Below are 115,343 nucleotides of genomic sequence, written 5' to 3'. Positions count from 1 at the left end.
AGCATGGGGTGGTGAGCGAGGATATTTTCTATCATATAACCAGGTATCTTCCTGAAGGTGCCTTGATGGTCTTCAATAATACAAGGGTTATCCAGGCGCGTATGCACTTTCGTAAGGAGACGGGTGCGCTGATAGAGATCTTTCTCATGGAACCTGCCGTTCCTTCTGATTATGAACGGATGTTCCAGACCACCGGGCATTGCTCCTGGCTGTGTATGGTGGGGAATATGAAGAAGTGGAAAGAGGGTTCTCTTGTGCGGGATTTTGAAATCAAAGGACATCAGTTTTCTTTGAAGGCTACCATGCTCAGGGGAGATGAACTGAATGCGGAACAGAAAAAAATGACTGATCATACGGGAGGAACAAATTATTGGATCAATTTTGACTGGGATGCTGATCAGGTGAACTTCGCTGATATTCTTGAACAGGTGGGTGAACTTCCTATCCCGCCTTATCTGAATCGTTCTACGGAGGAGAGTGACAAGATTGACTATCAGACGGTCTATTCTAAAATTAACGGGAGTGTGGCGGCACCTACTGCCGGTCTTCATTTTACGGATCAGGTCCTGAAAGATATTGATCTCAAAGGCATTGTCCGTGATGAGGTGACCTTGCATGTGGGGGCTGGTACTTTTAAACCGGTAAAAACAGAGGAGATCGAAGGCCATGAGATGCATTCTGAATATATCGTTGTCCACCGCCATACCTTCGAACGTCTTCTGGAGCATCATTGCGGGTGCATAGCTGTCGGCACCACTTCTGTCCGCACGCTGGAGAGCCTCTATTATATGGGGGCTTATCTGCAGACTCATCCTGATGCCAGTGAGGAGGACCTGCACGTGAATCAGTGGGACCCGTACGATAACGGCAGGGATGGGGGCCTGGCAGAGGGCATCACCCCGGAACAGGCGGTCAGGAATATCCTGGCTTACCTGGACCGGAATGGCCTGGACGCCCTTCATTCAAGTACGGCTCTCTTCATCGCACCGGGATATACGTATAAGTTTGTCAAATTGCTGGTTACCAATTTTCATCAGCCTGAGAGCACGTTGCTGCTTTTGGTCAGTGCTTTCCTGCATGGTGACTGGAAGAAAGTATACCGGTATGCCTTGACTCATGACTTTAAGTTCCTGAGCTATGGTGATGCCTGCCTGCTGATTCCTTAGGGATGGGTCGGTCTATGGATATGGACCGTCCGGCAGTAATTTGGATTTTGTGATCATTAATGTAAGTAAGTAAGAAAGATAGATAGATAATATGAAAATAGGTGACAAGGTAAGGTTCCTGTCGGAGACAGGCGGCGGTAAGGTGGCTGGCTTCCAGGGCAATGGCATCGTACTGGTCGAGGATGAGGATGGATTTCAGATCCCCACTCCCGTTAATGATGTAGTGGTCGTCTCTACTGATGACTACAGTATGGGGAAAATGATTTCTGAAAAAATGGATGCCAAGGAAAAGGCGGAAGCCCATGCCCGGACGGAACTGAAAAATGACCGGAAAAGTATCAAGGCTATGCTCGATGCGGATGATGATGAGCAGGCGGAGGAAGAGCAGGAGAATGATCCTGCGGATCAAAAAGTTACTTTCCGCAAGCCTGCAGAGGAAAGGAAGGGAGGTGACCGGCTGTCGGTCTATCTGGCTTTTTTACCGGGAGATGTCCTGGCTCTGCCGGACACACAGTTTGAAACCTATCTGGTCAATGATAGTAATTATACCATCGGCTATGCTTACCTTCACGCTGAAGGGAACGCCTGGACGCTCAGGCAACAGGCTGAGGTGGAGCCGAATACTAAACTCTTCATCGAGAAGGACTCCCTGATGGAGATCGGCCAGTTGGGACATATCGCTTTGCAGATCATTGCTTATAAGAAGGACAAGCCTTTTTTGTGGAAATCTCCGGTGGAGGCTCAGTTTCATATCGATGCCGTGAAATTCTGTAAACAGGGGTCATTCGCTGAAAATGATTTCTTTGACCAGAAGGCATTGCTCTATCCGGTCATCGAGAATGATGTTATCAGCCACCCCTTGCATCTGGATTCCAAAAAGTTGAAGGCTGAACTCTACCATAAGGAGACGCAGACACAGGTGCCTGTGACAGCTGCTGTGGATAAGTGTGCAAGGAAAAAGGATGATCCGCTGGTCGTGGATCTTCATTCTTCGGCTTTGCTGGAAACGACGGACGGAATGGAAGCAGTGGATATTCTCCATTACCAACTGGATTATTTCCGGAAAATAATGGATGAGAATATGAACAGAAAAGGACTGAAAATCGTCTTCATTCATGGTAAGGGTGAGGGGGTCCTCCGCCATGCCTTGATCCATGAGATCAACTATCGGTATAAGCATTGTACATATCAGGATGCTTCTTTTCAGGAATATGGATATGGCGCCACTCAGGTGACCATACACTGAGGAGCAGAACAGAGATTACATTATTAATTTGACTAAATATAAATATATTGGTATCTCTTTCCGGGATGCCGGGATCGAAACTAATAATAAGGCCGGCATCTGGGGTGACAATATGAAAAGTGGCATCATCTGACAGGAAATGTGCGGTCTTAAACTAATAACAATATTCTCGCGTCAATAAAAAATTAAAGGTTATGGAATACGGTTTCATCAAAGTAGCAAGCGCTGTCCCTTCTGTAAAGGTAGGCGATGTGCGATTTAACACCCAGCAGATAGAAAGTATCATCGTTCAGGCTGAAGGAATGGGGGTGGAGATCATCGTCTTTCCGGAACTTTCCATTACGGGATATTCTTGCCAGGATCTCTTTCACCAGCAACTGCTCCTGGATGCTTCGGAGAATTCTCTGATGATGTTGCTGAATGTCACCCGGCAACTGGATATTATCGCTATTGTGGGACTTCCTGTGGTGGTGGGTGACTTGCTGCTGAATTGTGCAGCCGTCATTCAGAAAGGCAAACTCCTGGGACTGGTTCCTAAAACCTATCTCCCTGAGTACAGTGAGTTCTATGAGAAAAGGTGGTTCGCTTCTGCACAGGATGTGAAGGCAACGGAAATCCGTTTTGCAGGACACAAAATACTGATTACTCCTGACTTGCAGTTATTTACTACTTCCAAAGGGGCTACGTTTGGCGTTGAAATCTGTGAGGATGTATGGGCTCCTACTCCACCGAGCAATGGACTTGCCCTGGCTGGTGCCCAACTGATCTTCAACCTTTCCGCCAGCGATGAACTGAGTGGTAAGCATGCTTATCTCAAGAGCCTTCTCTCTAACCAGAGTGCACGTACCATGACGGGTTATATCTATAGCTCCTGCGGCTTTGGTGAAAGTACACAGGATGTCGTGTATGGCGGAAATGCCATAATTTATGAAAACGGCCACTTGCTCGCTGAATCCGAACGGTTTTCCCTTAACAGCCAACTTGAGATTGCTCAGATTGACATCGAAAAACTCCAGACGGAACGACGGTGTAATTCTACTTATGTGAATGCGCAGCGTAATGTGAAATATGCCATGCAGGAATCAGGTTTGTCTATTCATCATATTGTTACGGCTTCTCCTGATATGGAACGGGATTTCGTGCTGGACCGTACCGTGGACCCGCATCCTTTTATTCCAAAGGAAAAAGACAGAAATGCTTCTTGCGAAGAGATTATCAATATACAGGTGCTGGGTCTTGCAAAGAGAATCGTCCATACTCACGTGAAGACGGTCATCGTCGGCATCAGTGGGGGACTGGATTCCACTCTGGCCCTTCTGGTGTGCGTGAAAACTTTCGATAAACTCGGATTGGACCGTAAGGGAATTATAGGGGTGACCATGCCGGGGTTCGGTACGACGGATCGTACTCATCATAATGCGGTCATCCTCATGAAGAGCCTGGGGGTCTCTGTCCGTGAAATTAATATCAGCAAGGCTGTGACCCAGCATTTTCAGGACATTGGACATGATGCGAATATCCATGACATTACTTATGAAAACTGTCAGGCACGGGAAAGGACACAGATCCTGATGGATCTGGCTAATCAACTCGAGGGTATGGTCATCGGAACGGGTGATTTGAGCGAACTGGCACTGGGCTGGGCTACCTATAATGGAGACCACATGAGCATGTATGGTGTCAATGCGAGTATCCCGAAAACCTTGATACAGTTTCTTTTGGAACATATCGCCGACAGCCCTATTGATGAGACCAGCAGGACGGCATTGCTGGATATTATCAATACTCCGATTTCTCCAGAACTGATCCCTGCGGACGAAAACGGACAGATCCAGCAGAAGACGGAAGATCTGGTAGGTCCATACGAACTGCATGATTTCTTCCTGTATTACTTCCTCCGGTATGGGTTCCGCCCGGGAAAGATCTTCCTGCTGGCCAAGAAAGCCTTTATTGATCAGAGGAGCAAAGAGAAGACGGCTGAGCGTAAAACTGTCTCCGGGGCTGAATTGGGGGGCACTTACGATGAAGAGACGATCAAGAAATGGCTTAAAGTCTTCCTCCGCAGATTCTTTGCCCAGCAGTTCAAGCGCAGTTGCCTTCCGGACGGACCGAAAGTGGGAAGCGTGAGCCTGAGCCCTCGTGGAGACTGGCGTATGCCTTCTGATGCCTCCAGCAGTATCTGGCTGGAAGAAGCTGAGAGTTTGTAAAGGGTGGATTCTTGACTTAAAGCAGAATGTCGTGAAAATAGAAAAATTGTAAGAGTATTGCTGTTAAGACATTTTTTTTTGTTATCTTTGCAACCCTGAAGAATTAAGTTATAAAACAAGAATTTGTATAATGGCTAAGAAATTTGCCGAGCATAACGGCCTGAATCTTGTAGAGATCAATAAAGATGTGTTAGCTGAGTGGAAGAAAGAAAATATCTTCCATCGCTCGATAGATGAACGAAAAGGGTGTCCTGAATTTGTTTTCTTTGAAGGACCTCCTTCTGCTAACGGCCATCCTGGAATACACCATGTCCTGGCGCGTTCCATCAAGGATACCATCAACCGCTATAAGACCATGAGGGGATTCCGGGTGCCGCGGAAGGCAGGATGGGATACCCATGGACTTCCCGTGGAGATCGGAGTGGAAAAGGAACTGGGCATTTCTAAGAAAGACATCGACAATCAGAAAAGTGACAAGTATATTTCTGTAGAGGACTATAACCGTAAATGTCGTGAGAATGTCATGAAATTTACGGAAGAATGGGATTCTCTCACTCAGAAGATGGGCTATTTCATTGACCTGCAGCATCCTTATATCACTTATGATAATAAGTACATTGAAACCCTATGGTGGCTGTTGAAGCAACTGTATAATAAGGGCTTGCTTTATAAGGGATATACTATCCAGCCTTACAGCCCGGCAGCAGGCACGGGATTGAGCTCGCACGAACTGAGCCAGCCGGGGTGCTACCGGGACGTGAAGGACACTACGGTGACGGCACAGTTCCTGATCACCGATCCGAAACCGGAATGGTCTGGATGGGGGAAACCATATTTCATCGCCTGGACGACAACGCCATGGACACTGCCCTCAAATGTGGCTCTTTGCGTAGGTCCGAAGATCGACTATGTGGCTATCCAGACTTATAATCTCTATAATGGGGAGCCGATGACGCTCATCATGGGTGAGAATCGTATCACTGCCTATCTGAAAGCTGACCAGGAGGTGAAGGGCGGGAAAGATCCGCTGCCTCCTTTTGATAAGACGAAGAAGATTTGCCCCTGGAGGGTGATCGGCCGTATGAAAGGGGTGGACCTCGAAGGCGTGCACTACCGCCAGTTGATGCCTTGGACCCGGCCATGTGAGAAAATGGGGGATTATTCTCCTGAGTTTGTCAATGACTATGGGGCAAAGCATCCGGAAAAAGTCTTTGTCGGGGAAGACGGACGGGACCGTTTTGTTGAGATGTCGGACAGAGCTTTCCGTGTCATCCTGGGTGACTATGTGACAACGGATGACGGTACGGGCATCGTGCATATTGCTCCGACTTTCGGTGCGGATGATGCTAAGGTGTCCAGGGATGCCGGCGTTCCGGGAATCTATCTGGTCAACAAAAAGGAAGAGACTCGCCCGATGGTTGACCTTCAGGGGAAATATTATGAACTGAAGGATCTGGATTCCCATTTCGTGGAGAAATGTGTGGATGTGGATGCTTACCGGCACCATGAGGGGGACTGGGTGAAAAATGCGTATAACCCGGTTTATACGGTCAATGGGGTATGGGATGTCAAGGCTTCTCAGAAAGCTGAGGACCTGAACATCATCCTCTGTATGGAGATGAAGGAAGAGGGGACGGCCTTTAAGATAGAAAAGTGCGTGCATAGTTATCCTCATTGCTGGCGGACAGATAAACCGATCCTTTATTATCCGCTGGATAGTTGGTTTATCAAGGATACGGCAAAGAAAAAGCAGATGGTCGCCCTTAACAAGACCATCCATTGGCAACCGGAGTCTACCGGTACAGGACGTTTTGGCAACTGGCTGGAAAATCTGAATGACTGGAATTTGTCCCGCTCTCGTTTCTGGGGCACCCCGCTGCCGATCTGGCGTGATGAGCACCGGAACGAGAAGTGTATAGGTTCTCTGGAAGAATTATATACGGAAATTGAAAAATCGGTTAAGGCGGGTTTCATGAAATCTAATCCGTTGAAGGACAGGGGGTTCGTTCCTGGTGATTATTCCCAGGAGAATTATGACCGTATTGATCTCCATCGGCCTTACATTGACTATATCGTCCTGGTCAGCGATGCGGGCAAGCCCATGCACAGGGAGAGTGATCTGATAGATGTCTGGTTTGATTCCGGCTCCATGCCGTATGCTCAGCAGCATTATCCTTTCGAGCATCCGCTGAATGCTGAGGGGGTGAAGGCTACGGGACTTTCTGAGACAGACTATCGCCAGCAGCTGATCCATAGCACTTATCAGGGGACGCCTGTTCCTCCTGCCTTCTATCCGGCAGATTTTATCAATGAGGGCGTAGACCAGACTCGTGGCTGGTTCTTTACCTTGCATGCCATCTCTACCATGATCTTCGGGCAGGTAGCTTTCAAGAATGTGATCAGTTCAGGACTTGTGTTGGATGCCAAGGGGAATAAGATGAGCAAGCATGTCGGCAACGTCACTGATCCGTTTGAGATGATCGATCAGTTTGGCGCAGATGCCGTCCGCTTTTATATGATGACAAACAGTGAACCGTGGGACAATCTGAAATTTGACCCTAAAGGGGTTGAAGAGGTAAGACGGAAGTTCTTCGGAACCTTGTATAATACGTATTCTTTCTTTGCTCTGTATGCCAATGTGGATCATTTTGATCCTGCTGCAAAGCAACTGGAGGTCAGCAGGCGCCCGGAGATAGACCGCTGGATACTCTCTTGCCTGAACACGCTGGTGAAGGGGGTGGCAACGGAACTGGATGATTATGATCCTACCCGTGCAGGCCGGTTGATAGATACTTTCGTGAATGATGACCTGAGCAATTGGTATGTGCGGCTGAACCGCAAGCGCTTCTGGGGCAAGGAGATGAGTGAGGATAAGCTGAGTGCCTATCAGACCCTTTATGCCTGTCTGATGACCGTTGCCAGGATACTCGCGCCGTTTGCTCCGTTCTGCTCGGATCGTCTCTATAAGGACCTGGGCGGCTTGAAAGACAGTGTGCATCTGGATGAATATCCTGTCGTGGATGAAACGATGATCGATACTGATCTGGAGGCTCGTATGTCTGTCGCTCAGAAGATCACTTCTATGGTGCTGGCCTTGCGCCGTAAAGTGAATATCCGGGTGCGTCAGCCTTTGGCGAAGATGATGATTCCTGCGGTCAATGATGAACAGAAAAAGCATATCATCGCTGTTTCTGATCTGATTAAGAACGAGGTGAACGTCAAGGAAATCGAGTTTATCGGTGAGCAGGGCGTCCTGGTCAAGAAAGCAAAATGTAATTTCCGCGTGATGGGTAAGAAGTTCGGGAAGTTGATGAAACCCATTGCTGCCTATATCAATACGCTGTCTCAGAAAGATATTGCTCTGCTGGAGACGGAAGGGCAACTGACTTTTGAGGTCAGCGGCCAGACGGTTACGGTGGACACTTCAGATGTGGACATTATCTCTGAGGATATACCGGGATGGCTGGTGGCCAATGAAGGCAATCTGACGGTTGCCCTGGAGGTCACCTTGACTCCTGAACTGAAGAAGGAGGGTATGGCTCGTGAACTTATCAATCGTATCCAGAACCTGCGCAAGGAGACTGGACTGGAGATCACGGACCGTATTATTGCTACGGTTGCCCCTCATCCTGAAACGGATGAGGCTATCCGCTCGTTCGGCGATATGATCAGGAAGCAGGTGCTTGCCAATCAGTTGAATATTGCTGACAATGACGGAACGGAGACGGAGTTTGATGATTTTAAATTGAATATCAAAGTTGAAAAAGATAATCGGTAAATAACTTAAAATTCTGAGGCTATGGCTGAAATAAAAGTACGTTATTCAGATCAAGATCTGGAGGAATTCCGGCAAGTCATCGATAAGAAACTTGCTGTGGCGCGTCAGGAGTATAAGGAGATGATGAGTCAGCTGGACAATGCTGATAGCAATGATGTTGCTGATACTTCTCCTACTTATAAGGCCCTCGAAGACGGCACAATCAATCAGAGCAAAGAGGAAATTATAGATATGGCTCAGCGCCAGCAGAAATTTATCAAGGGTCTGGAAGCTGCATTGGTCCGCATCCAGAACAAGACCTATGGCATTGACCGTATTACGGGTAAGTTGATTCCAAAGGCTCGCCTGCTGGTGGTTCCTCATGCTACGTTGAGTGTTGACTCGAAGGAAAAACATAAGAACCATTAATCTCTTGCTTTTTTAGGGAACTGCATCCTTTTTGAAAGGGGTGCAGCCCTCTGGAAGTGATGAGAGTAGGGTGTCTTCATAGTTAGAAACTTTTTAATGGGCACAAGAATTTTCCAATGAATTCTTTGCTGCTTTCAGGTAAAAATAGCATGCTGCAAAAGTCGGATAAGAAGCGGAAAATAAGTTCGGGATGGCTCTCTGTGCTCATCATCATTGCGGTTCTGGGGATTGACCAGATCATAAAGATCTTGGTGAAGACTCACATGAGCCTGGGTGAACAGATTGACATTACACACTGGTTCAAGATCGTTTTTATCGAAAACTATGGTATGGCGTGGGGAATGACGTTCTTGAACAAATATTTTCTCTCTTTGTTCCGTATCATCGCTGTAGGAATTATCGGGTGGTACATCCATCAGGAACTGAAGAGGGGGGCTCGCATTCGTTATATCGTTTTCTTGTCCATGGTTCTTGCTGGAGCAGCAGGCAATATCCTTGATTCGATGTTCTATGGATTGATCTTCAATGATTCTACTCCCTTTTCCATTTCCAGCCTTGTTCCCTTCGGCCATGGGTATGGTAGTTTCCTGACGGGTAAAGTCGTGGATATGTTTTATTTCCCGATTATCCAGGGTACATGGCCGCAGAGTTTCCCGTTCTGGGGAGGTCATTCCTTTGTTTTCTTTTCTCCTGTGTTCAATTTCGCTGACTCCTGTATTACTGCGGGGGTGATCGGACTCCTCTTGTTTTGTAGAAAGGATATGGCTACTATTGGCAAGAAGGATAAGGTGGGCTCTGTGACTGATCCGAAAGGAACAGGGAAGGGCCATGAAAGAGGGGGAAAGGAACAGTAATCCGTTCATTATGAGTTTGCGTCATATTCATAATTTCCCGTATCTGTTTGTTCTTGCCGTCCTGTTGTTTCTGACAGGATGCAAACCTTCTGTGCCGGGCAGGTATCTGTCTAAAGGGAAGATGGAGAATATTCTTTATGATTATCATATTGCCCAGGCAATGGCGGAGCAGAGTAATCGTCCCGCTATGAATGCGAGTGTCTATCGTGCGGCGGTATTTAAGAAATATCAGGTTACGGAAGCTGAGTTTGATTCGTCCCTGGTCTATTACACCCGTCACACCGAACTCCTCCATGGTATCTATGAGGACCTGACGGAGCGGCTGCAGAATGAGGCCCAGGCCCAGGGTTCGTCGGTCAACGCCTTTGGATTGGGAGAACAGGGGGATACGGCGAATATATGGAGAGGGGACCCGGCACTTGTCCTTTCTCCTGATGAACCTTTTAATTATTCCACTTTCTCGGTACCGGCAGACAGTTCTTTCCATGCTGGTGATCATATTATCCTGGACTTTGATGCTCAGTTTATCTTTGAGGATGGCATGCGTGATGGTGTGGTGGTGCTTGCCGTTCAGTTTAAGAATGATAGTATTGGGTCTTCTCTTATTCATATAACGAACACTCAGCATTATAATCTTGAGATTGATGACCGGGACAGCCTGGGGATCAAGTCGGTCAAGGGGTATTTCCTGTTGCCTGACAATGATGATCCGAATGCAAGTGTGACCACTCTGAAATTGATGTTTATCCAGCATATCAAATTAGTCCGTATGCACGTGAAGCGGATTCCGGGCCAGCCTCAGAATGCTTCTCCCGGTGGTTCACAACGGACAGATAGTGCTTCTCCGCCACAGTCACCGCAGTCACCGCCTTCGCAGTCCCAGATGCAGCCACCGGATAATGGCGGGGGACCGCAGTCTCACCCTGTGTTGCAAGCGCCGGTGAATGTCTCGCCGGCGGACCGGCGACGGCTGGCTCCTGTACGGTAGGCTGCCAGATGGAACGGAATATTCACCGCTATGCGGCTTATGAAGTGACAGTAGAGGGACAAACTTTTCACCGGGCTTATGTTGAAGTGCGTGAGGGGAGAGTTGTCGGATATGGTGAGTTGCTGGAGGAGATGGCTTTCACCGAGTGGCTGGGAGGTGCCATCGAAGTAAAAACAGATGAGAGGGGAGTGCTCTGTGCTTACTGTAAGAACAGGCATTTAGAGTGAAAGATATATGCCGAACAGGGCTTCGACTTGATCAGCATCGGTGCTCTTACTCATTCGGTCGAAGGATTTGGTATGAGTTTGAAGGTTTGTCAGAGATCTTGCTGATTTGCTTTAATTTTGTTTATCGGAATTGAATTTCTTATTTTGTCTTTTGCTGGCAGCTGTTTCTTATGGCTCTCCAGTACATTATCCGATTGAGCTGGCGGGAAATTTTGCTGAACCGCGGCCTAATCATTTTCATGGTGGTTGTGATGTAAAAACAGGAGAGGTGGTAGGCAAGGCCATCCATTCTGTCGGGGATGGCTATGTGAGTCATATCTCCATCGGCGTGGGTGGCTATGGCAATGCTGTCTATATCCAGCATCCGGAGGGTTATACAAGTGTCTATTGCCATTTGAAAGCCTTCTCGTTCCGTCTGCAGGCCATGGTCCGCAAACATCAGTATGCGGAACAGCGCAGCACAGGGGTCTTTACTTTCAAACCTTACGAGCTGCCTGTCGCAGAGGGTGATTTTATCGCCTGGAGTGGTAATACGGGTGCTTCGGAGGCTCCTCATCTCCATTTCGAAATTCACGATACCCGGACCTGGAATATGCATGATCCTTTGTCTTTTATCGGCAAGCATGTCACGGATCATGTCCCTCCGCTGGCTCATGGTTTTATGGCTTGCCCCATGGCAGGGAAGGGCTCCTTTGACGGGGGATCGGGAGATCAGGTCTTCGCGATGACTTCCCACCATCTGTCTAATCATTTTACGGCCTGGGGAAAGGTGGGCTTTGCAATATGGGCTAATGATAATATGGAGGCTACCTATAATAATTATGGTGTCAGGAAAACACAGTTGTTCGTGGATGGCAAACTGGTTTTCCAGAGTGACGCTAACAATATTCCTCCACGGGATAACCTGCAGGTCAACTATTGGGGGGATTATCAGCATTATATTCGTTCTAATGTATGGTACTTGCGCTCTTTTGTCTTGCCGGGGATCACACTTCCGATCTTCAAGATCGGGAAGAGCCGTGGAGTCATTGACTTCAACCAGCAGCGTCTTTATCACCTCGAATATGTATTGTCTGATTTTGCCGGTAATGCTTCTCATTATGCCTTTACGGTGGAAGGGAAGAAAATGGCAATAGCCCCGGAAAGGAAAGTGAAGGGGCCTGTACTTTACTGGAACCGTTTTAATATTTATCCATTTTCCGGCGCCCGGCTGATCCTGAAGCACCATCTGCTCGCAGACAATGTGACCATTCATCCACAGATGATCCGTCAACCCGGAGCCTATTCCAACGGTTATCGTTTTATAGCAGGGAGTTATCCTTTGCTGAACTTCGGGCAGATTTCCATCTATGTGAATAAATCCGTCCCGAACCCTGGGAAATTGTATATCGTCAGCCATCTGGGTAAAGCCCGCTATATGGGAGGAATCTATAAGAATGGCTGGGTTACTGGCCGCTGCCGGGATCTGGGGGCAACCTATGAAGTCGGTTATGACGGAGAGGCTCCTGTGGTAGGGCCTGTGGGACAGGGCTCTTGGTCGATGAGGCATCAGATTACTATTTCTATGGTAGATGCCCAGAGTGGACTCAAGGGTTTCAAGGCTTTTGTTGACGGGCATTATGTGGCCTTTGACCAGGTCCCTAAGAGTCCATGGGTGCGCTGTGACTTGACGGAAACTCCTGTCAGAAGAACTGGCAAGAGGCATCAGTTGAAATTCATCGCCTGGGATCAAAGAAATAATCAACGAGTGTACACAACTCAGTTCGTGTATTGAAAAGATATTAATTGTAATGATAGGTATGAAAAAAATCAGTCTTGCAACATTTGTACTGTTCCTTGGGATACTGTCTCCTGTGAAGTTGGAGGCCTGTACTAATTTTATTGTGGCGAAAGGGGCCAGTGTTGATGGATCAGTCATTTGTTCCTATAATGCCGATGACTATGGGATGTTCATCAATCTGTGCCACTATCCTGCTGCCCTTCACAAGAAGGGAGATATGAGAAAGATCGTCGACTGGGATACGCACCGGTATATCGGTGAGATCCCGGAAGCCCGACAGACTTACAATGTCATTGGTAACATCAATGAGTTCCAGGTCACGATAGGGGAAACGACCTATGGGGGCCGTGAGGAGATGGTCGACAAGAATGGCGGGATAGATTATGGATCCTTGATCTATCTTGGCCTTCAGCGCTCTCGTACGGCCCGTGAGGCGATCCATGTGATGACCTCTCTGGCTGAGAAATATGGTTATTGCTCGGAAGGAGAGACCTTTTCCATTTGTGATCCTAAAGAGGCCTGGATCCTCGAGATGCAGGGCTGTGGCGGGGACAAGAAGCAGAAGGTGGTCTGGTGTGCTGTCCGTATCCCGGACAATGCTATTTCCGGGCATGCTAACCAGAGTCGTATCGGGAAATTCGCGTATTTGAAAACGGAGGTTCTGCATTCAAAGAATGTGATCTCTTTCGCCCGTGAGAAGGGCTGGTATAAAGGGCCTGATAAGGATTTTTCTTTTAAGGATGCCTACGCTTTCCCGGATTTTGAGGGCCGTCGGATCTGTGATGCACGTGTCTGGAGTTTCTTCAATCATTTCAAGGATATGAAACGTTGGATCCCCTGGGCTGAAGGGAAGGATCCTCATGCTGAGGATATGCCACTGTGGATCGTTCCGGACAGGAAATTGAGTGTCCAGGATGTAGAGGCTTGCATGCGGGACCACTTTGAAGGGACTCCTTTCTCTGTTGCCGGAGGCAAAAATATCGGCGGGGGAATCTGGGAAATGCCTTATCGTCCGACTCCTCTGTTCTTTAAGGTTGACGGGAAGAAATATTTCAATGAACGCCCGACATCCACGCAACAGACGGGCTTTACTTTTGTCAGCCAGATGCGCTCATGGCTGCCCCGTGAGATTGGAGGGGTGCTCTGGTTCGGCAATGATGACCCGAATATGATCGCATACGTGCCGGTCTATTGCTCTTCTACCAAGCAGCCGGTCTGCTTCAATACACCTGGTGCTGACGCGGTTACTTATTCTGACAATAATGCTTACTGGGTATGCAACATGGTGTCAAATATGGTATATCCTCGTTATTGTCTGATGTTCCCGGCCTTGAAAACCGTCAGAGACAGCCTGGAAAGGAGTTATTTTGCCGCCCAGAGTGGCATAGAAGCTCATGCTGCGGAACTGCTGAAGACGGATCCGGCGGCGGCCAGGGCTTATCTGAATGATTATACCATTTCTGTAGCCGGGGAGATGATGAAGACCTGGAAGACCCTTCGGACTTACCTGGTCGTGAAATTCAACGATATGACCATCAAACCGGACAAGAACGGCCGGTTCCTCCGTACTCCTGAAGGAATCGGAGCTACCGTAGAGCGGCCCGGTTATCCGGAGAATTATGCCCGCGAATATGTAAAGGAAACGGGTGATCAGTATCTCTATCCTGAGAAGAAGAAATAAATGAAATAGAGGCCTCCCGGTAATCCCGGGGGGCATTTCTCTGACTTCAAGAATAAGTATGACAGCCGTTATATCTCACTTACAGCCCGTTATCAACTTAATGTATACAAGCATAAAGAACATGTACAGAAAGAGGTACAGAAGGAAATCAACCGTTTGTAAGAAGAGGGCATAAAACGGCGTAGGTTATATCTGTTTGCTCGGGCCTAGAACAAAGAGCGGTAGAAAGATCAAAATCTTTCTACCGCTCTAATTAATAAGGGATATATATTTTTATAGAGAACTTTTAAGTTCTGTATTATATCTCGCTCTTTAAGGCTTTCCACCTTGTCTGACCGACAGGATGAAACGGATGTTACTCTCTATTTCTTTCGGAATGAAATCCTCAGAAATACTTTACGAATCGTTAATCGTTGACTCTGTCAACTGGCTGAGCCAGCAGTCGATTAATATCTGTCGTGGTTGTAACCACCACGCTGAGGACGCTCAGTTCTTGGACGAGCTTCAGCAACAACGATGGTTCTGCCGTCAAATTCTTTACCATTGAGTTCGTCAATGGCCTTCTTGGCAGCTTCGTCATCAGACATCTCAACGAAGCCAAAGCCACGTGAACGACCGCTCTCACGATCATTGATAATCTTTGCAGAGGTTACTTCACCATAATTTGCAAATAAATCTTTTAAACCTTCGTCGGTTGTCTTGAAGTTCAGACGTGATACAAAAATGTTCATTTTGTTTTGAATTAAATTAAACTGTTTTAATGAAATGAATAATATTTCTTTTTATATATTCCGTATAACAGGCCTCGTCTTCCCCTTTTTCCCTCTTCATCTTTCCGCATCCTTCCATAAACAAACACTTCTTTCTTGATCGTGTCATGCAGAAATGGTATACCCCTGGGATTCACCCAAAGTTCAGACATTCTGAAAGTCTGCACGGATTCTTTAAACATAAAAATGTTACGATGATAGGGTGTCGTTAGAGAATATAACGACGTGGGATATAAAGGCTATTTTATCAGTTTCTCACTCTGATAACCTATTCTGTAAATTCATATTTCTATTGATAGTTCTTCTTTTATTGTTGTTGACTCATCGAACGCACCACCATTCTCAGTGAATGTCTTCGTGACAGTTTGCACTTATAAACAAGAAAGTTGATTGTTGCCGGTTTCGATGTGTGAGTCGTGTGTTGGACGAACCTAAACAAGAGAAGACAGATACAATTTAAACTTGATTGCTCACGTTGCAAAGATACAAAAAGAATTTAATCTAACGTATAAGTTTCTGTTTTTTTTTCCGTTTTCCTCGATTTTTTCGTCCGCTCTTCTTTTTTTACAGGAAAGTTCTTTCTGAAAGTCTCTTTTAATAGGGCGTTTGATGGTCTTCTTTGCGTGGAAACTGACTGAAGGAGGATTGTGTGTCCTGATGATATTCACAGATGAGAATGTGAAAAGTGGAGAGGGACAGACTTGGATCTGTGAATTTTTTGTATCTTTGCGCGATGGAGGAAAGGAGAGGATGAACCGTTCCTGTCTCCGGGCTAAAGTGTTTCTCCCTTATCTTTTCCTGAATAGGGCAGGAAAGGGAGATCAGCGAAATCAAGGAATCATTTAAAAGAATGGATATGATCACAAAAGACAGTGTGGAGGAGGCTTACAGTTTCTTTCATCAGAAATGGAACTTGTACCAATTGATGGACAATGACTCCGTAAGGGACCATATAGAGTATACGATCAGTAATTATGCAGAGGCGATGAGCGTAGAACTGTACACCCGGCTGGCTGCAGGCAAACCAGATTTTCTGCATGACCATTCCAACTTTGCCGGGGATTTGTCTGCTGCCGTCCAGCGTCTCGAGGATCTTCTCTGAGCGAGAAGACCATTCTCATTATGGCTCCCGCGTCCGTCTGTACAGGAGGGAGCAGACGGAATCAAGGCTCCGGACTCGTGTGCCGGTCAAAGCCGACCGGGCGGAACTGGCGCTGCTCCTTACTGTACGTATACCCCGCCCTTTTAAGGGAGTTTTTCAATTCTTCCGGGTCTTTATCATAGCAATAGCATAAAGATTCCAGAGAGTCAAATTCCTCGTCTCTCAGCAGCATATTGATGCTTGACACCCGTATGGCGGGGTCTTCAGGTAAATGATCCATAATCCGTTTTTTTTATCCGTTCCTATTTTATCCCCCGGGCTTTGAAGACAACCTCCTTGGCAGCATTGATTTCCTGGAATTTCTTCTCCGCGGCTTTCCTGACGTCTTCACCGAGGGTAGCGACACGGTCAGGGTGGTTTTTCAAGGCCAGTCTGCGATACGCATTTTTTATTTCTTCGTCCGTAGCCTCTGCGGAAACGCCGAGGACCTTATAAGCTGCGTCAAGATTACTTTCACCACTTCTGAGGTTGAGCATGGACTCGACGTCAGCGGTGGTCAGACCGAGGTTGAGGGCGACGAAGTCCAGCGCATCTATCTCTTCGTGTGAGACAATGCCATCGGCCTGGGCAATCATCGCCAGGTAATTGAGCAACTGCAACCGCTGTTCATAGAGCATATTATTGGTGATCTGCATACAGCAGTCCCGGATGACGCCTTTGAATTCAGACGGGCCTATTTCGTCTTGTTTTCTGAAGAGTTTAACTAGGATATCCTGTCCTTGCTGGACAGCCATGTCACCAAAATTCTGACGCAGGAAGTTACGCACGAAGTCCATTTCAGAGTGCATGACTTTCCCGTCGGCCTTGATGATATAAGAAGAAAGTACGAGGAGGGAGAACATGAAAGAGTTGCGCTGGCCTTCATAGTTTCTTTGGAAATATTGCTCGTCATATCCCGTCTCTTCCCCATATCCCATGCGGCGGAAACTGGTGCCATCTTCAGAGTTGACTTGGTCCATGCCTCTGTCAAAGAGTGCTCCCAGTGCGAATCCCGCAAGTGCCCCCAGGGGGCCTGCCGTGATGAATCCCAGAAAACCGCCGATCCATTTTCCTAATGCCATATCTGATGCTTTGAAGTTATTTATCCTGTTTCCTGGCTGCTGTCTGCATACCATTCATGAGCGCAAAGATAATGATTAATTTCGGGAAAAGGTCTGATTTTAAGGATAACATTTGGTACCTCTTTATTTTATAACGGAAATTGGCTTTTAGCAGGAGGCTCCCGTTGCTTGTCATGCTGGGGGATGGCCGTTTTGTCAGCAGACTTGATTGGTCTGTAATGGAAACTATGGGGAAACGCCATGCTTCCGGACCGTCCTGAGATACCCTAAAGTATCTCTCAATGCACCATAGCGCATGCCTCAATGCACCATAGAGAGGGGCTGTATGGTACATTGAGAGATGCTCTATGTACCATAGCGTCTGTCCGGATGCACCCTACGGGATACCGTTAGTGCCTGAAAAGGCAACGGTTGATGGTAGTCATTCATTTTTTGCTGTACTGGCTTGGACTGGTACCGAAGTGATCCTTAAAGCATCTGTTGAAATACTGGGGACTACTGAAGCCGGTCTTATAACTGACTTCAGAGATAGACAGCGTACCGTCACGAAGAAGTTGTGCAGCTTTGTTGAGCCGCTGGTTGATGAGGTAACGTCTCGGGGAGATTCCCAGAAGTTCCTTCGCCTTACCATAAAAGGTGGTACGCCCTATGCACATCAGTGTGGCGAGTTGGTCTACATTAAAATTAGGATCATCGAAATGTTCGTCAATAAAAGAGTCCATACGGGAGAGAAAGCGCTTGTCGGCAGTGCTGGTGATCAGTACCGGCTGGGAGTGCTCTGACAGTGTCGCGGGGGAGGCTTCCTGCCTGACGGGTACCTGCGGAGGAGTCTCTCTTCCTTCATGCCATCGGATCAACTGGCAGATGCGGATGATCAGCAACCGGTAGTTGCAAGGCTTGACCATATAGTCATCAGCTCCGGACTCATATCCCTTGATCTGGTGCTCCTCATCATCCAGGGAAGTGAGCATGATGACCGGTATATCCCGGGTGTTCTCCTCCTGGCGGAGTTGCCGGACGATGCTATAGCCATTCCTGTCAGGGAGCATGACGTCACAGAGCACCAAGGCCGGCAGTTCTTTCCTGACCCCTTCATATCCTGTGTCCCCGCTCATATACCCCGAGACCGAAAAGTATCTGCCGATGGTCTCCTTGAGCTGGAGCATCATATCCGGATCATCCTCGATGATGATGACCTTCTGATGATTGAAGGCCTCCGGCTGGACCTCCCGGATGAGGGTATCCATCTGTTCCTGCTCTTGTCTTTCATCTTCCTTATCAGCGTTGACGGCAATAGTCGTCTTGAAGTCGGAAGCCTGATAGACATCCGTGTTTTCAGGGAGGCTGAGGGTGAAAATATTCGTATCCTGATCTCTTGCATAAGTGAGGTTCCCGTGGTGCAGACGGGCCATCTCGTGTGCATTATAGAGTCCGATGCCCATGCCCCCTTGCGACACGTAGCCGTGCATGAAAGGCTGGAAGAGGGTCTCTTGCTGTTCCGGGCTAATGCCGGTGCCTGTATTGGCGATCTTGACCAGCAGCATACAGCCATCAGTTGAAAGGCTGACATGCAGGGTTACCTGTCCTTTTTCCGGGGTATATTTGATGGCATTGCTCAAGAGGTTATAGACCATCGTCTCCAGCATCTCATGGTCGAAATAGAAGTTGTGTTTCTTGGCAAAGGGGATGAAACTCATATTGATCTCCTTTTGTCTGGAGTAGCTCCAGAAATCCTGATAGATCCGTCGGATGAAACCGATGATGTCGTCTTTTTCGATGCTCAGGCGTTGGTTGCCGGTGCTGATCTTCCGGAATTCCATCAGTTGGTTGACCAGGCGGAGTAATCGGTGAGTCCCTCGTAGCGAGGCTTGAACGGCCGATTTTGAAACTTGCCCAGTCTCTGGATCGACAAGTTGTTCCACGGCATTCTGGATGATGGCCAGAGGGGTACGGAACTCGTGTGCGATATGGGTGAAGAAATTGATCCTGAACTCGGAAATCTGGTGGTTGACGGTCAGTTGCTGATGGAAACGGACACGTTCCCTCAGGTTGTGGTAGACATAGCAGGCTGCGAGGGTCATCAGCATCAGGTAGATGATCCATGCCCACCAACTGCTGTACCAGGGATGGCGGATCGTAATCTTCATTACGATCTCCTTGCTCTGGTGTCCGTTGGCATTAATGGATCTGAGGTGAAAGGTATAGGAGCCAGGGCTGAGGTTATCATAACTGACATGATTCCTGGTAGTATAGGGTTTCCAGGACGTTTGAAGGGGTTCCAGGTAATACTGATAACCGGTTGTCCCTGCCTCGGCAAAATTAAAATCAGAAAAATGGATGGACAGTGAATTCTGACGATGGGAGAGAGAGACCGGTCTTTGCTGGCTGACTGCTTCCCGGAGTTGAAGAAACTCTTTTGTGTCGCTGTCGTTGTTGAAGATAGAAACGCCATTGATGCGCAGGTCCGTAATCCGTACGGGAAAAGGCATGGAGATGTTCCTCTCCCTGGCCAGAGGTCTGATGACTGCCAGTCCGTGGTTTGTTCCGAACAGCAGTTGGCCGTCAGGGAGAAGGAGTGCACTGTTATCAGAGAAGATGTTTCCGCGGAAATCCTGGCTGAGTTGGTAGGTTCTCACCCTTTCCGGCTTTTGCCCATTCCTCTTCAGGTAGGAGAGGCCTCCTTCCGTCCCGATCCATACGCCCCCTCTCAGGTCTGAGGCGATGGAGTGGATATAATTGTTGGAGAGTCCTTGCTGCGTGTTTATCTGGTCATACTCCAGCCGGTTTCCGGCAAGGCGGCAGTGGATGACGCCGACTCCTCCAGTCCCGATCCAGATCGTACCGTCTTTTGCCGTGTTGATGCAACTGACCTCATTGGTGGGCAGCTGGTGGTTGTCAAGGCTGAAATGCAGGAAACTCCTGTCAGAAAGGTTCTTCTTGTGCGTATTCAGACAGAAGAGTCCATCGTAGGTTCCGACCCAGAGCCTTCCTCTGGAGTCACAACTCAAGTCTTGTATACGACTCTCATTGATATTCTGGTTGAGAAATTGTCTGAATTCAAGGGCTTTCCCCTTTGTGTAATTTACCTGTAGCAGTCCGCTGCCATCGGTTGCAATCCAGATACGTCCTTGCGGATCGGCGAGAATGTCGAAAATATCATCACAGGGGATAGGATTTTTCTTGTCTTCCCGTGTGTAGTGTTTCCCGTTGATATATAATCCTCCGCCCCTGGTTCCGACCCAGGTGTTTCCTCTCTTGTCCTTGCAGTAAGTGTAGACAGGGTAAGGGAAAGTCTGCCTCCGGGTAATCTGACGGGTGAGAAGGTTATAGTGGTAAAGGACATTATCCCGTGTAGAGAAGACGATGTCATCAGCCCCCTCTGCCGCAATTGCCTGGATCATGTTGCTCTGGTCGAAGAGATGGTAGGCAGACGGGTAGATATACTGGAAGTCCACGTCCTTAGGTGTAGAGAGCCGTACGATTCCTGCATCGTCTGCGGCGATCCAGATGTCTCCGCTCCGGTCAACGATGATACGTGACAGGAAATTGGAGGGGATAATGGTCTCATCATCATCTGCCAGATAATGCCTGAGGGTCCGCTTCCGGGGATCGTAGATATACAGTCCGTTGCTGGTGGAGATATAGATCTGGTTGCCCGGGCCGATACATGCACGGTAATAACGTTTACTGCTTGAAAAGATGGAGAATTTAGGTTTGATGTCAAGTTTCCGGAGTTGGCCGTCGGGCATGAATATCCATAGATCACCGATTTTGTCAGAGACGAAATAGTAGCCTTTGTCATAGTCCATCGTCGTCCCCTCGGGTATCTGACATTCTGCAGGCTTGGAAAAGGTCTTCCTGTGGATGTCGAAAGCATAGGTGATCCGGGGGGTAAAGATCAGCCATTGTCCTTTCCAAATGAGCGTATTGGTTACTTTATTGATGGATCCGATGACAGATGGCAGATGCGTCCTGGACAGGAGTCTGCAGGATTTCCCGTAGATCAGCACATCGTCATCCTTGGTCAGCAGGAGAACCAGGTGATGGTATACCTGCATGTCAAGGATCCAGTCGTCTGCGTTCAGGATTCGGGCCCTGTTGTCCTTTCGGACAACGGTCACGCCATGGTTGGTACACAGCCAGACATTAGAATCGGCATCTTCAATGATCTTACTGACATGATTGCTGGGGAGTTTATGGTTCTCCTTTGTGTAGTCAATGACGGAAAGGTTTTTTCCGTTGTAAATCACCTGTCGTGCACAGGTGTTCGAGTCGTAAAACCACATGCCTTGAGTAGACAGGAAACGTTTTTTCAGTGGTACAAACTTTACGGGTCTGTTGTAAGTGACAAAGCGTGATCGGCGCAGGTCATAACAGCCATTATCGTAGGTGCCGGAAGAGATCCAGAGGAGATGGTTTTGATGGTCGATGTAGAGCAGCCCGATGATCGAGGCCGTTTTCTTTCCCTGGAGGTTCGTGAAGGTGTTGAAATTCAAAAAAGAATATCCGTCAAAACGGGAGAGGCCACAGGTCGTTCCCATCCATATATAGCCCTGGTCGTCCTGGATCATATCCATTACGGTATTGCCGATGAGGCCGTTCAGGGAGGTATAGATTTTGGAATTGATGGCACGTACGTTCAGACTTACGAGCAGCAGAGTGAATAGAAGGATGGCTGAACGGATTATTTTCATTTGTTTTGGTTAGTTTTGGTCTTTATACCTTGCAAATATAAATAAAATAATCGGAAGATGAACAAATAATTGTAATTCGAATCCCTGAGGAGGAAAGAGTAGGGTCTGTGATGGTCTTTTCATGGAATCAGAATAAGAAAAAGGTGGCTGGATCTGACAGGATCCGGCCACCCGTAAATATCTTAAAGGATAAGGTCCTCATCTATGCTCACGGATCATCCTGGAATTCTTCCCTTGGATCTGCAGGCATCAGTATCATAGTCATTCCGGAGATACAGGTCAGAGATCATTCAGCATCCGGTGTCTGTGGTTTTCCTCGTTGATGGAATCAGTATACTGGATATAGGTACTATAGAAAATACTGTTTTTTGTGACGTAGCCGTATATCTGCCCCTCCCCCGTCGTCAGCAGGAATCCCGGCAGTTCCTTGCTCTGGTCATGTTCTTTCATGTTTGCAGCACCGTATTTGCTGGCCAGGAGACTCTTGAAATATTCGAGTTTGATCTGGGCTGAATTCTCATCAAGTTTGGTGAAATAAGCCTGAGCCTTGAACACTAATTTCGTCTTTGAATCGAAGAACACCTTGATTTTGGCCTTTTGGTTCACATATTTCCCCCGGTACATCCTTTTGCCCTCCGGAGCCAGCTTACCATCGAGTTGTTCGATTTCAAACTTATTGATCATGTCCTGCTTGAACCCTTTGGCAAGGAGTTGTCTCTGAAACTCTGCGATCGTGCCCGTAAGGGGAACTCCGGCAAATTTCAAATGTTCGGTTTGAGCCTTTGACACTACAGAAAGGAGGCAGACGACGAGTAATAAAATGGATTTCTTGATCATGCTATTCTTACCTTTGGATGCTTGTTTTGTGAACAAAGATACATAAATTCTCTTGAAAAAGAGCATATCTCCATCTTCTCAACAAAAATTAACAACTTTTTGGTAAAAGATCCATAAGGAGAGAACCTCCTCTGCTATTCCCGTCATCATCATCTTCTTCTTCAGGCCTGATCATGCCCCGGTCCTATTTAGATAGTTTCAGCGCTTCTACCGGATGATTGGTCGTAATGAAATCAACCTTTTCATTGATAAACTGTTTGATCTTGTCCAGATGATCAACCGTCCATACGTTTACTGTCATGCCTGCCTTATGAGCATCAGCTATCCATTCCGGGTGCTGGACAAAACAGTTTTGATCATAGTCAATGCCCGTACAACCCATGGCTTTCGCCTCTTCCGGTGATAGGTCCCCGCCCAGATAAGAGATTCTGGAATGTTTCGGCGCCTTCCTGGCAAGTTGCTTACAGGCATTCTGGCTGAAAGAAATATATTCAACCTGTTTCTTCATACCGTATTCCTTGACCATATTGACGATGGAGTCTATGCAACGGTCTTCCGCTTCAGGAGTGATATGTGCCTTGACCTCAAGGATCATCTGTGTCCCGTGCAGTTTCTTCCCCTCACGCAGATATGACCTGAGGGTGGGCAAGGGCTCGCCATTGGCCAGTTTCTCCTTTTTGAGGTCCTGATAGTTGACCAGTTCGATGTTCGTTCCGTCAGGAAGGACACGGTCGTGATTCACCATTACGACCCCATCCTGTGTGATGTGGACATCAAACTCCGAGCCGTATGCACCGATGCGGTGTGCTCCTTCAAGGGAGGCCAGCGAGTTCTGTGCGGCGCCAGGGGCTCTCCAGTAACCCCGGTGTGCAATTACTCTGGTTTTAGCAAAAACTCCTGTGGCGCTGATCAGGCAAACTGCCATAAGCATTAATCTTAATTTTTTGTACATGTCTTTTATTTGTTTAAAACGTATCTGTTTCTTTCCGGAAAGACTTCAGTCAAGGTTTCGGAGGGGATGGATTACCACTGTCTTTTCCCACAAAGGCGGGATGGTCTGATGAAGTGATACTGCTATCGTGATTTTCTTGTTATTATCATATTGTTTTGAAATGACCATTCAAAGTTATAACTATTTTTAGAACTATGCAAATATGACCCTCTCCTTTTTGTAAATGAAATAGGATTGTCGTCAGTTTGACTTATCCTTATCCTATCAGACACCGCAGATGCACCCTGTATGTCGATCCGTTTTATCCTCTTCAGTCCGTCAGAAGAACTCGAATATTGCCAGTCTGATACCGGGAAGATAGGATTTGTCAGGGTCAGAATCATTATTATTCAAAGAAAATATGTAATTTTGCAGCATAATACCCCAATAATTATCGGTAATGATCTTTAAAAACAAAAATCTGTTTATCTCCATCTTTCTCCTTCTCTCACTTTTCTTTCTGAGAACCGGAGGGATGGAGTACCGCTTCCAGAATGTCACGATTCCGGGAGCCTCGACTATTCTGTGTCTGGCTCAGGATGGTGACGGGATGATATGGATGGGGACGGAGCGTGGCCTGTATTGCTATGACGGTTATCATTTTTATCCTCATTTTGAGGAACATTCTTTTTCCAATCTCCGGGTACATTGTATCCTGAGAGTCGGTGATTGCCTGTATTTAGGGAGTGACAACGGCCTGCTGATCTATAATGTGAAAAAAGGTTCATACGAGTCGATGGCGGCCCGTGGTCCAAAGGACATTCGTGCCCTGCTCCTGGACGGAAAGAAAATCTACCTGGGCTCTTCCCAAGGACTTTATTCCTATTGTCCTTTACAGAAGAAGTTTTACAAAGAGTGGGGGCATCATTCAGCAGTTTATTCTTTATTGAAAACCCCTTCCGGGCTGATGATTGGTACAATCAACGGGTTGTTCCTGAATCGCCGGAACAGGATAGAGCCTGTCAGGATCATATCAGGCCGGCAGCCTCTTGTGAATGCCCTGGCATCAGACCGGAAAAGAAACTGTGTCTGGCTGGGTACAGAGGGTGCCCTGTATGCTTTTCGTTCCGGTAAACTGTCAGAGGTGAAAGCCTTAAGAGGCAATTCAGTGAAGTCCCTTACCGTGGATGACCATGATGTGCTTTTTATAGGGACAGATAACGGACTCTATACTTATAATGACAAGGGAAAGGCAGAACGTATCGTCCACGATTCCCGTTATCCCCAGACCCTGGTGAATAATATTGTATGGTCAATCTTCAAAGACCGGTGGAATAATATCTGGTTAGGTACGGATAACGGAATCTCCCTGTTTTCTCAAAACAAGTATTATCATTGGGTGCCTCTGAGCGATATTACCGGCAATGGAGACGGTAATTGCCTGCATGTGTTCTTTCAGGACCGGTCAGGCATGAACTGGATTGGCGGGACAAGTGGGCTGATCCATTTCCGGATGTCATCAGGAGGTTATTCTGACGTTGCCTGGTACCGGCAGAATGATGCCCGTCATACGCTCTCTCATAATCGTGTAAGGAAAGTGTACCAGGATCCCCAGGGAGACATCTGGGTAGCTACTGACCATGGAATCAACTATTATAATCCCCTGACGAGATCTTTCCGCAATTTTATCGTCAGGGACCATAGCGGCACCTATTCCACGACCTGGGCTTATGACATCCTTCAGGATCGGCTGGGAAGGCTGTGGATTGCATCCTATATGGGTGGCGTATTTGTTATCTCCAAGAAAAAACTCCTGGCCTCTCGGGGTACTTGTATCGCAGACCGGTATCTCTCTACCCGTAATGGCCTGCACGGCATCCATGTAGAGCAGCTCTGTCAGGACAGGCGGGGCAGGATATGGGCTCTGCTTTTTGAAAAAGGAATAGACTGCATTGATCCTGCTACCTTCCATGTGACTCATGCCCGTTCCCCTTATGCCTATAATGTCATTGCCATGGATTCTTCAGGCCGTCTGTGGGCAGGCCGTGACGGAGGGGTGGACATCTTTACGGATCCTTCAGGACGGCCGGTAGAAAATTCCTTCCATGATAACACCTCTTCCGGAAGGGTGACAGCGATATGTAATGTTCAGGGCCGTATGTGGGTGCTCTCCTCAGGGGTCTGCCGTATTATCTGCCAGGATGGGAATAACACCAACTTTCGTGTTCCTGAGATGGATGTTCTTGCAGCTTGCTATTCTCCTCGTGACCAGAGAGTCTATCTTGCAGGGAATGACGGATATATTACCATGAGCACGTCCATGATGTCTCCAGCAGTTTATCAGAAGAGTCATATTATCCTTTCAGAACTCCTTGTCAATGGCAAGCGTTATCTGAATAAGGGGGGGAATGTGAGATACCAGCGGGAGTTTGTGCTGCCTCATAATGAAAATGACATTACTTTTGAGTTGACCGACCTTCCCTACAATAACCATCCTTCTTCGATGTATGCCTACCGCCTCGAAGGCAACGACAAGAGTTGGCAATATGAGAATTTTGAAAATGGAAGGATTACCTATAACGGACTTGACTATGGCTCCTACCGGCTGGTGATCAAGGCAATGGATGGAAAAGGGAATCTGTCCGGTGAGGTCTATTCGGTAAAGATCAGGATCCTGCCTCCCTGGTACCTCACTTTTTGGGCAAAATGTTTTTATATCCTCTTCCTTCTCGGTCTGATCTTATGGGTCTTTAATTTCTATATGGTCAAGAAACGATTGAAGATGGAGCACCAGGAAAAGGAGCGGATCCTCGAGCAGTCACGATCCAAGATAGAATTCTATGCCCATCTCTCCCGCCATTTGAAAGAGTATCTGGGCGGGATGATGGGATCAATCAACCGGCTCATGTCTCCAGGAGCCAAGGCTTCTTCTCCTTTAGAGATGGAGAATATCCGTAGAAACACCGTGTTGCTGGGCCACCTTACGCATAAAAGTCTGGACATTGACTCTGATGCTGGCGAGGAGAAGACCTGCTCACTGACTTCCGTAGACATTATCGAACTCTGCCGGCAGTTTGTGGGGGACAGTCAGAAACAGGCTGCTGGCAAGAAGATCGTACTGAAGTTTTCCACGAATGAAGAGATACTGTTCAAAGAGGTAGACATGGTGAAGTGGTCGATCATTTTCTATGATATTCTGGAGTATATGATCGGAAAGTCGAGTCGTGGTGCCATGATCACTTTTATTGTCGGTAGTGACATGATGAATGAGAAAGTAAGTTTCTCCCTGTCCAGTAATGGCATGTACCTCCTTCCTGAAGAACGGATGATGGTGTTCCAGCGCTTTTCCCCGCTTTATGCAGTCAGGAAATATACGAGTTGGCATCAGGGCACCTTAAAGGTAGAATCATCAGAAACACGGCAGACCGTTTTTTTACTTACTTTTCCTCTTGACAGGAGCATTGCCAAACCGATAGAGAATGTTCCAGCCTCTTCTTTGGAGGAGAATGCAGATGACCGCCTTCTGGCGGAGATTACGGAAGCAATAGAAAAGAATATCGAAGATTCCGACTTTAATGTCACTCAGCTCCAGAAAACGGTAGGTATAGGAAATAAACAACTTTACCGGAAGATCAAACAGTTGACCGATATGACCCCGGTGGAACTGATTCGTAATTTGCGCATGAAGAAGGCAGCTTCGCTCTTGAAAGAGGGTAAGTTTTCGGTATCTGAAGTGATGTACATGGTCGGTTTTTCAAATTCCGGCTATTTCTCCAAGTGTTTTCAGAAAGCGTTTGGGGTCACTCCGAAAGAATATCAGTAGCAGCATTCCCACAGGTATATTCCTTATCCCGTCGGTCAGGCATTTCCATGAATACCGGAAAATCAGCATGGGACGTTGACGGCATCTGTCACAACACGTCGTGCAGGTTTTTCAATATATATAAGGTGAAGATTGGAAGAAAGGATTCTGCTCTTTCCCCGTGTGGAAAGGGCAGAATCTTTATCGACTTTTAAAGTTGATTAATATTTTTAAAAACGATTTTTGAATCGATGTTCAGCCGTTTTTTATCTCCTTGTCCATTTTGTTACCATATTTGTCTAATTTGTGTTTTGCTCTTTTAAGGGTAGTTCTTACCTTTACAACCGCCAAAAGTATCCGGATATTAATAAAACTTAATACCGGTTATGGAAGCGTTGAAGCATTCTAATATCATCAATAAAATGTGCAAAATCTAATAATATGTATTTTATGAAACATTTACTCTTCAGTCTATTACTTTTTATGTTACTTCCCTTAACGATCTTTGCCCAGCAAATAGATGTTACCGGATCTGTAGTTGATTCACATGGAGAACCTTTGATCGGAGTATCTATAAAAACTCCCGGTTCAAACCATGGAACAGTGACGGACATGGATGGAAATTTCAAGATCTCTGTCAACAAAGGCCAGGTCCTTGAATTTTCCTATGTAGGTTTTAAAACTTCAAGGGAAAAGGCCAGTGGTCCAAACCTTCATGTTGTGATGTCAGAAGATGCCCATCTGGTGGATGAAGTCATTGCTACCGGTTATGGTTCCGTGAGCCGCAAGAACCTGACCACCAGTATTGATAAAGTCAATGCCGATGATGTAGTCAAGACCGGAATTACCAATATGAGCCAGATGCTCATGGGGCGTGCCGCCGGACTACAGGCCACGATGGCGAGTGCCCAGCCAGGCGGAAATGTCAATATCACCATACGTGGAGGCGGGGAGCCTTTATATGTCGTTGACGGGGTTGTCCTTCCCTCCAGTTCCCTGGAGAGTAGTTCCGGCGGCTCTACGACAGTTATGCCCTCAAGTATAAACCGGTCAGGACTTGCCGGTTTGAACCCTGATGACATTGAAAGCATTGAGGTGCTGAAGGATGCGTCAGCCTCTATCTATGGTATCAATGCTGCCAATGGCGTGATCCTGATCACCACGAAAAGCGGGAAGGCAGGGAAGATGCGTGTAAGTTATGACGGATCCATGTCTGTGGTGAAGAATTATTCTTATATCCATTCCCTGAATGCCCAGGAGTATATGACTTACGCTAACCTGTTCAAGAAGGAACAATATCTCTATAATAACAAGATGGCTCCTTATGGCCCGAACGCCTATGACAATGGCAACACGGATGTTTTTTCAAGTGAGCAGATTGCCTCTGCACAGACCACCGACTGGCTGGGCCAGATCCTGAGGACCGGAAGCATCTCCAGTCATAATGTCACGGTTCAGGGTGGTTCCGATAAATTGCAGTATTATACGAGTGGAAATTACTACAAGCAGGAAGGAACCGTAAAGAACAACAGTTATGAAAGGTTCATATTACGGTCTAATGTTACGGCCCAAGTGTTCCCGTGGATGAAAATCACTACGAGTCTGAACTATAACCGTAATAATAATAACAATGGTACCGTGGGAGGAACATCAGAAGGAAGAGGAGCTGCTGCCTCCGGTTGTCTGAGTGCTGCGTTACTTTATCCGTCCAATCTGCCCATCTATGACAAGGATGGCAATTATGAAACTTTTATGACCATTCCTAATCCTGTGGGGATGCTGGAGATGACAGACCGGAGCAATACGGATGGCTTTAATGCCAATTTCACATTTGACTTTGATATTATTCACAGGATGTTGACCGCCAAACTGCTTTATGGCTATAATAAAGAAAATGAAGAGCGGTATGTATATATTCCTTCGAATGTCTATTTTGACCAGATGTTCCGTTCGCGCGGAAGCATCCAGAGCGACAAGCGAGACAATTCCACAATGGAGGCAACGGTCAGTTTCGATCATTCCTTCTTCAATGATGCCCTGGTATTCAATGCCGTTGCCGGACTCGGAAGATATTTTAATCACTCTCACGGGTTGGGAATATCCTACACGGACATCAATGATGCCCTGAACAATGATAATATCTCTGCGGCAACCGGAACGAAGAACATCAGTTCTTACAGAACGTCTGATGAGAAAAGGTCACAGTTCGGACGTGTCAGCCTTGATTTCCTGGACCGCTATGCCGTAACGGCAACCTTGAGACGGGACGGTACTGATAAATTTTTCAAGGGCGAAAAGTACAGTTGGTTCCCTTCGGTGAGTGCCGCCTGGAAGATGTTCAATGAAAAGTTTATCAAGAGCGTGAAATGGATTAACATGCTAAAGCTCCGTGCCTCTTATGGTGAGACAGGGAATGATAATCTGGGTACGACGCTTTATGGTGCTTATAGTGCTTTTGGTACGCATGTGATGTTTGATAACAACACGACAGACTATGTACCTTACTATCTGGTCAGCAAGGATTATCCGAATGTAACCTGGGAAAAGACGACCATGAAGAATATTGGTCTTGACTTCTCTGTCCTGAAAGACCGTGTAAGCGGCAGTTTTGATTATTTCTGGAATGATGTCACCAACATGCTCGGATATGCCAATACCGAAGGCCTTTCCATGTTTTCGACCTATCCGATCAATGGAGGGCACATCAGAAGGTATGGCTGGGATGCAACGATCAACACCACCAATGTCGTTCTTTCTGATTTCAGATGGACCTCTACGCTTACATTGTCACATTATAATGCCATCTGGAAGAAGCGTTTCCCCAACTATGACTATCTGGACTATCAGAAGAGAAAGGATGAACCGGTCAATGCGTTGTATTTCTATAGAACGAGCGGCATCATCAATTCAGATATGAGCAATTGTCCTGCTTCACAACCTGCAAATTACCGTTATCCCGGTTGTCCAATTATTAAAGATCTCGATGGAGATGGTCAGATCACGGTCAAGGATGTAGATATGGTGAATGTGATCCCGAAAATATATTGGGGATTAGGAAATACTTTCGTCTATAAGAACTGGGATCTTGATATTTTCGTCTACTCCCAGATGGGGCTGAAGAAGTACAATTATTCCTATGACTGGACCGATGTGCGTGAGCTGGCCAACCAGACCTCCAATCAGAGTACACTGGTTTCACAGGTATATAATTCCCAGACCAATCCGAATGGGACGATTCCCGGTATCGCTTACAGACTGGCCACGACCTCTCTGCCCGGTGGAGCCGGAACGGATGTCTTTTACAAGGACGCCAGTTTCCTGAGAGTGAGGAATATCACTTTAGGTTATACTTTCAATGCCTCCAATCTAGGTTATTTGAAAAATATAGTTCAGAGCATCCGTATTTATGCTGATTCTCAGAATCCGTTTACGATCACGAAATATAAGAATTTTGACCCGGAAGTAAATACCGGTGGCAGTTATAAGGGAGGCAAGGCAGAATATCCCATGGTACGTACGTTCTCTCTTGGTCTGAAAGTTCAATTTTAAAAGAAAGTGCATTATGAAAAAGAATTTGTTATCTATATCAGTGCTCTTGTGTCTTTTCGCATTCGGGGTCACAAGTTGTAATAATGATTTTGATGCTAAAATATACGGTCAGCTTTCAACGGATAAATTTCCAGCTACCGAAAAGGACTATGAATCCTATCTGATGGATTGTTATGTACCCTTCTCCGTAACGTGGGGGTATGGATTCAATTCCTCCTCCTGGCAGCATAATTTCTATGTGGCTGAGGGAGGGCTGTACCGTATGCTGGACGATACCTCTGATGAGTCTGCCAGTTGGACGATCAGTTCGTGGGGAGGCTCCTGGTCGAAAATGTCAGCAGGCCAGTTTGACGATCTTAAACTGGTCGGCAGGACTTCCGGTTCTGATCCGTCTGACTTTGATAAAGTGAGGGATATTACCCGGTTCACCCAGATTATCGGAACCTTAGAGGATGCCGATACCACCGTTCTTCCGAAAGCGAAGAAAGAGGAATTTCTGGGTGAGGCCCGGTTATGTCGTGGTCTGATGATGTACTATCTGCTCCATTACTATGGTCCGGTGCCGGTTATTGTCGACCCTGCCAAAGTCAATGATGAGAAAGCGCTGGCAGATATGGAGCGTCCCACCTTGGACCAGATGACTCAGTATATCACAGACGACCTGGTGTATGCCTGCCAGCATGTTGCTGAGACCCAGAGCGAAAAAGGACGTTACACGGCAGATTATGCCAGGTTCTGTCTGATGCGCCATTATCTGAATGAAGGTTATCATGAAAGCGGTTATTATCAGAAAGCATACGACCTCTTCAGTCAGTTCTATGGACATTATTCCCTGTTTACTTCGGGTACTAATCCCTATGCAGATCAGTTTAAGATTGCTAATAAGTTTAATTGTGAGACCATCATGGCGTGCTCTTGCAACAGCAATGCCACCGGTGCGGCAAATGAGGGCAACTTCAATCCCACCAGTTGGTATGTCGTTCCAGGTGATGCTGCGAAGTATGATGATAAAGGTGATCCGACCCCGTTTGTGAACCAAGGAGGAGGCTGGGGACAATGCTTTAATATCTCCAAGTATTTCTATGACACATTTGAGCCAGGAGACAAGAGAGCAGAGACGATACTGACCAGTTATTACAGCACCAATAACGGCTGGGTAACCTCAAAAGACCTTGGGAACCTTTGGAACGGTTATATCATTAATAAATATCCTATTGAGACAGCTACCTCCTTCCAGGGGACAGACTATCCTCTGGCAAGGTGGGCCGATGTCCTGCTGATGTATGCCGAAGCTGATGTCCGTGCTCATAATACGGTGTCTCAAAGCGCCATTGATTGCGTTAATCAGGTACGTCACCGCGCGGGTCTGGAAGACCTCGACGCTTCCAAGACCTCAAGTGTCTCTGCCTTTTTGGATGCCCTGCTGACGGAAAGAGGCCATGAGTTGTTCTATGAGGGATGCCGGAAGATTGACCTGATCAGATTCGGTCAGTACTACACTCGCATGAAAGCCAGTGGGAGAACCCCTTCCAGTGAATATTTCCCGATTCCGGACTATGCTGTCAAACAGGCACAGGAGAATGGATACACTTTAACCCAGTATTTTACGCGGGACAATTATGATGGGCCGAAAATATAGAGTGTGCTAAACAACTGAAAGATATGAAGCGTATCAAATTATTAGGACTCTTTTTATTCCTGATCTGCTCTTCAGCCATGTATGGTGCTCACACCTTCTGGCTTGGAGCAGACATCAGTGGAACGACCCAATTGGAATCCGAGGGGATCAAGTTGTATAATGCTCGTGGAGTCGTGACAGAGAACACGAAGATCATGAGACAATATGGGCTGAATGCTGTACGTCTGAGGGTATGGGTTCATCCGAAAGGTGGATGGTCTGACAAAAATGACGTGTTGAAGATGGCTCTCCGCGCTAAAAAGCTGGGCATGGCCATCATGATCGACTTTCATTACAGTGACTGGTGGGCAGATCCAGGAAAACAGGTCATTCCAGCAGCGTGGAAGAACATGAACTTCCTTCAGATGAGAAAGGCACTCACGGATCATACTCTCTCAACCTTGAGGTTATTGAAAGACCATGGCATAGTTGTGAGATGGGTACAGATAGGAAATGAGACCACCCATGGATTTTTGTGGCCGGCAGGGAATGCCGAGAAGAACATGAGGCAGTATGCCGGCTTTACCGAAGCGGGCTACAAGGCCGTCAAGCAGGTCTACCCGAAAGCAAAATGTATTGTGCACCTGGACTGTGGAGCCGATCAGGAACACTATGATTTCATTTTTGACGGTTTGAGGAAGTATGGTGCAAAATGGGATATGATCGGACTGAGTGTTTATCCTTACTGGGATCAGTGTGCGAAAATTACCGGCAGTGATGAGGAAACCATCACTAAGGTGATGGCTAATATCAATCATTTGTACCGCAAATACGGTTCAGAGACAATGATCGTGGAGACAGGGTATGATGCTGATTCTGCCGCGGCAGGCAAAGCCTTTCTGAAAGAGTTGATTGAAAAGGCCGCCTTTCAGACAAACGGGCACTGCCGTGGTGTCTTCTATTGGGCACCGGAACTGGAAGGAGAATATAAACTCGGTGCTTTCCGTGATCATCATCCTACGATCATCATGGATGCTTTCAAGGAAGAATCCGCTAAGGTGAAGTAGGCGGCGGGGCATATCCTGCGCAAGCGGATAGAGGAAGCATTTACGTTTCATGATTCTGTTTACTTGACTTGAATGCAGAATAAAGAATTGGCAACAATAATTTATTTGCATTCAAGTTTTTTTATATCATCATGAATCGTAGGGTTACTTCCCCCGCCCTCTAGTCAGTCCAGGAGAGGGTACCCCTAGTTGAAGTATCTTTTCGTGGATTTTGCGATCTTGACCAGTGAAAGCATGATCGGGACCTCTGTCAACACTCCTACGGTTGTGGCCAGTGCAGCCCCGCTTTGCAGTCCGAAAAGACTGATGGCAACGGCTACTGCCAGTTCAAAGAAATTACTTGCACCAATCATCCCTGCAGGGGCAGCTATCGGATACGGAAGTTTCAAAGCATGGCCCCATCCGTATGCAATGCCGAAGATCAGATAAGTCTGGATGATCAATGGCACAGCTATCAGGATGATATGGACAGGATTTCTCAAGATCGTGTTGCCTTGGAAGGAAAACAGGATAATCAGTGTAAGAAGCAATCCGGCAGTAGTATACCTGTCAAATTTATGCACAAAGACATTCTCGAAGTAATCCTTACCCCTTTTCCGGGATACGATCAGCCGGGTGAGGATGCCGGCAGCCAATGGCAAAACGACAAACAGAGCCACACTGATCAGCAGCGTGTTATAAGGAACCCTCACTCCTCCCACGCCAAGCAGCAAGGTTACGATAGGAGCGAATGCCACTAATATGATCAGGTCATTTACGGCAACCTGTACCAAGGTATAAGCCGCATTGCCCCCGGAAAGATAACTCCAGATGAATACCATGGCCGTGCAGGGTGCAGCACCTAACAGTACGGCTCCGGCTAGGTACTGATGTCCGAGCTCTGCCGGAATCCAGTGGCGGAACACGACCATCAGGAAGAAGTAAGCCAACCCGAACATCGTGAAAGGCTTGATGAGCCAGTTGACGATGCACGTGATCATAACCCCTTTAGGATGCTTAGCCACATCCTTCACACTTTGAAAATCCACTTTCATCATCATCGGATAGATCATTATCCAGATGAGGATAGCAACGGGAATGCTTACATGAGCATATTCCCATTTGCTCAATGTCTCAGGTATCCCCGGCAAGAACTTGCCAATGAGAAGTCCGATGCCAATGCAGAGGATTACCCAGATACTCAGGTATTTATTGAAAAATCCTATTCCTTTTTTTTCTTCCATTGCCTATTTTCCCTTCCATTCGATGAGGACCTCATTTCCCTGGGAGAGTTCCTTCACTTTTTCTATCCATTTTATCTCTTCAGAAGCCTTGGCTTTAAAGAAAGCATCATCAGAGGTGTTCAAGGCCAGGCATTGGTTGACCACCCACCATTTATTCCTGATGCCGGCTCTCTGAAGATCTTCCTGCAGCCTTTGAGCCTCAAAAACGGGTGTTGCCTCAGGCAGTGTGACAATGACGACTTCTGTCTGTTTCTCATCCCGCAGCCTTGGTAAAAGGTGCTTGACCGATTCCGGCGTATCACCTTCACTGTTTGCGATCTGCTTATCGTAACTTTGTGTGGAGTCAAGTAGCAGCAGAGCATGGCCGGTAGGAGCAGTGTCAATGACTACGATCTGCTCGTCAGCTTTCTCCACTATATCCGCGAAAGCACGGAACACGGCAATCTCCTGGGTGCAGGGAGACCGCAGGTCTTCTTCAATGTATTGGAAATCAGTGACGCCCGCTTCACGAGCCTTACGTCTTACCTCATTCTTGTATTTCTCCAGTTCTTCCTCCTCGTCAATTTTGCTCACGCTGATGCCTGCATTGATCGCTGACTGATAATTAATATGGTTGGCAGGGTCAGTCGTCGTGAGATGCACGCTTGCTCCCCGTTTTTTAAGTCCAAGTGCTATTTCCGTTGCGATGGTGGTCTTGCCGACACCCCCTTTGCCCATGGTGAATATCACACGTTTGCCTCTGGCAAAGATGTCATCAATGAGAACATCCAGATGTTTGTATTCCTTCAATACTGTTGTCGGTGCAGGAACTTCCATAGTCTCGTCAGAGGTCAGGAGTTTGCGGACATTCCGGATGTTATAAAGATTGTATGAACGCAGAGGAACCTGGACAATATCATAGTCCTTAAGTTCCTGTGGCATTTGTGCCAGTGCTCTCTGTTGCAACGTATAGATGGAAGAAGCAAGTGCATCACTGCTGTCCTTGTGCAATATCAGTCCGTTGATCACCACCAACTGATTACAGATGCCGAGTTGGCGCAGCTCGTGTGAAGAGCGTGCAGCTTCTTTCAGAGGAGCATCTTCCGGGCGGCTTACCAGGACAAGGCGGGTCTTACTCCCATCAGCAAGATTCATTACCGCTTGTTTGTATACCTCTTTTCTTTCCTCAAGCCCTGACAGTTGTCCGAGGCATGAAGCCCCATGCTTGCTGGTTTTGATGAATGCACTCCATGCAGAAGGCAACTGGAGCATGCGCAGTGTATGGCCGGTGGGAGCGGTATCAAAGATGATATGATCATAATGGCGGGCATCGTCCGCATCGGTAAGGAAGTCAGAGAACTGATTGAAGGCAGCAATTTCCACGGTACAACTTCCGGAGAGTTGTTCCTCCATATTCTTGATGGCAGATGCCGGCAGTTGCCCGCGGTAAGGTGCAACCGTACGTTCTTTATATTCTTCCGCAGCTTTGACAGGATCGAGGTTGACGACAGTCAGTCCAGGCACCTCTTTTATTTTTGTGCCATGCTGTGAAATATCCTGTTGGAAGACATCCTGAAGGTTAGAAGCAGGATCCGTACTGATCAGCAACACGTTTTCCCCGCTATCAGCCAGCGAGACAGCTGTAGCACAGGCAATGCTGGTCTTGCCAACTCCCCCCTTACCTGTAAAAAACAGGTATTTCTGTTGAGAAATATTTTTTAAAGTATAAGACTTCATCATCATTATTGTTTTTAAGAAATCAGAATATCCTGAAGACAATAGCTGTTCAGGAAAAGCAGTTATTAAAAAGACTCAGCAGCAACTGCCGCAGCAACAACCACCGCCATCACCATTATTCTTATCAGAAGGATGATGGGCCGGCACAATACTCAAATCCTTGCCTGTCCACTGGCTCATCTGAGCCGTTGACGGGTACTTCCCTGTCACGGCAACCTTACCGTCAACGAGTGTTGCCGGCAAGATGTCCGTCCCCTTTGCCTCGAGGAGTTCCTTGATGACCGTGTTCTGGATAAAAGCCTGTGGTTCAGAACTCAGGTTATGTCTTTTTATTTCTATGCCCATATTTTTAAGGGTATCAATCAGCGTTGCCATCCGCAGCAGGTCTTTGTCAACACTCGGGCCGCATACTCCTGTGGAGCAGCACATAGCCGGATCAAAAATTTCAATTTTCTTCATATTATTGATGTTTGTCTGTTTATATTGTTCGCAAATCTACGAACAATATTTTAAATCACCAAACTTTTGTTCGCATTTCTACGAACGATATTAGTTAACTCTTGTGAAATCTGATGCGTCAATAGAAAAACTTGCTTCGTAATGTCTTTTTCCGGACTGCAATTTCATCGTTAAGATTGTTTTTATTAACTTTGCACATTGCAAGTGAATATTATATGAATATCGAGGCAGCATTTAAACTTCTTTATCGACCCCTGTGCCTTTATGCCATGCATTATCTATGTGGTAATATAGATGAGGCGGAAGATGTCGTGGAAGACTGCTTCGTCAAGTTGTGGGAGCACCAGTCTGATCATCCGAAATCCTATCTATATGCGTCTGTCCGTAATGCTTGTATTGATCACTTGCGGAAATCAAAAAACATAGTCGTTGATATGGAACCCAAGGATCTGGAAGGCTTCATCACCGATGATGAGGCCCAGGAGCGGTCTGAGAGAGAGGCAAAGCTCTGGTCAGCCATAGACAAATTGCCGGAGAGATGCAGGTTGATCTTTCTGATGAGCAAGCGGGACGGCCTGAAATATAAGGATATTGCGGAAAGTCTGGGAATATCGGAAAGGACGGTTGAGCACCAGGTCAGCAAAGCCTTGCAAGAACTTCGTGGCAGCCGCAAGGAGATCTACTTTGTGATGATGATGCTGTATTGAGCGAAAAATGTTTGAATGTCTATGGGGGATTGGAGATTTTTCTGCGTCATAAGTGTAGAAACCAATCAGAACGATAATGAAAGTAAGAAAGTCTATTTTATTCCTGTTGCTTTTATGTTTGCCTTTAGTAATCTATGCGAAACCAAAGACGATCAGACAGCAGATGGAATGGCTTCACCGCACGAAGAAAGTAAACTTTATCTATGATTCTTCTCTGAAACTTGACTTTCCTTATCAAGGTCCGTCAATTAAAGATATTTCTCTCCATCAGGCTTTGAAAGCAATGTTCAAAGGGACAGACATCGGTTACGATGTCAAAGGAAATTATGTGCTGCTCAAGCGTAAGGTCTCCCGGCAGAAATGTCCGCCTGATCATCATCCGGCCAGGCAGCCGAAGGAGAGGCAGAGTTATACCATGAGCGGATATGTAGAGGATGAGAATGGAGAGACGCTGATCAATGCCACGGTTCAGGATCTGTCCACCGGACTGGCTACGATGACCAATTCTTCCGGTTTTTTTTCTATCACCCTTCCCGCAGGAAGCCGTCGGGTAAGGTGCAGTTATATCGGCTTTGACGATCAGGAAGAGAGCATAGACCTTAAATCAGACCAGCATTTTAAATTCATCCTGCACGAAAATGCTAAAATCAATGAAATTGTCGTTACCGGTGATCTGAACTCACCACTGATGAGCACACAGACCGGAAAGCACTCTTTCAGCCAGCATGACATCAAGACGGAATATTCCCTGCTCAGCAGTCCCGATGTGGTAAAGACTCTTCAGCGGACCAGTGGGGTGGCTGAGGGGGTGGAACTGGCAAGCGGCCTCTATGTGCATGGTGGAAATAATGATGAGAACCTGTTTCTGATTGACGGTTCTCCTCTCTATCAGGTGAATCATGCCATGGGGCTCTTTTCAGCTTTCAATGTGGACATGATCAAGAACATCGATTTCTATAAGGGTGGTTTTCCCGCACGCTATGGCGGGAGATTATCTTCAGTTGTCGATGTGCGGACAAATGATGGGGATTTCTATCACTTCCATGGAAATTACCGTTTAGGGCTGTTGGATGGAGGCTTTCATCTTGAGGGTCCTATCAGGAAAGGGAAAACTTCCTTTAATATAGGGTTGAGGCGGAGTTGGATAGATTTGCTTACACGTCCGTTTTTCATGATATATAATCGCTCTAATGCGGCAGACGATGATGATGTGACCCTCAATTATTTTTTCCACGACCTGAATGCGAAGGTGACAAATATCTTCGATGACCGTACTCGTCTCTCGCTGAGTATCTATTCCGGAGAGGATAAAATGGATGCTGAGGATAAATACGTGGATGATTTTGGTTCAGGATCTCTCGACAGGGATATTTCCAAGAACAATTTTCATTGGGGGAACCTGAATATGGCCCTGCTTATGGAACATCAGTTTTCTCCCAAACTCTTTGCTAATTTTTCAGTGGTATATACTAATAATATGGCCAGGTTTGGCTCGCAGGAAGATGACCGGTTCTTTAATGGACGGGAGCAGACAAGCATCAGTTATTACAAACATGGTTACAAGTCTACGATCAATGATTACGGCTACCGTATGGCATTTGATTACCGGCCCTCACCGCATCATCATATCCGTTTCGGCCATGATTTCACGTGGCATATTTTCCGTCCTCAGACCAGAAGTCAGATAAGTTATTATGGTAATGATTCGAAGGTGGATACGGCAAGGACTTTCAGCAGGAACCGCCATGTGGCCCAGGAATATAATGTCTATGCCGAAGATGAGATGAGGCTGAGTCCTCATTGGAGCCTTAACGGGGGAATAAACACCTCTCTGTTCTATATCGGGAACAAGACCTTTATGGATGTTGATCCACGTTTTGCCGCTAAGTACCAGCCTGTCCGCAATCTGTCCTTCAAGGCTTCCTACACCGCTATGACACAGTTTATCCATAAGATCTCCAACTCCTTTCTGGAACTTCCCACAGACTATTGGATCCCTACGACAGAGCATCTCAAGCCGATGCACTCCTGGCAGGCTACGGTCGGGATGTATTACGTCCCTGACCGGTATTGGTTGTTTTCGCTCGAAGGCTATTACAAGCAGAGCCGTCATCTCCTCCAATATGCCAGTTGGTCGGGACTGGAACCTCCTGCGGCAAGATGGGATAAGATGGTCATGGACGGAAGGGGGAGGTATTATGGGCTCGAACTGGATGCGTGTTACAAATCAGATAACCTGCAGTTGCAGGGATCTTATACGTTGTCCTGGAACCAGAGGAAATATGATGACTTCTATCCGGACTGGTATTATGACAAATTCGACAACCGTCACAAACTGAACCTTTCTGTCCGTTGGAAGATCACTCCTAAAATTGCTGCCTTTGCAGACTGGTGTTATCATTCGGGTAATCATATTACCGTCCCTACACAATGGATCAATACACCTGGAGTCCCCGGCGGCTCCCCCTCGGACTACGGAGACGATGAGTTTATCTATGAGCGTCCGAATAATTTTACGCTGCCAGCCTATCACCGGCTCGATGTCGGGTTCGATTTCCATCATACCACGAAGCATGGTCATGAACGTATCTGGAACCTGAGTATTTATAATGTCTATTGCCACCTCAATTCCATGTATGTAGAGGTCAAGCAGAACAGCAAAGGACAGTTCTACACCAGGAACCATGCCTATTTGCCGGTTATTCCATCTTTCAGTTATACCATTAAATTCTGACAATGAAAAGACTCTTCTATTTGATATTCTTCCTGTCGTTGCTTGCTTCCTGCAAGGATCATATCGACATTGACACCTTCAGCAATAAAAGCAAGATGGTCGTTTACTGTTTCCCGACGGTATCGGATACCACTTATATTCAGGTGAGCCGTAGTGTTCCTGTCAGGAACTATTCAGATTCTGTCAGGATAGTTTTTCTTGATGATGCAGCCATTGATTACCGGGTGAACGGACTGCAGAAGACTGCGCAGCCCTTGGGTAAGGGATATTATCGGATTACCGGCAGGCAGAAGGTGGATGATAGAATATCTCTGCAGGTCTCCTGCGACGGACTGCCTTCTGTCAGTGCATCCACGATTATTCCAGATACGGTGGCCATAAGTCCACTGCAGGTGAGGACAGTGTCGATCTATGACAGTGACTATGGGGATGCAGAGAAATACAACCAACTCGTGGCTACTTTTACGAATGATCCTAAAACGCACTGTTATTATGCCGTACGGGTAAGGCAGAAAAATTATACAGGCAGCGCTATAGGGTATTATGATCATGGTAATCGCAAGAAAATATTCTCTGATTTTCAGGACTATGAACAGTATAAGGATGCAGAAGACTGGGACTCCGTATCCGTAGTCTTTACAGATTCTGTTTGTTCCTATCCTGTTATTGATACGAAGAGTGAGGATTTGCTGATGCCGATGTCAGATATAGATGATGCCTTTGGCTTTTCCAATGACTTCTATCAGAATTTTTGTATCTTTGACAATGCTTCCATCAAGGAGAAAACTTATACTTTGCATTTGAATATGAACAGTAATGATGTCTATGTCGTCTATAAAGATCCTGCACCTGTCTATTATGATTTTGCCAAGGCCTATCAGGTGGAACTGATTCGTCTGACGCCGGAATATTACCACTTCCTCCAGTCCTTGAACGAGATTGAAAATAATGAAATGGCACGGAATGGATTATCTCAAATTCGTCCTACCGCATCCAATATCGTCGGTGGCCTGGGGGTTGAGGGGGGATGGAACACTGCCCGTACTAATTGGACTAAAAAGGAATAGGAGGAAGAATAGAATGATGGATAAAGATTTACGATATGTCCTGACCTATTATCAGAAGGGTCACCTGGACACGGATAAGGCTTTCAAGAGATTCAGGCATCGTATAGGATTGCAGTCCGGATCCCGCAGGTGGCAATGGATAGCTATGGCGGCGTCCTTCCTGTTGCTCATAGGAGTGGGGACATTATACTATTTCCATGAGAAAAAGACTACGCTGACAGCGCAGTCGACGGAGACCACCTGCATCCTCCCGGATGGGACAAGGGTGATCCTGGCACCGCATGCTTCACTGTCCTATAGGGGAACGAACAGCAGGACCGTTGAGGTCAGCGGCAAGGTCTACCTGGAGATCAGGCATGATGCCCGGAATCCGTTTACGATCAGGGATAGTTCTTATGTGATCAATGACATTGGCACTAGATTACTGGTGGACGAAACGGTTGAGAAGACAACAGTGTACGTGGCACAAGGTGCCGTCTATTTTGCTTCAAGCAGGGATGCCGGAAGGGGAGTGGTAGTAACAAAAGGCGTGGCTGCCATTCTGAAGAAGAACAGTTCTAATCCGGAATTGACCAGTACGGTTTCTCCAAACAGCGTAACATGGGCAACCCATCAGTTCCATTTCAATAATACCCCACTTCATGATGTCTTGACAGACTTGTCTGATTACTATCATGTTTCTCTTTCTTGTAATCATGAAGATATTCGCCTGACGGGTGATTTCCAGACGGAGAAATTGGATTCGATCATCGGGATGATCGAACAATCGCTTAATGTGAAAATCAGATATGGGAAGAAATAAGGATGCTTCTTGCATAGTTTTGCTCCTTAATATATAACCTGTGACAACAGCCAAAAGGGGGCTTCAGGAAGTCGGAATAAGAAATCAGAAGAGAATAGCATATTCTCAAAACTGATATATTGTAACCTTTGTATTAGAAAAAGCCATTTCTTCATTCCATAACAGGAATGAGAATGGCTTTTTTCGTATTTGTACTCAAGTGAGTGTCTCGAAAGTTGTTGTGATCATTGTAGGATGAATGCTTGATGAAAGGGCAATATTGCACATTCGATCCGTGTGGGGCAGCCAACTGCTTTTATGGAACAGCTTCTTTTCTTCTTATCGTCATCATTGTTGGCCTTTTTGTTTCTTATTGACGTTATAATAAATAATTATGTTAATTAATGCTATTTAATATTTGATTTTTGTGACAAAATGTGTATCTTTGCACTGTTGTTATTTCTTTTTGTTTTATCCGTTAAGAGTAAAGTTTATGAAGAAAGTTGTTTTAATGATGGTGTGTTTAATGAGTGTGGTATTCGCATTGGCCCAGTCAAAGTATCCTACGGCAGATGTGGAAAAGCATGATGTTGCCATTCTTGTCATTGATATGCAAAATGATTTTGTAGATCCCAGAGGAGTTCTTTGTGTGGCCGGTGCCAAGGCTACTATTCCAACAATCCAGGATCTGATCAAATACGGTAGAGAAAAGAACTGGAAAATAGTTTATCTTATTCGTGAGCACCATCGTTCCGGAGTGGATGTAGATGCCCCGCGTATACCCTTGTTTACGAAAGGAAAGGGATATTGTGTACCCGGTACATGGGGTGGGGATATTGTCGATGGCCTCAAACCGGAAAAGTGTGATCTGATTATTCCTAAATCTAGAAATAGTGGTTTCTTTGGTACACAGTTGGATCTTGTTCTTCGGCGGATGGGAGTAAAGATCGTCATACTTGCAGGCACTCAATATCCTAACTGCGTACGTGGCACCGCTAATGATGCCATGAGCTATGATTATGAAACGGTAGTTTGTACTGATGCCTGTTCAGCCAAAACTCCCGCAGTGGCCGCTTCCAATATCTTCGATATGAAAAATATGGGTATTAAATGTCTTTCTCTTGATGAAGTCAGGAAAGAATACTAATGCAGATTGATTGAAATATTTCCTGATCTGATGGCCTGAAATCCCTTTGAAGGCGTTCAAAAGGGATAATGATTACTGTTTGGATGTGTTAAAATTTGTTCTGGCGCAAGGTCAGGCTATGCGTCAGAGAAGTATTAAGTTTATTTTTTGATTTTGTGCCTCTTGTTGTATTTAAAGTTCGGAGTTGCGGGAGACTTTAATTGAGGATTCCTATTTGTATCCACGCTAATGTGCCTATGTTATTTAGTGTTCCGCAATAGGTCGGTCTCTTTGTCATTTGGCAAAGAGACCTTTTTCAGGCCTATAAGAACAAAACTAGATATGTTTTTGACTATTCCTGAATTCCGAGGGGGACATCTCGTATTTCCTTTGGAATGCCGTACAGAAATGGCTCTGATAGTTATATCCTAACAGAATACCTGTTTCTGCTATTGTAAGTTGACTTTCAAGCAGATATTTTACCGCTAATTTCATCCGATAGTCAAAGAGGTATTGGAAGACAGTCGTTCCAAATTCATGTTTAAATGCAGACTTGAGGGTACATTCATTTGTGCCAACCATTGATGCCAACTTGTTCAGTGATGGAGGATCTCTATATTGAGACCGTATAATTTCTTGCGCATCATGAATTTTGTTTGACAGGGTTAAGTTTACAGGTGATAAATCTGTTTTACTGCCGTCGGTACGATTAATCAACATAGACAAACAGTCAAGGATTTTTGATTCCAGGTATTTCTCTGCATAGTTACCCATATTGTTGCAACACTTGATATCATTGACAGTTCTTAAAATTCCTCTGCTGATAGGGATGTTATTCCTGTTAAAGTATACAGGAGAATCCAATGAAAAAGCGTCCATGAAAGGCATAATTATATTTGGATAAATCTCACATAGATCCCTTACGGAGTGTTCGGGTAAAGCAATATTAAAAAATTCCAAGAAAGTATTTGGCATAAAATCATTTACTGCAATATCCTCTTGAGGAGAGATGGTGAGATTTGCTTCTCCAAAATGCCATAATCGTCTTGTCCGCCTTGTCCGTAAGACTTCTCCCTGTTGGTCTAAACTGATGAGCAGCAAGGGTTCTCCTTCATAATCTATTTCTATTTTTTCATTATCTTTACTCCGAAATTGCTGGCTAAGGAGAGAAAAGTTTTTAAATTTGTTTTCTATGAATTTACATTCCAGGCATTGATACTGGACATGGATGGATGTAATGGTGCTATTTGTGACAGTTCTTAAATTCATAGCTTGTGGGAAAGCTCTGGCATCAACAATCTTCCTGTTTCGTATCAATTTACTTCTTATCATGTAGCAAAGGTACATGTTTACTTTATAAATGCAAGGAAAAAAGGAAAGAATTCCGTTATATTAAAACAATGATATGTGAAAGACAATATCTTTGCAACAGACAAATTAATATATAAAATGGGTAAAGAAAGTTATTTTGGGGAATTTGGCGGACGATATGTCAACCCTATACTAAATTCCGTATTAGATGAAATCGACACTGAGTTCAGGAAGGATATTATAGATCCTGGTTTTAAAATGGAATTTCGAGACATAATGCGGAATTATGTAGGAAGACCGACGCCACTCCTTTTTGCAGAGAATATTACGAATGACCTCGGTGGAGCAAAAATCTATCTCAAACTTGAATGTCTGGCGAACACGGGGGCTCATAAAATCAATAATGCTGTAGGGCAGGCATTGCTAGCTAAAAGACTTGGAAGAAAGCATATTATTGCAGAAACAGGAGCTGGGCAACATGGAATTGCTACTGCGAGTATATGTGCCAAACTCGGTTTGCGGTGTGATATTTATATGGGGGCTTGTGATGTTGCAAAACAAAAGCCTAATGTTTTTTGGATGAAAACCCTTGGTGCAAAAGTAATACCTGTCCATGATGGTACTCAAACCTTGACGGATGCTGTAGATAAAGCTTTCAGTGTATGGGAGAAAGCCCCCCGTGATATTTATTATCTAATTGGCAGTGCTTTAGGTCCATCACCATATCCTGATATGGTACGTACGTTCCAATCTGTTATCGGAAAGGAAGTGCGGGATCAGATCATGTCTGCTGAAAGAAGATTGCCTGATGTAATGATCGCATGTGTAGGCGGGGGATCTAATTCTATTGGTTTCTTTAATGAGTTTCTGAATGACAGGCAGGTTAAGTTAATTGGTGTGGAAGCTGGTGGAACCGGTGATGCAATAGGGCAAAATGCAAATAGAATGTCTGCAGGCAGCAATGCCTCTGTTGCTGCCATTCAAGGTTACAAGTCAATGTTTATTCAAAAGGATAATCACTTGCTTCCTACCCATTCTATATGTGCAGGATTAGATTATGCAGGTATTGGTCCACAACTGGCTTTCTTAGGTCGGAAGGGTCGTATGCGCTTTACCAAGGCCTTGGATGATGAAGTCCTGGCTGCTGCAAAATATCTTTCCAGGAGGGAAGGCATTATACCCGCCTTAGAATCATCACATGCACTTGTCGAAGCTTTCAAGTTAGCTCCAAAGATGAGCAGGGAAGACATCATCATCGTCAATATCTCTGGAAGAGGAGACAAAGATTTATTTATTACGGCAAAAGAAATAGATAAAGAGGACTGGACTAAATTTCTGGATGAAGAAATTGTACGGTTAAAAAGGAATATCTAAGAAGGCCTCTTGTTCTTCATTCAGGATCACACTTTAATCGTGTTCTATGCAATACCCTCCTTTAGATAATTTTCAGACTATCCCCATCATCCATTTTAGGGCATTGATTCTCTTGATACCATTATAGTCTACGATGGGATCCTCGTCTAAGAGAAGGAGATATACCCTTATTTTTGGGGAATGAAATCCCAAAAGTCTGATAAAAATGAAAGTTTTAGGAATAGAATCCCAAAACTTTATCAGAAATCATTGTTCTTGTTGCTGAGAACGGATGATGTCAGTTATCTTCGAGATAGTCTCATTCTACTTATACAATATTTCCAGCATCTCCGCTGCAATCTCCGGATCTTCAATCCTTACGGTATTGGTATCCTTATTATTATATCCCAGATAGTTGACATTACCGTACCAGAAAAGTTTCTTATCAATGACAATACAATTTATAGATAGGTCGGGCTTTGGAATAATGGAATATTCAGTTGCAGTAAAGAGGGATGTCTGTTTGTCATCTTCTCTTGTGAATATAACAATCTCAATACCGCGATGGATGAGTTCGGACAGAGCAGGCAAGATGGGGCTATGTGGATGTAATCCCATTCTCGGACAGGCTATGACAATAGATTTCTTGGTTTGCTGCAAGTCTAGAAGGAGGATATTTTTATAGTCGTTGCCGTTGTAAATCAGATCCGCTTCTGTATGTATCCCCTTTTCACTCATTGGCTGGTATCCAATACTTGAATATCCCTTTAAACGTCGATGATACATGATATCAAAGAGAGGCACTCGGATATCAATATAGTCATAGATTTGAACGTCCTTTTTTCCCTCGAAATCACGGTGAAGTCGACCGGCATATTGCGCTATGATACCTTTCCATGAAACAGGCATTGCGAGGAAGAGTGTATCAAGACGGGGATAGTCAAATCCTTCACCAACGTACTTGCCGGTTGCTACAATGGTCAGTGGCTCTGAAATAGGAACATTTGCCAATTGTTCCATGGTCTTGCGTTTATTTTTAGTTGAATCAGAACCCATAAGAAGAATGACGTTCCTGCAGATGGGTTGGAGCATGGATGATAATTGGTCAGCATGACTCTTGAGACTGGTTAGTATGATCGGTGTCCTTCCTTCAGCTAATGCCTTGGATACGTCTTCTATGATCAACTTATTGCGTACTTCGTCTTCAGCCAACTCATGTATCAATTCTGTATATGACTTTTTATCGTCAGTAATAAGTCTGAAGGTTGTAAATCTCGGTATAAGATAACGCCTGAAGTTTTGCTTTGCCATTTGTGCCTTAGCATCAACAGTATATCTGATGGGGCCGCATTGCATGAAAATGATTGGCTGATGGCCATCTTTGCGAATTGGTGTGGCTGTGAAACCATATACATATCGAGCATTGACTACTCTTAATATATGCTCAAAATTGACAGCTGACACATGATGGCATTCGTCTGCAATGATCATCCCGTAATCTTTTACAAACGATTTTACCTCACCATCAGAGATACAAGATTGAATAAGAGCAATATCAATGATGCCATGACGAGTATCCCGGCCTGCATATAAGGTGCCTATGGGGGAATATTTCTTACGCTTAACTTCACTCAGATTTTGGGGATATTCAAACTCCAATTCCATATCCTCTTCCAAGTGTTTTTTCCATTGATCAAGAAGTGCCTTGGAATGAACTAATATCAACGTGTTGACTTTTCGCTTGGTAATGATAGAAACCCCAATAACGGTCTTGCCGAAAGCTGTTGTAGCCGAAAGTACACCATTGTCATGGTTCAATAGCGCATCCTGTGCTTCTACTTGTTCCCTCCTAAGCTTTAATTTGAATTTAGCCTGGATTCTATGCCCATGATTGGTCTTGTCTTCAATGCGATAGCCTATTTGATAAGAAGTTAGCAAATCTGTTAGTACATCTTCACAGCCTCTTGGAAGTCCTATGTAATCATCAGACATTTCTGCACATGAAATAATTCGAGTCGTATCGTAGGTGGAAAAGTGCAGCGCCTGTTTCTTGTAAAATTCCGGATTCTTGAAAGAGGCAATACGCTTGAGATGATTGATTACTTTAGGTGCTAATCCTTTCAGAGGAATATAGATAAGGTTTGCCTTTGTCAGTGTGAGATGTTTGGGGAAATCATCCTTTGTAATCTTTATTGGCGTTGGTGTTTCCCACGGCTTTGATTCGCTTGACTTGGATAACTCACCGATAGTATCCTTGACACAGTGTTGATAGAGAATAAGATCAATGGCACGTTCATCCATTTTCTTTATATTAAGAAGAAAATCCCATTGGTCGGGGAACGGCTCAAACTGGTTATTCACGAATACACTGTTTCCTTTCTTACGGGCTCCGCCCTGAAGAGGCAGTGCTATAAGATTGCCGAAACCTCCTTCCGGCAATTGGTCTTGATTAGGAAAGAAGCGGTCATAGGATTTAAAAGACATTTTCCCATCACGGTTCATGGCTTCAGTAAGAATGGAATTACCCATCTTCCTGGCTTTAACAGTAGGAACCGGGGCAGAAAAGAATATCCACACATGAGCGCCATTCCCAGAACGTGATCTTTCTGTATATGCAGGTATTCCCCAGCCTCTGCAAATGTTTGTAAAGGTGAGAACGTCATCCTTATATCCATGTTCACAGTTTTTGTCATCAAAGTCAGTACAGAGAAAGTTGCACGTATTATCTTTAAGGATAGCGTACATACCGATGACATCCCTTGAGTATTCATCTTTGCCGGCCAGATGGCGGAATATATCATCGTATGATAAAGGCTTAAACAACCGGTTGGGACATTCTGCACATCTATATTTCTTCTTGTTACAATATTGCAGGTCCCATTCCCGTTCGCATACAGGCTGGTATCCGGATTTTCCGGTTGACTTGCTGAACCATCTTCTAGCGAAGACATCTTGTCTGCCACGGAAGAGATCTGTGAATAGTTTTACTTTTTCTTGTGGGGACAGGCGTTTCATCGCAGGAGTAGGTCTTTCCGCCACGTCCTTATTTGTTCCTTTCTCGTATGGAATAAAATGTTCCTGCAAGATTTTCTTTAGTCTTGCATTCTCTTGCTTTAACAGTTGGATTTCTCTTAGCAAATCATCCGTATCCATCATCTCTAATTTAAAATAAGGATAAACAGTAGATTTTCTTAGACTTTATCTCAGGTCGTTGATGATATCTTCTGGCAGGAGTACATAGCCCTTCTTTCCATCATTCGGCCGTTGTTTCAGGAATAAAGCATAATAGATCTGATGATTCTTTGTCGGAGCAAAATCCTTGGTGCGTTCTTTCAGATCGGCAAGTAATGATTCTGCATCTTCCTTTTTTGTCCATTTGCATTCTCCTATTAGGAGATTCTTCTTGTCCATGGATTCAGCTACGACATCAAGTTCTATCTGTTTGTCCTTCGTAACATTTCCCCACCAACGTGATGCCACGTTCCAGTTTATACCAAACAAATTATTACCGGTAACGGCATGCCTGCACAGTTTTTCCCATTCTGCTGCAACAAAATCAGTAAAGTTGTCTGAGATATACTTCCAAACCATTTCTGAACGTCCTTGGCCAATAAGCGATTGTTGCGGAACGACGAAACGGTAGTAGAAATTCAGAAAAGGATCATTCAACTTATATAGACTCTTTTTACTATTCTTGGGATTTTCACCAAAAGGAACTTCTCGTCCGACATATCCGAGTTGAATCAATTTAGAGATGGGATTACCTAAATCTGTAGATTTCCTGCTTAAACGGGAAGCAATTTCGGCTAAACGGTTGACACCATTGCCAATCAGTGATAGAATCGATGCAGATAAAGTTGTCTTTTCCAAATCATCCGCCAGTAACCGCTCAGGTTCATCGTGTAGTACACCTATTGCATTGGCAATCTGGTTCATAATCATTTCCTTCAAACTATCTTCATCTAATCTGAGTTCCCAATAGCGAGGAACACCACCTAATACGGCATAGTTGTCGATGATCTCAACAGGAGATGCATCTGGAAGAATCTGCTGAAGATAATGAATATGAATAGGTTGCAACTTTATGATTTGTTTAGCCCTTCCATAGAGTGGAGCTGAAGAATTCAGTGTCATGCCTTGCATCAGATGCTGCGATGATCCGCAGATAACTAAATGGTATTTCAATTTCTTGGTATCGAGCAACTTTTGGAGGATGGATGGAAGTTCCAGACAAGATTTTACCAGATAAGGAAATTCATCTAGACACAGGACAAAATTATTTTTTGTTCTATGATTCAGTTCAACAAAAAGTGTTTCCCAGTCTGGGTAGGGTACTCTGTCAAAATCCGGGATATGAAATGCAATGGTCTTTGCTAGTAAGGCACGTTGTTGAGTCTGGTCTGATTTATCAGCCATAAAGTAGATATCATTGTCCTTTAGAACACGATTAAGTAGCGTCGACTTACCAAGGCGGCGGCGACCATACAAAACGAAGAAACCTGGTTCTTTTCTTGTGAAAGCCTTTTTTAATCGGGCTATTTCATCAACTTTGTCAACAAATTCCATAGCTTTACAGGATTATGTTTTGCAAACATAATGTTTTTAAAACATATTTCCAAATTATTTAATCAAAAAAATGCAAAGGATATTCCTTTTGACTGGTTGAGTTGCACTTAATTCTCCTTACTCTATTCATTCTACAGATCCAAACTGTCCCTTTTCAGTAAGAAATCAAAAAGACCTATCGTGGTTATACCATTCTCGTCATGATAGGGCATGATGTCGTCTTTTATCTTTCTATATCGAATTTTTGGCAATATTACCACTTTTTTAATATAGCATATCTTGAGTGGTACAGTATTTCTAGTGTTACTGTCCTTTTTACAGAGAAGAGAGGGATAGAAGTTAATTATAAAGTGCTCCTAAAAATCGGACAGCAGATAATTAGACTTTTAAAAGTAATACCGAAAAAGGAAAGGTAGGCCAAGTCTTGGAAAACGAAACATCTGTCGAAGAAGTGGCTCATACTTATTGTATATCCAGAGGAATGCTATACAACTGGAAAAGCAAGTACAGCGGAATGGATGTGAGTCAGGTGATGCTCCTCTAAAAACTTTTCCCCATATATTTTACAAGTGAAATTATAATTTCACAGAAAACATAATGCCATCTTCTATTGGCAACAGTACACTGTCAAGTTCTTGACATTTCATTATCTGCTCATTATAATCTTTGACCGGTTTAATAAGATAGTTCCACTTTTCATCCATGTCAAGCACAGGGAACAGAGCATCATCAGAGATGAGAGTGCCGCCTTTCTTCAGTAATTTAATACAGTCTGATAACAACTTTGCATACAATCTTTTGTCTACATCCTGAAAAATCATATCGTATTCCCCGTCGAGTTTTGCTACAATATCCATAGCATCGCCTTTCAACAATGTTATTGTATTGTCAACGCCGGCATTCTTAAAGTTCTGTTCCGCTTGAGATGCCACGTTTTCATCAAATTCAATAGTCGTTATTTTTCCGCCGTATTCTTTTACTTCTAAAGCCATTGAAGTAGTAGAATAACCTACACTTGTACCAATCTCTAAAATGTTCATAGGCTTAGTAAGTTTTATTAGTAAGCGAAGGAAATTTGCAGTGCAATCATCTACTGTAGGAATATATTTCTTTACTTCCATGTCTTTAACATAACTCTTCTGAAGTAGATATTCCTTACTTTTATATAAACTCTCAATATATCGGGTGATTTTTTTATAATCTTCCATTATTACATTTCTATTATGATAATAAATACCTTACTAAGAGGTTTAATTATGTCGTAAATACTAATGTGGAAACACTCTATTTCTGTGTTTCCATCATCTATCGCCATGTTATTTTTGACATAGTCCCTTATTGTATATTCTAAAAGTACGTTTGTATTCCAAAAAAGCCATAGCTCTTTCCTTAAAGTTTAGCTTTGGACAATATTTGTCTAGCAACAGCAATCTGGCGGGTAAAGTCTTTTTCACTGCGCTTGCTTTCACTTATTGCCATCAAATCGTCAAAACGATCAGCAGTTTTACCTTTCAGTACTGGGACTGATGCTATTCGTAATGCCATTTCCTTCTTTCCTTTAATTATCTTTTGCAAAGATACGGATTATTTTCGAAATAGTAATATTGTATTTGAAAGGATAAGACAAATCGGTGTTTTTGTGCTGTTTTAACCGGTATTCTTGCGGTGTTTTGATCGGTATAATTGTTAGTCAAGTAGGTAAATACCGCATATATAGAAATCTTTGTCTTAATGTTAATCTCCAAAGGCGTTTATATCCTTTTCAGTAGCAGTATGACACTGAACCCGATTAAAATGCTAATCGTAAAACTGGAGAAAGTTCCCAGAAGTACGTATTCTGTAGTGCAGACTTCCTTGGGCTTGTTAAGATCACCGAAACGGAATATGGATTTGGCTGCAAGCAGAAATCCTATTCCCTCGACATGCCCGGCATAGATAAATGTCAGAATCATTACACGTTCCAGATAACCTATATACTTTCCGGCATTAGACAGGCTTGTCGTATGATCCGTAGGTGCCCATTGCTTCGTAAATTCTCTGATGAATATGGAGGTTGGCATCAGTATGATTAAATAACTCAATAGATACAGCATCATAGGTTCTGATATTTCCGGCAGGCCGGGACTACTCTTGTAACTGTATGCGATGATTCCAATAACAGCTATGTGCAGCAACTGATCTACAGAGAAACTAGTTAACGAATCTGATCCAAAACGGTTCTTGCATGTATCAATGAGCCAGTGTGACAGAAAAACGACTAGCGGAATCCACCAGCATCTCCAGTCGGCAACAGCGATATAGGCTAATGCGGCCTGTATTAATGAATGTCCTCCGCAAGTCAGGTATCCTTTGGCAGTCCGCTCTTTCTTGGTTTTACATATACCGTCTGGTTGTAGGAAGAAGTCGCCGACAATGTGGGCCAGCAGTAGTCTTGTTATTAACTCGATCATTTCTTGATATAATTGATTATTAGGTATTCACATCTTTTGATAAAGGCATATATCAATGATTCTTTGGCTGCCCTTAAAGTCTTTCCGATGTTCTGGACGGTGGTACCGGTTTGTTCTGCCAGTTCCTTGCGGTTCAGTCCTCCGGCTAGAGTCTGATATATACACGCAGCCTGTTTGGTTGACCAGTTTGAGATGATATCATCTGCAAAGGCGGATGTGAGTACTAATTCTTCATTGATTCCTTTTTCCGGGGTCGTAATCCGCAGTCTGCTTTTACCGATGTCATCAAAGTTGCGTCCTGAGAGCCAGAAGGCCTCACCATCTGACTGTGTGACATGTTCATTCAAGTAAGATACATCTCCGATACCTATCGACATCCGCGCATCCCATGACATCCTTTTTAGCATGGCCCGGATCAGTACGGCACATAAGACCACTTTTCCAGCTTCATTTACCAATACCTGGAAACTGTCTCCTCGGTATACCTCAATATGTATCTCACAGAATTTTTGCAAGTCTTTCTCTACTTTCTTCAGTGTATCAAGTAAAACTTTCCGCTTTTCGGCACTGATCTGGCTTGAATGTACGATGTCTGCTGTAATAACACCTTTCATAGGCTTCAACTGATTTTGATTGTTTTTCTTAATTAAACCTAATATGGTTGTTTGTTAAGGAACAACCTTTTTAGGTTGTAAAAATAGGCATTATTCTTTAGAATGGTTCACCATTTGGCAGGAAATACAAATATTTAACTATTCAACCTCCCATACAGACCTTCTTAATATGTTTTTGTCTGATTTTCTTGGGTTACTATCCTCTTTTACAGAGGATAGGATTGGACTTTAAGGCTATTATCGCTGTTTATCGTCATTGGTATTGACGAAAGAAGGAGAGGAGTTGCGAGCGGATGCATCTGCCCCTTTTCAATAGATCAGTTATTTTCCGATTAATATTTCCGCTACCTCTTTATCAGCAGGGAGCCACTTGACAGAACACAGATTCTCGCTATCCAGCCATTTGGCATTTTCAGCCTCCAATAGTTGCAGATGACCTTTTAAGATATGGCAGAGGAAACATTGCATGTGCAAGTGGAAGGCAGGGTATTCACAATCAACGGTCTTAATGAGTTGACCAACAGAGATCATTGTATTCAGTTCTTCTTTTATCTCTCTCCGTAGAGCCTCTTTGGGTGTCTCACCAGTTTCAATCTTCCCACCCGGGAACTCCCACCAGTCTTTAAACTCCCCATAGCCCCGTTGTGTGGCAAAATATTTACCATCCTGTTCGATGATGGCAGCAACAACATTGACTGTTTTCATAATTAAATAGCACTTTTGTATTTGGAAAAATCATAAACTGAAGCAGGCATTGGACTTTCGAGTTCCCATCTGATCTGCATCTGTTTACCATAACTTACGTCCTTATATTCATGATCCTTGTAGTGGACTTTCCCAAGGTAGATATAGCCCATTGTACGACTCTTGTCATCAGCGAACTTCTGTTGTTCTCTGACGAAGAGGAGCATGGTTTGGGTAGAATGAATATAGTTCTGTCCAGTAGGAGAGTTCGGAGAAACTTGATTTTGGGTGTCCCACTGAAAAAGATCAGAACTCAGTGCATGATCGTCATAATTAGTTGAATCACCTATCTCACGATCTTTGATGATGTCTACATACATCGCCTCAAGTTTGCTCTTCCGATTTCGTTCTACACCTTCTCTGCACGACGATTTTTTATCAAGAGTAGAAGTACCGATTGCAACTTTTATTTGATCACGTGTATAGACACCATGCAATTTCAAAGCAAAGTTGGGGAGATTAGAGTTATCTGTTTCCTCTAATGTCTGACATTGATTTTTGAAAATCTCCATGAGTTGCATAGTCTCAGAAATAAAACCATCGTCAAGGGCAAGTTCATCTACCATATCTTGAAGATGATTAAAACAACCTGCTTTTTGATACAGGTCATAATACAACATCAGAAGTTGTGTCTGTTCAATGGCAGAGAGCTGGTTCACTTGTATTTTAAATCCTTTTCTACAAAGATCCTCGATAAATGTAAAATAGGCATAACTGTCTGTTGATAGCCACTTATTGCGAACGGCTGAATGTAATTCGCTTTCGTGAGTGAGTTGATGATCTGCAATACCCGCTTGATAACAGATTTCATGGAAAGAATGGCGGTTATAAAGTTTTTCTAAAGGAACATGATACATACCTATAAAATTGCTTATCGTTAAAGGCAAAGAAAATTTAGTAGACCATGTTTTTACCAAGTTAACCAAACTTTTCAGTCCAAAAGATTTGATGGCATGGTTGATATTATTGAGAATATATTCACGAGCTTTAGGTTCCAATTGAATTTGACAACCAAAAGGTGTGTGAGGAAAACCTCTTTCTAATTCTTCCTTGATGCTCATAGATGTACGGCCAATGATGGCCCGAAATCGGTCAGTATAGTCAAATTCGTCCCTACATTGACCTACGAAATCAAGAATATTAACATACTGTTTGCCTTTTGCTTTACGAAGTCCACGACCCAGTTGTTGTAGGAATATCGTCAAACTTTCAGTGGGGCGAAGGAAGAGGATGGTATCAACATCTGGAATATCAACCCCTTCGTTAAACATATCTACCACAAAGAGATAATTGATCTTTCCATCTTTTAATGCTTTACAGAGTCGGTTTCGCTCCATTTCGTTCTCGCTGGTGAGTAGGTCGGCTTTTAAACCCGCTAGAGTGAATTTCGCAGCCATATATTTCGCATGTTCTATATCCACACAAAAGCAAAGAGCTTTGACTGTATTGAGGTTTGAAAGATATTTTTGCAAAGCATTGAAGATAAGACTTGTTCGTGAGTCATTTTGCCTATAGATTTTACTCAATTCAGCAATATCATAATGTCCATGATCCCAATGTACTTCTTTTAGATCTATACTATCCGTAATGCCATAATAATGAAATGGGCATAACAAACGATTATTGAGTGCCGTATCAAGTCTAATTTCTGCTGCAATATGTCCGTCGAAATCTTGGGTGATATCTTCTCCATCCATACGCTCTGGGGTAGCTGTCAATCCAAGGAGAATCTTAGGCTTAAACTTGCTGATGATTTTCCGATAAGAGCTGGCAGCTATATGGTGAACCTCATCAATGATAATATAATCATAGTAATCATTAGGCAAGTTTAGGCTTTCCAATCGATTATTGAGAATATCTTTACTGGCAAATACTTGTGAATAGGAGGTAGGTTCATGATTTCCATACCACAGATCACCAAAATTATAATCTTCTAATATTTGACGGAAAGTTTTGATACTCTGTTTTAATATCTCTTCCCGATGGGCTACAAATAAAAAATGAGCAGTAGGATGTTGCTCACGGAATCGTTTGAAGTCAAAGGCGGCAATCACAGTCTTACCTGTTCCGGTTGCTGCTACAATCAGATTACGATAGTGATGGTGCACTTCCCTGTCAATACGCAATTTTTCCAGAATATTCTCCTGGTAGTCATGGGCTTTAATAAGGTCGAGGACAGAGTAGTCTATTGGGGCTTCATAGTTTTTATTCAGAGCATTTCTTAACTGTTCATCATCTTTTCCAGGGATAAATTCTTCAAAAAGATCATTATTCCAATAGCCTTCAAAGGAATTACGCATCTTTTGAATGATTTCTGGTAATTCTGACTGTGTAACTTTAATATTCCACTCTAAACCTTCTCTTAAAGCAGGCTCAGAAAGATTAGAACTTCCTATATATGCAGTGTGAAAACCCGTTTTGCGAAGGAATATATAAGATTTAGCATGCAGGTGGTCTGTATCACTATTGTAAGATACCTTCACTTTTGTGTTATTCAGACTTGCAATGCGTTTTACAGCTTTAAAATCAGTAGCTTGCATATAGGTCGTAGTGATTATCCGGAGCGGTTTCCCACTATCAGTTGCTTTCTTTAGTTGGTCGTAAAGGAGGTTTATCCCACTCGTTTTGATAAATGAAACGAGCATATAGATTTGATCAGAGGATAGAATTTCTTTCTGTAATTCGGAGTATAGATTCATCTCTCTACCTGTGAATAATGTACTATGGGTGAGCGATGTACTTGGTGTGATACTATTGAGATAAGCTGCTACGTCAGGATATTCACAACGAGTTTTGTCAATAACAGCAGTGAGTATTTCTTTTTGTTTTTCGATCAGATTGTCTGAATCTAAATTGAAATCTTGTACAAGTTTTTTAATGATTTGATTAGTAAGGTCAATACCTTGTTCTACTCCTTGGTCATTGTCAGGCAACTGAGCCATTACTTGTTTTAATAAAGTGTAGAGATATTGAGACAAATAGCCGGCAACATTTTCCCTATTTATTGACTTTTTACCGATATAATAATGTTTTAAGTCCTCTATCTCCAGTTTATGTTTGAAGAGTCGGTTAATGATTTGTTCATATATCCCCGTGTTTAATTCCATGAATTCCTTGTTATTTAGTAGCAAATTTAGATAATTTCTCTGAGAATGTAGGATACAAAAGAGAAAAAATAAAGTTCATCATGCAAAAGAATCGAATTTTAGAAAATATTATTTGTACTAGTAATCTTTATGTTAGCAATTATGGCATTGCTGGATTTTCTGCTGGGTAGTCTAAGTCGATTTTTCTCAAAGTATTTCTGTTGTACGCATGATTTCTTCCAGTTTGTCTGCCAGTGTCTTATATGCAGTTTGCAACGACAGAAAGATAACTCCGATGCGATAAGTCCGAGTAGCTAAAAGTTCTGGACATGATCTTGGCTATCGTTGCTTGAATCATTTTTATCAGAAAAATATGCTGACACATGCGTTACTTTTTGTCCTGTTCATCAAAAATAATGTTGCTTGGAAAATGTATGGGAATTAGTTACATAGGCAGTATTTTTATGTTTACAGGAACCAGAAAAAATATATGCAAAACCTTTAAGGGAATTGTTAAAAAGGTAAATGCTTTATGGTAAATTGGTTGGTGATAAGTGTTATATCAGTAAGACTCTCGTTGAAAGGCTGTTCGTTGACGGTATACACTTATTTTAAGTTTAATAGCAACATGATGAGAGTACAGACGTCCGTATCAGACAAACTTCTGTTTAGAAAAAGAGCAATTATAGCAACTGTAAATGATTAACTTAAGAATATCGCACAGGTAGAGTATTCTTAATATTGTTGTTTTGACAATTTTATTGCAAACTTGCTCGCAGAAATCGTTGTTTATGGCTTCTCTCCCCCCCCCAAAAAAAAGCCGCGCATCAATGTTCAAAGGACTATTGATACACAGATTGCTCTTTTTTGAATTCTTCGAACTCACATTATTTTACAAGAATATCTTCTTGAACAGTTAAGTTGTTATGTATGTAGTTTTTGCCAGTGAGTTGGTTTATGCATTCGTTGTAGATAACTCCTTTGTTTTTAGTATCTTTTATTGTGACAATGAAAACTGCTTTTTGAGCAAGTTCTGTACCATCAGTATAAGCATTTTTTATTGCAGCTTCTCGGAAGTGAGAATTAATCTTTAGTACCCATCGCCTATTAGTTGAAAGATACTTTTTTTTATTTGCAAGTGTCATTTCACTGAGGTTCACTTTGTATTTTTTTATAGCAGCCCATTTCATGTTTTTAAAAATAAGTTGTCGTTCTGTAGCGTATAGAGTATTTGTGTTTAAAGAATTTTTCTTACTGTATAAACCCGCGTTTAATATATTGTGTGTGTTAACTGGTCTTTGGCTATTTCTTATATAGGATGGTACGTCGGGATCACCAGGAGTGACGATATCAACCCGGTCACAGGTTTCTAGTGCCGGTACGGCTTCTGATTGGCAGTATTCAGTTCCTTCTTTCGGATCTAGCAGTGGGTCAACAGCAAGAGTAACTGTTATTTGTCCATAATAATATCCATCTGAAGATAGGCTGTCTGGAAAAGGGAAATCTACAGATTGAATGTTATTTCCTTTGGTTAGTTTAAATTGGAATATCATAGTTGCTTCATTTTTGTCATTATGAAGAACTTTGTTTATGTCTGTTGGCATGCCAAACCCAGCTTTATCTAGAAGCTCTTTTCCTTTTAAATCAATTTCATGAGGATATTCAGCACCATGAATTAACAGAGCTTTAACTAATAATGGAGAAAAGTTTTGTCCTAATTCATAACTTATGCTTTCTGCTAGTGCTGTTATACGGGGTGTAGAGAAACTTGTTCCATTTAGAGGTATTACCATTCCATATTTGTTGAAAACAGGCACATCTCCACCATAGCTTATTAAGTCTGGTTTAATTGTTCCTTCCGGACCTGGTCCTTTTTTTGAAAAAGATGAAATTTTGTTAGGATGTAAGGATCTGCAAGAGTCAAGGGACCCGACAACAATACTTCTAATAGAATCAGCACCTTCATTAATTCTTTCTCCAGGAGAATTTATATCTTTATTTCCTGCAGATTTGCATATTAATATAGACTGTTCTTTCTGGATGCTGTCTAAGAATATTGCAAAATCAGAAAATTTAGAATCATTTGCTGAATTTCTTAGTCCTTGTGATAGGTTCCATATTTTAATATTTGGATTTGCAAAAATATATTGTCTTATATTTTCAATAAGTTCAAATTCACTGATAGGCTCACTTATGTTAACAATACAGTCTTTAATCATAAAAGGTACGTTACAACATTTTTTTCCTAATAGTTCCGGCCCGTAGGCTAGTGTGCCAGCAACAGCCGTTCCATGTGCGCGATTAATGTCTTCTTCTAAATATCCTCCTAAGTTTTCGTTATCCGGAATAATCCAATCCTGTAAGTGTTCTATTTTTGCAACACCAGAATCTAATAAACCTACTATAGGATAATCTACGTCTTGTTTTGGGTGTTTAACTATAACATCTGCTATTTCTGGTTCCGAAGCTGCCGTAAATTCAACATATGGCATCTTTCGGACTGATATTACACTGTCAATAGTCGAAATTTTGGATAATACTTGTTCTTGGATATCTTTTATAAGGTAGATTGTCAGTCCTTCTGCGTAGTTGGCTTTTATAAATTCAACATTAATATCTTTGCAAATTTTTTCGAATATTTCATCTCTAAGAAGATTTAATCTATAGTCTACATAGTCAACAAGTTTAATCTTTACAGTATTCCCAATAATGTTATCATCTATATTCGGTTTGAATTTTTCAATATTCGTTAAAGCTGAAAATGCTATTTTATTGTTTTGGGAAAGTAACTTGTTTTGATAAATAGAAGCATTTTGGGTCATTTGGGAAAGATCAGAAGATGTGTCTATTTTAATTAGAAGGTTGTTAATTTTCCCCATCCCGATGACATTCCGTTTTTTTGATGTATCAAAAAGTGAGTCAATGGCTTTTCTGTAGCTTGTTGCTGTTGCTGAATTATTAATTTTTGCAGTTACTAAAATAGGTAAACCTTGATTATGATTCCGATCTAGAAACAATGGCTGCATATTTCTCAAACTGTTATATATGTTGGCTCCATTTCTTAGGATGGCATCATCTGATACCCAAGGTGGCAAAACTTGTCCCGGGCATTCAGTTTTATGGTCATCTTTTTCATCTCTGAATTTAACTAATTGTATTGGTAGTTCTTTCGTCATAGCTATTATTTTTTAGAACGTATGTTTCTGATCTGCCGGATGGATAAATTTAATTCTTGGCAAATGTCTTTTTGGACCATTCCTTTTGCTTGTAGGAAATTTACTAATCCATCAAGATCAGATTCCTTGTTTTTGAAGTTATATGCTGCAATTAAGAGCTTTATTGCTGATAGTTTATTAGAGCCTTCTATAACAGACTGGGCTTTGATTTTATTAATGATATTTTTAACATCGGATGGTGATATACCAACTAGACATTTAATTATTTCTGCTTTTCTTTTAGTATCATCAGAAAAATCCGTTAAAAATCCATTAAGACAAATATTTAAAAGTTCTTCATACTGTTCTTCAGCTGGTAAAGAAACTTCTATGCTTGTTTCAAAGCGTCTCCATATTGCTGCATCAAGTAATTGCGGATGGTTTGTTGCTGCAATCAGAACACATGATGTTGGCAAAGTGTCTATATTTTGTAACAGACTGTTTATGACTCTTTTCAGTTCGCCTAATTCATGATTGTCGTCACGAGCTTTGGCTATTGCGTCAAATTCATCTAAGAATAAAATGCATGGTTGCTGTTGTGCAAAATCAAAAATACGCCTGATATTTTTAGCGGTATTACCTAAAAGAGAGGAGACAATAGCATCGAGTCTTGCAATAACGAGAGGTAAGTGGGTATGTTCTGAAATATAATGTGCTATAGATGTTTTCCCACATCCTGGTTTACCATAAAGTAGGAGATTTTTTGCTATAGGAATATTAAATTGTTCCAGTTTATCATTGTTGTTAACCAAAGAAATAAAATTAGTTATTTCTTTCTTTACTAATGGAGATAAAACTATCTTTGTTATGGTAGAATCAGAAGGAATAATATCTACGATCCTTAATCTGCTTTCTATATCTACTGGTATATTCATGCTGTCCATTGTAGATAATTGGGTGTTTTGTTTTTTTAATGTAGAAAGTATAGATGCACTAAGAGCTTTTTCTCCATCTTTTTCAAGATGACTGGCCAATCGATTTGAATAGCTGACAATTTTTCTTCGGTCATTGTTTAGGCCTCCTTCTATAATTCTTATAATCTCTGAGTACATATATTTTTTATTCCTTTATTTTTGCAAAGATAATTCTTTGTACTTGGAAATGATTCTATATGGCTATTATTTAACTATAATTTAACATGTATCGTTATCTGTTTAATATTAATTGTATCTTCTATATGAGCGTGATGTTATATGTTAATAAGGAAATAATAATTACTTTTATTAGAAGTAAATAAAATTGTGGTAAATCAATTACAAAGAAATATAATATCGTTACACTTCTCAGCCATGTATTCAAATTCCCGTTTGGGAGGGAACTTTGTTATTTGATCGAAAACGTACTCATCTGTAGGCATTTTCTTGCTGTTTGGGGGGCTAACTCAAAGATAAGTAATTCGAATGTGCGACAGGCATCTTCGGCTAACTAAAATTGATGTTCAGTGATTTACAGACGTAATTAAATAATTTTAAGAGACGCAACCGTCTAAAGATAGCATTTTTAGCAAATGTTTTTGGTAATCAAAATAAGCTGGCTAAAGCAGTAGGGAAGTATTAATCTATGGTCAATGATATAGATACCTGATTTTAGGTAGAGGCCTTATTCTTCCGCAGATATCCTTTTTTAAAGTATTGCAGCAGTACGTGTAATTTTTTTTAGTCTTTCAACTGTTGAATAGCAGTTCTAATTTGTACAAAAGTGGAATAGACCCTTTTATTTAATGATACAGATTCCATCATGCTCTATTTCTTCTTTTAGAAAAGTATTCATGTGTTTATGCATCCTGACAACATCCACAGGACACTGTAAAAGATGTTCAAGAAAACGTTTGAGACGGACGACAAGATACATCTTCGGCTCCATATCCACGCATACGTCCACGTCACTTCCTTCTTTTTGTTCATTTCGTGAGACGGAACCAAACAAGAAAAGTGATTTCAGTCCAAATTGATGTTTCATCTCATCAGCTTGGTCTTTAATCAGCGATATGTATTCTTCTCTTGTCTTCATTTTATTTGTCTTTTATATACTATCGCAAAGATAACCATTTCTTCTGATATTCACAACTTATGCGAATAAAATAAAACTTGTTTCCTGTTTTGTAGTAGTATAGTTCATAAGGTTGCAGATAATACCCATAAGTACAATTGCTCTCTATACACATTAACTTTGTGCAAACAAAGTATCTAAAGATCGCATTCCTCGCAAATAGTTCTGGCAATCAACCCCTATAATTGGAGTTGGAATGAGGTAAAAGGAACGGAATATCAATGTCTATCATTATCTAAGACTTTCTTGCCCGAGGTAGTATATTTAGTTCTATGATCTGCATTTGGGACGGAAGAGGCACTGATTTTAGAAGTTTGTGTAGTGTTCCAGGTAATATCGGCATCATACGTAGAAGAAATAGAGTTGCCTGTTCCTGCCGTGATTGAAGATCCATTTTTGAATACTACACTGTCAGCAAAATTAATAACAGCCCCTGTTGGAGCGGTGAGCTGTACGTTGTCAAATGTGATATTCCTGACATGCTGCTCGGGACGTCCATAAATGAAAATGGCATTATTCTTTTTATAGGTACTAGTACCCTTGATATTCTTAAAGACTATATTCTTGAAAGACGGTGTTGTAGGGGTTACTGCTTTGGCATTAGTTTTATCATTAACAGGTGTAGAATATTGTTTGTCATAATAACAGTCGATATAAATCAGACTCTTTACATTATTCATCGTCAGATTGCTGAAGACGAAATCTTCTTCACCTCCGCCCCGATCCGTATTAGATTTCAGACGGACTCCATTATCGGTGTTTTCATAGGTACAGTTATCGATCAGAACATGTTTGACATTAGTGGTATAGCTGCCGACAGACGTACCGTGTCCGTAACCAAAGCTACAGTTGGTGATTCTGATATATTGTAAACCTCTGTCAATAGCCACATCATCATCCCCGTCAGAAATATAACAACTATCAATATCGACGTGAGAAGCCCAGATATCAATACCATCTGTGTTATGTGAAGGTACTTGCGTGTTGATCGTGATATGACGGATGGCAGCATTGTTTGAATTGCCACCACTTCCTATAGTGATATGTGATCCGGGTGCATCTCTCAACGTAATATCACGGATTAAAATATTTGAGCACTTGTTTAAACGGATCAGGGCTCCTCGCTTGAATTTTTTCTTGGTCGCATCATAAGCTGCCCACCATGCTGGCCCATTACCATAGATCGTACCAGTACCGTCAATGATCAGATTGGAGGAGCCACTGTCAGCACTGATAAAATCAGGGTATTGGTTGGAGTTAGAAACGGTGGTGGGATATGTGCCGTAAGCTAAAGGCTGCAATATAGCGTCTTTAGAGAGGAAGAGTTCGGTATTAGAACCGATGACAATGGGGCCGCTTATAAAAGTTCCCTTTGGAATAATGACCTTGCCGCCTCCATCATTCTTGCAGGCATTCAGGGCCTGTTGTATGGCATTCGCATTGTCTAAGGCTGTAGTTGAAGCACCATAATCGGTAATGTCGTAACTTTTAGTACTGTTGATCGATGGTAATTGAACGGTTGAACTACCACATGCCAGCATAAACGGGCAAAACTGGAACAAAGCACTTAATAATAGAATTTGTTTCTTTTTCATAGTCTTTAAATATGAATTGATAGTCGTAGATTGTTTCTTCTTTAAGTGGATATCCGGTTTTATTAGAGATCCTCAGACGATTACAAAAATAATGCTTTTCTTGCATAAGTCCATAAAAAAACGTATTTTTGTATCATTAATAGAGAATTTTAATTTAGAAGTTATGATTTCTGGTGCCCGGGAAAATTATATTTCCAAGTCCTGAATAAAAACTAACTGTTTACTATCGGATAGATAATCATTTTCTTTTGGTATTCGTAAATTATACGAATAAAATAAAACTTGTTTCCTGTTTGTAGTAGTGTGGTCAGTTTGCTTCTGTGACGAGGCCAAAATGAATCAATATAATTGGTTCTTGCATTCTCCTATATCATATCGGGTGCAAAATGCTAAACAGAACCTTTGAATATATACTTCCGGTTCTTTTCTTTGTTTGTTCCAATTATTTTACATACATTTGCTGCGAAAAATATAACCGTAACATTTTATATAACGTAATAGAATAATGCAAGGTAAGAATATACTGAAAATATCCTTTTCGTCTGATTTAAATGTCCTTTTTCGCCTATTTCGTAAATAATATAATAACAAAAAAGAATAATAATCATGAAACTAAAACTCTTCTTATTATGTTTGTTGCTTATCGGACTATATTCTTGTAGTAGCAGTAGTGACAACAACTCCGAGAAAAGCAATGCGCAGGTTGGTTTTTATTTGACGGATGCTCCTTCTCTTGAAGGATATAAATCTGTAAAAATCGACATCCAGTCCGTAGAATGCTCTTTAGATGGGGAAACGTGGACAAAATTGGACGTAAAACCTTGCACGATTGACTTGCTGCATTTTTCGAATGGGAAAGATTCGTTACTGTCAAACGTGGAATTCAATGCCGGAACAAAAGTACAGCAAATCCGCTTGATCTTGGGAGACGACAATACTTTGGTTCTCAATGATGGCAAGGTCGTTTCATTGAAAACACCGAGCGCACAAACATCTGGACTGAAATTAAATGTCCAGTCAGTTGCTCAGTTGACTAGTGGTTACAAAGTAATGATAGATTTTGATGCTTCACGTTCCATTGTAAAGCAAGGCAATAGTGGTTCTTATTCATTGAAACCTGTTGTCCGTGCATATATAACAGCCAATTCTTCTGCTATAGACGGCAATATCTTACCATCAAATATTGCGATGAGAGTCTTTACCGTAACATCTGCCAATGACACAATTTCCACTCTATCAGATACCTTACAGAACAATTATTTCAAGTTACATGGATTGTTCAGTGGTACTTATGATTTGAAAGTTGAAGATCTATCCACTAAGGATATTACAGTCATTAAGTCTGGTATTCAGATTGTTGGTGGAACAGATGTTCATTTAGGAAATCTCTCCTTGAAAAAATAGACAAGAAGAAAGTATTGATGAATATGATTCCTATCGCTTCTTATAAAGTTACGATAGTCAGATAAATTGTATTAAGGTCCTTTTGCCTTGATAACTTCATGCCAAAGACATCATTTCTAATCGTGTCTTTGGCATTTTGTTTATACCATATCGGGTGTAAAATGCCAAATAGAACCCTTAAATATACCCTTTCGGTTCTTTTCTTTGTTTATTCCGACTGTTTTACTTATATTTGTCCCGAAAAGGTATAATCGCATGGAATCAACAAGTCTATCCAAACAAATCAAGGCACTCCGCAAGGAGTATAACCTTACCCAGCAAGACCTCGCCTTCAAGTCTGGCGTCGGTCTCCGTTTCCTTCGGGAACTGGAGCAGGGCAAGCCTACTGTCCGTATGGACAAGGTGAACCAGGTACTCGAAATGTTCAATTTACAATTAGGTGCTGTACCTTTGGAAAGGAGGAAAGACAAATGAGACAGGGTAAAGTCTTGGTTAGTGGTGTTATGGCTGGAATCCTCACAGAGGATGAAACAGGATATATATTCGCTTATGATCCGGACTATTTGTCAAGGATGAATGCCTTGCCGGTAAGTCTTACTTTGCCTTTGCGCGAAAAGTCGTACCATAATAATGTGTTGTTTTCTTTCTTTGATGGATTGATCCCCGAAGGTTGGATGCTTAATATCGCTGAGCGTAATTGGAAAATCAATCGTCGTGACCGTATGGCGCTGTTGCTTACATGCTGCCGTGATTGTATTGGAAATATTAGTGTGGAACCTGTCAAAGATATGGAATAATGGAAAGATGTTTATGCTGTTATCAGCCTTTGCGTGCTGGAGAAGTGGACTATCATCCACAATGTGCTAAGAAATTCTTTGGCACAACAGCTCCCGTGCTCCCTTATTCTCGGAAAGATATCAACAAATTGGCTCAGGTAGTGATTGAGAATCGGACTGCAGTGACAGGTGTTCAGGCCAAATTGTCAATGGACTTGGAGCATGATGAAAATGGGAATGCTCAGCGACTGATTATCGTCGGAGTGATGGGCAGGTATATCTTGAAACCCCAGACCGAAAAGTTCGTTTGCCTCCCGGAGATAGAAGACCTTACCATGCATCTTGCTGATATTGCGAGGATTCCAACCGTACCTCATGCCCTTATCCGATTTCCAGATGGAGAGTTGAACTATATTACTCGCAGAATTGACCGTACTGGAGAGGGTAAGAAATTGCCAATGGAAGATATGTGCCAGTTGTCTGGAAAACTGACTGAACAGAAATACCAGGGTAGTTATGAAATGATTACACGCTTGATAGAGCAGTATTCGAGCGCTGCCAAACTGGATATTATCAACTATTGGGAGCAGGTCGTGTTTTCTTGGATTGTAGGCAATGCTGATATGCACTTGAAGAACTTTTCCTTATATAGTCCCAAGAATGGAAAATATGTCCTGACACCCACTTATGATCAAGTGTCAACTGCTATAGTCATGCCTGAAGACACAGAAGAACTGGCTCTTTCACTCAACGGCTTTCAAAAGAAATTGCTCGCAATGGACTTTATGGAGGCTATGGAGGTAACGGGAGTGTCAGAACAGGTAGCTAAGAGACTTTTGTATCGTTTCAGAACCCTTAAAGACAAATGGTTCACTTGTATTGATGCATCATTCATTACGGAGCAACAGAAAGAAAAATACAAGGAATTGATAAGTAGGCGTCTTGCCATATTAGAGAAGTTGTAAATGCCTTTTCTTTTTGTTCATTTCGTGAGATGGAACCAAACAAGAAAAGTGATTTCTGCTCAAGTTGATGTTTCATCTCATCAGCATGGTTTTTAATCAGCGATATGTATTCTTCCCTTGTCTTCATTTTACCAACTTATATTAGTCAGTAAAAGCATTTATTGCTTGTAACAAAGGACCCAAGTTTGAAAATGAACTGATTTTCATCATTAAAGAAAAAACATGTTGAAAATGCAATAGATTTCATTTTTCTTGAAAATTATACCTATATTTGCAATAGATTTCATTTTTCTTGATTATGATTATACGCAAAACCTATCTCTCACAACTTCTGAAATGGAAGAACCAACCTGTTGTCAAGGTTATAACAGGTATCCGGCGTAGTGGTAAGTCTACCTTGTTGGAAATGTTCGGTCAGCAATTGCAAAGTGAGGACCATATATTGCCGGACCATATCATCTCTCTCAACTTTGAGGACCTGGATAACGAAGAACTCACCGACTATCATCGTCTATATACTTACCTCAAGAGTCGGATGAAGGATCAGTCCATTAGTTTACTCACCGTTCTTATGGACAAGGTGATGATAAGTCTTGTGCCTTCATTGTTACAGTCTTGTTTTACAAGATCATATAGATAGCACAGAGAAAGAGGGCAATGGCACAAATGTGGTCTATACGACGTTTGTAATTGATGAAGAATCTGCGGAGATAACTTCCGGCCAATAGCCAGGCGAGATTCGCTCCGGGACCGGCAATCAGCAGCCATGTAGCAACTTCCAGCAAGTCGATCAACCGGCTTGAGTAGGGTAATACGAAAGTGCTGAATGCGGTCAGGTCAAACAGTAACATCTTGGCATTGGTCAGTTGTACGATCATTCCACTGATAAAGGTACAGTCTTGTCCGTTTTTCTGGGGATGATCACTGTCTTTCCATATCTTATAGGCCAGATATACGATATAGGCTGCACCGAAATACTTTAAGTAAGTTACATATTGGCCGAAGGCAATACCTATCAGATGAGTCAATATCGCCATAACGCATACGGCTATCGAGAATCCTGCCAGTAATCCCAACCACATGATCAAGGTTTTCTTTTTACCATGGCGTAAGACCATGGCAAGAGTATAGATATTGGCCGGTCCGGGGGTATAGCCTATGACTAATATCTGCAAGAGTAGAGTAGGGATCAATGTACTGGGCATAATCTTGATGCTGTTATTGTTTGGAGATTGCAAAGGTAGTAAAAATGTGCCGTATTTTCAAAATTTACCTCTTTCGAAACAGATGAATTTATAATATTATAATAGAAGATTGGCGCTTTGATTTGCTCTCTTTTTCCTTAAAATATTTGGAGCGTATCCCTTTTTTGCATATATTTGTAATTGATAATATATGAGCAGTTAATGGGGTAAAATGGCAATAATTGATAAAATATTATCTGTTAATGATCGGACTCCTGTCGAAATAGCCAAGGCTTTGGCAAGTCGGGTCAAGGCAAGAAGGCTCGAAATGAACCTTACACAAGAGGGAATGTGCCGGCGTTCCGGAGTGAACTTGAGCAGTTATCGGAGATTTGAGAGAACAGGTCTTGTCTCTTTGGAGAGTTTGATCAGAATAGCTCTGGCTATTGGTCAGGATTCAGGTTTTGACCAACTTTTCTCGCAAAGAAAATATACTAGTATCGATGATGTGATCCGGCAAAGTTCAAAACCTAAAAAGAGGGGAATGAGAAATGAATAAGAAAATGACAGGAACAGATTGGAAAAGTGCTTTGGCTGCTCTTGGAGAAACCAGCGATGCGGGCATGACAGAGAAGAAGGACGTTGACCGAAAGAAGCGTGTTGGCGTAGTTTATTCAACGAATCCTGATTTCGACTATTCTGAAATTGCTCAGGAAGAATCTCATACATTACCGAGGAATCAGCAGAAATTACGACTGAATATGGAACGTGCAGGACGTGGTGGCAAGACTGTGACCCTCGTGAAAGGCTTCGTCGGTTCAGAAGAGGATATGAGTACTCTCTGCAAACTATTGAAGCAAAAGTGTGGTGTGGGAGGTTCTGTCAAGGACGGGGAAATTATTATCCAGGGAGATTGTCGCCAGCGTCTGACAGAGATTCTGAGAAAAGAAGGTTTTTCGCAAACAAAATAATATGAAAGTAGAATCCTACCGTCATGTCTTGATCAGACTGTCGAAAAGGCTCAGGGAAAAGTATTACTAACAGATGATTTCCGAACAATAAAAAAATACAGTCATGAAAGAAGTTAATTATAAGGACATGAAATTCAATCCGTTCAACCTACTGGGTAAAGAATGGATGTTAGTATCTGCCGGTAATGAGCAGGATGGTTGTAATACGATGACCATTAGTTGGGGACATCTGGGATGTCTTTGGGGAAATAATGATCCGACAGCCATTATTTATTTGCGTCCTTCGCGCTACACCAAGACTTTTGTAGATAAAGAGGAATATTTTACTCTTTGTGTGATGGATAAGTCATTCAAAAAGCAGATGGCTTATCTGGGTAGTGTATCAGGTCGGGATGAGGATAAGATCGCCAAGGCCGGGCTCACCAAAATTTTTGCTGATAATTCTATTTAGGGTCCGCTGATTTATTTTCATCAGCCGATGGCGAGAACCGGAGTTTTCTCGGCCACCCGACTTTGATTTCTAATAATCCCGGTATTTTCCGGGATTATTTTGATAATTTCCATCATTTCAATAAGGGCATAAAGAAGTTCCCTGAAGAACTTCATTATATTTTTCACGAAGTAGCACGCACCAACCCATGAAGCTCCCGTATCAGCACGTTTTGCCCTGATGTTGTTTGCCCTGTAGATCCGCTTGCCCGTTCCAAAGGTTGCCTCCACTTCATTCCTTTCACCGACATTCCTTGCCATAAGGTCGTGATATTCTTTCGTATTCTGCTCCTTTGACGGCCTGCCCAGAGGTTTCCCGCCTATTTCTATTCCAAGCAGACGGAGAATCTGACGGTTCCATCTGTTCATGTAGATCTTGTCCGCTTCCACCTTGGCAGGAAGATTTCCGAACCTTTTCTTATATGCTTTAAGATGAAGCATGAGATCGTCGCATTCATTATAGGCATCCCAGCTATGGTGGTCGATAAACGTGTATCCCTTCACCACGCTTACGCCTATCTTTGCCCCGAATTCTGTCTTCGCCTTTGCCTTGCCCCTGACTATCGGCCTTACGAAGGGCTGGTACAGGCTGATGATCCGGTCCTTGCATACATGGACATGATTAACAAACATTTCTTTCTGCTGTTTCCACATCTTTATCGTGGTGAAGAACAGGCTGCAGTCACGCGGCTTAAGCGAAAAGAAGTAGTTGCTGTCAGCCTTGCCGAATGTCTCCAGGGCCGTACCGATGTTCCTCCTGAGGCGGGCAAGCATGTATTCCATACATTCCCTGACTTTCTTCTTCGGCTTCTTCCGCAGCTTGATGACGTTCAGATACCGGGAATGGATTTCCTTCAGGCGGGTTTCCGGACGGGGAAGGCCTGTCATCCTGCAGAAACGGTCCAGTATCCTGTCTATGACCTCTACGCCGTCATTAAGGAGGTCCAGGTCCGTCGGATACCGTACTTCCGAGTCCGAGCATGTCGCGTCTATCTTCATCAGGCCTTCATTCGGCTTCGGGGATGATGGCTTTGTGCCGGAATACGGCTTATCGGATGATTCATCAGTTACTCCTCCTTTATCGTTCCTGCCTTTCCCCTGATTGTCCTCTTCTTCCTCCTGCTTCTTGTCATACATCCTGACCTGAAGCTTAAGAAGTGATTCGCTCATGTCATTGTAATCCTCTATGCCCAGACGCTTGCGGACTGACACGAAAAGAGAGGGGTCAAAGACCGGCTGGTCCGTGTAGGCAGACAGTCCCAGCAGGTATTGCATGTAAGGATTCTCACGGATGGCTTCTATGGTCTCCACGTCTGAAAGGCTCAGCTTGTGCTTGATAAGAAGGGCGCCGATGATCATGCGCGCCGGCTTGTTGCCCGCTCCGTTATGGACATTATGCAAACGGCTGTTATAGATCTTTTCAATCTTCTCCCAGGGAAGGGTGTCGCCCAGCTTTACCCACCGGTTGCTCTTCGGGAGATCCTCAAGAGAGGATCGGAATGCTTCAAGTGTCAGCTCCCGGTTTTGTGATTTGAACTTCATTTTTGCTTGCTTTTAACACTCAAAGTTACAAATTTTCCGTGAATTGACCAAATATTACATCATGTATCTTGCTGATAATCAATGAAATAAATGTTAAATCAACTTATTCAGCGGACCCTATTTACTTTGCAGAAGCCAAAATGGTATTCATCTGCAAGAAAGTATATGCTTCACCGTTGCAGAAGAGCGGATTCATCAGTAATGAGACAATAGGCAAGAACTATCCCAAAAGCGACTTCCATACGATGTATGTAGGCAAGATCGAGAAAATTCTGGTAAAGGACGAAGAGTATCTGAATAAATAATAATCAGATAATGGATTAAAGGAGAGATATGAATACGAAAGATATAAGAGACCAGTTTGACTCGATAGCCAAACAATATGATGAGGACAGAAAGTGTTTTATTCCTTGCTTTGATGACTACTATGTCAGGTCAGTAAGTCTATTGAAGGACATTAAAAGAGATGCTGTGAATATCACAGACTTAGGTGCAGGAACAGGTTTACTTACCAAAGAACTGTATCTGCTTTATCCGGATGCTCATTTCACACTGGTGGACCTGTCAACAGACATGCTGGAGGTAGCCAAACAGAGATTCTCCGGGTTAGGCAATTTTGACTTCCGGGTTGAAGACTATTTTGACGGCATTAAGAAGGGGTGTGATATCATCTGTTCAGCTCTATCCATTCATCATTTGGAAGATGATGAGAAACAAAAGTTGTATCAATCTATATACGAATCGTTACCTCCTGGTGGCGTATTTATTAACCTTGACCAGTTTTGTTCAGATTCCAGAATCATCGACAAGGCGTATAATGACTGGTGGATGAATTACATTGATCATAGTGGCATCGTTCCGGAAGCGAAAGCAAAATGGCTGAAACGTAAGAAACTGGATCGTGAAAACAGTGTATCATCGACTTTAACAATGTTAAAGGCTGCTGGTTTCAAACATGTGGAATGCGTTTATGCGTTCATGAAGTTTGGGACAGTGATAGCAATAAAAGAATAGCGACAATAAGTTACTATGTGGTATGGTTCAATGGTTACTATAAAAATCTGATAAGCGATGAATATTGAAGAAGCAAGAGAAAACGCATTGAAGTTGCCTTGGGTAACGGAAGATATGCCTTTCGGACCGGATGTGCTGACATTCCGGGTAGGAGGGAAGATATTTATGGCTATAGGGCTAAATGCCGAAGAGCCTAAAATTACAGTCAAGTTGGAGCCTGATTTTGCAGAAGTGCTACGCGAGCACTATGATGGTGTTCGGCCTGCCTTCCATTGGAATAAGAAGCATTGGAGTGATATCTGTCTTGAGCAGGTTGATGACAAGCAAGTTAAGGACTGGATCCAGAGGGCATACAATCTTGTGTTCTCCAATTTGCCGAAGAAAGTCAGAGAGGAGTATGATAAGAAGAATAGTTCCATAGACACACATGGTTTATCTTGTTGAAGTTGAACTTTAAAATATAGATTTGGAACTTACAAGAAAAAAAAGCTATATTTGCACGATAAGAATATTCGATATATGAACAACTCAGATTTTTGGACATCCATGGATGCTATCATCAAAGGAGGTTTTACGCCCGAAGGTCTGGTAAAACTTGATCTTTATGCAGAACAGTTTGTCAGTAGGCAACTTATATATAAACGATTTTCACCGGAAGAACAGCATGGCTGCTCAGCGGGAGGTTCGGCGCATGTCATTGCATCCTTACTCGCGGGAGCAAAAGATTCAGCAAATTATGAGTCTGAAGGGATCTCCGGTTTCTAAAGAGAATGCCAACAAGGAGAGAAACAGGCTTCAAAAATAGAAAGTTTGGCTAAGAAAGTCGGCTTATGGATGGATGATGTGGAAAATTATTTGAGTAAATCTCTTGGTGATGAGATTCCTGCTTTTTGGCACTTTATCAATTCCTATCCTATTTTGTCAACTTTATGTCATACAAAATATCTTTCATTTTATGAATGGGTATCTGTTCTTCCACATCTGTATTATTTTCCCTGTAGAATTTGTTCTTCTTGCGAGCTTCTTCGATATTCAAGAACCATTCATTGATGATTCCACCATTAGGATATATCTCTAAGGTTTCTTCGCCACAATTAATCTTCAACACACGCCAATGTGGCAAATCTTTTGGGAAATGAGTTTCCACATCTGCAGTAGCAGTGAATTCATTATCTTGAATCCACTTGTTGCAAAGTTTTTCAAGAATTTTATCTCGGACTCCATATTCATTATAATTGGAACAAATTCCACTCTTAATGCCATTTTCAAAGTACTGCTCTACTATAAACTTCAAAGAAAAAGCACGATTAACAGGAGCAATAATGGACTTTATGAATTGTAATGTCACGACCATGGCTAAATATGACTTCAAGTGCTCATCCTGATAAGAAACATTGAGTTTCTTATCAGGATATGCTTTGCAATGTTCATAAAATTGAGATACTATTGCTTTTGCATCATCAGAATATTTGAATAGCATATCAGCAAGTTCATTACTCAGAATGGCTTGGCTTCCAGGTATCGTGAGCATCGTCATGGTTTTTGATACAGGAGGATATATGTCAATTGGCTCTGTAGTTATTTTCGGATTGGAGTCTGTAATACAGTATAGCGAATCTGAAACCCACTTCCCGTTCATAGATATTGCCTCAATCTTGTCAGTCACATAAACATGACCATTCACGATAGCCACAGGATACAAACCATCTCCTAATTGAACAGAACCCTTTTCTATGCTTTCCGCCCAATCCTTTATTGACTGTAAAGTGTGGTAAATTGGCAAGGGTATATTTTTACAAGATCCTACTATGATGAACTTGGCTCCACTGTTCCTAATTTCCAATATACGGTTCTTGAAAGTATTGGTTTCAGCTTCATCATAATTCCAAGAAGAGAAATTATCATTGACAAACAACATCCTTTGTGTAGACATTCGGCAGTCTGATATAATATCCTCAATAGTGGCCTTGACAGCATTGGGATATAGCCGTCGCACTGTTGAGGAAAATGCATTTCGGCATTCTACCTCTGATTTTAACCATTTCTTCGCCCCATCTATATCTAAATTGTCGATAAATTTCAACGTGAACTTGTCAAGTAGTTCATCCTTGCTTTTAGCACTATTAAGCCTGTCAAGAGACATATCTATAATGTGTTCCAATTCAGGGATACTTGCCAACTTATTGGAGTAACCTGATCCTCCAGGATTGGAGTCATATATGCAGAGGTGGCAATTGGGGGTAATCAAGAAATCAATATCACTTGATTCTTTTCCGAGATAGTCGGCCAAAGAACTGCAGAACAAAATTCCTAAAGTGACAAGTATATCTTTATCTGAGACATCATTATCATACCAGGGTGAGTTCAAACTGTCCTTAATTTTTATTTCACTATAGTCTGTTTGCAGGAATCCGCCCAATAACACATTGCGTTGAATTAACTGATGTTGATGTTCCACAGCAGACAAACTAACACAGTAACGATGGCGAAAATCTTTGATGCTTGTATGCGTTGGAATGTTATTTGAACACACCTTGTCTTTCATACCCTCAGGCAAATCAGTAATCGGACCAGGTACGTTCTTATGCCATCTGTTTTCCAACACGGTCTTTCCACATCTTGTGCAAACAGCATACCCAAATCCTATTCCTGCATTATAGAACAAGATTTGCGAACCGCCACTATCCCGATTATTTCTAACTTGGAAAAGATGGGTATTGGCCATGTCCTCCACCCAATCGTTTGTGCCTATCAATTGAGCATCAACCGCTGTATATCTTGGTCGGATTACATCTCGTGTATCATTCTCGTTAACGTCTGGCAAAAATGCATAAGGCTCTATCAATGTTAGTGTTTTGATAGCACCTTTAGGGTTCTTAAATTGATCTTTCGTTCCAAGAATAACATTGTCTCCATCAGAACTTATCTTCTTGAAGTGATAATTTTCTTTAGACCATCCAGTATATGATATCCCTCTCACAGTTCTTACTCGGTTACTTAATACGATAGGATTTCCTGGGGCATACTGGGACAAGGCTTCGTGTAGAGGATAAGATGGGTTAGAAACGCCTGTGTTGCCCCACCGCTTCAAGTTCTTCATATTAATGTCAAACTCGATAATATTAACCGGCATATTTGCATTTGGTGTTACTCTATGTGTGGCAAGATGATTTAGCAAATTAGAACTTAGAATCTCAGTGAATTTGTGGAGCATACTGGCGGCTGCACTTGCATGTATAGATTTTCTGCCTTTTATGTTATTCAAAATATTCGCTGACGTCGGGGATATTCCCTTTTTAATTAATTGCTCTTTAATTTTATTTTGACGATATTCAAAAGCGGTGCCAACTTCTTGTGCCTTTTCTGCTAATTCTTCATAGCAGCGATTGATGTCGCGCTTAGCATTGTTGCAAACAAGAGAAGAATTTCCATCAAAGCAAGTGTCAAACAACAGTTGCTTCAGATGATCTTCCGTAATTGACGTAATACCTCCATCAAGGAAATTCACATAGGCCATATACTGTGTGTCGCTCTTCGCTCCCAATGGTGTCTTTTCGTTGGGTAAAACATCCTCACCTGTTGCATTGTCTTTAACGATGGTATAATCAGTCTCTTGAGTTATCGGATTGACGCCAAAGGTGAAGTTCGTAAAGAAACTGATGATTTGCTGGTCGAGATTGTTGCCATGACTGTTGTTCAAAACTCCTGATTCTCTGAGCAATAAGGCGTTGACGTGTCTTTGGACTACTTGAGGACTGTCTAAATCTACAAAGGGGATAGCTGTGGGGCGGTGGATGACTTGCTCCAAAGGATTATAAAGTGTACGATAGCCAATAGCGTCTGACCCGCATAATGTAAGACAGACACTTCGGTTTTGTCCTGCACGACCTGCACGACCTGCACGTTGTTTATAATTAGCTGGATGAGGAGGGATCGAACACATCATAACAGCTTCCAATGAACCCAAGTCTATTCCCATTTCCATAGTCGTTGAACAGGCAAGAACATTGATGGATTTTTTATCTCTGAAAAGTTCCTGGCTTTGTCTTGCTATGATTTTATCAACTTGGGCTGTATGTTCAGCCTGAATAAATATGTCAGGGTATTTGAAGATTTGACTCAGTCGATTCGTATAATGCCCAGCCTTTCCCCATAGACCTGACTTACACAATATGTTGCGGTTACTTTCGGCCCATTCTATTATTTCGTCATCTTCAACTACTGAGCCATCCTCTTTTCTCCCATAGGGATATGGGAAAAGGTTCCATTCTTCTATCGCTGACATGGGAATACAAGAGCGTCCCTTCTCATAGCTGGGCGAAAAGCCCTTGAACAACGTTTCTTCTGGACGCAAAACTGCATATTTCTCCTTTCTACGGACGTCACACAGGCAAGCATGATCGTATAGCTTGAAGCCAAGTTTCATTAGGTTAAGTCGGCCTAAATCATCACTGACCTCATCATCATCTTGCCAACTACGATCATTCTCATCCCAACGCTTGCTGCGCTCAATCAGCCTGAGATGATCTTTCAGCTCATACCATAGTGCATCAGATATTTTGTTAATTATATCTTGGTTCTTTTTTAAAGATAGGAGGATTTCTTCATCTGTTGGTTCATCTTTTTCAGTGCATAGAGCGGCCAACAATCTTTTGACGGTGTTGGGTCTCTTTGCACTTGGTTTCCAGGCAGGTCGACGAATAGATTTACGGGTCTCAAAACGTTGGCAACTCCAAATGTCGGCCTCATTCTCTGTATCCTGCAAGAAGTAAGACTCGTTTGACCTTACTGAATGATCCATGAAAATCTTCAGAAGGTCTTTCCAGTCTTTGCTTTTGATTTTCTTTTCGGGACGTCTTATTTTACTATTTAATTCTTTTACAGCATCAGGAAGTTGGTTGTCATCATCTGCCAGTCCATCAAGAACTGGATAGTAAGAAGTGAATAGCCCTAAATTTTCGCCAAGATTTCCACGTAGGGGTCTTCTGGCCAGTTGTTCAACCATTGCGGAATAGATATATTTGACTTTTGTCTTTCTTGATACCTTATCAATGTTTTCTGAGTCAAGTTCCTCACTCCCCTCAGATCGGTTTGAAAATTGGAAACAGAACAAATCGCTCATGGGGTCTTTGTCAAGCAGATTAAAAATCTCTTTCCATGTAAGATATTCTTTATGGACGTTCCCCATGGATTCTGAAACTTGTCGTAACTTATTCCCAAGTTCATCTACATCATCCATCAGATCAAAAGCTGCGGCACTTTTTTCAGCTCTTGCCTTTTTTGCCGCTTCTTCCTTTTCTTGAAGTTGCTTCTTTAGTTTATCAATAAGTTGTGAAGATTCCTTTGATTTTTCTCTTTCTTTACCTATGCGAGTAAGTTCATGGAAAATTTTACTTTCTATCCATAGACGCTCTTGTTCGACATTCTGAGACAGGGTTGACTTGGCAGCAGATTGTCGGCTATCAACAAAGCTGATAAACTGCTGTCCATGATGCGGAGCATCAGGAAATTCACTATCATTTGACTGAAGCAAATTCAGTAGTACAGGCGTTATCAGTCTACTGACAAAATCTGTTGACAGAGAAAATTGAGTAGTCTTTTCAGCCTCCAGTTCTGAAGCTGATTCACCATCATCGTCCTCTTCTTCGTCGGATACACGGTACAATGAAGTGCCGCAATAAGGGCAATTCTTATTTATATTGCAAACCACATTACTGTCATTTTCTTTATAATCTGTTTCCTCATAGGTATTTCCATCAATCTTCACTGGAACATTTCCCTCCACTTCGTTATGTTGACGTAATAATCCAAACACTAAATTACTTCTATGCTCCGGTTTTTCATCATCAAACAAATCCACATGCTCACTTGTGATAGCCTTATAGGTACCCCCCTCTCTGTTATCTTCTTGTCCTATGACCATATAGTTTCCACAACAATTACAGCGGACTAGCCGTAGATATGGTATTTTGGTGTTTGAAACATCTATTGGTGTGTTGGTATGGATGTGAAATACTGCATTTTTATGGTCAAAATCATCAAGTCTAACAAGCAGTCCATGGTTGGGGACATGATAAAAGAAATGGACCTTTACTTGCAGCCCCTTTCTGTTTTCATCGTCTTCACATAATCCATCCAATTTTTCCAACCTTTCTTCTATAGAAAGTCCTTCTCCTAAAATCAGATGATCCAACCTGACATAGCCTTCCTCATGAAGTTTTATACGGTATCTTGCAGCCTTATCAGAATCTCCATCCACCGTATTGATAACCCGATTCCCTTTGATGATTTCAATCTGCTCTGCACTTTGTCCGCTGATTCCACAAATAAACTTTTTAAGTTTTAAATTTTCATCGCTGCTGTTACTATTGCCAATTGTGGCAGAAGATGTTGCAAAACGAACGGAGTCTGCTTTCTTGTTAAATGCCATTAAGACACGCCGCATCAGAAGTGCCAATTCCGCAGCTCCTGCTCCCGTATAGCTATGGGTCTCATCAATTACGATCCAACTCAAATCTGAATTTTCAAAAAGGACTTTATCCTTATTACGCAATAGCATATACTCCAGCATGGTCGGATTAGTCAATAATATATCTGGCTTTCTGTTCCGCATTTCTTTTCTCGTTGCCAGAATATTTGGGAATTTTTCTTTTTCCTGTTTAATTCTTAGTCTGTTCAACTTGGCTTCCTGACTATAATCGGCAAGAGATGGAACATCTTCAATAAGATTGCCATTATAAACAGCAAAATGAAGGGAAGTACCCTTCAGGAGTTCTTGAAGCCTTAACTTCTGGTCTTCCATCAAAGCGTTTAATGGATAGATAAAAATAGCTTTTACGCCATTGGATGGATCAGTTTCCCACTTGTCTAACAAATCTGCAACCAAAGGAACCATAAAACACTCTGTTTTACCGGAACCTGTTCCAGTCGTAACAACTATTGACTTTACCTTATCGCCCACAAAACCCTTTCTTAAAACCTTCCAACTGTCATATTGATGCTTATAAGGTAAATAGAATTTTTTCCATAACCCGTTGACAAGCCGTAAAGCATTTTCCTTTTCTTCAGGTTTAATAGTTTCATAAGGATCCATACATTCCACAAGAGGCATGGTATTATCCGGTGCGAAAATATTACTGGCAATAGTTCTTAATTGCTGCGCATAAAGTTCTTGTTGTAGAGTTTGCGGATTTCCACCCCACATGGCTGAAATTGTTTTTGCAAATTCATGCTTGCAGTTGCGATAAAGTTCTGCGAATTTAAGTCTTTGCTTCATAATTAATATGCATTATAGGTGTACAGATTCTTGATAAGAAACTGTTCTATCTGGATAAATGAATCTTTGTCACTGTATAATTTTCTCAGGAAGGAAATTATGTATTGCACATTTCTAACCTCCTCCCCTTGCCGCTTTGCATTTTCAAGGTTTGTAAAGCCGATAATTCCAATTTTTGTTCTCCTAATTGGTTTCGGGCGCATAAAACAGACAGCCTTTTCCGGAAGGTCATCCTTGTGATCGTTCCAAATCTTATTGCCAGCTTCATCATATCCATACCAACGACTATTGTTAAATGCTGGGAATCGATAACCTTTATCATTCTGATGTCCCCAATAGGCATTTACTATGTTTATTAAAGAATTGTGGTTTTCACTTGATTCACGTATGTCGCACATCAAGAAGAGCCTCTCTGCGCTTTTCCGCAGGTATTCTTTTATCAGAGTTTGATGTTCAGAATCTCCCTTATAGAAACTTTCTGTTAACATCTTAGAAATAAATGGTTTGTTCTTATGAGCGTTAATGGTTATTGGAATATACCTGTTATCAACGAAACGTTTTGGCATCTCCTTCCAGGTCTTCCTGTTTAGGAATATCCATGAAAAATACATTTCATGAGAAAATCTGATAAGAGTTCTCAGTCTCTCATCAATTGATTGACCTCCGACGAAAATGTTACGAGAAGCCATTCTTGCCATCTCATTGCCATTCAATTTGGTTAGAAAAGAATTCATAATCTCATGGAATTTGTCTTCAGCAGAGTTGTCTGTATCAATTGGGAACATATAACGAACAGCCAAGTCTACAAGTTCACTATCCGTACCTTTAAGATAAGAATATATCGGAGCAAAAATGCGGAATGGTGTTTTGTAATAGGCAGCTATTATAAAGCACTGTTCTCTGATTTTTTCTTGTTGTCTTGCATCGCCCCAAGAGCTGTGAATGATAGGTGCATAATATTGTTTTGGGCATACATTATCCATCAAACTTTGGAAAATCATTCCATGCCGAGTTTCAACATCAGACAGTTGCAACTGTATAAATCCATTAAAGTCGGTGAGCTGGATTTCTTTTGGCCCATCTTCTTTCTTCATGGACCAATAGTAAAAATGGTAATCTTTTATATTTGATGAAGATGCAAATATTATGTTGTTCTGTCCCGCATTTAGCTCTTTTGTATATGAGAAACTGATAGGTCCTACATCCTCAAAAGTTTCTTCAGGACTTTCGTCGTCATCAAATGCAAAGTCTAAATAATTGAATGTACTATTTTTTAAATTTTGTCGGACTACACCGCTGTTACTTACTGAGCGTAACGAGAAATGATTCTTTAGTAAAAAAGGAACAGTGATCCAGTGGGATGAATCTATATCACCATATTGAAAGAATTCTCTATCTCTATATAATTCGACCACCGTGAAGGCGCGGTAAACTGGCAAGTCAATGTAATCTTCGTAAGCACCAATTTTGAATACGAATGTATCTATTTCCTTTCTATAATTCTTATCGTCCTTAAAGGTATGATCATCAATTAATTTCAGGCCTTTCGGTACCTCCAACAAAGGAATGGCTTTGTCAAACTCTATCAAGCATTTTTCACAATCTCGGATAAAGGATATTTTGGGAGAACAGAGAGAAAAAACAGTTGTTTGAGCGGTTAGAACACCATAGCTAGCTTTGATTTTAATCATCCCTATAGGATAATCCTCGTCTGTCCATTTGTGGTAGTATGTGTCTGTGCTTTTTTTATACTCCAAAATGACATCTTCCTTACTAATCTTGCAGGGTTTTTGATCTTTTTCATAAAGAGTAAAGGTCAAGTCATTTTTGCTCATAAGTACTGCTATCTTATCTTCAAAGTGCTCTTCTTCAGAGGAAAAATAATGATGTGTACATAAGTCGTTTTCCAGATAACTTATATCATTATGGTGAGGTAATACGTTGATTCCAATGTCATGATCCTTGCTGACCATGTACACATCTTCTTCATCCTCATCTTTGAAAGTAATGGAACCGTTGATTGGAATTAATTTGTAAGGATCACCACTTTCGGCAAAATATTTTCCCCCGTATTCATTTTCTTTGATATTTGCGACTTTTGTGTCATACGGAAGTAATGCGTAAGATTGACCATCAGATTTACAACTTGAAAGTACACTGTATTTGTCTGTCTCATAAAGTTGAAGGTAGGGATTTACATCAAAGGAGTAAATATCCTTAACTTTTCCATCAGCTTCGATATAAAGCGTAACTTTAAAGATCTTTCCTGATGGAAGATGATTAAAAGTAAAGTAATTGTGATTCAATCTCCCGACAAAGTATCCGTCATACGTATTGTGAAAGGTGATGAAATCGCTAATTTCAGCTGGAGGCATGTTGTTGAAGAGAGCATAGAGACGAAAAAATTGGGTCTTTGTCGTCACTCCCCACCTTGACATTCTGCCATAAGAAATGCTCTTATTTCTTTCACCATTATATTCAGGTGTAACATAAAGGCGCATCCGTCTTCGGAATATCTCTACATCTTGATTCCCGTCCACAATCCATTCAATACTGAATTTTTTCCGCATTGGATTCCATTCCTGCAAATTCGAGATGAATGTGCGGAACGGTTCTTCCTCTCTATCTTCATCAGCAAAAGGATAGTCATCACTCATAAGGGCATCAAAATACATATGAAGACTTCCCCATTGAGTACGTGTTGATTCCTGCAAAGTGTTATTATTGATAAACACATTGCTTTGAAGGACTTCATCGCTTTCCTTTTGTTTATATACAGTTTGTATTTCCTTGAACACCTTATTAAACTGTTTGTGAATCAAATAATTAATGGGAAGTCCTCCTAAAACGTAAAGGGAGTCCAAGTATCTATTGTTTTGTTGCCCATATAGAAAGTTATCAGGCAAACCGGAATTAGTCCATATAATTTTGGGGTTGCATGACAGATTCAGTTCTTTGACAGCATTGCTCCTGCCGTCATTTCCGTTATATTCGCGCTTATACCATTCCGCAATACATAATGCTATGGCTCGGCCAAAACGTTTTTCAAATCCACACTTGTTCTCAAAGGCACACGATTTTATTAACGATTTTAATTCGTTATACTGCTTGGAATTGATTTTATTGCGCCAGAAGTATTGATAGTCAAAACTTCTACAAGTAAGTTTGTTCCAGAATCTTTCAAGAAGTAATTCATTGTTTGTCTTTGCTATAGAAACTACAGTCCTTTTTTCTTCATCATTGGATGTTTGAATCGGCTCGGACGGTAAATTTTGTTCTTTCTTATGTTTATTTTCACTATCATCAAGCTTAGGAACTCCCCATGAAGATAAAAGCACAACTGACCAATCCTCATCTAAAACTATTCCGGCTTCCTTATTAATGTCCTTTATAGCTATGAAGTACTTAGATAATCTTTTGAGGTCTTCATAGGAGTAACTGTCTTTTATTCTTCCATAAAGATAGCCACTTAGCACTTTTGATGAATAGGTATCAAGACTACCTTTGGATTGGACTTTCCATTGTTGTATTTGTGATGCTAGTTCATATAGCACAGGAAAGTCATTCTTATTATTGACAATAAAGTCCACCTGATGGTAAATCATAACAGCTGTGTCTTCCAACATTTGAAACATATCGCTCCAAAGATGGCAGGCGAGTTGATGCTCAAGGACTACCAGTATATCGAGTTCTGATTTATAATTATTCTCCATCGTTCAGTTGATTATGTTTATCGCGCAGATCAAGCAAATGCTTCAACTGTTCAATATGAGATTGCTTTTCAATAAGGGTCTGCTGCAATGATGCTATGTTTTCTTCTTTCTTATCGATGTAGTTCGAGCAGCGTGAATGATCTTCCTCTTTGGAACTTAAATCTTTCTTTAGTTTTTCGTTCTTGCCTTCAAGTAAAGATTTGTCATGTTGGAGATTTTCAAGTTCCGTCCTTAATAATGTAATATTATTCTTGTTTCCGGAAATTACAGCGTCAGATTTATCCAATTTGGCTTGAATCAATTTAATTTTTTCCTCCTTAGATTTCAATTGACTCCGTAGAGATTCTGTGTCTTGGATGGATTTCCCCAGTCTCTGCCTTGTAACATCCAACTCATTATTAATGTTATCTTTCTCAGTATTCAACTTGTCCTTCTCCTGTGTCAAATCAGATGTAGACAATTCTAGAGCTTTTATCCTTGAAAGTTGCTCTTCATACTTGGATGTCATATCATCATTCGAGATCGTCAATTCTTTTATTCTGGAATCAAAACCTTCGCATTTAGAATTTAGATCAGCTATTTGAACATCTTTGGCATTGCAGTCTTCATGTGTAACGTCTAATTGATTTTTAATGCTTTCAATCTCCTTTTGTAGGTTGGTAATAATTCCTTTTGAGTACTCTAAATCTTCGGCAGATTGATCAAGCAGTCTTTTCTGAGCGTGAATTTGGTTTTCTTGCTCATCTATAGTTTTCTTCTTTGCCAAAAGTTCTTGAACTGTAGATGTCATTCTCTGGTTATATTCATTTTTCAGACGCTTCTTATCGTTCTTTTCATTATCCAATTCCGACTCAAGGCGATCAATGTTGTTCTTGTGATTGGTTACTTGATGCTGTAACTCTTCCTTTTCTAACTCTAATTTGGAAATGTTTTCCTTCTTGTTAGTTATTTCTTGTCTAAGTTGGTTTTCTTCTGAATGACTCTGGCCCAGGGATTCTTGCGACCTCGCAATTTCTTGTTTGTAGTTTGATATCTCACTATCTTTTTCAGACAAACCATTCTTCAGACTTGCCAGTTGTTTGTTCGCCACGGAAAGTTCGGCAGTGAATTCTTCGTTCTGCGTAGAAAGGTTTTCTTCGCCTTCTTTATGTTTGTGAAGATCTTCTTTCAAATCAGATACCTGTCTTTCAAGTTGGTCAACTTTTTCTGATATGCCATCAACGTCCGTTTTGTCAAACGTCTTTAAAATCCATTTGCCTAAACTCATAGATTACCTTGCTTTAGTTATTATTTCATTTCTGTTTGGTCAAAACAAAGCATAATCTGTTCTCTTTGAATCATTTGGGTTATCCTTATGTAATTCTTGATAAAAAACATCTCCTAATTTTTCCCCATCTGAAAATTTTTTTAATGTTTCATGTATAGGTATTGCATTTTTACTGAAACCAGCGCCAACCATCAGACTTGCATGACTGCTCCATAAGCGCTCTGCAATTTCATTTGAATATAAAGAAGAATCATTGTTTTCCATAATTTTAATAAGTTGCATTTTTATAATGACAAATATATTAAAAGTTCAGTAAAAAAGGAAATAAAACTAAGCTTTATTTTTAAATAAACAGGCTATTCCATGGCTTTTTTTAGACTTTGACAGCCTATTTATCAATGTTTACCTTTGTTCGGATAGTATTACAAGTGTTGACTACAGGTTGTGCCATAACCGGTAAGTTGAGTTATTTTTATTTATTCTTCCGGAATGATCTTGATGGTACTGCTTGAATGGTTGCCTTCCTGGTTGACTTGTATCTGAACAGGAATCCGTTCACGGAGTTCGTCTACATGGCTGATAATACCTACATGCTTCCCGGCTTTGTTATGCAGTGACCGCAGGGTGTCAATGGCTTTCTGCAGTGGCTCGCCACTCAATGTTCCGAATCCTTCATCGATAAAAAGTGTATCTACTGACAACTCCTGGCCGATGTCGCTCAGTGCAAGTGCCAACGACAGGGATACCAGAAAACTCTCGCCACCGGAAATCGTGCTGGCAGGACGACTTACATAACCTTGATAGGCATCTTCCAGTGATATGACAAAGGTGCCTGGTGTGGACTTCAGTATATAGCGGTCACTGAGTGTCTTCATGTAGTTGTTGGCTGAATGTATCAAACTGCCGAGGATATAGCTTTGTGCAATCTTACGGAACTTGTTGCCTGTTGCATCGCCAATCAACTGGTTCATTCGTGACCATTTCAGATAGATGGCTTTTTGAGCATCAGCTTCTTCATTCAATTTTCCGACATTCTTCCTGTTCATTTGATCATCGGCGAGTTGTTGGTTGACGGCTCCTTTCTGTTCACCCAGGCTGGCTATATGATGGTCCTGTTCACTGATCAATGTATTCAGTGAGTCTGCTGTCTCTTCATCTGCAAGTTCCGGTTTTTGCTTCTGGTGCGATTGATAAAGTTGCTGTTGATTCTTCAGAAGCGTTTCTTTTGTGAGTGCCTCGTTCTTCTGTCTGGTTTGTTCCTCCTGGATAACTTGAATATCAGATTGTGTTCTCGTTTCCAGTTGATCGAGTTTGTCAGCATCATAGCCTTCATGCTGGTGATAGTAGACGTCGAGTTTCAACTGGTTATCGTATGCTGCCTTTTCAGCTTCTCTCTTTGAGTTTAATGCCGACTTGACATTCGTCTGCAATTCGTTGATGTCATGGAGGAGGTGAGTGCTTTCAACGGCTTCCTCAGTTGACAGGTCTTTCCACTTTGGCATTAATTGGAGAAGGGCATTCTGAGAATCATTGATATTGCTGATATCAGTAGACAAGGTATTCAATTCCTGTGTAAGAGATTGCGACTGAGTCGTTTTGCCCTTGTATGCTGTCTCTGCGTCTTTCAGTTCCTTACAGAATTCCAACGGCATGGTTTCCCAGTCATTATTCCAGTTGCCTTTCATCAGGCCGGCGACCTGATCGTGAGCTTCTGTTATTTCTTTTGTCTTGGAGTCGATGAGTTGCCGGTACGTCTTTATCTGATTTTCGCAATTTGCAATAGTTTGATCAGCCTTTTGGAGATTCTCTTTTGCTTCATCCCATTTCTTCCGAAGGCCGTCAATGTATTTCCGTTTCTCTGAGATTTCTTTTTCTATCTTTTCAGCCGCCTGAATCTTCTCTTCAATTTTGTTCAGAGAAGAATTTGATTGTTCCTGTTTTTGGGCAAGGATGGCAAGGCTGTTCTCATCCATGCTCTCAATACCACAAAGTTTACAGGCTTCGGCAGCTCTTTCCTGATAAGACAGCAAAGTGGAGTCCGTATCCAATTTCTTGTTTTCAGTTGAATAGAGCGTTGTTTGTGAAGTGATAGATGCATTCAGTTTATCCCGCTGCTCTTTCAGTTGTTTGAGCTGCTCTTCCGCCTTCTGATACTCCTTTTCTGCTATGGCATACAGATCTGCCAGTGCATCTTCGTGAGGAATTTCTGATACGATTTTCTGACCGCATACCGGGCAGAAATCCCCTATGTGGAGTTTGCTGCGGATGCCTTGTGCCCATTTATTGACCGTATCTTTCTGTTGCTCAAAGCTCTTCTTGCGATCGTCGTAGTTTTTCTCGGCATCATGAATTTGTGGTTCCAGTGCTTCAACTTCCTTATGGGAGTCCAGAATACCCTTTTTGATTACCTCAAGAGCCTTTCGGGCTTTTTCCACTCTCTCCTGTTCCTGGTGAAGATTTCCAATACGTTCCTGAGCCGTCTTCAACTGACTTATAGATGAGGCTATTTCATCTTTCTGCTTCCGGAGTGTCGGCAACTGAGTTGCTTCCAGACAATTTACCAGTCGCTTGAGTGTTTTCTCCTGTGACTCCAAACCGGTCTTTGCAGCATTACATTGCTTCTCCGTCTCATCCTTTGTCCTCCTGAGTTCTCCCTTTAACCGTCCGTTTTCAATCCCAATCCCTTTTTGGAACTCCGTGATTTTCTGGTTCCCATCAATAACCGCTTTCAATCTTCCGATGATGGTCTGCGCCTGGTCGTAAACCGGCACTTTCTCTTCATCTGCTTTCAGACTCTCCTTGACCTGTTGCAGTTCCTGCTTTTTCTTGTCGTATTTCTGTTCTATGCCATTTTTACCTTTCAGAAAAAGGATGAAATCATCAGAGCAGGAATCCAATTTTTTCTGCTGCTGATCCTTCTGGGCGTTGGCAGAGGCAATCTGCTTTTTCCATCCACGAGCTTCTATCGTCTCATTCCACTGTTTGATCAGCAACTCCTTCTGTTTGAAGTCATCACCTTCAATGACAGCGTGATACTTCTGATATTCTTCTTGGGCTTCCTTTAATTTCTGGGTTAAGGAGGATTCTTCTATGATCCAGTCTCTTTTCTTCTCAGCCGTCTTCTTCGCCACTCTGTTCTGTTCCATCTGTTCAGAGAGCGCTTTCAATTTATCCTGAAGTTCTTTCAGTTCTTCATCTTTCATCAGATGGATATTTTGAATCTTTTCTACCGCCTTATCCCATGCATCCTTCTTCTCAGCGGTGATGTCATAGACTTTTTTGCCTATCTTGGAATAGATGTCCACGCCGGTAATCTTCTCAAGGATAGCGGCTTTCTCTTCATCCTTACTGTTCAGAAACCGGGTAAACTCACCCTGTGCCAGCATGGTTGTCCGGCAGAACTGGTTGAAGTCAAGACCTATGGCCCGTTGTATCTCAGTTTTAATCTCATTGTCCTTTGTCAATACCTGTTGTTTGTCGATATTGGTAAGCGTCCATGCTTTCTTTTGCAGATTCCCGTCCGGTTTCTTCCGGGCACGGGCTACCGACCATTCCGCTTCATAGTGAATACCATTGCTCCCTGTGAAGGTCAGTCGAGCAAAAGCCTCTCCGGTATTCCGGCGCATCAACTGCCGTGTATCATTGATCGTAATAGTTTTTTCGGCATCCTGTGTATCGCCCTGCATGAGCGTATTCTTCATCCTTGGCGTTTCGGCAAAAAGGGCCAGGCAGATAGCGTCCAGAATAGTCGATTTGCCGGCACCGGTCTTTCCTGTGATGAGAAAGACTTCGCTGTCTGACAGGGGAGAGGACTCAAAGTCGATCATTGCATCTTCGATAGATGCGATATTATGTATGGTAAGTTTCTGGAGTTTCATATTTTCTTTCAGTGATTTTAGATTTCACGGTCTTCTTGATGGATAAGGTCTACCGTTTCCTTGAACAGCGATTCCATTTCATCATCAAAGGGTATTCCCATATCATCTGCATATCTGTGAGCAATATCGAGCGGATTTTCTTCCTGAAATTCTTGTACAGTGAACGTTTTTGATGCTGCTAACTGCTGCTGTTTCCGTTGTACATTGATATGGCAGAACCGGCATTTCTTGCCCTGGACGAGTTCGTTGGCTTCGGCGTTGGCTTCCGCCGGCAGGACATCATCCACTTCTACATTCAGCCTGATATAGGCAGGGATGTCATCCGGAAAATCCTTAAGGAGCATTTTGGCCTCTTCCCATGTGGCAAAGCCTTTTGTCGGAAGAGTCGTCAGGGGATGTGGATTGTCTATGGGGATGGTCTTTACGTCAGGGGTATCACCGTGCTTTGGGATCTCGACGATACTTACCGTATGATCAAAGGCTTCATCGAAACTGATGGCCAGAGGGGTGCCACTATATCGGATACGGTGATCGCCACCGTGCACAAACTGAGCATGATGAATATGTCCCAGTGCCAGATAATCATATCCCTTTCCTAATTTGTCAATATCAAAACTGTCAATGCCGCCGACAGAAAATTCTGTTGCATTGTCATGTCCTGTGAAGTCACATCCTTTCACTGTCGTGTGGGCCATCATGATGATTGGAAGGTTATCACTGTCTTTTGCCGTCACCCAGTCAATCAACTCCTGGAAGAAACCTTCCGGAATGTTCCGCTCGTAGCCGTAGGGGATGGCAATGACATAACCTTTACCGGGAATCTCGACGATATGTGTCTCAGGGTGCTCCTTGTCAATGTTTCCGACCGTATAAACCTTCAAGGCGTGCCATGGCGTTCTGAAAATGTCATGTTTGCTGCCACTGTCATGATTGCCGGCAGTAACGACAATTACCATTTCCGGATACGCGTCATGGAGTTTGACCATAGCTTCTGAAAACAGCGTCTGTACGGCAGCAGAAGGTTGTGGCGTATGGTAGACATCTCCGCTGAGCAGGAAGACATCAGGCCTTTCCTGTTTTACGATGTCTGTCATCTGTCTGATCATCGCTGTCTGCTCTTCAGTGCGATCATAATTATACAGGTTATGCCCCAGATGCCAATCACTTGTATGTAGTATTTTCATGAACGTATATATATAATTCTTTACTTTTTATTTTCTCGTTGCTTACCACAGCCTGGTAAGCAGGTCTTCACAGCCTGGTAAGCTCCTTTCCAAGGCCTGGTAAGCAGGTCTCCACGGCTTGGTAAGCTCCTTTCCACGGCCTGGTAAGAAAATTCCGCTGGTAGATGCAGACGTATACTGTGGTGTATACAGGAATCAGTTGACAGCCTTTGTGGTTAAATTACCATTCAGTTGACAAGATTATTTGTCAACCTCAGATCAGGCTGTCAGCGATTTCGGTAATGTGCCTTTTCGGTTGACAGTTGTCTTCCAACTGGCCCGTCAGGTATTACCAATCGTAGACCTCTTTGCCGCCATCAAATACCAGGTTCTCCGTATAGCCATACTGGCTGAAGAGATGGATAATCCAGTCCTGTTGTTCCGGAGTCAATATTCTTTCTCCATGATCATATCGGTAATAGGTGCCATTTCCACCTAAATACTGTTTGATAGCATTATGCAGCGAGGCCGAATCACATCGCTTGACATCCTTGAAAATCGTATGAAATCCCCATGCGCCTTGTATAATCCGTTTTTTCTTAAAATATTCACACTTGCTGCCTTTCAGGGCAGTCGGGTAGGTCGCGAATCCGGAATGTTCATCCTTATCAATGTGAAGTCCCGCGAAGTACCGGATACATTCTTCAGCCATAGGGCAATCTGATAGCAGACAAATCTGGTAACATCTGGGTGTTGTGATCGTTTCCTTGATATATTTCTGTGTCATAATATTTTGTTATTTTACGATGAACTACATTCAGTACAAAAATAATGATTTTTTTCCTGATTTATATCAGGAAAGATGTAGATATTGTATATTTCAATGTATATCTCTACATTAAAAAGTGATCTTTATTCGTCCGGTTAAGGGCATCTGGAAGGGAATTCTGTCTTGATAGGGTTAGGTAATGGCATCAACTTATTGAGTCCGGTCCCTTTTGATTGTTTACCTTTTCAGGCTGTTCCATCCTGCTTGCAGGAAAATATAAGCTTGCTGATGATTATTGGAAAATGTATCTAAGCAATTAACTCTGACTTCTATTGGCAGTGAAGGGAAGAGTTATACGGTCACGAAATAATTTTATTCAATAAGCAATAAGAGATGTAGGGTTTCGTCTCTGAGGGATTCGGATTCACCGGTCATCGGTACCGCCAGTTATACGGGGCGGTACCGGAGAGCATTATTCATCCTTCTTTCTGGAGAGGAAGTGGCTGATGGGGTGTTCATCGCCACTCAGGAAGATCTCTTTGTAACGTGTCGTAAAGGTCTTGTTCCAGGCATAGTCTTCTTTTTGGGAATGGCTTACGTATGAATTGGGGTTGTGTGGCATATCTCTGTGGGTGAGGGCGCAAATTTCCCGCATCAGACTTTTGTATTGCCGCGCGTTCCCGTGTTTGTCAGTGATGGCAAACTGCAGGAAGAGTTGGTGTGTCCAGACACATAAATCTGCCATGGAGCCGTTCCACAACAGTCCGCCCTCTTTTCCTTTTTCAAGAAGCCAGGCATAATCACTCACTAGAACATGATTCATCTTTTCTTTGGTCAGGTTTTGATTTTCAGTCATAATGGTTTAGTTTTAAAGTTAATGAATAGAAGCGCCAGTTGGTTACCTTACTTTAAACGCTTATTTGTATAGACAAAGATAGGAAAAACAAAGGAGAAAAGACTACTAATTACGATATTATTCAAAATTAGATATTTGTATAGATTTCATACATCCGGATGGCAGTCAAAGGACATTTTCGGGTAGGAACAACTTTTCTTTTATTCATGTATTTTTTCTGACGATCAGGACTTTCTGGCGGATCAGATCAGACCCGGTCCTTTTTGTTGAGTAGGACCGGCTGGAAGAAACCTTGAAGAGGTTGTAGGTCAAAGACATACTGACCATGTCATGCCGTCTGTCATAGTTGCTCATAGGAGGGAATATCCTTTAAAAAAGAGTAACCCTGACGAGGATAGTCCATCTTGCAGATGTAGTGACGGATACCGTTGGAAACAATCAGGTAATCAACATGAAGAAGAAGATTATAGACTGAAATCTGGTCAAAGACTTTCTGAGTCACCGGAATATTCGGTGCCTTGTATTCGATGATCATCCGGGGGTGGAGATCGTTTCCGTAGAGTATGCTGTCTGCACGCAGGACTTTATCGCCAACCTTCAGTTGGATCTCGTTCTGCATCAGTGTAGCCGGATAGCCGCGATGTTCAATCAGAAAATGGATAAAATGCTGGCGGACCCATTCCTCAGGAGTCAGTGCTACATATTTCCGGCGGAGGAGGTCAAAAATGGCCGGTCTCTCCTGCGTACCCGAGAGTTTGACCTGGAAATCAGGTAAATTTAATGGTGTCATTTCTTTTTTCCTGTTATGAATGAAGGCGGTGAATACAGATGAAAGTACGATGGGTCAGATTTGCTATCATTCCTCTGACTTAACAAAAGCGGGAATTCTTTTTGAGTTTCATCCGATTTGCATTACCTTTGCATGAGCCTTTTGCAAAGATAATAAAAAAAAGAATCCGGGGAAAACGGATGCAGCTATTTCTCAGAAGGTCTTATGGAAAAACTATGGCAGATAAGAATTCTACGGTAACATACGGAACAGTGATGCGGGATCTGAGGGCCCGGAAATTTGCGCCAATATACATTTTGGGTGGACTGGAATCTTATTATATCGATAAGATTTCGGATTATCTGGCCCAGAATGTCCTGCAGCCGGAAGAGCGTGATTTTAACCAGACGATCGTCTATGGGCCGGATGTCACGGCTGCTCAGGTTGTCGACATGGCTCTCCGCTATCCGATGATGTCTGAACATCAGGTCATCATCGTGAAGGAGTCACAGGCCCTGAAGAACCTGGATCCCTTGGAGGGCTATTTTGAAAAACCGCAGAAATCGACGATCCTGGTGTTCTGCCACAAAAACGGCAAACTGGATCTGAGGAAGAAGGTTTATTCTCTTGCCCGCAAGGCGGGTGCTGTCATTTTCGAAGGAAAGAAATTATACGACCGGGATTTGCCGGGCTTTATAGATACCTATCTGAAAGCAAGGGAGGCAACGATCGAACCAAAGGCTGCTCAGATGATTGCCGACCATGTCGGCTCTGATCTGAACAGGTTGACTTCCGAACTGGACAAGATCCTGATTTCTCTGTCGAAAGACCAGAGGAGGATCACCGCAGACCTTGTCGAAAAGGAAGTGGGGGTGAGCAAGGACTTTAATGTTTTTGAACTCCGGAAAGCACTTGCCCAGAAGGATATTTTCAAGGTTAATGAGATTGTCATATTTTTTAACAAAAATCCTAAATCCTATCCTGTTTTCCGCCTGCTGCCCCAACTCTTTTCTTACTTCCAGAATCTATTGATTGTGGAGTATATGCCTGACCGGAATAACCAGAATGCGGTGGCCGCAAAACTTGGGCTTAGAGGGGGATGGGCCGCATGGGATTATATGACCGGACTAAGAAACTATGGCCCCGGAAAGGTCATTCAGATCTTGGAAAAAATCAGGGAGGTTGATGCAAAAAGCAAGGGTATCGGGAATCCGAATACCAGTGGGGGAGAACTGATGAGGGAGTTGATCTTCTTCATCCTGCACTGATTTAACAATTATTTAATAGGTAATCAAAGGTATTTGAAGCCCGATTTTCAACGTTTTCAGTGAAAATCGGGCTTCTTCAGTTCACAAATGAGGGAAATCGGGCCCTTTTTTCGCTGGTTGACAACTTGAAGATGATGCTTTTTTCCTGCTGAAGTGCCCTGTTTTCAGTAAGTTATGTCGAAAAAAGGGCTCTGAGAATCGTCTGCTTGAGAACGATTCAAGCATCTGCCTGAATGGTGCGATTTATAGAGAAACGGGGCTTCAAGAGTGGTCATAGATTTTGTTTTTACATTTATTAATGTTTACATTTGTGTACTTTAGCCTTGTAAATTTACAATAGCAAAAGCGATATTTACATCTTCACGGTTATATTCAATGATTGTAAACGTAGTATCGTTTTATTGATATTTAAATCAAAACCGATATATATGGTTTTATGAATGTATATAAATATTTATACGTAAAGGCAATACACAATATATAACATTGGTATTCAGTGATTTATGTTAATATTATCAAGATGTAAAACCAAAATAAGTTTTAAAAGTGTCCATTATTTGCATCAGACGGTTATTTTACATTTGTGTTTGCGAATAAACCCCTATAACAGTCAGTTAATTGCGATAATCCTTTTTATAAACCCTTTGTAGCCAGTCTGGACCAACTACTGTTGATTTGTAAATGTAAACGTGAACCTTTACATTTGTACTCTTTATGTTCGTAGATATTAAACTGTAAATGTAAAAATGAAAAGGAAAATTTGATTCTACATTTGTTGCTCGGTTCGTTTTTTTGTTTTACCTTTGTAAAATCAAAGGAAAATCCTTTTTGAAGGTATTACGCTATTGATTATGGCAGAAATGAAAGACAGAATCCGGCAATTAATGGAGAGTCAGCACATGACCCAGCAGGTCTTTGCCCAGACCTTGGGAATTTCGTCAGCCTCTCTGAGTAGTATTTTTACCGGTCGGACCAATCCGACCTTAAAGCATGTGGAGGCGATCAAGCACCGGTTTCCGGATATTAACCTTGACTGGCTGATGTTTGGAGAAGGACCGATGCAGTTAAATACGGATCAGGAAAATGACCCGGCTGAAGAGGAGGGCACTTCTGTTTCTGATGTGCAGGAACCGAGTCTGGATTTTGGAGAAAATCCTCAGTCTTCATTTGCTGATCCTTCTAAAATTTCCGAAGAATTCAAGGCGGATAACAGGCCTCATAGCCGGCTCGTTAGTGGCGTAAAATATATTGACAGACCACAACGTAAAATCAGAGAGATCCGTGTCTTTTATGATGATATGTCATGGGAGGCTTTTGTTCCTCAGAAATAGTTACGGAATATCTGTTTTCCGGTGCCTTTTCTGGAAAGAGTTTTTGGGTAGGGTTATTCTTTCTTTTTCTGTTGGCGAATGACGGACAGGTCTGGTGAGCTGGTGTCTGAGCTTTTGTGTGCCCGGATAAATACCATAATATAATAGGTGTAAGCGTTATTTTTTCCAAACCTTACCCTTGTTACGCCTCTTTTTTGTACCTTTGCACGAACCTGAGATACATAAAGATGAAAAAATACCTGTTGGACCTCGAGGTCCTTTCTACGGAAATGCTCAGTGACATACATGCACTCATCAAGTTGACCGCACCTGAGCCTTTCCCAGAGATGGATCCGGGGCAGTTTGTCGAGGTACGCGTAGATGATTCCCCTTCTACGTTTTTGCGTCGTCCTATTTCTGTTAATTATATCGATCGTCAGAAAAATGAACTCTGGCTGTTGGTTGCTGCAGTTGGTGAGGGTACTCGTCGCTTGACGAGACTTCAGGCCGGAGACCGGCTTAATTGCATACTCCCGCTGGGGCATGGTTTTACCCTCCCGAAGTCACATGGAGAAAAAATCCTGCTTGTCGGCGGCGGTGTAGGAGTGGCCCCATTGCTTCTTTTAGGTTCGGAAATCCGGAAGGCAGGAAGCGATCCCATATTTCTTCTGGGTGCGAAGAGCAAGGACGGTCTGTTGGAAACAGACCTGTTCAAGGAGTATGGACGAGTTTGTGTCACCACCGAGGACGGATCAGCGGGCGAGAAAGGTTTTGTCACCCAGCATTCAGTCCTCGGGGAAGAGCATTTCGACCGGATAGCCACCTGCGGGCCAAAGCCAATGATGGTGAGTGTGGCCCGTTATGCTGATCAGGCCGGCATTGAGTGTGAAGCCAGTCTGGAGAACAGTATGGCTTGTGGGATCGGTGCTTGTCTCTGCTGTGCAGAGAAGACTATTGACGGCAATGTGCGGGTATGCCAGGAAGGCCCCGTGTTCAATACAAGGAAATTACTATGGCTGCATTAAATGTAAAGATTGACCGGCTGGAACTGAGAAATCCGGTGATGACAGCGTCCGGAACTTTCGGATATGGCCTTGAATATGCTGATTTTATGCCCCTCCGTGAGTTGGGCGCCATCATTGTCAAGGGTACTACCCTTGAGCCCCGTGAGGGGAATGATTATCCCCGTATGGCGGAGACTCCTGAGGGAATGCTCAACTGTGTAGGACTTCAGAATAAAGGTGCTGATTATTTCTGCAGGCACATCTATCCCCAGATCAAGGATATAGATACTAATATGATTGTCAACGTGAGCGGTAACTCTCCTGAGAACTATGCAGCCTGTGCCGCCAGGATAGATGCTCTCGACCGTATCCCTGCCATCGAACTTAATATCAGTTGTCCGAACATCAAAGGAGGAGGTATGGCCTTCGGCGTGACCTGTGAGGGAGCTGCAAGTGTGGTGAAGGCTGTCAGGGAGCGTTATCACAAGACACTGATCGTAAAACTCTCTCCTAACGTAACGGATATTGCCGACATTGCCCGTGCCTGTGAAGCCGAGGGCGCTGATGCAGTATCCCTGATCAATACGCTGCTGGGAATGGCTGTAGACATTGAAAGAAGAGAGCCTGTCCTGAGTATCCGCACAGGAGGACTGAGTGGCCCGGCTGTCAAACCGGTGGCTTTGAGAATGGTCTATGACACAGCCCATGCGGTCAGGATTCCGGTGGTCGGCCTGGGTGGAATCAGTAATGCCCGGGATGCGATAGAATTTATGATGTGTGGTGCCACTGCCATACAGGTAGGTACAGCCAATTTTCTCGATCCTACTGTGACCCTGAAGATCAAAAATGGAATCAATGACTGGCTGGACCAGCATGGTGTGAAAGATATTCATGAGATTATAGGAGCTATCGATTAGATGCTCCTATAATCAGCGTTTTTATAACTTTACTGTTTTGTTCAGTAAATAATTGTCCAGGATAACCATGGCAGCCATGCTTTCCACGATAGGCACGGCGCGTGGGAGGACGCAGGAATCATGCCGCCCGCGTGCTGTGAGGACAGCAGGGTTGCCCTGGAGATCAGTGGTGTTCTGTGGCATGAGGATTGTTGCGACAGGTTTGAAGGCCACCCGGAAATAAATGTCCTGTCCGTTGCTGATGCCCCCCTGGATGCCCCCACTATGATTGGTGAGCGTTGTAATCTTGCCCTCCTTATTCATAAAGGGATCATTCTGAGTGCTTCCGTGGCCAGTTACGCCGGCGAATCCCTCTCCGTATTCGAATCCTTTGACCGCATTGATACTGAGCATAGCAGCCCCCAACTGTGCATGGAGTTTGCCGAATTCCGGTTCGCCCAGTCCTGCTGGGCAACCCTGGATGACACAAGTGATGATTCCCCCCACCGTATCATTATCCGATTTTACCTTCGCAATGAGTTCAGCCATTTCTTCTGCCTTTTGCTGATCCGGGCAGCGTACGATATTATCATCTATTGCAGACAGGTCATATTTATGATAATCCCTGTCAAGGGCAATGTCTCCGACCTGCGAAGTATAGGCGTGGATGCTGATACCCAGCGTGTTCAGAGCCAGTTGGGCCAGAGCACCTCCCACGCAGCGGGCGATGGTGATACGGGCCGAGGAACGTCCGCCGCCACGATAGTCCCTGATGCCGTATTTCTTATAATAGGTGTAGTCTGCGTGAGATGGCCGGAAAAGATTACGCATGTTATTGTAATCCTGTGAACGCTGGTTGGTATTACGCACCTCAAAGCCGATGGGAGCCCCCGTCGACTTTCCCTCAAAGATACCGCTCAGGAATTCCACATGGTCAGCTTCCTTCCTGGCCGTAGTCAGACGGCTCTGTCCCGGTTTACGGCGGTCGAGTTCGTGCTGGATAAAGTCCATGTCGATGTCTATGCCTGCCGGGTAGCCATCTATCACACCTCCGATAGCAGGTCCGTGACTTTCACCGAAACTCGTCAGCCGGAATAGATTTCCAAAGGTATTTCTCATAAGATTTATCTTGATGGTTTAATGTGCATTCTGTTACCTGGACCATGCCAAGGCAGATACTGCCCGTTTAGTGGCAGTTTCCGCAGCACTGCTGGTCATCACCGCAACTGCCGTTGCAGCTTCCGCCGTTTTCGCAGTCTCCGCAACTGCAGCCACCTCCGTCCTGCTGTCCATGGATCATCTTCTCATAGTCAGCAAGTTCCTGTTCAGTAGCCTCGCGGGTTTCTAGTATATGGCCCATGAATTTCAAATCCTTTCCCGCCAGCGGGTGGTTGAGATCCATCTTGACCTGAGTATCACTGATCTTCAGGACATGACCGAAAAAGCGGTTGCCGTCAGCGTTTTGAAGCGGTACTACTGCCCCTTCCTTGATATGTTCCTCGTCAAATTTCCCATTTATGGCAAAGATTGATTTGTCCAGGTCAATGACAAGAGAATCATCATAGTTGCCATAAGCTTGATCATGCGGGATCTCAAATTCAAAGTTGGCTCCTTCCTCTAATGGAGTAACATTGTCTTCAAAAGCCTGGAGGGCGATGCCGAGTCCACTGATAAAATTGAAAGGCCGCTTGTCTGTGGTCTGTTCGATTAACTCTGATTTACCGTCGGTGGTATCATACAGTTGGTAGGACAAGTTGATGTACTTGTTGGATTTGCTCATTTGCTTTATTTTGATAGTTATATTGCAAGCAAAGGTACGAAATATTTTTTGAATTATAGCCAGACCAATAAATAATAATGAAGTATTATGGCACAGTTTGTCATCTGTCAGAAGACGAATGTGACAAAGTGATTAAAAAACGAAAGGAAAGCTCATTCTTTGATTTAAGTCAAGAAAGGTGTCTGAAATGAATAAAAAGATAGGGAATTGTTGGTTGTGCACGGAAACAGTCGTATCTTTGTCGTGTCTTTAAAGAGAGACAATAAAGGATAATCGTTTTAGGGTAATGTTTAACAAGAGCCGTTTTCAGGAAGGCTCACAAAAAGGTAAAAAGATGAAAAAGATGATTTTAATGGCTGTTGCACTGCTCAGCATGACTACAGCAACATTCGCAGCAAACGATGAAAAAGAAGCCACTGCTACAGCAGCAGCTTACAACATGAATTTTAATATGAACAGTCTGTCTAACGCTCTTGGTCTGGAATTTGACCAGGAAGAGGCTGTAGAAGATGTTCATCACAATTTCTCTGCAGAAATGATGAATGCCGCACAGGCTCCAAAGGCTGACCGTAAAACTATGGTTGACAAGGCTATCAACAAGGATTTGAGATATATGCACTCTATTCTTTCAGAGAGCCAATATCATAAATATCTGCAACTGCTCAATGTCACATTGAACAATCGTGGTATAGAGAAATAAAGAAGCTATTTTTTTAATGAGGAAGCGCTGTTCTCTGTTGGGAGCTGCGCTTTTTTTGTGTCCTTATCTTTCCCTGTTTATTAGAAAATAGAGAAATTCTTTGGAGTTATCGGGAATAAATTTTATTTTTGCATTTCGGTAAATCATGAAAGAATAAATATAAAAATGAAAAAACTAAAATTCTTGGCCCTTGCCTTCCTGACGTTTCTACTAGTTGCCTGCGGAACTTCTGAGACCGTTCCCATCACAGGCCGAAAGCACAAGATAGGAGTTTCTGATGAGCAGGTGCTTGCCTTATCCAATCAGGAATATACCAAGTATATGTCTACAGCCGTAAGATCTACAAATGCAGCGAATACAGCGATGGTAAACCGAGTTGGAAGGCGCCTGGCCAATGCTGTGGATTCCTATTTGAATACACATGGTTATCAGAATGACGTGAAGAATTTTCATTGGGAGTTCAATCTTGTCCAAAACAAGGAAGCCAATGCCTTCTGTATGCCCGGGGGAAAGATTGTGGTTTATGAAGGACTGCTGCCTTATACACGGGATGAGACCAGTCTGGCTATCGTGCTGGGCCATGAGATTGCTCATGCTGTGGCCAAGCACAGTGCCGAGCAGATGACCAAGCAGCAGAATCAGCAATTGGGCACGAATATCGGGACCAACATTATCGGAGCCGTCACCGGGAACAGCGATCTGGGGACTGTCGCCGGCCAGGTCGCCGGACAATATTTCAGTTTCCTGAATTTGAAGTACAGTCGTGAGGATGAGTTAGAGGCAGATCATATCGGACTGATACTTGCTGCCATGGCCGGGTATGATCCGGAAGCAGCCATTCCCTTCTGGAAGCGGATGTCCGCTGCCAGTGGCAATGCCAATATCAGTGATTTCATGAGCGATCACCCGAGTGATGCGAAGCGTATTGCGGCTCTGCAGGCTGAGATGCCGGAGGCTTTGAAATATTATCAGTCATATAAGACGACTCATAAATCTTATCCAATATCTTCTTACAGGACGAGTCGCAGAACGTCTAATTGAGGCTATCGATGTTCCACGATGGATGGGCTCATCTGAATTCTTTGTTTGTCTTTTGATCATTTCAACTCTTCTGCATCTGCAGCTCGAAGGTGATTTCGTTAAACTCCGCCGGACGGGTCATGGCCATAAATACGGTAATGCGCATGATGCCGTTGAGTATGTCGTTGCTGATCATTGTATCACCAAGTCCGACATGTACTTCATAGGCCTCTTCTGGGGTTGCTCCTGCCAGTCCGCCACGTTTCCACACACTGCGTAGAAAATTATCTAGCATTGACTTTACGTTTATCCACGTGTTGGCGGTGTTGGGTTCAAAAACATAAACTTTTGCAGCGTTTTCAATAGATTCTTTAAGGAACATCATTGTGCGGCGTACGTTTATGTAACGCCAGTCCTGGGAATTGCCGTCCAGAGTCCGCGCCCCCCAGACTTTGATGCCTTCTCCAATGAATGTACGGATAGCATTTACAGCTTTTCCGTTCATGGGCATATTCAAATCTCCCTGCATGGTATCATCGATATTTTCCGTGGGACTGTTCACGCAGTTGATGAAGATATTTGCCGGAGCTTTCCATACGCCGCGTGTGTTGTCTACCATCGTGTAAAGTCCTGCCATGGCAGCGGAAGGCGGCAGCAGGTTCAGTGTATCCTTTACTTTGTCCACGATACTCTGGTAACCCGGGAAGTTTTGCAATAGGGCATTGTGAAGGTCGTTCTTCATGGCGGTGAGTTTATCGGAAGTCAGTTCGGTGGCATTGATCTGATTTAGTATTTTATTAAAGTAGGCGGGAATTTGAGTATCTTCAGGAACGAAATCTTCTATAGTTGAATGATCACTCCATTCCATCATTTTCCCGTCAATATCTTTATCAGAGAGCACAGAGGCGTTCAGCCATGGATAATATGCAGCTCCATACGAGAGGAAGTCAGTGCCGATATTTGTTCGAAAAGCCGTTATTTGCTCGTTTATCTGTTCACCTTCATGTTTGGGTTGAACGTCAAGGATGGCAAATCTGTCCTTCATCTTCCCACAGTGGGCCAGCATCTGTATCTGAATATCCTTGTAGTCAGTGGAAAAAACTGCTTCAGGGACGACAACCATAGTGATTTCCTGTTCTTTTTCCAAAGAGGCAAGAGCTTGAGCGACATTACCCTTGTTAATGGATTCATTTTTTTCATACGTTCCCACGGATACGATATAGCATGTATTTCCGCCATTGGCAAAAAACAGGATAATCTGGTAATAGAGCGAATAAAGTATTTTCGGTTTGTCGACTTTTATAATTTTCCTTTTGTCAAGAGAAGGAATGCTGTAGAAGGGTTTGGAAGCATTAGTGTTAGGTACATCTGTAACAGATAGAGTGAATTTAGGAACAGGTGCGCCACCGAAATACTGCTGGAATTCCGCCATAGACGTGATTTTCCACGGTTGGCCACTTAGTGAGTCGGCACCGTTTATGGCTTTTTCTGTAATGCCGATGAAAGCTGGGATCGCAGTAGGGACTTCAACTACAGAATTGGGGAAGGCGTTCTTTTCTACGATATAAACGCCGGGGGTCTTCTTTGCTGCCATACTTCTGAAATTTTAATGATTAAACAAATCGGTTAATAAAAGTGTAATCATCCAGGCTTTACTCGTTGATATTCCTACCATTCTATATTTTCGGATGGCATGTAACCTGCTGATTCATAGATGCAAATATAGATAAAATTTTGGAAATTATAAGCCAGTTAAGATAAAAAACGAAATAAATTCTCTCCAGTCAGGTGAAGAATAATTACTCTGTTTGCATGAAATCAAGGCCGCCATACGCTTAATCCTGTCCCATGTGCTCTGCGTCACAATTTTTTATTATATTTGAAGCATAATTTTTTTTATTAACCTTCAAAATTTCAGGCTTATGAAAGCAGTATGTGGCCTTGACGTCCACAAAGATAGTATTTATCTTTGTGTCTTGAAAGAAGACGGAGAAGTTATTGAAAAAGTTTTCGGAGTTTTAACAGTCCAGCTTGCAGAAATGAGGGAATTGCTGCAGTCCAGTCATGTAGACGAGGTCTCAATGGAAAGCACGAGCATTTACTGGATTCCCATCTGGCGGGTATTATCCCCATATTTCAGGCTGCGGCTGGTCAATCCGTATTTCATCAGGCAATTACCCGGTCACAAGAGTGATGTGAAGGATGCCCAATGGATTGCCGAATGTACGATGAAAGACCTGGCGAACAGCAGCTTTGTCCCTCCGGAAATCATTCAGCAGCTCCGCCAGTATGACCGTCGTATTTTCGATCTTGATCAGGAAATCGTACGCAAGCTCTCCAAACTGGATGCCGTGATGCAGCGTTGCAACATCCGCCTGAGCAACTATGTCTCGAATGTAGACTGCAAGAGTTACAAGGAAGTAGTCCGCAGGATAGCGGAAGGGATTACCTGCCCGGAAGATCTGATAGAGGAGATCCACGGGCGGATCATCAGGCATCACGGCAGGGGAACGATACTGGGAGCTCTGACAGGGGTCATATCCCGGGCAGAAACGGATGTCATTGGACAACTGCGTGAAGAGCTTGACATGGCAGAGAAGCATAAAGAGGATTGCCAGAAAAAGATGCTGGAAATCTGCAAGAGAGAATTTCCAGCTGAGTTGAAACGGTTACAGACTATACCGGGAATCAAGGAAAGAGCGGCTACATCATTGATCGCAGAGATCGGAACGGACATGAATAAGTTCGAAACCGCCGGCCATCTTGCATCCTGGAGCGGATTGAAACCGAGAAACGACGAATCCAACAGGAAAATTAAGTCAAGACACATTACCCACGGAAATGTCTTCCTCAGAAGGACCATCATTGAATGTGCATGGGCTGCCAGCCGGACCGGAAACTGCTTCTTCAGCAGGTTCTCTTATCATCAGACTCAGGTCAGGAAGAAAAACAAGATGAAAGTCCTTGTTGCCGTAGCCAGAAAGCTGCTGGTCGCAGCATGGCACATACTCCACGACAAAGTGGAATATATTGACTTCACAACAGATCGTCAAACATCCCTCTCGTGCGGATGACTACGATATACCGTCCATGACCAGGTTATTATCTTTGTGATGGCTTTGACCTCGTTTACAAATTAGCCAATGCTATGGACGGCTATGGAAGCCTGTTTGAGTATAACTCGTAGAGGAAAGTATTATCTATGCTCATTTACGCCATTGCGTAAGTGCAGGATGGCTGGGCCCCCTGTATTATCAGCTTAATATATAATTGCCTGTTTTATTACTCTCGGGCGAGAATTTATTTTGGTTTTATAGAGGAAAGATATGAAAATAATCTATACGGGCAACTTTTTCATCATTTATATACAGCAAATTTGTCAATATACTGCTGACCAGATACTGATAGGAATGGATAATACTTTATCAGATATTTGTTGGTTGCTGTTTTTCATGATCTCATCAGTAACTGACAAAACAGTCTAATTTTATTAAAATAATGTTCTTTTCTTATTTTTTGTTTGATTTGATTTTTTATTTGTATCTTTGTCTCAGATTAACCACTTTTTTAGATAAATAGATGACTATGATAGAATATATCGGACAGAATTTATGGCTGTTTTGGGTTATTGTCACCTGTGTGTGTCTGATCCTCGAGTTAAGTTCCGGAGATTTCTTTGTTACATGTTTTGCCATTGGTGGTCTCTTTGCAATTATAGCTTCTGTAAGTGGCCTTCCCTTTTGGGCCCAAGTACTGATATGGGCAGTCTTTTCGATGCTCAGTATCTGGCTTATCCGTCCCCGGCTGCTAAGGCGTTTTCATAGCAAGGATCATGAACGTTCGAGCAATGCTGATGCCCTGATAGGGCGTGTAGGAACAGTCATAGAGCCGATCACTCCTCAGGAGAGCGGTTATGTCCAGGTAGACGGCGATCAGTGGAAGGCGGTCTCTGAACGTGGCGAAATCTTCAGGAGAGGAGAAAAGGCAAAGATTGTCTCCCGGGATTCCATCATCGTCAAAGTGAGAAAATGTAATGCAGACAAATGATGATCTGGGCCGCATTACTGAATATGAATTTTGAACACTAAAACATTACGAATATGGTAGGAACAGTTGTATTAATTGCTATTGTTATTTTAGCTCTGATTTTTGTCAAGTCAGCCGTTGTCATCATTCCCCAGAGTGAGACCCGCATCATTGAGCGACTGGGGAAATATTATGCCACATTAAAGCCTGGTATCAACCTGATCATCCCCTTTATCGACAGGTCCAAGATGATTTATGCCATGAACAACAGGCGTTATACCTACACCCATAAGATTGACCTTCGGGAACAAGTTTATGACTTTGACCGTCAGAACGTTATTACCAAAGATAATATCCAGATGCAGATCAATGCCCTGCTCTATTTCCAGATCGTGGATCCGTTCAAGGCTGTCTATGAGATCAATAATCTTCCTAATGCTATCGAGAAATTGACCCAGACAACGCTGCGTAATATTATCGGTGAGATGGAACTGGACCAGACCTTGACCTCCCGGGATGTGATCAATACCAAATTGCGGGGGGTCCTGGATGACGCTACCAACAAATGGGGAATCAAGGTGAACCGTGTGGAGCTGCAGGACATCATCCCGCCGGAGAGTGTACTCCAGGCGATGGAGAAACAGATGCAGGCTGAGCGTAACAAGCGAGCCACTATCCTGACCAGTGAAGGGGAGAAACAGGCTCAGATCCTACAGTCGGAAGGTGACAAGGCGGCCATCATCAATAAGGCTGAAGCTGCCAAGCAGGAAGCGATACTGAATGCCGAAGGTGCCGCTACGGCACGTATCCGCACAGCGGAGGCCGAAGCGGTGGCTATCCAGAAAATCACTGAAGCCGTGGGCAAGAGCACGAATCCTGCCAATTATCTGTTAGCACGGAAGTATATTGACATGCTTGGAGAAGTAGGCAGTGGCGACAAAGCCAAGACTGTCTTCCTGCCGTATGAGGCAACCAGCCTGATGGGCAGCCTCGGCGGCATACGTGAACTTTTCAGAGTTCAGTAGTTTTTGGCAGAGACGTGGAATTTAATCAAAAACAAGTAGCATGAATATCTGTATTGTAGCGGGAGCGCGCCCTAATTTTATCAAGGAAGCTCCTATCATCCGGGCCCTGCTGAACAAGAAGGGGTGTCCGGAGTCGGTATCGGTACAGTACCGGTTGGTTTATACCGGCGCGAAGGATGATCCTACACTGGAGAAATCTCTTTTTGAAGATTTGCAGATTCCCGGGCCGGACGCCTGTTTAGGCGTTGTGGAAGATAACCTGAATGAGTTGACCGGAAAAGTCATGTCAAAGTTTGAAGAGTACCTCCAGACTTATCCTGCTGATGTCGTCATTGTCGTAGATGATCTGGCCAGTGCGATGGCTGTGGCTATTGTGACGAAAAAGCGCGGGCTCATCCTGGCGCATATTGCCGCAGGAACCAGGAGTTTTGATATTTCCATGCCTAAGGAGGTCAACCGCCTGGTCATTGACGGACTCAGTGATATTCTCTTTACGGCCGGCGTGAGCAATAATTCCATCGCCAGCAAGGAAGGGGCCGAACTCTCGAAGGTCTATATGGTAGGAAATATTCTCATGGATAATATCCGCTACAACCGTAACCGGATGGTCCGTCCCTCTTTTCTCAGGGAGTCTGGTATCAGAGACGGAGAATATATTGTGTTTACGCTTAACCGCAAGGCCCTCATCTCCGATACGAATCATCTTTTCGAGATGCTTTCAAAAATGCTTGCGGCAAGTGGCGATGTCCCCATTATTGCAACCTTAAGGAGCGAGGCTGAGGAGGCCGTCGTGGCTTTAGGGCATCATCACGGCCTTGACCTCCATGCCGTTCATCTTATAAAGCCACTCGGATACCTGGAGTTCGGCTATCTCACTTCACATGCCAGGGGGATCATAACAGATTCCGGTAATGTGGCTGAGGAAGCTACCTTCAATCAGGTGCCTTGCATCACCTTGAACAGTTATACGGAGCATATTGAAACCCTTACGGTGGGTACCAATGTGCTGGTGGGAGAAGATCCCGGTCGGTTAGCCAAAGCGGTGGAAGACATGGTGCAAGGCAACTGGAAAAATTCCGGTATCCCTGACCGGTGGGATGGAAGGAGTGCCGAACGGATCCTGAGGATTCTGCTGGAAGTACGGAACAATGGATGTGGAAAGCCTCTGGTTATTCCTGAATAACTGATGATTTATGGCAAAGAAAGCGATTATCATAGGCGCCAGCAGCGGGATCGGCCATGAGGTCACCCGGCTTTTGCTGGATGAAGGATGGACAGTAGGGATCGCTGCCCGGCGGAGAGAAAAGTTGGAAGAGATCCAGACAGTAGCCCCTGAACGGGTTTCTGTCGAAGTCATTGACGTGACGGCAGAAGATGCTCCCGGAAAGTTGCGCCATCTCATCGGGATGGTGGGCGGAATGGACCTGTATTTTCATGCTTCTGGCATAGGCAGCCTGAACCCGGAGTTGAAAAATGCCGGCATAGAACTCAGCACCGTGAAGACGAACGGCCTGGGGTGGACGCAGATGGTCGGCGAAGCCTACCGCTATTTTGCAGAACAAGGACATGGTCATCTTGCCTGTATTACAAGTATTGCAGGGACGAAAGGACTGAGTCCTGCACCCGCCTATAGTGCAACGAAGGCTTTCCAGCAGAATTATCTTCAGGCCCTGGAGCAGCAGGCCCATCACCGGAATCTGGATATTCATTTCACGGATATTCGTCCCGGGTTTGTGAGCACCCCGCTGCTGAAAGGCTCTCACGCTTTCCCCATGCAACTTTCCGTGGAGGTTGTCGGAAGGTCAATTGTCCGGGCTATCAGGAGAAAACAACATGTCAAGGTGATCGACTGGCGCTGGCATATCCTTACCGCCGCCTGGCGTCGCTTGCCCCGGTGGATATGGAGGAGGATCAGTTTGTAGGTATCCCGGGTTACCTCAGAGGGATGGAGAGTTGCAGGTCGTTGGTGATGCTGGCATGATCCGTTCCATACATCGTGATATTATCCAGCATACTGGTGATGACTGTCTTAAGAGAGGAACTGAACATCATCGGAATTTTCAGGCTATGAAACAGAGCACTGTTGTCCCGCAGGTTTTCGTTGCCGTCACTGTGTACGATATAAGCCTCTGCCACTGCCTTGATCATGGAAGAGGGGATAAAGGAAGGGGGAATGCTCATCCGGTTCCGGGCAACTGATTTGATATGGCTGATTATATAGTCTGTGATCCTTTTCCGGGAATAGTCTTTCAGATCTGCACAACTAGCGATGCGGGTAAGGTATCTGGTCTGCACATCGAGATGGCTTAGATCTTTGCTGATGGTCAGCTCCCTGAAAGAACAGGGGTAAGTGATGGTAGAGCCCGTATTGATGTCATAAATGCTGTCAGTCCTGTCGGCATTATAGTCTTTTCCGATGTCATTGGTATGGAAATGTCCGGTCAGGATGACATGCACGCCACTTTTCAATAGTCGTGCTCTGACGGTTGTATCATTTCTGATGACAGAAGAGGGGAGGAAATGGTTGATGCCCGTGATATGTTCCATGAGCGGATGATGCATCATGGCGATGACCCGATAACCCTCTTTCCTGGCTTGAGCCACCTGGTCGCAGAGCCAGTTGAGTGTGCTGGCACTGAGTTGTCCCGTGTCGGAATCAATTCCGAGGAGTTTGACGCCCTTGCATAACGTCCGCATATAACTTAAAGAGTAAGGGTCTCTGACCGACTGGTCATCATAGCCGAAGGAACGGTAGAGGTCAGCAAATTCTGTAGCAAAAATGGTTCTAGCCTTTTTTGTACTGTCGCCTTCATAATATACTGCACCGGAAGTTCCCAGGTCATGGTTGCCAGGTATGACAAAGGCCGGAATTCCGGCCTTTAAGAGTGTGTCCAGTCGGCTGACAACATATTCATGGCTCAACAGAGCACCATCCTTTGTCAGGTCACCAGGGATCAGCACGGCATCCGGTCTCTCCTTGAGCACCGTATCCACGAGAGCGTCAAAGATTTCTGCACTTTTGTCCACCATCTTCCGGCTTCCGGCGAGATAGTTCTGCCACGCTTTGCCGTCATTGACGAGCAATCCGGGAGCCATCACGTGAGTGTCGGAAATCAGGAACAGGTGTACTTGTGCCGGCGCAGTGGCCGCAACGAGGAGAAACAGGAAGAGTACTGTTCTCTTCAGAAAATAGAATTTTTGCCTGGTCAGGATTTTTTCTTTCATGCCCGTTCTTTTATGGATTTTTTGCATTCTTATGTTTGTACTTGATCTGTGGATCATTTGCCAAAGGCAAAATTAAAGAATAAGAATGAAAGAAGCAAGTTTTCTTTTGTTTTTCATAATTCTTTATTGTATCTTTGTCGTCTCAAATGGCAAAAAAGGATAATTACGACTTTCTCACTTCCGCACCTGTTCCCAAGGTTATCCGGAAAATGGCGGTACCGACAATTATATCGATGCTGGTTACGGGTTTTTACAATATCGCAGACACCTTTTTTGTCGGCCATCTCAATACCCAGTCCACTGCAGCCGTTGGAATCGTGTTTTCCGTCATGTTTATTATCCAGGCTTTCGGTTTCTTTTTCGGGCAGGGCTCCGGAACGTATATATCCAGGGAATTAGGTGCGAAGCGGCACCGGAATGCAGAAAAGATGGCCTCCACAGGTTTTTTCCTTTCCTTTATGTTCGGGTGCCTCTTGCTGATCGTCGGGGAATTACTACTCACCCCGTTGTCAATATGGTTAGGTTCTACTCCTACGATCCTTCCCTACACAGAAAAGTTTATGGGTATTATCCTTCTTGGAGCACCATTTTTTACCGCTTCACTGACTCTTAATAATCAGATGCGGTTCCAGGGCAATGCCTCTCTGTCCATGATTGGGATCGTGACAGGATCATTATTGAATGTGATCCTTGATCCGATATTGATCTTCGGCTTGCACATGGGGGTAGAAGGAGCAGCTTTGTCTACGGTTATAGGGCAGGTCGTTTCTTTCTTCATCTTGATCCGGATGACTTTCAGTGCAAGGAACATCGGGATTTCTTTCAAGAATTTTTCTCCTTCCTGGGATTTCCTCAAGGAGATTTTTTACGGTGGAAGTCCGTCGCTTTCCCGTCAGGGCTTGAGCAGTGTAGCCATGATCGCCCTGAATATCAGTGTCGGGAGGTATGGAGATGCCGCCATTGCAGGTATGTCCATCGTCAACAGGATCACCATGTTTGTCATGTCTGCTGTGATTGGTCTTGGGCAAGGTTTTCAACCTTTATGTGGTTTCTGCTATGGTGCCCGCCTGTATGACCGGTTGAAGAAGGCCTTTTGGTATACGGTGAAGATTGGAACGGTCTTTTTAGTGATCTGCACTGTCGTTGGTATCTGTTTCAGTTCTCAGATCATCATGATATTCCGGAATGATCCCGATGTGGTTCGTATTGGCCATGTGGCCTTGATCTGGCAATTGTCTACATTCCCGTTAGATGCTTTTTCCATGGCAAGTAATATGATGACTCAGGTATGCCGGAAAACCTGGCGTGCCAATATCCTCTCATCGGCACGCCAGGGACTGTTTTTCATCCCATTGGTTATCATCCTTCCACGATTCTTTGGCATTTTAGGTGTAGAGATGTGCCAGAGCTGGAGTGATGTCCTGGCTTTCCTGTTGACGATTCCGATAATGGTTTATACGTTCAAAGAACTTAAATAAAGAGAATAGTCATCAGAGAGATTTTCCCGGTAATGACTGCTCTGATGAGGGGTGGACTATTCTTGAGTGAAAGATAGATTCTTTTCTTTGACTTAAGAATGAAGGTTTTACAAATGAAAGACGATAGGGATAGAGAACATGGTCTGGCATGGCCTGTCATCATGAATTCCTGGTTTCCATTTTGGCATTTTATGCACCACTCTCAATGCCTCGGCATTCAGGAGAGGATGAGCAGATTTCGTGATTCTGATGTTACTGAGGGTACCGTTCGGATTGATGATGAAAGAGACGATGACTTCCCCCTGGATCTTGCTTTTCAGTGCCGCAGGAGGGTACTGGATATTCTTGTCGAGCCATTTCATGAGCTCTACCCAGCCGCCAGGGAATTCCGGTAACTGTTCCACGATACGGAAGTTGATGGCCTGGTTGTCTGGAGTGGTTTGTGTCAAGGCTTGCAGCTCATTATTATGAGCCTTGTCCCCGCCCTTTCCCGTAGTAGCTACACTGGAGTCAGCCCCTTCCGTACTTTCCCCTGCATTACTGGTTCCGCCCGGTGAGCCGTTATTATCCATCGTAGCCGCATCAGGAGGGATGACCGGCCGCTCCTGTTCCTCTCCGAACATTTTCAATACCTTTTCGCCTTGTTTGACTACTTTGTGGGATGCATATCCCGATTGACGCCGGGACAACTGGTTCCCCTGGGCCAGGGGAGGGAGAGCTTTCATGTTATTAAACTCCACGCTTTTGATGTCGCGCAGGTTCATGGAATGGTTTTCGATGAAGATGAAAATACCTGCACCCAGCAAGATGACTACAGCAGTGCCGATAATAATGAGCAGAGCCATCAGATTCCTTCTTGGAGCTCCCCGGCGAAGCCTGTAGGCTCCGTATTTCTTGTTCCGGCCGGTAAATACCAGATCCAGCCATTTCGGGTCATTTAAATCTACTTTTGGCATTGCATGATTTTGTCTTTTCCTTCGTTTCTATCGGATGGGACCAATAAGGAAATGGCCCCTTCTGATGTCAGGTGGACTTTCAAATCGCAAAGTTATGTTTTTTTCTCTCGAAATCCAAATTTTTACAGGCAAATGTTCCTTAAATATTCGTTGTATCCTGATCTTTCCGTTGGCATCTCATCTGCTGTTGGTCCTGCTCCTGCCGGGTTGATCTGATCGGAGTGTTCACGTGGACCTTCGACCGGTACTGGCTTCCCCCTGGTTCCGCGGGTCAGCCTGGGAGGATGGGACAAGTCCTTCAGGGAAGTGAATATGATGGATTCTGTAAAAAATTCAAGAAAGAAATTTGGAGAATTGAAGGGAAAAGGTTAAATTTGCGAGGACAGAACCCCCGGCCTCAGGAGATAAAGGTTTCCGGGTGTTCTTTCAGAGGAGGATGATTATGGGAAAGTCGGTCAGTCAGAACAAGCAGAATGAAGTGATGCTCCTGAGGAGCACCTTCGACCAGCGCCTTACCTTAAAGTATGCACCGGCGATCAAGGCCGGTTTCCCGTCACCCGCTGAGTCATACGAGGTGGACTCACTGGATTTCAACAAGGATATGATCCGCCATCCGGATACCACTTTCTATGGCCGGGTGAGAGGTGATTCGATGATCCAGGCGGGGATCCGTGATGGGGATATACTGGTAATAGACCGCTCCCTGGAACCCCGTAACGGTGATCTGGTGGTTGCCTTCTATGATCATAAATACACGGTGAAGTTTTACGATAATACCCATTATGCTGAGGGGTACATAGAACTGAAACCGGCTAATCCTGAATATCCGGTGTTCCACATTACTGCGACGGATGATTTTACGATATGGGGGGTTGTACAGTATACGATCAAGAACTGGCGTAAATAGAAAATAAGGGGAGTGTAGCAGAATGAAATATTATGCTCTTGTAGATGTAGATAATGCGTACGTTTCGTGCGAGCGTGCCTTTCGTCCGGACTTGAACGGAAAGGCGGTTGTCGTATTGTCCAACAATGATGGTTGTGTGGTGGCGCGGAGCAATGAGGCCAAGGCGATGGGCATCGAAGGAGGTACACCTTATTTCAAACTTTCCCAACTTTTCCCCGGGAAAGAGATTTATGCTTTTTCTTCAAATTATGAACTTTATGCCGACATGACACGACGCTTGATGAATATCGTGAGACGTGACGTACCGGAATTTCATCGTTATTCCATTGACGAAGGGTTTTGCGTCTTCCCCCGGATGGAGGATTCTGATCTGAGAATTTGGGGCAGGCGATTGTATGAGCGTATCTGGCGTGGATTGGGAATACCCGTGAGCATCGGCATTGGAAGGACGAAGACACTGGCCAAGGTAGCCGGACGTTTCGCCAAAGTCTATACGGGGTACCATCACTGTTGTCTCATTGATACAGACCGCCAGCGCTTGAAGGCTCTGAGTATCTTTCCTATAGACAAGGTGTGGGGCGTCGGCCGTCACTGGGCGGAAACTCTTCTGGCATCACGGATCAGGACAGCCGGAGATTTCGCCGATCAACCGGAATCATGGGTACGTGCACGGTTCAATGTGACCGGGCAGAGGACGTGGAAGGAGTTGAACGGACAGGATTGTATCCTTACGGAAGATATGGACCTGGAGAGGGCGAGGAAGAAAAGTATCTGCGTCTCCCGTTCCTTTCCCCATCCGGTCTGCCAGTATGAAATGATCCGGACACATCTGGCGAATGATGCGGCAAGGTGTGCAGAGCGGCTGCGTCAGCAGCATCAGGTCGCTTCGGGAATAGGTGTTTTTATCGATACTGACCCTTATCGGGGTGACGACCATCCTCAGGGGATGTTCAAGATAGGTACCTTGCTGACTCCTTCCTGTAGCACGCGGATCATCGTGGATGCAGCCTTGCAATGCTTCCGTAATATTTTCCGGCAAGGATATGCCTATAAGCGCGCGGGGGTACTGTTGACGGAGGTTTGTCAGGACAGTGGCATTCAGACGGATTTCGGGGATTACCGGCCGGAACGGTACCGGAAAGAGTGCCGCCTTGATGCGGTCATAGACCAGATCAACCGGACCAACGGACGAGAGACGGTCGTCCTGGCGGCGAGGCAATATCCGGCAAGGGACGGAAAAGACAAGGCGGTGAAATTTGCTGATGCGATCAGGAGAGACCGGAAGAGTCCTGAATATACCACGAGATGGTCAGACATCCTGGAGGCAGAGTAAAAGATACTTCCGGGCAGGGATGTCTTTCGGATTTTTTAAGATAAGGAGATGAGAATGAATACGACGCTTTATATCAAGAACATGGTCTGTGACCGCTGTATCATGGCGGTGGGACAGGTCTTGAAGGATCAGGATCTACATGCCCTGAGCGTGGATCTTGGGGAGGTGTATGTAGAGGATGTGCTCTCTGACGGACAACGGGACCGTCTCCGCAAAGCGCTTGAGGATCTGGGGTTTGAACTCCTGGATGACAAGCGGCAGCAGACGATCGGACAGATTAAGAATGCTATTATCAAACTGGTACATTACCATAATGACGATTCTGCCGTGAACCTCTCTGATTATCTTTCGGAGATGCTTCACAGTGATTATTCAGCATTGAGCAAACTTTTCAGTGAGGTGGTCGGGAAGACCATCGGACGCTATTATATCGAGCAACGGGTGGAGCGGGTAAAAGAACTGATCAAGTATGACCAGTTGAGCCTGACTCAGATTGCCAACAAGATGAACTATTCAAGTGTGGCCTATCTGTCCAGCCAGTTCAAGAGTGTTACGGGAATGACTCCGTCAGCCTTTAAGGCTCAGAAAAAGAATACGCTGAAGGCTTTGGATAAAATATGACCCTTTTCTAATGCCTGCGCGTCTATTGGCCGGGCTTCGCCGGTCATCAAGGAAGTAAAATTTAAAAACAAGAAAATATGAAATACGGAATAATAGGAACAGGTGCCATTGGTGGCTATTATGGGGCAAAACTGGCAAAAAGCGGACAGGAAGTACATTTTCTCTTTCATCGTGACTATGATGTGGTCTGCAAGAAGGGACTTCAGGTAAATTCCTGTGATGGTGATTTTCATCTTTCTCACGTACATGCCTATCAGCATGCAGGGGACATGCCGCAGTGTGATGTCGTGTTGGTGGCCTTGAAATCGGTCAATGAGGCATTGCTGAATACATTGCTGCCCCCGCTTCTTAAACCGGATACTCTGGTGGTACTGATCCAGAACGGCATAGGTGTAGAGGCTGATGTCCAGAAGTCGTTCCCCGGGGTCGGACTGGCAGCAGGGGTCGCTTTTGTCTGTGCGGCCAAGACAAAACCGGGCATCGTGGACCATCAGGCCTTGGGGGCAATCAATATAGGTAATTACAGTTGTAAGGATCCCGCCCTCATTGATCATCTGGTGGCTGAGATGAAAGCTGCCGGCATTGCTGCTAAGAAGATGGAATATCTGAAAGCCAGATGGTATAAGGCGGTATGGAATATGTCTTTCAACGGGATGACTGTTGCGCTGGATACGACTACGAAGGAGCTGGTTTCTGATCCGGATGCGGTCAGGTTGATCAAAGCGTTGATGATAGAGGTGATTGATGGTGCCAGGGCTTGTGGCGTCGAGGACATTAATCATGAACTGGCAGATAAGGTGATCGAGAATACCAGGACGATGCCCCCTTATCTGCCGAGTATGAAACTAGATTATGATTTTCACCGTCCGATGGAGATTTATTATCTCTACACTCGTCCGATAGAGGAGGCCCGCAAAGCCGGATGTGAGATGCCCCGGTTGTCTATGCTGGAGTCTGAACTGAAATTCAAGGAGAGAAACCGTTAACGGGCGGTTTCTCCCTGGATGAAGTAACTATTCAGCCATTCATTTTATGCCACAACAGTTTCATCGCAAAGGCTCGCTGGCAGAGACTCCCTGTCATAATCACAAAGCAGGGGCCATTTCATCCAACTGATTGAAAATCAATGAAAAATC

General features: G+C 43.4%; 89 protein-coding genes and 1 pseudogene (1 of these 90 running past the window's edge). 51 read left to right on the top strand and 39 right to left on the bottom strand.

The window, feature by feature from the left end:
* The 10 genes from ACYRYG_RS04575 to ACYRYG_RS04530 all read left to right on the top strand — a co-directional run.
* A protein-coding gene (locus tag ACYRYG_RS04575; RefSeq protein ID WP_293415919.1) for an S-adenosylmethionine:tRNA ribosyltransferase-isomerase crosses the window boundary here: on the top strand, nucleotides 1-1,166 show its 3' portion. The gene continues 109 nt to the left of window position 1, outside the view; the window shows 1,166 of its 1,275 coding nt (coding positions 110-1,275); its start codon lies off the left edge, out of view; its stop codon occupies nucleotides 1,164-1,166.
* Nucleotides 1,167-1,257: 91 nt separating this feature from the next.
* Nucleotides 1,258-2,412, top strand: a complete 1,155-nt coding sequence (locus ACYRYG_RS04570) for a DUF2027 domain-containing protein (RefSeq protein WP_293429833.1) — start codon at nucleotides 1,258-1,260, stop codon at nucleotides 2,410-2,412.
* Between the two features lie 194 nt (nucleotides 2,413-2,606).
* A complete protein-coding gene (locus ACYRYG_RS04565; RefSeq protein WP_293415923.1) occupies nucleotides 2,607-4,619 on the top strand; it encodes an NAD(+) synthase in 2,013 nt (670 codons plus the stop codon).
* A 130-nt stretch (nucleotides 4,620-4,749) separates the two neighbouring features.
* On the top strand, nucleotides 4,750-8,397 hold the full coding sequence (ileS, locus tag ACYRYG_RS04560; protein ID WP_460197767.1) for an isoleucine--tRNA ligase: 3,648 nt from the start codon (nucleotides 4,750-4,752) through the stop codon (nucleotides 8,395-8,397).
* A 21-nt stretch (nucleotides 8,398-8,418) separates the two neighbouring features.
* The gene (locus ACYRYG_RS04555; protein ID WP_293415927.1) at nucleotides 8,419-8,805 is read left to right on the top strand and encodes a TraR/DksA family transcriptional regulator; all 387 of its coding nucleotides are present in this window, start codon (nucleotides 8,419-8,421) and stop codon (nucleotides 8,803-8,805) included.
* A gap of 149 nt (nucleotides 8,806-8,954) precedes the next feature.
* Nucleotides 8,955-9,659 carry a lipoprotein signal peptidase gene (locus ACYRYG_RS04550; protein ID WP_460197766.1) on the top strand — a complete coding sequence of 235 codons (705 nt, stop codon included), beginning with the start codon at nucleotides 8,955-8,957 and terminating at the stop codon, nucleotides 9,657-9,659.
* A complete protein-coding gene (locus ACYRYG_RS04545) occupies nucleotides 9,634-10,647 on the top strand; it encodes a DUF4296 domain-containing protein (protein WP_293415931.1) in 1,014 nt (337 codons plus the stop codon). The genes ACYRYG_RS04550 and ACYRYG_RS04545 overlap by 26 nt, the downstream gene beginning before the upstream one ends.
* Before the next feature lie 8 nt (nucleotides 10,648-10,655).
* Nucleotides 10,656-10,874 (top strand): hypothetical protein, encoded by a 219-nt coding sequence (locus ACYRYG_RS04540; RefSeq protein WP_293415933.1) that lies wholly within the window; start codon nucleotides 10,656-10,658, stop codon nucleotides 10,872-10,874.
* A 130-nt stretch (nucleotides 10,875-11,004) separates the two neighbouring features.
* Nucleotides 11,005-12,648, top strand: coding sequence for a M23 family metallopeptidase (locus ACYRYG_RS04535; RefSeq protein ID WP_293415935.1), 1,644 nt, complete (start codon nucleotides 11,005-11,007; stop codon nucleotides 12,646-12,648).
* Between the two features lie 25 nt (nucleotides 12,649-12,673).
* Nucleotides 12,674-14,335: a C69 family dipeptidase gene (locus tag ACYRYG_RS04530; protein WP_293415937.1), complete on the top strand. Its 1,662-nt coding sequence runs from the start codon at nucleotides 12,674-12,676 to the stop codon at nucleotides 14,333-14,335.
* A 446-nt stretch (nucleotides 14,336-14,781) separates the two neighbouring features.
* On the opposite strand, the gene ACYRYG_RS04525 is transcribed toward ACYRYG_RS04530, so the two are convergent.
* The gene (locus tag ACYRYG_RS04525; protein ID WP_293415939.1) at nucleotides 14,782-15,066 is read right to left on the bottom strand and encodes an RNA recognition motif domain-containing protein; all 285 of its coding nucleotides are present in this window, start codon (nucleotides 15,064-15,066) and stop codon (nucleotides 14,782-14,784) included.
* Between the two features lie 648 nt (nucleotides 15,067-15,714).
* Here ACYRYG_RS04525 and ACYRYG_RS04520 point away from each other — a divergent pair.
* Nucleotides 15,715-15,951 (top strand): hypothetical protein, encoded by a 237-nt coding sequence (locus ACYRYG_RS04520; protein ID WP_293423367.1) that lies wholly within the window; start codon nucleotides 15,715-15,717, stop codon nucleotides 15,949-15,951.
* Nucleotides 15,952-15,961: 10 nt separating this feature from the next.
* Nucleotides 15,962-16,207, top strand: a complete 246-nt coding sequence (locus ACYRYG_RS04515) for a hypothetical protein (protein ID WP_293415967.1) — start codon at nucleotides 15,962-15,964, stop codon at nucleotides 16,205-16,207.
* Between the two features lie 61 nt (nucleotides 16,208-16,268).
* Here the strand turns inward: ACYRYG_RS04515 and ACYRYG_RS04510 are convergent, their stop codons facing one another.
* From ACYRYG_RS04510 to ACYRYG_RS04485, 6 genes are all read right to left on the bottom strand, one after another.
* Nucleotides 16,269-16,487, bottom strand: coding sequence for a DUF4250 domain-containing protein (locus ACYRYG_RS04510; protein WP_293428283.1), 219 nt, complete (start codon nucleotides 16,485-16,487; stop codon nucleotides 16,269-16,271).
* Between the two features lie 22 nt (nucleotides 16,488-16,509).
* Nucleotides 16,510-17,328 carry a DnaJ domain-containing protein gene (locus tag ACYRYG_RS04505; RefSeq protein WP_293415943.1) on the bottom strand — a complete coding sequence of 273 codons (819 nt, stop codon included), beginning with the start codon at nucleotides 17,326-17,328 and terminating at the stop codon, nucleotides 16,510-16,512.
* A 16-nt stretch (nucleotides 17,329-17,344) separates the two neighbouring features.
* Entirely contained in the window at nucleotides 17,345-17,662 is a 318-nt protein-coding gene (locus ACYRYG_RS04500) for a hypothetical protein (RefSeq protein WP_293428281.1), read from the bottom strand.
* 91 nt (nucleotides 17,663-17,753) lie between these two features.
* Entirely contained in the window at nucleotides 17,754-22,022 is a 4,269-nt protein-coding gene (locus tag ACYRYG_RS04495; protein ID WP_293425371.1) for a hybrid sensor histidine kinase/response regulator transcription factor, read from the bottom strand.
* 279 nt (nucleotides 22,023-22,301) lie between these two features.
* On the bottom strand, nucleotides 22,302-22,859 hold the full coding sequence (locus tag ACYRYG_RS04490) for a hypothetical protein (RefSeq protein WP_293415949.1): 558 nt from the start codon (nucleotides 22,857-22,859) through the stop codon (nucleotides 22,302-22,304).
* 184 nt (nucleotides 22,860-23,043) lie between these two features.
* Entirely contained in the window at nucleotides 23,044-23,784 is a 741-nt protein-coding gene (locus ACYRYG_RS04485; protein WP_293425373.1) for a glycerophosphodiester phosphodiesterase family protein, read from the bottom strand.
* Nucleotides 23,785-24,250: 466 nt separating this feature from the next.
* On the opposite strand from ACYRYG_RS04485, the gene ACYRYG_RS04480 reads away from it, so the two are divergent.
* From ACYRYG_RS04480 to ACYRYG_RS04465, 4 genes are all read left to right on the top strand, one after another.
* Entirely contained in the window at nucleotides 24,251-27,613 is a 3,363-nt protein-coding gene (locus tag ACYRYG_RS04480) for a two-component regulator propeller domain-containing protein (RefSeq protein ID WP_460197765.1), read from the top strand.
* A 429-nt stretch (nucleotides 27,614-28,042) separates the two neighbouring features.
* Entirely contained in the window at nucleotides 28,043-31,141 is a 3,099-nt protein-coding gene (locus tag ACYRYG_RS04475; protein ID WP_293415955.1) for a SusC/RagA family TonB-linked outer membrane protein, read from the top strand.
* 13 nt (nucleotides 31,142-31,154) lie between these two features.
* Nucleotides 31,155-32,780 (top strand): RagB/SusD family nutrient uptake outer membrane protein, encoded by a 1,626-nt coding sequence (locus ACYRYG_RS04470; RefSeq protein ID WP_293415957.1) that lies wholly within the window; start codon nucleotides 31,155-31,157, stop codon nucleotides 32,778-32,780.
* Nucleotides 32,781-32,803: 23 nt separating this feature from the next.
* Nucleotides 32,804-33,826, top strand: coding sequence for a glycoside hydrolase family 53 protein (locus ACYRYG_RS04465; RefSeq protein WP_293423357.1), 1,023 nt, complete (start codon nucleotides 32,804-32,806; stop codon nucleotides 33,824-33,826).
* A 185-nt stretch (nucleotides 33,827-34,011) separates the two neighbouring features.
* On the opposite strand, the gene arsB is transcribed toward ACYRYG_RS04465, so the two are convergent.
* The 3 genes from arsB to arsD all read right to left on the bottom strand — a co-directional run bounded on the left by arsB (nucleotide 34,012) and on the right by arsD (nucleotide 37,224).
* Nucleotides 34,012-35,049 carry an ACR3 family arsenite efflux transporter gene (arsB, locus tag ACYRYG_RS04460; RefSeq protein WP_293415961.1) on the bottom strand — a complete coding sequence of 346 codons (1,038 nt, stop codon included), beginning with the start codon at nucleotides 35,047-35,049 and terminating at the stop codon, nucleotides 34,012-34,014.
* Nucleotides 35,050-35,052: 3 nt separating this feature from the next.
* Nucleotides 35,053-36,765 (bottom strand): arsenical pump-driving ATPase, encoded by a 1,713-nt coding sequence (gene arsA / locus ACYRYG_RS04455; protein WP_293415969.1) that lies wholly within the window; start codon nucleotides 36,763-36,765, stop codon nucleotides 35,053-35,055.
* A gap of 75 nt (nucleotides 36,766-36,840) precedes the next feature.
* Nucleotides 36,841-37,224 carry an arsenite efflux transporter metallochaperone ArsD gene (gene arsD / locus ACYRYG_RS04450; RefSeq protein ID WP_293415963.1) on the bottom strand — a complete coding sequence of 128 codons (384 nt, stop codon included), beginning with the start codon at nucleotides 37,222-37,224 and terminating at the stop codon, nucleotides 36,841-36,843.
* A 215-nt stretch (nucleotides 37,225-37,439) separates the two neighbouring features.
* Here arsD and ACYRYG_RS04445 point away from each other — a divergent pair, with 215 nt between their 5' ends.
* The 5 genes from ACYRYG_RS04445 (at nucleotide 37,440) to ACYRYG_RS04425 (ending at nucleotide 43,660) form a co-directional block, all read left to right on the top strand.
* On the top strand, nucleotides 37,440-37,931 hold the full coding sequence (locus ACYRYG_RS04445; RefSeq protein WP_293419324.1) for an RNA polymerase sigma-70 factor: 492 nt from the start codon (nucleotides 37,440-37,442) through the stop codon (nucleotides 37,929-37,931).
* 76 nt (nucleotides 37,932-38,007) lie between these two features.
* Nucleotides 38,008-40,665 carry a TonB-dependent receptor domain-containing protein gene (locus ACYRYG_RS04440; RefSeq protein ID WP_293444027.1) on the top strand — a complete coding sequence of 886 codons (2,658 nt, stop codon included), beginning with the start codon at nucleotides 38,008-38,010 and terminating at the stop codon, nucleotides 40,663-40,665.
* A gap of 2 nt (nucleotides 40,666-40,667) precedes the next feature.
* The gene (locus tag ACYRYG_RS04435; protein ID WP_460197762.1) at nucleotides 40,668-41,732 is read left to right on the top strand and encodes a DUF4249 domain-containing protein; all 1,065 of its coding nucleotides are present in this window, start codon (nucleotides 40,668-40,670) and stop codon (nucleotides 41,730-41,732) included.
* Nucleotides 41,733-41,748: 16 nt separating this feature from the next.
* Nucleotides 41,749-42,534: a FecR family protein gene (locus tag ACYRYG_RS04430; protein WP_460197761.1), complete on the top strand. Its 786-nt coding sequence runs from the start codon at nucleotides 41,749-41,751 to the stop codon at nucleotides 42,532-42,534.
* A gap of 472 nt (nucleotides 42,535-43,006) precedes the next feature.
* Nucleotides 43,007-43,660: a cysteine hydrolase family protein gene (locus ACYRYG_RS04425; protein ID WP_460197760.1), complete on the top strand. Its 654-nt coding sequence runs from the start codon at nucleotides 43,007-43,009 to the stop codon at nucleotides 43,658-43,660.
* A gap of 315 nt (nucleotides 43,661-43,975) precedes the next feature.
* Here ACYRYG_RS04425 and ACYRYG_RS04420 read toward each other — a convergent pair whose 3' ends face one another.
* Complete coding sequence (locus ACYRYG_RS04420; RefSeq protein WP_293444057.1) at nucleotides 43,976-44,971, bottom strand: helix-turn-helix domain-containing protein; 996 nt, start codon at nucleotides 44,969-44,971, stop codon at nucleotides 43,976-43,978.
* 75 nt (nucleotides 44,972-45,046) lie between these two features.
* On the opposite strand from ACYRYG_RS04420, the gene trpB reads away from it, so the two are divergent.
* Nucleotides 45,047-46,324, top strand: coding sequence for a tryptophan synthase subunit beta (trpB, locus tag ACYRYG_RS04415; protein WP_460197758.1), 1,278 nt, complete (start codon nucleotides 45,047-45,049; stop codon nucleotides 46,322-46,324).
* A gap of 303 nt (nucleotides 46,325-46,627) precedes the next feature.
* Here trpB and ACYRYG_RS04410 read toward each other — a convergent pair whose 3' ends face one another.
* Both ACYRYG_RS04410 and ACYRYG_RS04405 read right to left on the bottom strand, forming a co-directional pair.
* Complete coding sequence (locus ACYRYG_RS04410) at nucleotides 46,628-49,456, bottom strand: TOTE conflict system archaeo-eukaryotic primase domain-containing protein (protein WP_460197756.1); 2,829 nt, start codon at nucleotides 49,454-49,456, stop codon at nucleotides 46,628-46,630.
* Nucleotides 49,457-49,501: 45 nt separating this feature from the next.
* A complete protein-coding gene (locus ACYRYG_RS04405) occupies nucleotides 49,502-50,869 on the bottom strand; it encodes an ATP-binding protein (protein ID WP_460197755.1) in 1,368 nt (455 codons plus the stop codon).
* 424 nt (nucleotides 50,870-51,293) lie between these two features.
* On the opposite strand from ACYRYG_RS04405, the gene ACYRYG_RS04400 reads away from it, so the two are divergent.
* Nucleotides 51,294-51,413: a transposase gene (locus ACYRYG_RS04400; RefSeq protein WP_293419318.1), complete on the top strand. Its 120-nt coding sequence runs from the start codon at nucleotides 51,294-51,296 to the stop codon at nucleotides 51,411-51,413.
* Between the two features lie 31 nt (nucleotides 51,414-51,444).
* Here the strand turns inward: ACYRYG_RS04400 and ACYRYG_RS04395 are convergent, their stop codons facing one another.
* The 10 genes from ACYRYG_RS04395 to ACYRYG_RS04350 form a co-directional block, all read right to left on the bottom strand.
* The gene (locus ACYRYG_RS04395; RefSeq protein WP_293423341.1) at nucleotides 51,445-52,077 is read right to left on the bottom strand and encodes an O-methyltransferase; all 633 of its coding nucleotides are present in this window, start codon (nucleotides 52,075-52,077) and stop codon (nucleotides 51,445-51,447) included.
* A gap of 181 nt (nucleotides 52,078-52,258) precedes the next feature.
* A complete protein-coding gene (locus ACYRYG_RS04390; protein ID WP_293444072.1) occupies nucleotides 52,259-52,414 on the bottom strand; it encodes a hypothetical protein in 156 nt (51 codons plus the stop codon).
* 206 nt (nucleotides 52,415-52,620) lie between these two features.
* On the bottom strand, nucleotides 52,621-53,319 hold the full coding sequence (locus ACYRYG_RS04385; protein ID WP_460197754.1) for a DUF3307 domain-containing protein: 699 nt from the start codon (nucleotides 53,317-53,319) through the stop codon (nucleotides 52,621-52,623).
* A complete protein-coding gene (locus ACYRYG_RS04380) occupies nucleotides 53,316-53,933 on the bottom strand; it encodes a SatD family protein (RefSeq protein WP_460197752.1) in 618 nt (205 codons plus the stop codon). Before ACYRYG_RS04380 ends, ACYRYG_RS04385 begins: the two co-directional genes overlap by 4 nt.
* Nucleotides 53,934-54,254: 321 nt before the next feature.
* Nucleotides 54,255-54,638 (bottom strand): (deoxy)nucleoside triphosphate pyrophosphohydrolase, encoded by a 384-nt coding sequence (locus ACYRYG_RS04375; RefSeq protein WP_460197751.1) that lies wholly within the window; start codon nucleotides 54,636-54,638, stop codon nucleotides 54,255-54,257.
* Between the two features lie 2 nt (nucleotides 54,639-54,640).
* Nucleotides 54,641-57,784 (bottom strand): DUF3427 domain-containing protein, encoded by a 3,144-nt coding sequence (locus tag ACYRYG_RS04370; RefSeq protein ID WP_460197750.1) that lies wholly within the window; start codon nucleotides 57,782-57,784, stop codon nucleotides 54,641-54,643.
* A gap of 866 nt (nucleotides 57,785-58,650) precedes the next feature.
* Nucleotides 58,651-60,939: a S8 family peptidase gene (locus ACYRYG_RS04365; protein WP_460197748.1), complete on the bottom strand. Its 2,289-nt coding sequence runs from the start codon at nucleotides 60,937-60,939 to the stop codon at nucleotides 58,651-58,653.
* A gap of 5 nt (nucleotides 60,940-60,944) precedes the next feature.
* The gene (locus tag ACYRYG_RS04360; protein ID WP_460197747.1) at nucleotides 60,945-62,030 is read right to left on the bottom strand and encodes an AAA family ATPase; all 1,086 of its coding nucleotides are present in this window, start codon (nucleotides 62,028-62,030) and stop codon (nucleotides 60,945-60,947) included.
* A gap of 661 nt (nucleotides 62,031-62,691) precedes the next feature.
* Nucleotides 62,692-62,988, bottom strand: a complete 297-nt coding sequence (locus tag ACYRYG_RS04355) for a nucleotidyltransferase family protein (protein ID WP_460197746.1) — start codon at nucleotides 62,986-62,988, stop codon at nucleotides 62,692-62,694.
* A 257-nt stretch (nucleotides 62,989-63,245) separates the two neighbouring features.
* The gene (locus ACYRYG_RS04350; protein ID WP_460197745.1) at nucleotides 63,246-64,622 is read right to left on the bottom strand and encodes a glycoside hydrolase family 28 protein; all 1,377 of its coding nucleotides are present in this window, start codon (nucleotides 64,620-64,622) and stop codon (nucleotides 63,246-63,248) included.
* Between the two features lie 606 nt (nucleotides 64,623-65,228).
* Here ACYRYG_RS04350 and ACYRYG_RS04345 point away from each other — a divergent pair.
* From ACYRYG_RS04345 to ACYRYG_RS04325, 5 genes are all read left to right on the top strand, one after another.
* A complete protein-coding gene (locus ACYRYG_RS04345) occupies nucleotides 65,229-66,026 on the top strand; it encodes a DUF4382 domain-containing protein (protein WP_460197744.1) in 798 nt (265 codons plus the stop codon).
* A gap of 255 nt (nucleotides 66,027-66,281) precedes the next feature.
* Nucleotides 66,282-66,500: a helix-turn-helix transcriptional regulator gene (locus ACYRYG_RS04340; protein WP_293423312.1), complete on the top strand. Its 219-nt coding sequence runs from the start codon at nucleotides 66,282-66,284 to the stop codon at nucleotides 66,498-66,500.
* On the top strand, nucleotides 66,497-66,823 hold the full coding sequence (locus ACYRYG_RS04335; protein WP_460197743.1) for a HipA N-terminal domain-containing protein: 327 nt from the start codon (nucleotides 66,497-66,499) through the stop codon (nucleotides 66,821-66,823). Before ACYRYG_RS04340 ends, ACYRYG_RS04335 begins: the two co-directional genes overlap by 4 nt.
* Nucleotides 66,823-67,767: a HipA domain-containing protein gene (locus ACYRYG_RS04330; protein WP_460197742.1), complete on the top strand. Its 945-nt coding sequence runs from the start codon at nucleotides 66,823-66,825 to the stop codon at nucleotides 67,765-67,767. Before ACYRYG_RS04335 ends, ACYRYG_RS04330 begins: the two co-directional genes overlap by 1 nt.
* A gap of 298 nt (nucleotides 67,768-68,065) precedes the next feature.
* A complete protein-coding gene (locus ACYRYG_RS04325) occupies nucleotides 68,066-68,407 on the top strand; it encodes an AAA family ATPase (RefSeq protein WP_460197741.1) in 342 nt (113 codons plus the stop codon).
* Here ACYRYG_RS04325 and ACYRYG_RS04320 read toward each other — a convergent pair.
* The gene (locus tag ACYRYG_RS04320; protein ID WP_460197740.1) at nucleotides 68,388-68,972 is read right to left on the bottom strand and encodes a LysE family translocator; all 585 of its coding nucleotides are present in this window, start codon (nucleotides 68,970-68,972) and stop codon (nucleotides 68,388-68,390) included. The two genes, ACYRYG_RS04325 and ACYRYG_RS04320, sit on opposite strands and share 20 nt — an antisense overlap.
* A 211-nt stretch (nucleotides 68,973-69,183) precedes the next feature.
* Between ACYRYG_RS04320 and ACYRYG_RS04315 the strand changes: the two genes are divergently transcribed.
* The 3 genes and pseudogenes from ACYRYG_RS04315 to ACYRYG_RS04305 all read left to right on the top strand — a co-directional run.
* On the top strand, nucleotides 69,184-69,510 hold the full coding sequence (locus ACYRYG_RS04315; protein WP_293432767.1) for a helix-turn-helix domain-containing protein: 327 nt from the start codon (nucleotides 69,184-69,186) through the stop codon (nucleotides 69,508-69,510).
* A gap of 64 nt (nucleotides 69,511-69,574) precedes the next feature.
* Nucleotides 69,575-69,922 carry a translation initiation factor gene (locus ACYRYG_RS04310; protein ID WP_298673209.1) on the top strand — a complete coding sequence of 116 codons (348 nt, stop codon included), beginning with the start codon at nucleotides 69,575-69,577 and terminating at the stop codon, nucleotides 69,920-69,922.
* A gap of 103 nt (nucleotides 69,923-70,025) precedes the next feature.
* Nucleotides 70,026-70,370 (top strand): annotated as a pseudogene (locus ACYRYG_RS04305) (flavin reductase); the annotation flags it as partial.
* A 23-nt stretch (nucleotides 70,371-70,393) separates the two neighbouring features.
* Here the strand turns inward: ACYRYG_RS04305 and ACYRYG_RS04300 are convergent.
* Nucleotides 70,394-71,953, bottom strand: coding sequence for an IS5 family transposase (locus ACYRYG_RS04300; RefSeq protein WP_460197739.1), 1,560 nt, complete (start codon nucleotides 71,951-71,953; stop codon nucleotides 70,394-70,396).
* Nucleotides 71,954-72,093: 140 nt separating this feature from the next.
* Between ACYRYG_RS04300 and ACYRYG_RS04295 the strand changes: the two genes are divergently transcribed.
* The 4 genes from ACYRYG_RS04295 (at nucleotide 72,094) to ACYRYG_RS04280 (ending at nucleotide 73,732) form a co-directional block, all read left to right on the top strand.
* The gene (locus ACYRYG_RS04295; RefSeq protein WP_460197738.1) at nucleotides 72,094-72,258 is read left to right on the top strand and encodes a hypothetical protein; all 165 of its coding nucleotides are present in this window, start codon (nucleotides 72,094-72,096) and stop codon (nucleotides 72,256-72,258) included.
* A 28-nt stretch (nucleotides 72,259-72,286) separates the two neighbouring features.
* A complete protein-coding gene (locus ACYRYG_RS04290; RefSeq protein WP_460197736.1) occupies nucleotides 72,287-72,967 on the top strand; it encodes a class I SAM-dependent methyltransferase in 681 nt (226 codons plus the stop codon).
* Between the two features lie 57 nt (nucleotides 72,968-73,024).
* The gene (locus tag ACYRYG_RS04285) at nucleotides 73,025-73,411 is read left to right on the top strand and encodes an MmcQ/YjbR family DNA-binding protein (protein WP_460197735.1); all 387 of its coding nucleotides are present in this window, start codon (nucleotides 73,025-73,027) and stop codon (nucleotides 73,409-73,411) included.
* A gap of 75 nt (nucleotides 73,412-73,486) precedes the next feature.
* A complete protein-coding gene (locus ACYRYG_RS04280) occupies nucleotides 73,487-73,732 on the top strand; it encodes a hypothetical protein (protein ID WP_460197733.1) in 246 nt (81 codons plus the stop codon).
* 148 nt (nucleotides 73,733-73,880) lie between these two features.
* Here the strand turns inward: ACYRYG_RS04280 and ACYRYG_RS04275 are convergent, their stop codons facing one another.
* The 9 genes from ACYRYG_RS04275 to ACYRYG_RS04235 all read right to left on the bottom strand — a co-directional run bounded on the left by ACYRYG_RS04275 (nucleotide 73,881) and on the right by ACYRYG_RS04235 (nucleotide 92,679).
* Nucleotides 73,881-80,243: a DEAD/DEAH box helicase gene (locus ACYRYG_RS04275; protein WP_460197732.1), complete on the bottom strand. Its 6,363-nt coding sequence runs from the start codon at nucleotides 80,241-80,243 to the stop codon at nucleotides 73,881-73,883.
* Nucleotides 80,244-80,245: 2 nt separating this feature from the next.
* Nucleotides 80,246-83,956 (bottom strand): hypothetical protein, encoded by a 3,711-nt coding sequence (locus ACYRYG_RS04270; protein WP_460197731.1) that lies wholly within the window; start codon nucleotides 83,954-83,956, stop codon nucleotides 80,246-80,248.
* The gene (locus ACYRYG_RS04265; RefSeq protein ID WP_460197730.1) at nucleotides 83,946-85,223 is read right to left on the bottom strand and encodes a hypothetical protein; all 1,278 of its coding nucleotides are present in this window, start codon (nucleotides 85,221-85,223) and stop codon (nucleotides 83,946-83,948) included. Before ACYRYG_RS04265 ends, ACYRYG_RS04270 begins: the two co-directional genes overlap by 11 nt.
* 39 nt (nucleotides 85,224-85,262) lie before the next feature.
* Nucleotides 85,263-85,487 (bottom strand): hypothetical protein, encoded by a 225-nt coding sequence (locus ACYRYG_RS04260; RefSeq protein ID WP_460197729.1) that lies wholly within the window; start codon nucleotides 85,485-85,487, stop codon nucleotides 85,263-85,265.
* Nucleotides 85,488-85,699: 212 nt separating this feature from the next.
* Entirely contained in the window at nucleotides 85,700-89,101 is a 3,402-nt protein-coding gene (locus tag ACYRYG_RS04255; RefSeq protein WP_460197727.1) for an AAA family ATPase, read from the bottom strand.
* A gap of 17 nt (nucleotides 89,102-89,118) precedes the next feature.
* On the bottom strand, nucleotides 89,119-90,285 hold the full coding sequence (locus ACYRYG_RS04250) for a metallophosphoesterase family protein (RefSeq protein ID WP_460197726.1): 1,167 nt from the start codon (nucleotides 90,283-90,285) through the stop codon (nucleotides 89,119-89,121).
* Nucleotides 90,286-90,613: 328 nt separating this feature from the next.
* Entirely contained in the window at nucleotides 90,614-91,051 is a 438-nt protein-coding gene (locus ACYRYG_RS04245; RefSeq protein WP_293423283.1) for a DUF6078 family protein, read from the bottom strand.
* Nucleotides 91,052-91,505: 454 nt separating this feature from the next.
* On the bottom strand, nucleotides 91,506-91,889 hold the full coding sequence (locus ACYRYG_RS04240; RefSeq protein ID WP_293418070.1) for a hypothetical protein: 384 nt from the start codon (nucleotides 91,887-91,889) through the stop codon (nucleotides 91,506-91,508).
* A 340-nt stretch (nucleotides 91,890-92,229) separates the two neighbouring features.
* A complete protein-coding gene (locus ACYRYG_RS04235) occupies nucleotides 92,230-92,679 on the bottom strand; it encodes a type I restriction enzyme HsdR N-terminal domain-containing protein (protein ID WP_293418068.1) in 450 nt (149 codons plus the stop codon).
* A gap of 215 nt (nucleotides 92,680-92,894) precedes the next feature.
* Between ACYRYG_RS04235 and holA the strand changes: the two genes are divergently transcribed.
* From holA to ACYRYG_RS04215, 4 genes are all read left to right on the top strand, one after another.
* Nucleotides 92,895-93,926, top strand: coding sequence for a DNA polymerase III subunit delta (gene holA, locus ACYRYG_RS04230; protein WP_293418066.1), 1,032 nt, complete (start codon nucleotides 92,895-92,897; stop codon nucleotides 93,924-93,926).
* 860 nt (nucleotides 93,927-94,786) lie between these two features.
* On the top strand, nucleotides 94,787-95,257 hold the full coding sequence (locus ACYRYG_RS04225; protein ID WP_460197725.1) for a helix-turn-helix domain-containing protein: 471 nt from the start codon (nucleotides 94,787-94,789) through the stop codon (nucleotides 95,255-95,257).
* Between the two features lie 227 nt (nucleotides 95,258-95,484).
* A complete protein-coding gene (locus ACYRYG_RS04220; RefSeq protein ID WP_293418062.1) occupies nucleotides 95,485-96,261 on the top strand; it encodes a dihydroorotate dehydrogenase electron transfer subunit in 777 nt (258 codons plus the stop codon).
* Nucleotides 96,249-97,157, top strand: a complete 909-nt coding sequence (locus tag ACYRYG_RS04215; RefSeq protein ID WP_293418060.1) for a dihydroorotate dehydrogenase — start codon at nucleotides 96,249-96,251, stop codon at nucleotides 97,155-97,157. The genes ACYRYG_RS04220 and ACYRYG_RS04215 overlap by 13 nt, the downstream gene beginning before the upstream one ends.
* 21 nt (nucleotides 97,158-97,178) lie before the next feature.
* Here ACYRYG_RS04215 and aroC read toward each other — a convergent pair whose 3' ends face one another.
* Nucleotides 97,179-98,255 carry a chorismate synthase gene (gene aroC / locus ACYRYG_RS04210; protein WP_293418058.1) on the bottom strand — a complete coding sequence of 359 codons (1,077 nt, stop codon included), beginning with the start codon at nucleotides 98,253-98,255 and terminating at the stop codon, nucleotides 97,179-97,181.
* Nucleotides 98,256-98,322: 67 nt separating this feature from the next.
* Entirely contained in the window at nucleotides 98,323-98,916 is a 594-nt protein-coding gene (locus tag ACYRYG_RS04205) for an FKBP-type peptidyl-prolyl cis-trans isomerase (protein ID WP_293418056.1), read from the bottom strand.
* Between the two features lie 334 nt (nucleotides 98,917-99,250).
* Between ACYRYG_RS04205 and ACYRYG_RS04200 the strand changes: the two genes are divergently transcribed.
* Nucleotides 99,251-99,616, top strand: a complete 366-nt coding sequence (locus ACYRYG_RS04200) for a hypothetical protein (RefSeq protein ID WP_293418054.1) — start codon at nucleotides 99,251-99,253, stop codon at nucleotides 99,614-99,616.
* A 165-nt stretch (nucleotides 99,617-99,781) separates the two neighbouring features.
* Nucleotides 99,782-100,657 (top strand): M48 family metallopeptidase, encoded by an 876-nt coding sequence (locus ACYRYG_RS04195; RefSeq protein WP_460197723.1) that lies wholly within the window; start codon nucleotides 99,782-99,784, stop codon nucleotides 100,655-100,657.
* A 61-nt stretch (nucleotides 100,658-100,718) separates the two neighbouring features.
* Here ACYRYG_RS04195 and ACYRYG_RS04190 read toward each other — a convergent pair whose 3' ends face one another.
* Nucleotides 100,719-102,230, bottom strand: coding sequence for a phage tail sheath family protein (locus ACYRYG_RS04190; RefSeq protein ID WP_460197722.1), 1,512 nt, complete (start codon nucleotides 102,228-102,230; stop codon nucleotides 100,719-100,721).
* A gap of 328 nt (nucleotides 102,231-102,558) precedes the next feature.
* Between ACYRYG_RS04190 and ACYRYG_RS04185 the strand changes: the two genes are divergently transcribed.
* The 5 genes from ACYRYG_RS04185 to ACYRYG_RS04165 all read left to right on the top strand — a co-directional run bounded on the left by ACYRYG_RS04185 (nucleotide 102,559) and on the right by ACYRYG_RS04165 (nucleotide 107,609).
* Nucleotides 102,559-103,710: an IS110 family RNA-guided transposase gene (locus ACYRYG_RS04185; RefSeq protein WP_460197721.1), complete on the top strand. Its 1,152-nt coding sequence runs from the start codon at nucleotides 102,559-102,561 to the stop codon at nucleotides 103,708-103,710.
* Nucleotides 103,711-104,221: 511 nt separating this feature from the next.
* A complete protein-coding gene (locus tag ACYRYG_RS04180; protein ID WP_293418072.1) occupies nucleotides 104,222-104,683 on the top strand; it encodes an NfeD family protein in 462 nt (153 codons plus the stop codon).
* Nucleotides 104,684-104,736: 53 nt separating this feature from the next.
* Nucleotides 104,737-105,687: an SPFH domain-containing protein gene (locus ACYRYG_RS04175; protein WP_293418048.1), complete on the top strand. Its 951-nt coding sequence runs from the start codon at nucleotides 104,737-104,739 to the stop codon at nucleotides 105,685-105,687.
* A gap of 40 nt (nucleotides 105,688-105,727) precedes the next feature.
* The gene (locus tag ACYRYG_RS04170; protein WP_293423277.1) at nucleotides 105,728-106,870 is read left to right on the top strand and encodes a UDP-N-acetyl glucosamine 2-epimerase; all 1,143 of its coding nucleotides are present in this window, start codon (nucleotides 105,728-105,730) and stop codon (nucleotides 106,868-106,870) included.
* Between the two features lie 10 nt (nucleotides 106,871-106,880).
* Nucleotides 106,881-107,609 (top strand): SDR family NAD(P)-dependent oxidoreductase, encoded by a 729-nt coding sequence (locus ACYRYG_RS04165; RefSeq protein ID WP_293423275.1) that lies wholly within the window; start codon nucleotides 106,881-106,883, stop codon nucleotides 107,607-107,609.
* Between the two features lie 10 nt (nucleotides 107,610-107,619).
* Here ACYRYG_RS04165 and ACYRYG_RS04160 read toward each other — a convergent pair whose 3' ends face one another.
* Entirely contained in the window at nucleotides 107,620-108,912 is a 1,293-nt protein-coding gene (locus tag ACYRYG_RS04160; RefSeq protein ID WP_293423273.1) for a metallophosphoesterase family protein, read from the bottom strand.
* 146 nt (nucleotides 108,913-109,058) lie between these two features.
* Here ACYRYG_RS04160 and ACYRYG_RS04155 point away from each other — a divergent pair, with 146 nt between their 5' ends.
* Complete coding sequence (locus tag ACYRYG_RS04155) at nucleotides 109,059-110,390, top strand: MATE family efflux transporter (RefSeq protein ID WP_293418040.1); 1,332 nt, start codon at nucleotides 109,059-109,061, stop codon at nucleotides 110,388-110,390.
* A gap of 107 nt (nucleotides 110,391-110,497) precedes the next feature.
* Here ACYRYG_RS04155 and ACYRYG_RS04150 read toward each other — a convergent pair whose 3' ends face one another.
* Nucleotides 110,498-111,346 carry an energy transducer TonB gene (locus ACYRYG_RS04150; protein WP_294731313.1) on the bottom strand — a complete coding sequence of 283 codons (849 nt, stop codon included), beginning with the start codon at nucleotides 111,344-111,346 and terminating at the stop codon, nucleotides 110,498-110,500.
* Between the two features lie 442 nt (nucleotides 111,347-111,788).
* On the opposite strand from ACYRYG_RS04150, the gene ACYRYG_RS04145 reads away from it, so the two are divergent.
* The 4 genes from ACYRYG_RS04145 (at nucleotide 111,789) to ACYRYG_RS04130 (ending at nucleotide 115,193) form a co-directional block, all read left to right on the top strand.
* Nucleotides 111,789-112,253 carry a LexA family protein gene (locus ACYRYG_RS04145; RefSeq protein WP_293418036.1) on the top strand — a complete coding sequence of 155 codons (465 nt, stop codon included), beginning with the start codon at nucleotides 111,789-111,791 and terminating at the stop codon, nucleotides 112,251-112,253.
* A gap of 22 nt (nucleotides 112,254-112,275) precedes the next feature.
* Nucleotides 112,276-113,586 (top strand): Y-family DNA polymerase, encoded by a 1,311-nt coding sequence (locus ACYRYG_RS04140; RefSeq protein ID WP_293430015.1) that lies wholly within the window; start codon nucleotides 112,276-112,278, stop codon nucleotides 113,584-113,586.
* Between the two features lie 54 nt (nucleotides 113,587-113,640).
* On the top strand, nucleotides 113,641-114,207 hold the full coding sequence (locus ACYRYG_RS04135; protein ID WP_460197719.1) for an AraC family transcriptional regulator: 567 nt from the start codon (nucleotides 113,641-113,643) through the stop codon (nucleotides 114,205-114,207).
* 77 nt (nucleotides 114,208-114,284) lie between these two features.
* Nucleotides 114,285-115,193, top strand: coding sequence for a 2-dehydropantoate 2-reductase (locus ACYRYG_RS04130; RefSeq protein ID WP_293418030.1), 909 nt, complete (start codon nucleotides 114,285-114,287; stop codon nucleotides 115,191-115,193).
* Nucleotides 115,194-115,343: the final 150 nt, after the last annotated feature.

Source organism: Segatella asaccharophila (genome assembly GCF_054687055.1).
The sequence above is the reverse complement of the archived record's forward strand: the minus strand, read 5'-3'. Positions and strand labels throughout refer to the sequence as shown.

What these genes read in the sequence shown, in the direction of transcription:
- ACYRYG_RS04570 (WP_293429833.1), top strand. Translation starts at nt 1,258, where the DNA reads ATGAAAATAGGTGACAAGGTAAGGTTCCTGTCGGAGACAGGCGGCGGT.
- ACYRYG_RS04565 (WP_293415923.1), top strand. Translation starts at nt 2,607, where the DNA reads ATGGAATACGGTTTCATCAAAGTAGCAAGCGCTGTCCCTTCTGTAAAG.
- ileS (WP_460197767.1), top strand. Translation starts at nt 4,750, where the DNA reads ATGGCTAAGAAATTTGCCGAGCATAACGGCCTGAATCTTGTAGAGATC.
- ACYRYG_RS04555 (WP_293415927.1), top strand. Translation starts at nt 8,419, where the DNA reads ATGGCTGAAATAAAAGTACGTTATTCAGATCAAGATCTGGAGGAATTC.
- ACYRYG_RS04550 (WP_460197766.1), top strand. Translation starts at nt 8,955, where the DNA reads ATGCTGCAAAAGTCGGATAAGAAGCGGAAAATAAGTTCGGGATGGCTC.
- ACYRYG_RS04545 (WP_293415931.1), top strand. Translation starts at nt 9,634, where the DNA reads ATGAAAGAGGGGGAAAGGAACAGTAATCCGTTCATTATGAGTTTGCGT.
- ACYRYG_RS04540 (WP_293415933.1), top strand. Translation starts at nt 10,656, where the DNA reads ATGGAACGGAATATTCACCGCTATGCGGCTTATGAAGTGACAGTAGAG.
- ACYRYG_RS04530 (WP_293415937.1), top strand. Translation starts at nt 12,674, where the DNA reads ATGAAAAAAATCAGTCTTGCAACATTTGTACTGTTCCTTGGGATACTG.
- ACYRYG_RS04525 (WP_293415939.1), bottom strand. Translation starts at nt 15,066, where the DNA reads ATGAACATTTTTGTATCACGTCTGAACTTCAAGACAACCGACGAAGGT.
- ACYRYG_RS04520 (WP_293423367.1), top strand. Translation starts at nt 15,715, where the DNA reads ATGGTCTTCTTTGCGTGGAAACTGACTGAAGGAGGATTGTGTGTCCTG.
- ACYRYG_RS04515 (WP_293415967.1), top strand. Translation starts at nt 15,962, where the DNA reads ATGATCACAAAAGACAGTGTGGAGGAGGCTTACAGTTTCTTTCATCAG.
- ACYRYG_RS04510 (WP_293428283.1), bottom strand. Translation starts at nt 16,487, where the DNA reads ATGGATCATTTACCTGAAGACCCCGCCATACGGGTGTCAAGCATCAAT.
- ACYRYG_RS04505 (WP_293415943.1), bottom strand. Translation starts at nt 17,328, where the DNA reads ATGGCATTAGGAAAATGGATCGGCGGTTTTCTGGGATTCATCACGGCA.
- ACYRYG_RS04500 (WP_293428281.1), bottom strand. Translation starts at nt 17,662, where the DNA reads ATGTACCATACAGCCCCTCTCTATGGTGCATTGAGGCATGCGCTATGG.
- ACYRYG_RS04495 (WP_293425371.1), bottom strand. Translation starts at nt 22,022, where the DNA reads ATGAAAATAATCCGTTCAGCCATCCTTCTATTCACTCTGCTGCTCGTA.
- ACYRYG_RS04490 (WP_293415949.1), bottom strand. Translation starts at nt 22,859, where the DNA reads ATGATCAAGAAATCCATTTTATTACTCGTCGTCTGCCTCCTTTCTGTA.
- ACYRYG_RS04485 (WP_293425373.1), bottom strand. Translation starts at nt 23,784, where the DNA reads ATGGCAGTTTGCCTGATCAGCGCCACAGGAGTTTTTGCTAAAACCAGA.
- ACYRYG_RS04480 (WP_460197765.1), top strand. Translation starts at nt 24,251, where the DNA reads ATGATCTTTAAAAACAAAAATCTGTTTATCTCCATCTTTCTCCTTCTC.
- ACYRYG_RS04475 (WP_293415955.1), top strand. Translation starts at nt 28,043, where the DNA reads ATGAAACATTTACTCTTCAGTCTATTACTTTTTATGTTACTTCCCTTA.
- ACYRYG_RS04470 (WP_293415957.1), top strand. Translation starts at nt 31,155, where the DNA reads ATGAAAAAGAATTTGTTATCTATATCAGTGCTCTTGTGTCTTTTCGCA.
- ACYRYG_RS04465 (WP_293423357.1), top strand. Translation starts at nt 32,804, where the DNA reads ATGAAGCGTATCAAATTATTAGGACTCTTTTTATTCCTGATCTGCTCT.
- arsB (WP_293415961.1), bottom strand. Translation starts at nt 35,049, where the DNA reads ATGGAAGAAAAAAAAGGAATAGGATTTTTCAATAAATACCTGAGTATC.
- arsA (WP_293415969.1), bottom strand. Translation starts at nt 36,765, where the DNA reads ATGAAGTCTTATACTTTAAAAAATATTTCTCAACAGAAATACCTGTTT.
- arsD (WP_293415963.1), bottom strand. Translation starts at nt 37,224, where the DNA reads ATGAAGAAAATTGAAATTTTTGATCCGGCTATGTGCTGCTCCACAGGA.
- ACYRYG_RS04445 (WP_293419324.1), top strand. Translation starts at nt 37,440, where the DNA reads ATGAATATCGAGGCAGCATTTAAACTTCTTTATCGACCCCTGTGCCTT.
- ACYRYG_RS04440 (WP_293444027.1), top strand. Translation starts at nt 38,008, where the DNA reads ATGAAAGTAAGAAAGTCTATTTTATTCCTGTTGCTTTTATGTTTGCCT.
- ACYRYG_RS04435 (WP_460197762.1), top strand. Translation starts at nt 40,668, where the DNA reads ATGAAAAGACTCTTCTATTTGATATTCTTCCTGTCGTTGCTTGCTTCC.
- ACYRYG_RS04430 (WP_460197761.1), top strand. Translation starts at nt 41,749, where the DNA reads ATGGATAAAGATTTACGATATGTCCTGACCTATTATCAGAAGGGTCAC.
- ACYRYG_RS04425 (WP_460197760.1), top strand. Translation starts at nt 43,007, where the DNA reads ATGAAGAAAGTTGTTTTAATGATGGTGTGTTTAATGAGTGTGGTATTC.
- ACYRYG_RS04420 (WP_293444057.1), bottom strand. Translation starts at nt 44,971, where the DNA reads ATGATAAGAAGTAAATTGATACGAAACAGGAAGATTGTTGATGCCAGA.
- ACYRYG_RS04410 (WP_460197756.1), bottom strand. Translation starts at nt 49,456, where the DNA reads ATGGATACGGATGATTTGCTAAGAGAAATCCAACTGTTAAAGCAAGAG.
- ACYRYG_RS04405 (WP_460197755.1), bottom strand. Translation starts at nt 50,869, where the DNA reads ATGGAATTTGTTGACAAAGTTGATGAAATAGCCCGATTAAAAAAGGCT.
- ACYRYG_RS04395 (WP_293423341.1), bottom strand. Translation starts at nt 52,077, where the DNA reads ATGGAAGATTATAAAAAAATCACCCGATATATTGAGAGTTTATATAAA.
- ACYRYG_RS04390 (WP_293444072.1), bottom strand. Translation starts at nt 52,414, where the DNA reads ATGGCATTACGAATAGCATCAGTCCCAGTACTGAAAGGTAAAACTGCT.
- ACYRYG_RS04385 (WP_460197754.1), bottom strand. Translation starts at nt 53,319, where the DNA reads ATGATCGAGTTAATAACAAGACTACTGCTGGCCCACATTGTCGGCGAC.
- ACYRYG_RS04380 (WP_460197752.1), bottom strand. Translation starts at nt 53,933, where the DNA reads ATGAAAGGTGTTATTACAGCAGACATCGTACATTCAAGCCAGATCAGT.
- ACYRYG_RS04375 (WP_460197751.1), bottom strand. Translation starts at nt 54,638, where the DNA reads ATGAAAACAGTCAATGTTGTTGCTGCCATCATCGAACAGGATGGTAAA.
- ACYRYG_RS04370 (WP_460197750.1), bottom strand. Translation starts at nt 57,784, where the DNA reads ATGGAATTAAACACGGGGATATATGAACAAATCATTAACCGACTCTTC.
- ACYRYG_RS04365 (WP_460197748.1), bottom strand. Translation starts at nt 60,939, where the DNA reads ATGACGAAAGAACTACCAATACAATTAGTTAAATTCAGAGATGAAAAA.
- ACYRYG_RS04360 (WP_460197747.1), bottom strand. Translation starts at nt 62,030, where the DNA reads ATGTACTCAGAGATTATAAGAATTATAGAAGGAGGCCTAAACAATGAC.
- ACYRYG_RS04355 (WP_460197746.1), bottom strand. Translation starts at nt 62,988, where the DNA reads ATGAAGACAAGAGAAGAATACATATCGCTGATTAAAGACCAAGCTGAT.
- ACYRYG_RS04350 (WP_460197745.1), bottom strand. Translation starts at nt 64,622, where the DNA reads ATGAAAAAGAAACAAATTCTATTATTAAGTGCTTTGTTCCAGTTTTGC.
- ACYRYG_RS04345 (WP_460197744.1), top strand. Translation starts at nt 65,229, where the DNA reads ATGAAACTAAAACTCTTCTTATTATGTTTGTTGCTTATCGGACTATAT.
- ACYRYG_RS04340 (WP_293423312.1), top strand. Translation starts at nt 66,282, where the DNA reads ATGGAATCAACAAGTCTATCCAAACAAATCAAGGCACTCCGCAAGGAG.
- ACYRYG_RS04335 (WP_460197743.1), top strand. Translation starts at nt 66,497, where the DNA reads ATGAGACAGGGTAAAGTCTTGGTTAGTGGTGTTATGGCTGGAATCCTC.
- ACYRYG_RS04330 (WP_460197742.1), top strand. Translation starts at nt 66,823, where the DNA reads ATGGAAAGATGTTTATGCTGTTATCAGCCTTTGCGTGCTGGAGAAGTG.
- ACYRYG_RS04325 (WP_460197741.1), top strand. Translation starts at nt 68,066, where the DNA reads ATGATTATACGCAAAACCTATCTCTCACAACTTCTGAAATGGAAGAAC.
- ACYRYG_RS04320 (WP_460197740.1), bottom strand. Translation starts at nt 68,972, where the DNA reads ATGCCCAGTACATTGATCCCTACTCTACTCTTGCAGATATTAGTCATA.
- ACYRYG_RS04315 (WP_293432767.1), top strand. Translation starts at nt 69,184, where the DNA reads ATGGCAATAATTGATAAAATATTATCTGTTAATGATCGGACTCCTGTC.
- ACYRYG_RS04310 (WP_298673209.1), top strand. Translation starts at nt 69,575, where the DNA reads ATGACAGAGAAGAAGGACGTTGACCGAAAGAAGCGTGTTGGCGTAGTT.
- ACYRYG_RS04300 (WP_460197739.1), bottom strand. Translation starts at nt 71,953, where the DNA reads ATGAAGTTCAAATCACAAAACCGGGAGCTGACACTTGAAGCATTCCGA.
- ACYRYG_RS04295 (WP_460197738.1), top strand. Translation starts at nt 72,094, where the DNA reads ATGGTATTCATCTGCAAGAAAGTATATGCTTCACCGTTGCAGAAGAGC.
- ACYRYG_RS04290 (WP_460197736.1), top strand. Translation starts at nt 72,287, where the DNA reads ATGAATACGAAAGATATAAGAGACCAGTTTGACTCGATAGCCAAACAA.
- ACYRYG_RS04285 (WP_460197735.1), top strand. Translation starts at nt 73,025, where the DNA reads ATGAATATTGAAGAAGCAAGAGAAAACGCATTGAAGTTGCCTTGGGTA.
- ACYRYG_RS04280 (WP_460197733.1), top strand. Translation starts at nt 73,487, where the DNA reads ATGAACAACTCAGATTTTTGGACATCCATGGATGCTATCATCAAAGGA.
- ACYRYG_RS04275 (WP_460197732.1), bottom strand. Translation starts at nt 80,243, where the DNA reads ATGAAGCAAAGACTTAAATTCGCAGAACTTTATCGCAACTGCAAGCAT.
- ACYRYG_RS04270 (WP_460197731.1), bottom strand. Translation starts at nt 83,956, where the DNA reads ATGGAGAATAATTATAAATCAGAACTCGATATACTGGTAGTCCTTGAG.
- ACYRYG_RS04265 (WP_460197730.1), bottom strand. Translation starts at nt 85,223, where the DNA reads ATGAGTTTAGGCAAATGGATTTTAAAGACGTTTGACAAAACGGACGTT.
- ACYRYG_RS04260 (WP_460197729.1), bottom strand. Translation starts at nt 85,487, where the DNA reads ATGGAAAACAATGATTCTTCTTTATATTCAAATGAAATTGCAGAGCGC.
- ACYRYG_RS04255 (WP_460197727.1), bottom strand. Translation starts at nt 89,101, where the DNA reads ATGAAACTCCAGAAACTTACCATACATAATATCGCATCTATCGAAGAT.
- ACYRYG_RS04250 (WP_460197726.1), bottom strand. Translation starts at nt 90,285, where the DNA reads ATGAAAATACTACATACAAGTGATTGGCATCTGGGGCATAACCTGTAT.
- ACYRYG_RS04245 (WP_293423283.1), bottom strand. Translation starts at nt 91,051, where the DNA reads ATGACACAGAAATATATCAAGGAAACGATCACAACACCCAGATGTTAC.
- ACYRYG_RS04240 (WP_293418070.1), bottom strand. Translation starts at nt 91,889, where the DNA reads ATGACTGAAAATCAAAACCTGACCAAAGAAAAGATGAATCATGTTCTA.
- ACYRYG_RS04235 (WP_293418068.1), bottom strand. Translation starts at nt 92,679, where the DNA reads ATGACACCATTAAATTTACCTGATTTCCAGGTCAAACTCTCGGGTACG.
- holA (WP_293418066.1), top strand. Translation starts at nt 92,895, where the DNA reads ATGGCAGATAAGAATTCTACGGTAACATACGGAACAGTGATGCGGGAT.
- ACYRYG_RS04225 (WP_460197725.1), top strand. Translation starts at nt 94,787, where the DNA reads ATGAAAGACAGAATCCGGCAATTAATGGAGAGTCAGCACATGACCCAG.
- ACYRYG_RS04220 (WP_293418062.1), top strand. Translation starts at nt 95,485, where the DNA reads ATGAAAAAATACCTGTTGGACCTCGAGGTCCTTTCTACGGAAATGCTC.
- ACYRYG_RS04215 (WP_293418060.1), top strand. Translation starts at nt 96,249, where the DNA reads ATGGCTGCATTAAATGTAAAGATTGACCGGCTGGAACTGAGAAATCCG.
- aroC (WP_293418058.1), bottom strand. Translation starts at nt 98,255, where the DNA reads ATGAGAAATACCTTTGGAAATCTATTCCGGCTGACGAGTTTCGGTGAA.
- ACYRYG_RS04205 (WP_293418056.1), bottom strand. Translation starts at nt 98,916, where the DNA reads ATGAGCAAATCCAACAAGTACATCAACTTGTCCTACCAACTGTATGAT.
- ACYRYG_RS04200 (WP_293418054.1), top strand. Translation starts at nt 99,251, where the DNA reads ATGAAAAAGATGATTTTAATGGCTGTTGCACTGCTCAGCATGACTACA.
- ACYRYG_RS04195 (WP_460197723.1), top strand. Translation starts at nt 99,782, where the DNA reads ATGAAAAAACTAAAATTCTTGGCCCTTGCCTTCCTGACGTTTCTACTA.
- ACYRYG_RS04190 (WP_460197722.1), bottom strand. Translation starts at nt 102,230, where the DNA reads ATGGCAGCAAAGAAGACCCCCGGCGTTTATATCGTAGAAAAGAACGCC.
- ACYRYG_RS04185 (WP_460197721.1), top strand. Translation starts at nt 102,559, where the DNA reads ATGAAAGCAGTATGTGGCCTTGACGTCCACAAAGATAGTATTTATCTT.
- ACYRYG_RS04180 (WP_293418072.1), top strand. Translation starts at nt 104,222, where the DNA reads ATGATAGAATATATCGGACAGAATTTATGGCTGTTTTGGGTTATTGTC.
- ACYRYG_RS04175 (WP_293418048.1), top strand. Translation starts at nt 104,737, where the DNA reads ATGGTAGGAACAGTTGTATTAATTGCTATTGTTATTTTAGCTCTGATT.
- ACYRYG_RS04170 (WP_293423277.1), top strand. Translation starts at nt 105,728, where the DNA reads ATGAATATCTGTATTGTAGCGGGAGCGCGCCCTAATTTTATCAAGGAA.
- ACYRYG_RS04165 (WP_293423275.1), top strand. Translation starts at nt 106,881, where the DNA reads ATGGCAAAGAAAGCGATTATCATAGGCGCCAGCAGCGGGATCGGCCAT.
- ACYRYG_RS04160 (WP_293423273.1), bottom strand. Translation starts at nt 108,912, where the DNA reads ATGAAAGAAAAAATCCTGACCAGGCAAAAATTCTATTTTCTGAAGAGA.
- ACYRYG_RS04155 (WP_293418040.1), top strand. Translation starts at nt 109,059, where the DNA reads ATGGCAAAAAAGGATAATTACGACTTTCTCACTTCCGCACCTGTTCCC.
- ACYRYG_RS04150 (WP_294731313.1), bottom strand. Translation starts at nt 111,346, where the DNA reads ATGCCAAAAGTAGATTTAAATGACCCGAAATGGCTGGATCTGGTATTT.
- ACYRYG_RS04145 (WP_293418036.1), top strand. Translation starts at nt 111,789, where the DNA reads ATGGGAAAGTCGGTCAGTCAGAACAAGCAGAATGAAGTGATGCTCCTG.
- ACYRYG_RS04140 (WP_293430015.1), top strand. Translation starts at nt 112,276, where the DNA reads ATGAAATATTATGCTCTTGTAGATGTAGATAATGCGTACGTTTCGTGC.
- ACYRYG_RS04135 (WP_460197719.1), top strand. Translation starts at nt 113,641, where the DNA reads ATGAATACGACGCTTTATATCAAGAACATGGTCTGTGACCGCTGTATC.
- ACYRYG_RS04130 (WP_293418030.1), top strand. Translation starts at nt 114,285, where the DNA reads ATGAAATACGGAATAATAGGAACAGGTGCCATTGGTGGCTATTATGGG.